Origin of the sequence: Burkholderia stagnalis (genome assembly GCF_902830275.1) — a bacterium.
In the GTDB taxonomy this organism is placed as follows: domain Bacteria; phylum Pseudomonadota; class Gammaproteobacteria; order Burkholderiales; family Burkholderiaceae; genus Burkholderia; species Burkholderia stagnalis.
The window spans coordinates 1-115,343 of the sequence record NZ_CADESW010000001.1; the positions used below are offsets into that span (position 1 = coordinate 1).

The 115,343-nt window shown below is 69.0% G+C and carries 95 protein-coding genes and 1 pseudogene; 35 read left to right on the forward strand and 61 right to left on the reverse strand.

All coding sequences use genetic code 11. The annotated features are described in order from the left end of the window. From HWY45_RS00005 to HWY45_RS00025, 5 genes are all read right to left on the reverse strand, one after another. Positions 1-1,219: right-handed parallel beta-helix repeat-containing protein (locus HWY45_RS00005; protein WP_244110934.1), on the reverse strand; the 1,219-nt coding region annotated here is incomplete at its 3' end. 41 nt (positions 1,220-1,260) lie between these two features. Beyond that, the gene (locus HWY45_RS00010) at positions 1,261-2,550 is read right to left on the reverse strand and encodes an oligosaccharide repeat unit polymerase (protein ID WP_230944782.1); all 1,290 of its coding nucleotides are present in this window, start codon (positions 2,548-2,550) and stop codon (positions 1,261-1,263) included. Positions 2,551-2,589: 39 nt separating this feature from the next. Next, positions 2,590-4,842: a GNVR domain-containing protein gene (locus HWY45_RS00015; RefSeq protein ID WP_059882982.1), complete on the reverse strand. Its 2,253-nt coding sequence runs from the start codon at positions 4,840-4,842 to the stop codon at positions 2,590-2,592. 58 nt (positions 4,843-4,900) lie between these two features. Continuing rightward, the gene (locus HWY45_RS00020; RefSeq protein ID WP_414143486.1) at positions 4,901-6,085 is read right to left on the reverse strand and encodes a polysaccharide biosynthesis/export family protein; all 1,185 of its coding nucleotides are present in this window, start codon (positions 6,083-6,085) and stop codon (positions 4,901-4,903) included. A 187-nt stretch (positions 6,086-6,272) separates the two neighbouring features. Next, complete coding sequence (locus HWY45_RS00025) at positions 6,273-8,150, reverse strand: serine aminopeptidase domain-containing protein (protein WP_059882984.1); 1,878 nt, start codon at positions 8,148-8,150, stop codon at positions 6,273-6,275. A gap of 378 nt (positions 8,151-8,528) precedes the next feature. Between HWY45_RS00025 and HWY45_RS00030 the strand changes: the two genes are divergently transcribed. The 4 genes from HWY45_RS00030 (at position 8,529) to HWY45_RS00045 (ending at position 14,580) form a co-directional block, all read left to right on the forward strand. Then, complete coding sequence (locus HWY45_RS00030; protein WP_059882986.1) at positions 8,529-9,785, forward strand: flippase; 1,257 nt, start codon at positions 8,529-8,531, stop codon at positions 9,783-9,785. Between the two features lie 85 nt (positions 9,786-9,870). Next, positions 9,871-10,920 carry a glycosyltransferase family 2 protein gene (locus tag HWY45_RS00035; RefSeq protein WP_059882988.1) on the forward strand — a complete coding sequence of 350 codons (1,050 nt, stop codon included), beginning with the start codon at positions 9,871-9,873 and terminating at the stop codon, positions 10,918-10,920. A gap of 351 nt (positions 10,921-11,271) precedes the next feature. Further along, complete coding sequence (locus tag HWY45_RS00040; protein ID WP_059882990.1) at positions 11,272-13,476, forward strand: glycoside hydrolase family 3 C-terminal domain-containing protein; 2,205 nt, start codon at positions 11,272-11,274, stop codon at positions 13,474-13,476. Positions 13,477-13,599: 123 nt separating this feature from the next. Beyond that, the gene (locus tag HWY45_RS00045) at positions 13,600-14,580 is read left to right on the forward strand and encodes an aldo/keto reductase (protein WP_059882993.1); all 981 of its coding nucleotides are present in this window, start codon (positions 13,600-13,602) and stop codon (positions 14,578-14,580) included. Positions 14,581-14,611: 31 nt separating this feature from the next. On the opposite strand, the gene HWY45_RS00050 is transcribed toward HWY45_RS00045, so the two are convergent. Continuing rightward, positions 14,612-14,815, reverse strand: a complete 204-nt coding sequence (locus HWY45_RS00050) for a MerR family transcriptional regulator (RefSeq protein ID WP_081069804.1) — start codon at positions 14,813-14,815, stop codon at positions 14,612-14,614. Between HWY45_RS00050 and HWY45_RS36665 the strand changes: the two are divergent. After that, positions 14,791-15,471, forward strand: a pseudogene (locus tag HWY45_RS36665) (DUF6687 family protein); the annotation flags it as partial. The gene HWY45_RS00050 and the pseudogene HWY45_RS36665 overlap by 25 nt on opposite strands. A 9-nt stretch (positions 15,472-15,480) precedes the next feature. On the opposite strand, the gene HWY45_RS00060 reads toward HWY45_RS36665, so the two are convergent. Next, a complete protein-coding gene (locus HWY45_RS00060) occupies positions 15,481-17,481 on the reverse strand; it encodes an acetoacetate--CoA ligase (RefSeq protein ID WP_059882994.1) in 2,001 nt (666 codons plus the stop codon). A 610-nt stretch (positions 17,482-18,091) separates the two neighbouring features. On the opposite strand from HWY45_RS00060, the gene HWY45_RS00065 reads away from it, so the two are divergent. Continuing rightward, a complete protein-coding gene (locus tag HWY45_RS00065; protein ID WP_059882996.1) occupies positions 18,092-18,679 on the forward strand; it encodes an IMPACT family protein in 588 nt (195 codons plus the stop codon). A 177-nt stretch (positions 18,680-18,856) separates the two neighbouring features. On the opposite strand, the gene HWY45_RS00070 is transcribed toward HWY45_RS00065, so the two are convergent. The 7 genes from HWY45_RS00070 to HWY45_RS00100 all read right to left on the reverse strand — a co-directional run bounded on the left by HWY45_RS00070 (position 18,857) and on the right by HWY45_RS00100 (position 30,361). Beyond that, on the reverse strand, positions 18,857-20,065 hold the full coding sequence (locus tag HWY45_RS00070; protein ID WP_230946980.1) for a fimbrial protein: 1,209 nt from the start codon (positions 20,063-20,065) through the stop codon (positions 18,857-18,859). A gap of 77 nt (positions 20,066-20,142) precedes the next feature. Next, a complete protein-coding gene (locus HWY45_RS00075; protein WP_059882998.1) occupies positions 20,143-23,154 on the reverse strand; it encodes a two-partner secretion domain-containing protein in 3,012 nt (1,003 codons plus the stop codon). 152 nt (positions 23,155-23,306) lie between these two features. Next, positions 23,307-24,134: a fimbrial biogenesis chaperone gene (locus HWY45_RS00080; RefSeq protein ID WP_059883000.1), complete on the reverse strand. Its 828-nt coding sequence runs from the start codon at positions 24,132-24,134 to the stop codon at positions 23,307-23,309. 4 nt (positions 24,135-24,138) lie between these two features. Next, positions 24,139-26,817, reverse strand: a complete 2,679-nt coding sequence (locus HWY45_RS00085; protein ID WP_059883002.1) for a fimbria/pilus outer membrane usher protein — start codon at positions 26,815-26,817, stop codon at positions 24,139-24,141. 192 nt (positions 26,818-27,009) lie between these two features. Further along, the gene (locus HWY45_RS00090; RefSeq protein ID WP_059883004.1) at positions 27,010-27,780 is read right to left on the reverse strand and encodes a fimbrial biogenesis chaperone; all 771 of its coding nucleotides are present in this window, start codon (positions 27,778-27,780) and stop codon (positions 27,010-27,012) included. Between the two features lie 22 nt (positions 27,781-27,802). Further along, a complete protein-coding gene (locus tag HWY45_RS00095) occupies positions 27,803-28,387 on the reverse strand; it encodes a fimbrial protein (RefSeq protein ID WP_059883006.1) in 585 nt (194 codons plus the stop codon). Positions 28,388-28,669: 282 nt separating this feature from the next. Further along, positions 28,670-30,361: a ShlB/FhaC/HecB family hemolysin secretion/activation protein gene (locus tag HWY45_RS00100; RefSeq protein WP_230946981.1), complete on the reverse strand. Its 1,692-nt coding sequence runs from the start codon at positions 30,359-30,361 to the stop codon at positions 28,670-28,672. Between the two features lie 1,307 nt (positions 30,362-31,668). Between HWY45_RS00100 and HWY45_RS00105 the strand changes: the two genes are divergently transcribed. Then, a complete protein-coding gene (locus HWY45_RS00105) occupies positions 31,669-31,959 on the forward strand; it encodes an H-NS histone family protein (protein ID WP_059561289.1) in 291 nt (96 codons plus the stop codon). 22 nt (positions 31,960-31,981) lie between these two features. On the opposite strand, the gene ppk2 is transcribed toward HWY45_RS00105, so the two are convergent. The 7 genes from ppk2 to HWY45_RS00140 form a co-directional block, all read right to left on the reverse strand. Continuing rightward, positions 31,982-32,911, reverse strand: a complete 930-nt coding sequence (gene ppk2 / locus HWY45_RS00110) for a polyphosphate kinase 2 (RefSeq protein WP_059561292.1) — start codon at positions 32,909-32,911, stop codon at positions 31,982-31,984. Between the two features lie 96 nt (positions 32,912-33,007). After that, positions 33,008-34,606: an OmpW/AlkL family protein gene (locus tag HWY45_RS00115; RefSeq protein WP_150998773.1), complete on the reverse strand. Its 1,599-nt coding sequence runs from the start codon at positions 34,604-34,606 to the stop codon at positions 33,008-33,010. Between the two features lie 4 nt (positions 34,607-34,610). Continuing rightward, entirely contained in the window at positions 34,611-35,906 is a 1,296-nt protein-coding gene (locus HWY45_RS00120) for a beta-barrel domain-containing protein (protein ID WP_059883012.1), read from the reverse strand. 12 nt (positions 35,907-35,918) lie between these two features. Further along, on the reverse strand, positions 35,919-36,923 hold the full coding sequence (locus tag HWY45_RS00125) for a lysophospholipid acyltransferase family protein (protein ID WP_059808087.1): 1,005 nt from the start codon (positions 36,921-36,923) through the stop codon (positions 35,919-35,921). Further along, complete coding sequence (locus HWY45_RS00130) at positions 36,920-39,040, reverse strand: peptidase domain-containing ABC transporter (protein ID WP_059883014.1); 2,121 nt, start codon at positions 39,038-39,040, stop codon at positions 36,920-36,922. The genes HWY45_RS00125 and HWY45_RS00130 overlap by 4 nt, the downstream gene beginning before the upstream one ends. A 132-nt stretch (positions 39,041-39,172) precedes the next feature. After that, the gene (locus HWY45_RS00135; protein ID WP_059883016.1) at positions 39,173-39,358 is read right to left on the reverse strand and encodes a hypothetical protein; all 186 of its coding nucleotides are present in this window, start codon (positions 39,356-39,358) and stop codon (positions 39,173-39,175) included. A 225-nt stretch (positions 39,359-39,583) separates the two neighbouring features. Then, positions 39,584-39,757, reverse strand: a complete 174-nt coding sequence (locus HWY45_RS00140) for a hypothetical protein (RefSeq protein WP_017329683.1) — start codon at positions 39,755-39,757, stop codon at positions 39,584-39,586. A 282-nt stretch (positions 39,758-40,039) separates the two neighbouring features. Between HWY45_RS00140 and HWY45_RS00145 the strand changes: the two genes are divergently transcribed. Beyond that, the gene (locus HWY45_RS00145) at positions 40,040-41,458 is read left to right on the forward strand and encodes a TolC family protein (RefSeq protein WP_059883018.1); all 1,419 of its coding nucleotides are present in this window, start codon (positions 40,040-40,042) and stop codon (positions 41,456-41,458) included. Positions 41,459-41,564: 106 nt separating this feature from the next. On the opposite strand, the gene ggt is transcribed toward HWY45_RS00145, so the two are convergent. After that, on the reverse strand, positions 41,565-43,286 hold the full coding sequence (ggt, locus tag HWY45_RS00150; RefSeq protein ID WP_059808090.1) for a gamma-glutamyltransferase: 1,722 nt from the start codon (positions 43,284-43,286) through the stop codon (positions 41,565-41,567). 296 nt (positions 43,287-43,582) lie between these two features. Here ggt and HWY45_RS00155 point away from each other — a divergent pair, with 296 nt between their 5' ends. The 3 genes from HWY45_RS00155 to HWY45_RS00165 all read left to right on the forward strand — a co-directional run bounded on the left by HWY45_RS00155 (position 43,583) and on the right by HWY45_RS00165 (position 50,080). Then, positions 43,583-44,107, forward strand: coding sequence for a metal-dependent hydrolase (locus tag HWY45_RS00155; protein WP_059561317.1), 525 nt, complete (start codon positions 43,583-43,585; stop codon positions 44,105-44,107). Positions 44,108-44,252: 145 nt separating this feature from the next. Beyond that, a complete protein-coding gene (locus HWY45_RS00160; RefSeq protein WP_059883020.1) occupies positions 44,253-48,656 on the forward strand; it encodes a DEAD/DEAH box helicase in 4,404 nt (1,467 codons plus the stop codon). 134 nt (positions 48,657-48,790) lie between these two features. Next, positions 48,791-50,080, forward strand: coding sequence for an APC family permease (locus HWY45_RS00165; protein ID WP_059883022.1), 1,290 nt, complete (start codon positions 48,791-48,793; stop codon positions 50,078-50,080). 1 nt (position 50,081) lies between these two features. Here the strand turns inward: HWY45_RS00165 and HWY45_RS00170 are convergent, their stop codons facing one another. The 4 genes from HWY45_RS00170 to HWY45_RS00185 form a co-directional block, all read right to left on the reverse strand. After that, positions 50,082-50,378: an XRE family transcriptional regulator gene (locus tag HWY45_RS00170; protein ID WP_059808862.1), complete on the reverse strand. Its 297-nt coding sequence runs from the start codon at positions 50,376-50,378 to the stop codon at positions 50,082-50,084. A 76-nt stretch (positions 50,379-50,454) separates the two neighbouring features. Then, positions 50,455-50,814 (reverse strand): type II toxin-antitoxin system RelE/ParE family toxin, encoded by a 360-nt coding sequence (locus HWY45_RS00175; RefSeq protein ID WP_059883130.1) that lies wholly within the window; start codon positions 50,812-50,814, stop codon positions 50,455-50,457. A 103-nt stretch (positions 50,815-50,917) separates the two neighbouring features. Further along, entirely contained in the window at positions 50,918-51,919 is a 1,002-nt protein-coding gene (pcaQ, locus tag HWY45_RS00180; protein ID WP_059883024.1) for a pca operon transcription factor PcaQ, read from the reverse strand. Positions 51,920-51,993: 74 nt separating this feature from the next. Then, complete coding sequence (locus tag HWY45_RS00185; RefSeq protein WP_059883026.1) at positions 51,994-52,731, reverse strand: helix-turn-helix domain-containing protein; 738 nt, start codon at positions 52,729-52,731, stop codon at positions 51,994-51,996. A 121-nt stretch (positions 52,732-52,852) separates the two neighbouring features. Between HWY45_RS00185 and HWY45_RS00190 the strand changes: the two genes are divergently transcribed. The 3 genes from HWY45_RS00190 to pcaG all read left to right on the forward strand — a co-directional run bounded on the left by HWY45_RS00190 (position 52,853) and on the right by pcaG (position 55,117). Beyond that, a complete protein-coding gene (locus HWY45_RS00190) occupies positions 52,853-53,530 on the forward strand; it encodes a YebB family permuted papain-like enzyme (protein ID WP_230946982.1) in 678 nt (225 codons plus the stop codon). A gap of 282 nt (positions 53,531-53,812) precedes the next feature. Continuing rightward, positions 53,813-54,520, forward strand: coding sequence for a protocatechuate 3,4-dioxygenase subunit beta (gene pcaH, locus HWY45_RS00195; RefSeq protein WP_059883028.1), 708 nt, complete (start codon positions 53,813-53,815; stop codon positions 54,518-54,520). Positions 54,521-54,523: 3 nt separating this feature from the next. Continuing rightward, positions 54,524-55,117 (forward strand): protocatechuate 3,4-dioxygenase subunit alpha, encoded by a 594-nt coding sequence (gene pcaG / locus HWY45_RS00200; RefSeq protein ID WP_059883030.1) that lies wholly within the window; start codon positions 54,524-54,526, stop codon positions 55,115-55,117. Positions 55,118-55,866: 749 nt separating this feature from the next. Here pcaG and HWY45_RS00205 read toward each other — a convergent pair. The 9 genes from HWY45_RS00205 to HWY45_RS00245 all read right to left on the reverse strand — a co-directional run bounded on the left by HWY45_RS00205 (position 55,867) and on the right by HWY45_RS00245 (position 65,752). Next, positions 55,867-56,115 carry a hypothetical protein gene (locus HWY45_RS00205; protein ID WP_059883032.1) on the reverse strand — a complete coding sequence of 83 codons (249 nt, stop codon included), beginning with the start codon at positions 56,113-56,115 and terminating at the stop codon, positions 55,867-55,869. Between the two features lie 252 nt (positions 56,116-56,367). Then, on the reverse strand, positions 56,368-57,195 hold the full coding sequence (locus HWY45_RS00210) for a M55 family metallopeptidase (RefSeq protein ID WP_059883033.1): 828 nt from the start codon (positions 57,193-57,195) through the stop codon (positions 56,368-56,370). Next, positions 57,192-58,268, reverse strand: a complete 1,077-nt coding sequence (locus HWY45_RS00215) for a DmpA family aminopeptidase (protein ID WP_059883035.1) — start codon at positions 58,266-58,268, stop codon at positions 57,192-57,194. Before HWY45_RS00215 ends, HWY45_RS00210 begins: the two co-directional genes overlap by 4 nt. Continuing rightward, positions 58,268-59,161: a glutathione ABC transporter permease GsiD gene (gsiD, locus tag HWY45_RS00220; RefSeq protein WP_059883037.1), complete on the reverse strand. Its 894-nt coding sequence runs from the start codon at positions 59,159-59,161 to the stop codon at positions 58,268-58,270. Before gsiD ends, HWY45_RS00215 begins: the two co-directional genes overlap by 1 nt. A gap of 7 nt (positions 59,162-59,168) precedes the next feature. Continuing rightward, on the reverse strand, positions 59,169-60,089 hold the full coding sequence (gene gsiC / locus HWY45_RS00225) for a glutathione ABC transporter permease GsiC (RefSeq protein ID WP_059561351.1): 921 nt from the start codon (positions 60,087-60,089) through the stop codon (positions 59,169-59,171). A gap of 89 nt (positions 60,090-60,178) precedes the next feature. Beyond that, positions 60,179-61,741, reverse strand: coding sequence for a glutathione ABC transporter substrate-binding protein GsiB (gsiB, locus tag HWY45_RS00230; protein ID WP_059883039.1), 1,563 nt, complete (start codon positions 61,739-61,741; stop codon positions 60,179-60,181). A 127-nt stretch (positions 61,742-61,868) separates the two neighbouring features. After that, positions 61,869-63,776, reverse strand: coding sequence for a dipeptide ABC transporter ATP-binding protein (locus tag HWY45_RS00235; protein WP_059883041.1), 1,908 nt, complete (start codon positions 63,774-63,776; stop codon positions 61,869-61,871). A 33-nt stretch (positions 63,777-63,809) separates the two neighbouring features. Next, a complete protein-coding gene (locus HWY45_RS00240; RefSeq protein WP_059883043.1) occupies positions 63,810-64,805 on the reverse strand; it encodes an isoaspartyl peptidase/L-asparaginase family protein in 996 nt (331 codons plus the stop codon). Then, complete coding sequence (locus tag HWY45_RS00245; protein ID WP_059883045.1) at positions 64,802-65,752, reverse strand: MurR/RpiR family transcriptional regulator; 951 nt, start codon at positions 65,750-65,752, stop codon at positions 64,802-64,804. The genes HWY45_RS00240 and HWY45_RS00245 overlap by 4 nt, the downstream gene beginning before the upstream one ends. Before the next feature lie 393 nt (positions 65,753-66,145). Here HWY45_RS00245 and HWY45_RS00250 point away from each other — a divergent pair, with 393 nt between their 5' ends. Beyond that, a complete protein-coding gene (locus tag HWY45_RS00250; RefSeq protein ID WP_059883047.1) occupies positions 66,146-66,460 on the forward strand; it encodes a hypothetical protein in 315 nt (104 codons plus the stop codon). A gap of 16 nt (positions 66,461-66,476) precedes the next feature. Here HWY45_RS00250 and HWY45_RS00255 read toward each other — a convergent pair whose 3' ends face one another. Both HWY45_RS00255 and HWY45_RS00260 read right to left on the reverse strand, forming a co-directional pair. Then, entirely contained in the window at positions 66,477-67,298 is an 822-nt protein-coding gene (locus HWY45_RS00255) for an alpha/beta fold hydrolase (RefSeq protein WP_059883049.1), read from the reverse strand. A 78-nt stretch (positions 67,299-67,376) separates the two neighbouring features. Then, the gene (locus HWY45_RS00260; RefSeq protein WP_059883051.1) at positions 67,377-68,228 is read right to left on the reverse strand and encodes a class I SAM-dependent methyltransferase; all 852 of its coding nucleotides are present in this window, start codon (positions 68,226-68,228) and stop codon (positions 67,377-67,379) included. 231 nt (positions 68,229-68,459) lie between these two features. Here HWY45_RS00260 and HWY45_RS00265 point away from each other — a divergent pair, with 231 nt between their 5' ends. The 4 genes from HWY45_RS00265 (at position 68,460) to HWY45_RS00280 (ending at position 71,983) form a co-directional block, all read left to right on the forward strand. Next, positions 68,460-69,932: a metallophosphoesterase gene (locus tag HWY45_RS00265; RefSeq protein WP_059883053.1), complete on the forward strand. Its 1,473-nt coding sequence runs from the start codon at positions 68,460-68,462 to the stop codon at positions 69,930-69,932. A gap of 164 nt (positions 69,933-70,096) precedes the next feature. Beyond that, on the forward strand, positions 70,097-71,314 hold the full coding sequence (locus HWY45_RS00270; RefSeq protein WP_059883135.1) for a cytochrome-c peroxidase: 1,218 nt from the start codon (positions 70,097-70,099) through the stop codon (positions 71,312-71,314). Between the two features lie 97 nt (positions 71,315-71,411). Next, positions 71,412-71,687, forward strand: a complete 276-nt coding sequence (locus HWY45_RS00275; protein WP_059808134.1) for a CppA family protein — start codon at positions 71,412-71,414, stop codon at positions 71,685-71,687. Between the two features lie 59 nt (positions 71,688-71,746). Next, positions 71,747-71,983, forward strand: coding sequence for a hypothetical protein (locus HWY45_RS00280; protein ID WP_150998770.1), 237 nt, complete (start codon positions 71,747-71,749; stop codon positions 71,981-71,983). A gap of 42 nt (positions 71,984-72,025) precedes the next feature. Here HWY45_RS00280 and HWY45_RS00285 read toward each other — a convergent pair whose 3' ends face one another. The 7 genes from HWY45_RS00285 to HWY45_RS00315 all read right to left on the reverse strand — a co-directional run bounded on the left by HWY45_RS00285 (position 72,026) and on the right by HWY45_RS00315 (position 76,932). Further along, positions 72,026-72,448 carry a DUF6691 family protein gene (locus tag HWY45_RS00285; protein WP_059561389.1) on the reverse strand — a complete coding sequence of 141 codons (423 nt, stop codon included), beginning with the start codon at positions 72,446-72,448 and terminating at the stop codon, positions 72,026-72,028. Between the two features lies 1 nt (position 72,449). Then, on the reverse strand, positions 72,450-72,884 hold the full coding sequence (locus HWY45_RS00290; protein WP_059883055.1) for a YeeE/YedE family protein: 435 nt from the start codon (positions 72,882-72,884) through the stop codon (positions 72,450-72,452). Beyond that, on the reverse strand, positions 72,874-73,182 hold the full coding sequence (locus HWY45_RS00295; RefSeq protein ID WP_017329726.1) for an ArsR/SmtB family transcription factor: 309 nt from the start codon (positions 73,180-73,182) through the stop codon (positions 72,874-72,876). The genes HWY45_RS00290 and HWY45_RS00295 overlap by 11 nt, the downstream gene beginning before the upstream one ends. A gap of 204 nt (positions 73,183-73,386) precedes the next feature. Next, on the reverse strand, positions 73,387-74,649 hold the full coding sequence (locus HWY45_RS00300) for an NAD(P)/FAD-dependent oxidoreductase (RefSeq protein WP_059883059.1): 1,263 nt from the start codon (positions 74,647-74,649) through the stop codon (positions 73,387-73,389). Next, positions 74,646-74,879 (reverse strand): (2Fe-2S)-binding protein, encoded by a 234-nt coding sequence (locus HWY45_RS00305; RefSeq protein ID WP_059883061.1) that lies wholly within the window; start codon positions 74,877-74,879, stop codon positions 74,646-74,648. Before HWY45_RS00305 ends, HWY45_RS00300 begins: the two co-directional genes overlap by 4 nt. Then, positions 74,876-76,003, reverse strand: a complete 1,128-nt coding sequence (locus HWY45_RS00310) for an NAD(P)/FAD-dependent oxidoreductase (protein ID WP_059883062.1) — start codon at positions 76,001-76,003, stop codon at positions 74,876-74,878. The genes HWY45_RS00305 and HWY45_RS00310 overlap by 4 nt, the downstream gene beginning before the upstream one ends. After that, entirely contained in the window at positions 76,000-76,932 is a 933-nt protein-coding gene (locus HWY45_RS00315; protein ID WP_059883137.1) for a 4-hydroxyproline epimerase, read from the reverse strand. Before HWY45_RS00315 ends, HWY45_RS00310 begins: the two co-directional genes overlap by 4 nt. A 251-nt stretch (positions 76,933-77,183) precedes the next feature. Between HWY45_RS00315 and HWY45_RS00320 the strand changes: the two genes are divergently transcribed. The 5 genes from HWY45_RS00320 to HWY45_RS00340 all read left to right on the forward strand — a co-directional run bounded on the left by HWY45_RS00320 (position 77,184) and on the right by HWY45_RS00340 (position 83,370). Next, positions 77,184-78,104, forward strand: coding sequence for a dihydrodipicolinate synthase family protein (locus HWY45_RS00320; protein ID WP_059561408.1), 921 nt, complete (start codon positions 77,184-77,186; stop codon positions 78,102-78,104). A gap of 239 nt (positions 78,105-78,343) precedes the next feature. Continuing rightward, positions 78,344-79,969, forward strand: a complete 1,626-nt coding sequence (locus tag HWY45_RS00325) for an APC family permease (protein ID WP_059883064.1) — start codon at positions 78,344-78,346, stop codon at positions 79,967-79,969. Positions 79,970-80,034: 65 nt separating this feature from the next. Next, complete coding sequence (locus HWY45_RS00330; protein WP_059883066.1) at positions 80,035-81,630, forward strand: aldehyde dehydrogenase (NADP(+)); 1,596 nt, start codon at positions 80,035-80,037, stop codon at positions 81,628-81,630. After that, positions 81,623-82,642, forward strand: a complete 1,020-nt coding sequence (locus HWY45_RS00335; RefSeq protein WP_059561417.1) for an Ldh family oxidoreductase — start codon at positions 81,623-81,625, stop codon at positions 82,640-82,642. The genes HWY45_RS00330 and HWY45_RS00335 overlap by 8 nt, the downstream gene beginning before the upstream one ends. Positions 82,643-82,836: 194 nt before the next feature. Beyond that, complete coding sequence (locus HWY45_RS00340; protein WP_059883139.1) at positions 82,837-83,370, forward strand: cytochrome b; 534 nt, start codon at positions 82,837-82,839, stop codon at positions 83,368-83,370. Between the two features lie 140 nt (positions 83,371-83,510). Here the strand turns inward: HWY45_RS00340 and HWY45_RS00345 are convergent, their stop codons facing one another. The 4 genes from HWY45_RS00345 to HWY45_RS00360 form a co-directional block, all read right to left on the reverse strand. Beyond that, the gene (locus HWY45_RS00345; protein WP_059883068.1) at positions 83,511-84,383 is read right to left on the reverse strand and encodes an SH3 domain-containing protein; all 873 of its coding nucleotides are present in this window, start codon (positions 84,381-84,383) and stop codon (positions 83,511-83,513) included. 66 nt (positions 84,384-84,449) lie between these two features. Further along, the gene (locus HWY45_RS00350; RefSeq protein WP_059883070.1) at positions 84,450-84,869 is read right to left on the reverse strand and encodes a hypothetical protein; all 420 of its coding nucleotides are present in this window, start codon (positions 84,867-84,869) and stop codon (positions 84,450-84,452) included. Positions 84,870-84,988: 119 nt separating this feature from the next. Then, complete coding sequence (locus tag HWY45_RS00355) at positions 84,989-86,125, reverse strand: CapA family protein (RefSeq protein ID WP_059883072.1); 1,137 nt, start codon at positions 86,123-86,125, stop codon at positions 84,989-84,991. Beyond that, positions 86,122-86,322 (reverse strand): DUF2905 domain-containing protein, encoded by a 201-nt coding sequence (locus tag HWY45_RS00360; RefSeq protein WP_059883073.1) that lies wholly within the window; start codon positions 86,320-86,322, stop codon positions 86,122-86,124. The genes HWY45_RS00355 and HWY45_RS00360 overlap by 4 nt, the downstream gene beginning before the upstream one ends. 214 nt (positions 86,323-86,536) lie before the next feature. Between HWY45_RS00360 and HWY45_RS00365 the strand changes: the two genes are divergently transcribed. Then, positions 86,537-87,415: a helix-hairpin-helix domain-containing protein gene (locus tag HWY45_RS00365; protein WP_059561434.1), complete on the forward strand. Its 879-nt coding sequence runs from the start codon at positions 86,537-86,539 to the stop codon at positions 87,413-87,415. A gap of 28 nt (positions 87,416-87,443) precedes the next feature. On the opposite strand, the gene HWY45_RS00370 is transcribed toward HWY45_RS00365, so the two are convergent. Together HWY45_RS00370 and HWY45_RS00375 are read right to left on the reverse strand one after the other, a co-directional pair. Next, positions 87,444-87,806 carry an antibiotic biosynthesis monooxygenase family protein gene (locus HWY45_RS00370; protein WP_059808164.1) on the reverse strand — a complete coding sequence of 121 codons (363 nt, stop codon included), beginning with the start codon at positions 87,804-87,806 and terminating at the stop codon, positions 87,444-87,446. A gap of 47 nt (positions 87,807-87,853) precedes the next feature. Next, entirely contained in the window at positions 87,854-88,483 is a 630-nt protein-coding gene (locus HWY45_RS00375) for a LysE family translocator (protein ID WP_059808168.1), read from the reverse strand. A gap of 82 nt (positions 88,484-88,565) precedes the next feature. Between HWY45_RS00375 and HWY45_RS00380 the strand changes: the two genes are divergently transcribed. Continuing rightward, complete coding sequence (locus tag HWY45_RS00380) at positions 88,566-89,894, forward strand: aminotransferase-like domain-containing protein (RefSeq protein ID WP_059883075.1); 1,329 nt, start codon at positions 88,566-88,568, stop codon at positions 89,892-89,894. Positions 89,895-89,920: 26 nt separating this feature from the next. Here the strand turns inward: HWY45_RS00380 and HWY45_RS00385 are convergent, their stop codons facing one another. Next, positions 89,921-90,535, reverse strand: a complete 615-nt coding sequence (locus HWY45_RS00385; RefSeq protein WP_059883078.1) for an HAD family hydrolase — start codon at positions 90,533-90,535, stop codon at positions 89,921-89,923. A 66-nt stretch (positions 90,536-90,601) separates the two neighbouring features. After that, positions 90,602-91,036, reverse strand: a complete 435-nt coding sequence (locus tag HWY45_RS00390) for a helix-turn-helix domain-containing protein (RefSeq protein WP_059883080.1) — start codon at positions 91,034-91,036, stop codon at positions 90,602-90,604. Between the two features lie 143 nt (positions 91,037-91,179). On the opposite strand from HWY45_RS00390, the gene HWY45_RS00395 reads away from it, so the two are divergent. Then, positions 91,180-91,680 carry a DUF2938 domain-containing protein gene (locus HWY45_RS00395; RefSeq protein WP_059883083.1) on the forward strand — a complete coding sequence of 167 codons (501 nt, stop codon included), beginning with the start codon at positions 91,180-91,182 and terminating at the stop codon, positions 91,678-91,680. A gap of 195 nt (positions 91,681-91,875) precedes the next feature. On the opposite strand, the gene HWY45_RS00400 is transcribed toward HWY45_RS00395, so the two are convergent. After that, a complete protein-coding gene (locus HWY45_RS00400; RefSeq protein WP_059561452.1) occupies positions 91,876-93,390 on the reverse strand; it encodes an acetyl-CoA hydrolase/transferase family protein in 1,515 nt (504 codons plus the stop codon). A gap of 535 nt (positions 93,391-93,925) precedes the next feature. Here HWY45_RS00400 and HWY45_RS00405 point away from each other — a divergent pair. The 7 genes from HWY45_RS00405 to HWY45_RS00435 are packed head-to-tail and all read left to right on the forward strand — an operon-like array spanning position 93,926 to position 101,150. Further along, entirely contained in the window at positions 93,926-94,606 is a 681-nt protein-coding gene (locus HWY45_RS00405) for a CDP-alcohol phosphatidyltransferase family protein (protein ID WP_059808184.1), read from the forward strand. Continuing rightward, on the forward strand, positions 94,603-95,409 hold the full coding sequence (locus tag HWY45_RS00410; RefSeq protein ID WP_059808187.1) for a HalD/BesD family halogenase: 807 nt from the start codon (positions 94,603-94,605) through the stop codon (positions 95,407-95,409). The genes HWY45_RS00405 and HWY45_RS00410 overlap by 4 nt, the downstream gene beginning before the upstream one ends. After that, positions 95,406-96,407, forward strand: coding sequence for an HpnL family protein (locus tag HWY45_RS00415; protein ID WP_059883085.1), 1,002 nt, complete (start codon positions 95,406-95,408; stop codon positions 96,405-96,407). The genes HWY45_RS00410 and HWY45_RS00415 overlap by 4 nt, the downstream gene beginning before the upstream one ends. 42 nt (positions 96,408-96,449) lie before the next feature. Then, the gene (locus HWY45_RS00420; protein ID WP_059883087.1) at positions 96,450-97,217 is read left to right on the forward strand and encodes a phosphocholine cytidylyltransferase family protein; all 768 of its coding nucleotides are present in this window, start codon (positions 96,450-96,452) and stop codon (positions 97,215-97,217) included. After that, positions 97,214-98,902: a phosphoenolpyruvate mutase gene (gene aepX, locus HWY45_RS00425; RefSeq protein WP_059561467.1), complete on the forward strand. Its 1,689-nt coding sequence runs from the start codon at positions 97,214-97,216 to the stop codon at positions 98,900-98,902. Before HWY45_RS00420 ends, aepX begins: the two co-directional genes overlap by 4 nt. Continuing rightward, complete coding sequence (gene aepY, locus HWY45_RS00430) at positions 98,899-100,086, forward strand: phosphonopyruvate decarboxylase (RefSeq protein WP_059883089.1); 1,188 nt, start codon at positions 98,899-98,901, stop codon at positions 100,084-100,086. Before aepX ends, aepY begins: the two co-directional genes overlap by 4 nt. Further along, positions 100,086-101,150, forward strand: coding sequence for a 2-aminoethylphosphonate aminotransferase (locus tag HWY45_RS00435; RefSeq protein ID WP_059883141.1), 1,065 nt, complete (start codon positions 100,086-100,088; stop codon positions 101,148-101,150). The genes aepY and HWY45_RS00435 overlap by 1 nt, the downstream gene beginning before the upstream one ends. An 83-nt stretch (positions 101,151-101,233) precedes the next feature. Here the strand turns inward: HWY45_RS00435 and HWY45_RS00440 are convergent, their stop codons facing one another. Next, positions 101,234-102,361: an acyltransferase family protein gene (locus HWY45_RS00440; protein ID WP_059883090.1), complete on the reverse strand. Its 1,128-nt coding sequence runs from the start codon at positions 102,359-102,361 to the stop codon at positions 101,234-101,236. A gap of 250 nt (positions 102,362-102,611) precedes the next feature. On the opposite strand from HWY45_RS00440, the gene pip reads away from it, so the two are divergent. Beyond that, positions 102,612-103,544, forward strand: coding sequence for a prolyl aminopeptidase (gene pip, locus HWY45_RS00445; RefSeq protein ID WP_059883092.1), 933 nt, complete (start codon positions 102,612-102,614; stop codon positions 103,542-103,544). A 150-nt stretch (positions 103,545-103,694) separates the two neighbouring features. Here pip and HWY45_RS00450 read toward each other — a convergent pair whose 3' ends face one another. The 7 genes from HWY45_RS00450 to HWY45_RS00480 all read right to left on the reverse strand — a co-directional run bounded on the left by HWY45_RS00450 (position 103,695) and on the right by HWY45_RS00480 (position 115,225). Beyond that, positions 103,695-104,411, reverse strand: a complete 717-nt coding sequence (locus HWY45_RS00450; RefSeq protein ID WP_059883094.1) for a hypothetical protein — start codon at positions 104,409-104,411, stop codon at positions 103,695-103,697. A 99-nt stretch (positions 104,412-104,510) separates the two neighbouring features. Next, positions 104,511-105,515, reverse strand: a complete 1,005-nt coding sequence (locus HWY45_RS00455; protein WP_059883096.1) for a transglutaminase family protein — start codon at positions 105,513-105,515, stop codon at positions 104,511-104,513. Next, positions 105,509-108,136 carry a circularly permuted type 2 ATP-grasp protein gene (locus HWY45_RS00460; RefSeq protein ID WP_059883143.1) on the reverse strand — a complete coding sequence of 876 codons (2,628 nt, stop codon included), beginning with the start codon at positions 108,134-108,136 and terminating at the stop codon, positions 105,509-105,511. Before HWY45_RS00460 ends, HWY45_RS00455 begins: the two co-directional genes overlap by 7 nt. A 218-nt stretch (positions 108,137-108,354) precedes the next feature. Further along, positions 108,355-111,765 (reverse strand): transglutaminase family protein, encoded by a 3,411-nt coding sequence (locus tag HWY45_RS00465; protein WP_059883098.1) that lies wholly within the window; start codon positions 111,763-111,765, stop codon positions 108,355-108,357. A gap of 51 nt (positions 111,766-111,816) precedes the next feature. Continuing rightward, positions 111,817-112,791 (reverse strand): transglutaminase family protein, encoded by a 975-nt coding sequence (locus tag HWY45_RS00470; protein WP_059883100.1) that lies wholly within the window; start codon positions 112,789-112,791, stop codon positions 111,817-111,819. Between the two features lie 8 nt (positions 112,792-112,799). Then, positions 112,800-113,741 (reverse strand): alpha-E domain-containing protein, encoded by a 942-nt coding sequence (locus HWY45_RS00475; RefSeq protein ID WP_026044094.1) that lies wholly within the window; start codon positions 113,739-113,741, stop codon positions 112,800-112,802. Positions 113,742-113,809: 68 nt separating this feature from the next. Beyond that, a complete protein-coding gene (locus HWY45_RS00480) occupies positions 113,810-115,225 on the reverse strand; it encodes a circularly permuted type 2 ATP-grasp protein (RefSeq protein ID WP_059561721.1) in 1,416 nt (471 codons plus the stop codon). Positions 115,226-115,343: the final 118 nt, after the last annotated feature.

The window sequence follows — 115,343 nt, forward strand, 5'->3', positions numbered from 1 at the left end:
GGCCGCGGCGCCGTGCCTGCCGAAGCCATTCGCGCACATGCGGCATCAGGCGCGCGTCGGCGCCGCCGCTCGCGGCCTCGGCGGCCTGCGACGCTGCGTCCGCCGACGGCGGCAGCGCGGCGCCGACCATCACCTCGCCGGCCGCGCAGCCGCGCGACTCGCCGGCGATCGGCGCACCGCCGATCGCGTCGAGCCGATTGCCCGACATTCGAATCCCGCACACGTTGCCCAGCATGCGAACGCCCGCGAAGCGCGCGCGGGCGATCCGGTTGTCCGTCACCTCGACGCGCGTGACCTTGCCCGAGCCGGCATTCAGGTCGATCGCGGCCTGGCCGGTCAGCGGCCCGCGCGCCGGCCGCGACGCCGGCTGCTGGATGTCCGAAATCGCGTTGCCCGTCACGCGCACGTTGGTCGTGTCATGGGTCCGGTAGCTGTCCTCCTGCGCGACGAGGATGCCCGCACCCGTCTGCACGCCGCGCACGATGTTGTCCGCGATCGTCACGTCCGCGCCGCCGACCACCGTCACGCCCCGCCCCCACTCGTTGCCTTCGAGCGAATTGCCGGCAATCAGCACGTTGCCGCTCGGCGCGCCGTCGTTCCGGTAGCTCACGACGGCGATCATGTCGTCGCCCGTATCGCGCACGACGTTGCCCTGCACGAGCACGTTGTGCGCGCCGTGCGTCACGTGGATGCCGTCCGCGAGCGTCGCGCGGATCTCGTTGCCGACGATCGCGACGTCCTGGCCGCCGAATACGAAGATGCCGGCGCTCGCGCCGCCGTCGACCACGACGTCGAGCACCTGCACGCCGCGCCCCGTCACGTCCACCTTCGTCGAGGCGGGCGTGGTCAGGCGCGTCGAGCCGGCGCCGACCAGCGTGAGCCCGGCGAGCGTCGTCCCATCGCCGCGCAGCTCGATGGTCTGGTCTTCCGGGTCGGTCGCGATCAGCGTCGCGCCGTAGCCCGAGATCGCGACGTTCGCCTGCTTCACCGTCAGCGCGTGCCCGACGACGTAGCGCCCCGGCGCGAGCATGAGCCGCTGGCCGCGCTGCAGCGCGTCGAGCGCGCGTTGCAGCGCATCGGCCTGGTCGGCGCCGTCGGCGGACGAGTGCACGATCGCATCGGGCGCGGCCGCATCGTGTTCGCGTTGGCCGGCGGGCGCCGCCGCGGCTGCCGGCGGCCACGACGGCAACGCGGCGGCCATGCCGATGGCGAGCGCCATTGCACGAGCGCGGCCACGGCATCGGGATGGGCACATGGGCGTCACCGTTGCGTGCCGAAACGGCGGAACACGACGAACAGCAGCATCAGCGGAACGAAATTGCGCCCGCTGAACAGGTTCGGAATCCGCAGGATCTCGAGCAGCGACACGTAGAGCACCGCATGCGCGCAGCACCAGAAGCCGCTTCCGGTACGCCAGCCCGCGAAGCTTCTGCCGAACACCGCGCCGATGAACGCCGCGACGAGCAGCCCGAACCAGCCCCACTCGTAGAAGTGCACGAAAATCCCGGACGGGTTGTTGAATTCCGGATCGGCATAGCCGTTCAGGAACACGTCGATGCGGTCGCCCGAATCGAGCAGCGGCTGGAACAGGCTGCCGATGCCCGGGAAGCGGATCAGCCAGTCGAACGTGAACATCGGGTGAGCGCTGCCCCAGCCGAGGACGCTCAGGATCCCCGCGCCATTGTTCAGCGCGGTCGAGTAGTACAGCCCGAGGCGTTCGAGCGCGAAATCGAGGATGTTGTCGTACAGGTTCACGTAGTAGGTTTCCCACGAACGGTGGTATTCGTTCGCGATGAAGAACCCGACCAGCAGCGGCACCGCGGCGAACGGCCCGAGCGCCACCCACGCCGAGCGCCGCGGCCCGCGCCGGAACCGCGCGATCATCAGCACGCACGGCAGCGCCATCTCGATCACGGCGAGCCGCTCGGCGAAGATGAAGCTCCTGACGAGCGTCAGCACCGCCAGCACGACGAGATACAGCTTGTAGCGGTTGAAGCCCTTCACGCGCGTGCTGAACACGTGGAAGTACAGCGCGACGTACGCGGCCGTCGCCTGCGTGAGCGTGCTCAGGCCGACGACGCGCCCTTTCAGTTCAAGCAGGTCGAACGCGCTCGCGCCGCCGCGCACGAACGCGAGCAGCAGCGCGGGCTGCGCGAGCACGCCGCTCGACATCACGAGATAGCCGGTCAACGCGAGCGCGAACACGAGGTCGAGCACGCGCGGCGGCAACGCGACCGGCGCGGCGCTTGCCGCGCGCTCCGGCACCGCCGCCTGCACGAGCCACGCGGCTGCCATCGCGACCGCGAGGAACAGCGCGCCCGCGAACGCGTGGAAGCCGTCGAAGTAGACCCGCGCGATCGCCTTCTGGCCGCCGAGCAGGCTGAGCGACAGCAGCCCGTAGAGCGGCAGGATGAAGAACAGGATCAGGCGCGCCGGATCTTCCCACCAGTATCCGTCGTAGCCCGCCACGCGCCGCGCGCGCACCGGCGCCCGCACCGCCCGATGGACGGACCGGGGCGCGGCGCGCCGATCCGCATGCACGTCATTCATGCTGGTCGCTCCATCCGGATGCCGCGCATCGCCGCCCGGTCAGCGCGCGGGCCCGCGCGCCGCCGCCACGCCCGCGAAGCCGGACGCTGCCTGATGGGTGTCCGTACCGGCATAGCCGTAGTCGTACCGGCCCGGGCCGCGCGTGAAGTCGTTGAGGATCATGCCGCGAACGCCGACCTGCGCATGCGCGAGCCGCCGCATGCTCTCGTCGATGTCGGTCAGCGTCGTCACGCCGCTGCGGGCAACCAGGAACACGGTGCCGGCCATGCGCCCGAGCACCAGCGAATCGGCCACCGGCAGCAGCGGCGGCCCGTCGATCACGACCATGTCGTACTGCGACGCCACGCGCTCGATCAGCGCCTCGAGCGCGGGCCGCAGCAGCCGTTCGCCCGGATCGGCGACGACGCTGCCCATCGGCAGGAAATCGAGCCCCGGCATCGCGTCGCGCTTCAGCGCCTCGTCGAGCCGGTGCGTGCCGCCGACGATATCCGTGAGGCCCGGCGCGCGGCTGTAGCGGAACCGCTCGTGCAGCGACCCCTTGCGCAGGTCGGCGTCGATCAGCAGCACGCGCCGGCCCGACGTGCCGGCGAGCACCGCCAGATGCGCGGCGACGAACGACTTGCCGACGCCCGTCGTCGGTCCCGAGATCAGCACGACGCGGTTCGGCGCATCCGCCAGCGCCAGTTGCAGCGACGTGCGCAAACCGCGCAGGCTCTCGAGCGCCGCGTCATGCGGCGCGGGCGCCGCCCCGCCGCGCCGGCCGCCGCGCGCGCGCGGTTCCGGCCGCGCGGACGACGCGCTGCGCGGCACCGTCGCGAACACGGGCACGCCGGTCGCCCATTCGAGCTCGTCGGGATCGGCCGCCGTGCCCGCGAGCCGCTGCCGCACGACGACGATCGCGCCGCCGGCCAGCAGGCCGAGCAGCAGCGCGCCGATCGCGGCCATGCCGCGATGCGGCCCGATCGGCGTGTCGGCCGCCTTCGCGGCATCGACGATCCGCACGTTGCCGTTCTTGCTCGCGCGCGCCAGCGTCATCTGCTGGCGCGCGTTGAGCAGGTTCGTATAGAGCGCGGTATCGACGGCCACGTCGCGCTGAAGCTGCAGCATGCCCTGCTCGACGCCCGGCAAGCGCCGGATCTGCGCGCGCACCGCGTCGAGTTCGCGCTGCGCGTCCGCGCGTTGCGCATCGACGGCCACCATTGCCGGATGCTTCGGCATGAAGCGGGTCAGCAGCTCCTGGCGCCGCTGCTGCAGCGTCTGCACGCGCGTTTCGAGATCGACCGACTGCTGCCGCAACGCGAGCCCGTCGTCGCTCGTGTTGACCGTGCCGTGCGACGCACGAAACGCGTTGAAGCGGCTCTCCGCCCGTTCGAGCTGCTGCTTGAGCTGCGGCAGCTGCGCGTCCATGAAGCGGATCAGCCGATCCGCGGCCTCCGATTTGCGCTGCGTGTTCTGCGCGAGGTACGCGACGCCGATCGCGTTCAGGATCCGGCTGTCGCGCAGCGGATCGGTGCCGTCGAGCGTCGCGCCGATCATGTTGGACTGCTTGCCGCGCTCCGCGACCAGCACGGCTTTCTGCAGCCATTCGGTCGCGTCGTCGGCCGCGTAGCGGGTCAGGTCGAAGCGCGCGCCGGGCGCGCCCGCGAGGTCGCGCACGAACACGTCGATCGGCCCGTGCGGCGTGTCGGCGTGCAGCGGCTGCCCGACCCGGCCCTGCCAGAGCGGCCCCGTCGCGCCGAACAGGCCCGCGCGCTGCAGCGTGTACGCGCCGTCGCGGCCGGCCGTCAGCACGAAGCGCTTTTCCTGCAAGCGCTTCGGCACGTCGAAGGTCGCGACGTCGATGCTTTCCGCGCCGGTGACGTAGCCGCCCGGCAGCGGCGTCGACAGCGCGTCGGCGCCGTTCGCGAGCCGCCAGCCGAGCAGCGGCAGGTAGCGCGGCCGCGCGTCGATATAGAGCTTCGTGCTGTCGACCGCGCGCGCCATCACCGCGCGCGACTTCAGCACCTCGATTTCCGTCGACGCGTCGGTCTTCAGGTCGAACACCGACGACGGGTCACCGGGCGGCGACGCGGGTTTCGAATCGGTCGGGCTTTGTTCGACCTGAAACAGGATGTCGGAGCGGTAGACGGGCTGCGCGCACAGCGCATACACGGCGCCCGCGATCCCGCAGGCGAGCACCGGCGCGGCGATCACGCGACGGCCGCCGGCCAGCATGCCCCAGTAGCGGCGATACGGATGCGGCGGCCGCATCGCGGGTTCGTCGCGCGAATCAGGCGGAGTGGATGCAGTCATACGGCGTCATTCCCGTGTGGCGCGACAAGGCGCGGTGACGAAATCCGGAACGCGCGGTTCACGGCGAAATGGCCTTGGCCGTCAGCGCGCCCTGCGCGGCCGACGGAATCAGCAGGTTGACGACGCGGCTCCAGCGCACCAGCGACGACGCGTCGACGAACACCACGTCGCGGCGCTCGAGCGGGAAGCGGTCCGCCAGCGCCAGCGCGGCCGGCGACTGCGCGTCGAGGTGATACACGAGCGGCCGGTTGCCGGGCCCGCGGCGCACGACGTAGACCTGCCGCGCGTCGGCCGTGTACTGGCTGACGCCGCCCGCGTCGCCGAGCGCTTCGCCGAGGCTCATCCGCCCGTCGGTCAGCGTCAGCGTCGCCGGCCGCGCGACCTCGCCGAGCACGAATACCTTGCTGTCGCGCGCGGCGTTCACGCGCACGAGATCGCCGTCGCGCAGCAGGATCCGCGACGGATTGACGCCCGCCGCGAGCAGGCCGGGCAGGCTCACCGTCACGGTCCGGTCGCCGCGCGTCACGGCCACCGACGAACGGTCCGCGCCCGCCGTGAAGCCGCCGGCGCGATCGATCGCTTCCGTCAGCGTCATCGGCACGTCGGTCACGATCTGCAGCCCCGGCGCGCGGATCTCGCCGTCGAGATGCACGCGCTTGCTGCGATACGCCTGGATGCGCAGCGCCAGCTGCGGCGCGCGCACGTATTCGCCGAGACGCTTCGCGAGCCGCGCGCGCGCCTGCGCCTCGGTCAGCCCCGCGACGTGCAGGGTGCCGACGTACGCGAACTGCAGGTTGCCGTCGGCATCGACCGTATAGCCCGTCGCGACCGAACTCGCGCCGCTGCCGTCGGATCCGCCCGCGTTCTGCGTCACCGGCAGATTCAGTTCGGGGTGATCCCACACGACGATGTTGAGCACGTCGCCCGGGCCGATCACGTATGGCTTCGCCACGCCGAACAACTGCCGGACCTCGTCCGCGACCGGCGCGGGCCGCGCGGCCTGCGGCGCGTCGACGAGCGCGCCGGTGATCTCGATCAGGTCCGCGCCCGACACGTCCTGGACGCCGGCCAGGCCGCCCGCGCCGGCCGCGGCCGCGCTCACGCGCGCGTTCGCGTCGCTGCCGGCCGGCGCGGGCATCGTCATGCCCGGCGCCAGCGCGCACCCCGTCAGCGCGAGCGCGGCCGCCGCGAGCGCCGCGCGCAGTCGCCACGTCGAACGGCGCGCGCCTGTCGCGCCCTGCATCGTTTGCCGCCATCGCGACATTCGCGTCGCGTCCCTTTGCGTGGATGAAAACATCGTGTCCTTCCCAAAACCGTGCGGCAGCCCACTCATCGCATGCCGCCGCATTCCAATGGCAGATTGGACACCGCATCGCGCGGCGCGTCTGTGAGCAAGCCCACCGAACGCCGATGTTCGGCCCGCGATCGGCTCACGCGGCCCCGCCGCCGCGCGCCGCGCCGGCCCGCGAACGGGCCACCGCGACCGGGGCGAACGGGGCGCCCGCCGCACGCGCCACGGGCGATCCGGCGAGGCTCCGGGCTGGCCACTCCGCTGCGCCGCCCAATACCTCGCGGCAGAGATCGATCACTGCGTCCGCGCCCGACGTGCCGTACAGCGCGTGGTCGAGCTGCGGCAGCGTCCTCAGGCGGACGTGACACGAGCGCCGGAACGCGCGCGCCGGCGGGCCGAAATGCCGATGCACGTCGTCGATGCCGGGATCGAATACGCTGTAGACCAGCAGCGTCCACACGCCGCGCTGCGCGAGCGCGTGCATCACGCCGCGCGGCGTGTCGGCGCGCGGCGCCCGGCCGGCGCGCGCGGCCAGCGCCAGCGCCGGCACGCGCACGCACGCGACGAGGTTGGCGGCCAGCGCGCGCAGGATCGGCCGCGGGTCGCGCCGTTCGCGCACGAGCCGCCGCCACTTTCGCCAGTCGCGCATCGAAGCGCGGTAGCCGCGCACCGAGTTGTTGCGCTGCTTCTGCGCGGCGTCGAGCGTCAGGCCGGCCGGCCACACGAAGCGGGCCAGGTTGATCGCGATCACGCCGCTCAGCGCACCGTCGCGCGCGGCCGCGTGCAGCGACGCATACGCGCCCGAACAGACGCCGAGCGCGACGACCTGCGCGTAACCGCGCTCGCGCAGCCACGCGGCGGCGGCCGCGACGTCGTCGATCGTCGCGCTCGAATAGACGACGCCCGACTGCGCGTCCGGCGCATGCGGCCCGCTGTCGCCGACCCCGTTCACGTCGATCCGCAGCGTCGTGATACCGCTGCGCGCCATCGCCCGGGCGATGCGCACGCCGACGCGCCCGTCGGCGCTGCGCGGATTCGCGGCCGTGGTCGCGATCAGCAGGGCCGGCCCTCCCGGCGGCGGCGGGCTGGCCGGGCAGCACAGCACCCCGACGAGCCGATCCGCGCCGACGGCGACGACACGTTCGGTCAGGCCGTCCATCTCGAGCGGCGCGACGGCGTTTGCATCCCACGCGGCGCGCGTGTCGGGCCGTGCACGGCCGGACGCCGCGCGGCGCGGCCCTCGGCCCGCGATCCAGTGCGCGACGGTTTCGAGCGCCGCGCGCGGCAACCGCGAATACGTGCCATCGAGCAACGCCCTCGGCCATTCCGCGAATGCTTCGGTCGCGACGTCCACGCCGCGCGACTGCAACGCGGCGCGCAGCGCCGGGCCATCGTCGTAACCGGTGTGAACCAGCAGCATCGCGCCGGGCAGCGAGCGGGCCTCGCGCACGATCCGGCACAGGTCGAGCGGCTTGAGGTCGTTCACGAGGTCGGCCGGGTAGCGATGGCCAAGCACGTTCAGGCACGGTTCGTCCTGCTGCGCGTGCCGGATCGGCGGCGGCGCCGTATCGAGCCACTGGCGCTGCACGAGCGACAGCTCGCGCAGGTACGCCCGGCCGCGGACGACCGGCGCCAGCGCGACGATCGCATCGGCGTGCGCAGCCGGGTGCGTGTCCGCCGCCGCGAGCATCGCGAACAACGCGCCCGCGCGGATGCCGACGAGCGTCAGCGTGTCGATGTCCGCCTGCGCGCGCAGCGCGTCGATCGCGTGGCGAATGCTGGCGACGCAGGCCGCGAAGCGCCCCGCGTCGAGATCATCGCCGGCCGAATCCCCCGCGCACGGGTAGTTGAAACGCAGCGCCGTGACGCCGTCGCGGGCCAGCCGCTCCGCGAGCGCGCGCGTCAGCTTGTGGGTCCACAGCGCTTCGTGGCCGAGCGGCTCGCACAGCACGACGCCCTGCCCGGTATGTCCTTCATGCAACCAGCCCACGCAGCCGTCGAACGCTATCGGCTTCACTTGGCACTCCTCGGGATCGGTGATTGTTATCGGATGCCGGCAAGCATCCCGGATGCGCCGCGGCGCCCCCATCTGTCGCTCCGGCCGTGACGCATGACGCGATAACGTCCGATTTAATCACTCGCGCCGAGCGTGCTTCGGTGCGCCAGCTTACAAAACCATTCATCACGGCGACGAAGCAACGCCCGGGCCGGGGCCTGCGCGAATCGCCCGGCACGAACGAATCTCCGTACGGTTGGCTTGCGAACAAAGCGCGCGCGCGCCGTCCGTATCATGGCTGCCGGGACGACGTGGCCGCGCGCCGGCCCCACCGGCCGCGAATCCGGCGCGGCGGCCGGCGCGTGTCGTCATCCTTCACCCGCGGCGCCGCTCGACCGTATGTCAACCGTAAAGAAGAATTTCGTCCTGCTGCTGTCGCTGCAGATCTCGACGTACGCGGCGCCGCTGCTGATCGTGCCGCTGCTCACGCACGCGCTCGGCCCGCAGGGCTACGGCCAGCTCGCGTTCTCGCTCGCGGTCGTCGCGTATTTCATCAACTGGACCTGCTACAGCTTCGACCTGACCGCGACGCCGCGCATCGCGCTCGCGCGCGACGACCGCGCCGAACGCTCGCGCATCTTCTGGTCGACCTTCGTCGCGCAGCTCGCGATCGCCGCGCTCGGCTTCACGGTGCTGCTCGCGCTGACCTTCGTCGTCGCGCGCTTCGGCGCGGACCGCACGCTGCTGCTGATCGGCTTCGGGATGCCGGTCGGCGCGGCGCTCACGCCCGGCTGGTACTTCCAGGGCGTCCAGAAGCTGCGCGTCTTCAGCGTGATCCTGTTCGTCTGCCGCGCGCTGAGCATTCCGGCGATGTTCGTGCTCGTGCGCGGCCCCGCCGACCTGACCGCCGCGATGATCGTCAACGCGGCCGTGCCGCTCGGCTCGGGCCTCGCGGTCGTCGCGTACATGTTCGCGTGCCGCGAGGTCGCGTTCGTGCGCGTGCGCATCGCGGACGTCGCCGAAGCGCTGCAAGGCGGCTGGCAGGTGTTCCTCGCGTCGACGTCGGTCGCGTTCTACGCGTCGACGAACACGGTGCTGCTCGGCTTCGTGTCGGGCAATGTCGCCGCCGGCTACTTCGCGGCCGGCGACAAGCTCGTGCGCGCCGCCCTCAGCATGCTGCAGCCGCTGAAAGCGGCCGCGTATCCGCGCATCAGCTACCTGATGCGGCATGCGCGCAACGAGGCGATGGCGTTCCTGCGCAAGCTGCTCGTCGTGCAGTTCGCGCTGGTGCTGGCGATCTCGCTCGCGATCTTTTTCGGCGCGCCGCTCGCGGTGCGCCTGCTGTACGGCCCGTCGTACGCGCCGACCGTCAACGTGCTGCGCTGGATGGCCTTCATTCCGTTCATGGCCGGCATGACCGACCTGTTCGGCGTGCAGACGCTGCTGCCGCTCGGGATGAAGAAAGCGTTCACGCGCATCCTGGTGTCGTCCGGCATCGTCAATGTCGCGCTGCTGCCCGTGCTCGCGAAGTACTTCGCCGAACAAGGCGCTGCGGCGGCCGTACTGCTGGCCGAGGCCGCGGTTGCCGCCGCGCTCGCGGCCGTCGTCTATCGCGCCGGCATTCCGCTGATCGGCCGTCCCGCCACGCGCCGCTAGCGGCGCGGGCGCGCCGCCCACGCCGGCCGCGGTGCGGCCCCGGAGCGCTTCGCTTGCCGTACCGAATCCCGCCCAGGAGCAATTCATGGCAGACCTGACCATCGCCATCTGCAACTACAACCACGGCGCGTACCTGCGTGTCGCGATCGATTCCGCACTCGCGCAGACTGTCCGCGGCGTTCGCGTGCTGGTCGTCGACGACGGCTCGACCGACGCATCGCGCGACATCATGCGTTCGTACGGCGAGCGCATCACCGCGATCTTCCAGGAGAATCGCGGCCAGGTCGCCGCATACAACCGCGCGCTGGAACACGTCGCGAGCAACTACGTGATCTTCCTCGACGCGGACGACCTGCTTTACCGCGACGCGGCCGGCCGCGTGCTCGCGGCGTTCGGATCGAGCGACTGCGTGAAGGTGCAGTTCCGGCTCGACGTGCTGACCGGCGACGGCGCGGCAACCGGCGTGACGGTCCCGCAGTCGGCGCCCGACGCCGATTGCGGCCGGCTGCTGCGCGCGGGCTGGCTCTATCCGTCGCCGCCGGGCTCGGGCAACGCGTATCGGGTTGCGGCGCTGCGGCGCATCTTCCCCGTGCCCGTCACGCCCGACAATCGCCACGGCGCCGACTTCTACGCGATCTACGGCGTCGCGCTGCTGGGCGCGGTCCGCACGATCGATGCGCCGCTCGGCGGCTACCGCGCGCACCACTGCGCCGACGGCGCGACGGGTGGCGCCGCCGACCTCGCATTCGCCAACGCGGAAGACGGCGCGACCGGCGCATACAAGACCCTGGCGCGCTGGGCCCTGCTGCGCACGCTCGTCCATGCGCGGCTGCACGAGACGCTGCCGAGCACGCCGTACGATTTCTCGATCGAGAAAGCGCGCTTCGCCAGCGCGCTGTATCGCGCGCCGTTCGCGCGGCGCTGGCGCTGGTTCGCACGCGAGTCGGGACGCTACTGGCATACGGTGCTGCGCAACCCGTTCTGGCGGCCCGTCAAGAAACTCGCCGTGTGCGGACTGACGACGGTCTGCCTGCTGCCGTCGACCGCGCTCAGCGATCGCGCGATCCGCTACGTCGCCAATCCGCTGTCGCGCGCGCGCAAGCCGGCCGCCCGGCCCTCCGGCGACGCACGCTAGCCATCGCCCACGCCGCCCGCGCTGCCCGTTCGCCCCGGTACTTCTTACGCCGCGCCGGCCCGCGGCCGGAAACGTTGACTGCTCGCCTGACGCGACGAGCGGCGTTATCGCATAAAGATCGGACGTATCGGTAGAAACACCGATGCTGTAGTCAAACTACATTCATACCATTGGTCGCTGCAGAGGATCGCTACACCCGCACCCGCCGTCGCGATCCTCTGCCCGGCCGGGCATGCCGACACTGAAGCCACCCCGCATCGCCCGCCGGCAGCGTCCGGTGCGAACCCATCGGGCGTGCGCCGTCCCTGACCCCGATCGAATAACCCGCATCACGTTCATGGAGACAGCAACATGCGGATCAACCTCTGGCCGGCTGCCGTGCTGCTGGCGTCCCTCAGCACGGGCGCCTGCGCAGCAGCCTCGGCCGATTTCACCTTGCCCACCGACGCCGTCGAATCCTTCGCATCGGCCGGCGCGCAACGTCGCGCGGACGCGCTCGTCCACCGGATGACGCTCGACGAGAAGCTCCAGTTCATCCACTCGAAATACGAGATGTCGCAAGTGCCCGGCGGCGGCGCCGGCTATATCCAGGGCGTGCCGCGGCTCGGCATTCCGGACCTGAACATGGTCGATTCGGCGACCGGCTCCGGCAGCACGTCGCAGGCCAGCACGACCTTCCCCGCGACGATCGCCGTGGCCGCGAGCTGGGATCGCCGCCTGTCGTACGACTACGGCCGGCAGGTCGCGATCCAGTTGCGCGCGCAGGGATTCGGCATGGGCCTCGGCGGCGGCACCAACCTCGCGCGCGAGCCGCGCGGCGGCCGGCTGTTCGAGTATCTCGGCGAGGATCCGCTGCTTGCCGGCGACCTGCTCGCCGAGCGCACGCTCGCGACGCAGCGGCACAAGGTGATCGCGACCATCAAGCACTACGCGGCCAACGAGCAGGAGCACGGCCGGATGGGCGGCAACAGCCAGCTCGACGAGCGCACGCTGCGCGAGCTCTACCTGCTGCCGTTCGAGATCGCCGCGAAGCGCGCGCGGCCGGGCAGCGTGATGTGCAGCTACAACCGGCTGAACGGCGACTATGCGTGCGAGAACGCGCATCTGCTGAACGACGTGCTGAAGAACGAATGGGGCTTCGAGGGCCAGGTGCAGTCCGACTGGGGCGCGACGCACAGCACCGCGAAGGCGATCAATGCGGGCCTCGACGAGGAGGAAGACGTCGGGCCGAGCGTGTACCTGACGCCGGCGGCGGTGCGGCAGGCGATCGCGAACGGCTCGGTGTCGACCGCGCGGCTCGACGACATGGTGCGCCGCAAGCTGGCCGCGATGATCCGCATCGGCGTGATGGACGATCCGCCCAAGGGCGGCGGCGCGATCGACTTCGCGTCGGCCGGGCGCTTCGCACAGGCGGCCGCCGAACAGTCGATCGTGCTGCTCAAGAACGACGGCAACCAGCTGCCGCTCGCGGCGCCCGCGCTGGCGCGCATCGCGGTGATCGGCGGACACGCGGACGCGGCCGTGCTGTCCGGCGGCGGCTCCGGCAACACGCGCAATCCGGTCACGGGCGCGTTCGCGGGCTGCGGCGGCCTCGCGTTCGGCACGTCGACCGGCTGCAGCTGGTGGCGCAACCCGTGGCTGAAGGTCGACGTGCCGATCGTCGCGGCGATCCGCGCGCTCGCGCCCGCCGCGCAGGTCACGTTCGCCGGCAACAGCGACCAGCAGGCACCGTTCCGCGCCTATACGCAGCAGGAGATCGACCAGGCGGCCGCGCTCGCGGCGCGCTCGGACGTCGCGATCGTCGTGGTCGCGCAGCCGGCCGGGGAGGATTTCGGCGACCTGCAAAGCCTCGCCCTCGCGAACCCGTCGAACCAGGACGCGCTCGTCGACGCGGTCGCGCGCGCGAATCCGCATACCGTCGTCGTGGTCGAGAGCGGCAATCCGGTGCTGATGCCGTGGAAGGACCGCGTGTCCGCGATCGTCGCGGCGTGGTATCCGGGCGAACGCGGCGGCGCGGCGATCGCGAACGTGCTGTTCGGCAAGGTCAACCCGTCCGGCAAGCTGCCCGTCACGTTCCCCGCGCGCGACCAGGACACGCCCACCTGGGGGCAGAACGGCGCGTTCGACAACGATCCCGTCTATGCGGAAAAGCTGAACATGGGCTACCGGTGGTACGACGCGAAGAACGTGAAGCCGATGTTCGAGTTCGGCTTCGGCCTGTCGTATACGCACTTCTCGTACTCCGGGCTCGCCGTGTCGCGGCAGCGCGACGGCTCGCTGGACGTCGCGTTCACCGTGCGCAACGACGGCCCCGTGGCCGGCGCGGAAGTGCCGCAGGTGTATCTCGGCGTGCCATACAAGGACGAGCCGCCGCGCCGCCTGGTCGGCTGGGACAAGATCGACCTGAAGCCGGGCGAAGCGCGGCGCGTGCACATCGGCGTGCCGGTGCGGCTGCAGAGCGTATGGGATACATCACGCAACGGCTGGCGCTACGTGCCGGGCGGCACCGTGTCCGTCGGCGCGTCGTCGCGCGACATCCGGCTGCAAGGCGGCTGAGCGCCCGCGCGCGGCGGCGCCCGGCGCGTTTCCGCGCACGGTAATACACTTGCGCGAGTCCGCCGCGCGCGCACCGGCGCGCGCGGCGCACATCCCTCCGGATCATCGCAAGGAGCAACAGCAATGGACTACGTCAGGCTCGGTTCGACCGGGCTGCAGGTGTCGCGCCTGTGCCTCGGCTGCATGACTTACGGCGCACCCGATCGCGGCACGCACCCGTGGACGCTCGACGAAGACGCGAGCCGCCCGCTCATCCGCCAGGCACTCGACGCCGGCATCAACTTCTTCGACACCGCCAACATGTACTCGGAAGGCACGTCGGAGGAGATCGTCGGCCGCGCGCTGCGCGACTTCGCGAAGCGCGACGACGTCGTGATCGCGACCAAGGTGTTCCACCGCGTGCGCCCCGGCCCGAACGGCGCGGGCCTCTCGCGCAAGGCCATCCTCACCGAGATCGACCACAGCCTCAAGCGGCTCGGCACCGATTACGTCGACCTCTACCAGATCCACCGCTGGGACTATCACACGCCGATCGAGGAAACGCTCGAAGCGCTGCACGATGTCGTGAAGGCCGGCAAGGCGCGCTATATCGGCGCATCGTCGATGCATGCGTGGCAGTTCAGCAAGGCGCTGTATACGTCGAAGCTGAACGGCTGGACGCCGTTCGTCAGCATGCAGGATCACCTGAACCTGCTGTATCGCGAGGAAGAGCGCGAGATGCTGCCGCTGTGCGACGACCAGGGCATCGCGGTGCTGCCGTGGAGCCCGCTCGCGCGCGGCCGCCTCACGCGCGACTGGGATGCGACGAGCGAGCGGCTCGAGAGCGACGTATTCGGCAAGACGCTTTACGCAGCGCATGCCGACAGCGATCGCGCGATCGTCGAAGCCGTCGCGACGATCGCGCATGCGCGCGACGTGCCGCGTGCGCAGGTCGCGCTCGCGTGGCTGCTGCAGAAGTCGGGGGTGACCGCGCCGATCATCGGGGCGTCGAAAGCGCGGCATCTGGAAGACGCCGTCGCGGCGCTCTCGCTCGAGCTGACCGCCGAGGAAATCGCGGCGCTCGAAGCGCCGTACGTGCCGCACGCGGTCGCGGGGCACGCGTAACGCGCGCGCGCCGGCGGCATGGACGCCGGCGTCACGTCGCCTTGCGCTTGCGGGCAGGCGCGCCTTCGAGCAGCACCGCGCCCTGCCCGCGTTCGCTCAGCTGATCGCCCGGGTTTCTCAGCGGGCAATCCTTTATCGACAGGCACCCGCAGCCGATACACCCGTCCATCTGGTCACGCGACTGGGTGAGCTTCCGGATCCGTTCGTTCAGCAGGTCGCGCCAGCCGGTCGACAACCGCCGCCAGTCCGCCGCGCTCGGCGCCTTGCCGTCTCTTGCCGCGCGATCGCCTCGGGTTCCTGCCGTTCGATCATGCCGGCGACGCGCCGAACGTCGCGGCCGACACGATCCACAACGCGGCGACGCGGCTCACGCTGTCGCACTGGCCGTCGAATCGCACGACTGCCCGCTACCGGGCCAACCGGTCGACCGAAAGGGTGCTGCGCTTCGTGTCCGAAACGTCCGTCGATCCGGACGTGCGCTGCGTGACGACCGATCACTTCGATCACTTCGATCACTTCGATCACTTCGATCACTTCGATCACTTCGATCTCGACGGGCTCGCGTCGATCTACGCGCTCATCGCGCCCGATCACGCGTTGCGCCATCGGGCGCGGCTGGTGAACGTCGCACGCCTCGGCGATTTCGCGCGCGGCCGGTCGGACGCCGCTCTCGACGCTCGCGCTCGTCGCGCACGACGACGTCGTGATCCAGCAGCGCTACGAGGGCTGGGTCACGCGCGTATCGCAGGCGCCGCGCCCCCGGGCGGCCTGTCGATCCTCGCGCGGGCGCTGCAGGCGGCCGACGCCGGCACATGCGGCTGGCAGTACGACGGCGTCCAGCACATCATGCCGCGCCTCGGCCGCACCTGCGGCCAGGCACCGCCATCGCCGCCACCGCTTTCATCGCACCATCGTGCCGGCAAACGCGACGTATGCATCGAGCGCGGCCGGATTCGCCATCGCGTCGCGGCTCGCCGCCTGCTCGGCCGGGCGCCCCATCAGGATCTTGCGCACCGGCACCTCCATCTTCTTGCCGGTCAGGGTGTAGGGAATCTGCTCCATCGTGACCATCGTGTCCGGCACATGACGCGGGCTGCACAGCGTGCGCAGCCGCTCGGCAATGTGCGCACGCAGCGCGTCGTCGAGCACCGCGCCGTCACGCAGGCGCAGGAACAGCGGCATGAAGAAGCCGCCGTTCGGCATCTCGCAGCAGACGACCAGGCTGTCGGCCACCGCGTCGATTTCCTCGACGACGCGGTAGATCTCCGCCGAGCCGATCCGCACGCCGTAGCGGTTCAGCGTCGAATCCGCGCGGCCGTAGATGTAACACCCGCCGTGCGCCGTCAAGCGCATGAAATCGCCATGCCGCCAGGTGCCGGGGAAATGCTCGAAATAGGACTCGCGATAACGCGCGTCGCCTGCGTCGTTCCAGAAGAAGATCGGCATCGACGGCGCCGGCTGCGTGACGACGAGCTCGCCGACTTCGTCGACGAGCGGTTTGCCGTCATCGCTCCATACGTCGACGGCCATTCCGAGCACGCGCGCCTGGATCTCGCCGGCGCGCACCGGCAGCAACGGCACGCCACCGACCAGCCCGCTGCACAGCTCCGTGCCGCCGGACTGCGACGTCACCCACAGGTCGGATTTCACGTTGCGATAGAACCACGCGAACGTCTCCGGCGTGCTCGGCGCGCCGCTCAGCAGCACGCTCCTGAGCGCCGACAGGTCGAACCGGCGGCCCGGCTCGAGGCCGGCCTTCTCCATCATCTGCACGAAGGTCGGGCTGCCGCCGAAGCAGGTCGCGCCCGCGTCGGCCGCCAGCCGCCACAGGCACTCGGGGCCGCCGTGCATCGGGCTGCCGTCGTAGAGCACCGCGGACGCGCCGGTCAGCAGCGCGGCCACCAGCATGTTCCACATCATCCAGCCGGTCGTGCTGTAGAAGAACATCACGTCGCCCGGACGCAGGTCCATGTGCAGGTGCAGTATCTTCAGGTGCTCGACCAGCATGCCGGCATGGCTGTGCACGATCGCCTTCGGCAGGCCCGTCGTCCCCGACGAGAACACGATCCACAGCGGATGGCTGGCGCCGACGCGCTCGAAACGGAATGCATCGGGCGGCACGTCCGGGCCGGACAGCATCGCGTCCCATGCCTGCACCGCGCACGGCAGCGACGACGCATCGGCCGGCACCCCGTCGGCGAGGTTCGGCAGCCAGATCAGCGTGCGCAGCGACGGCAGCGCACGCGCGATCCCGAGCGCTTCATGCTGCCGATCGAATGCCTTGCCGCCGAAGCGATAGCCGTCGGCCGCGATCAGCACGGTCGGCTCGATCTGCCGGAAGCGATCGACGACCGTCCGCACGCCGAAATCGATCGCGGCCGACGACCACACCGCGCCGATGCTGATGGCCGCGAGCATCGCCACCGCGCATTCCGGCACGTTCGGCAGGTACGCGACGACACGATCGCCCGGCCGCACGCCAAGCTCGCGCAGGCGCGTCGCAAAGCGCCGCACCTGGCTCGCGAGATCGGCGAGCGGCATCGTTTGCAGCGGCGTCGTCTCGGTTGCGTGATGAAACGCCGGCTGCTTCGCATCCGCGTGCGCGGCATGCCGCAACACGTGCTCCGCATAGTTGACGCGCGCATCCGGAAACCAGCGCGTATGCGGCATCGGCGCGCCGTCGGTCACCCGGTGCGCCGAGCCGTCGTACCGCACGTCATGCCATCGCCAGATCGACGCCCAGAACGCATCGGGCTCGCGCACCGACCAGTTCCACAGTGCATCGTAGTCCGGGAACGCCAGATCGCATTCGGCCGCCAGCCAGTCGAGATAGCGCGCGAGATTGGAGCCGCGGGCGAGCGCCTCGCTCGGCGCCCACAACAGTTCGCCTTCCTTGATCATCTCCGGTGCCCTTCATGGATGAGTTGAATCGGTCGGAACAGGTGACGAATGCCGGCTGCAACGCCGAGCGTCGAGCCGGGCCGCCCCGGGCAACGCGTCATTCGTCGACAGTCCGGTGTTCATCTCGCCATCGCCGTTCACGCAGCCGAACTGGCCGTAGATGAACGTCGGCTTCGACAGACAATCTTTGCTTGAATTTTCGGTCTTGTCCAATTGGTCGGGACGGCTTCAACCCGTATGCTTCCTCGGCTCCGTGTCGGCGGCAGTTTCCTTTACCCGACTTTCCGATACGGCTTAGGCGTGGGCGCTCGGCGATGGCCAGTGGGCGCGGCCATGTGTTTCATCAAGTGAGCTAGTTCGAGAACGCTGCCATATGCGAGCGCCGAGCGTCCACACCTAAGCCCTGCTCCACTTCCCCCCCGCTTCTTCCACGCGTCGAACGCTCACGAAACGCGCACGACGCACACCACGGTAAAATCACCCTCTTTCAGTCAACGCACCGCGTGCAGCCAGCCGCTGCCCGTCCGCTTCCGTACCGGACGCCGCTCGCCACGGTTGAACGGAAACGAACGATGCCGCTGAATCCATCCGGTTTCCCGGCATACAGGACATGACCTACTCGCTCGCCACCACCTACACCCGCGAACTCGAAATCCGCAAGAGCCGCTTCATCGCGTATGCGATGCCCGTCGAGGATCGCGACGCCGCGATGCAGGCGCTGCAGCGCCTGCGCGACGAACACCCTGCCGCGACGCACGTCTGCTGGGCGCTGCTTGCCGGCGGCCAGTCGGGCATGTCGGACGACGGCGAGCCGTCCGGCACCGCCGGCCGGCCGATCCTCGAGGTGCTGCGCCATCACGACCTGGACGGTGTGCTGGGCGCGGTCGTGCGCTACTACGGCGGCGTCAAGCTCGGCGCCGGCGGGCTGGTGCGCGCGTATACGGACGCGATTGCGTCGGCGCTGCTCGACGCCGAACGCGTCGAGCGCATCCATTACACGCGGCTCGCGATCGAAATCGGCTACCCGGACGAAGCGCGCGTGCGCCGCTGGATCGAGCAGGCCGGCTATGAACTGGCCGACAGCGCCTACACGATGACCGTGCGCCTCGTGATCCGCCTGCCGGTTACGGCCGAAGCCGACGCGCGCACCGCGCTGTTCGATCTCACGCAAGGCCGCTCGGGTTTCCCCGAACTGTGAGCGTAGCCGCCGCCGTGCGCCCGCTGCGCTCGGCATCCGGCCCGTCGATCCTCCTCTCCGCACTGCAACAATCTGCATGAGATTGGCAATTCGGTCAGGGCGACCGCATGAACTGTCACGACAGTAGAACGGCGGCACGATCCATCGCATCAAGCGTGACAAGCGTTTGCCCTCGGATCATGGAAAGGTGAACGTGAACTCCGCTGCTCCGCCCGCATAGCCCGGCTTCAACTCGGCGTCGATCCCGGTACGGATATATTGCGCGCGCAGCGGAATCGTCGCCATGTCGCCGACGCGCTTCATCGAGTACTGCTTCGCGCTGCCCGGATCGCCATAGGCAATCCGCTCGCCCGTCGACGCATTGGTCATCACGATGTTGAAACCCTGCGCGACCGCGCGGCCCGTCGGCGCGCTCAACTGCAGCAGCGTCTTGTCCGCATTCGGCTGCGCGGCCTTGTCACGGAAGCTGATGGTCGGCTTGGCCGAAGCTGCACAATTGCTGAGAGAAATGCTGAAATCGACCGGCGCCGATGTCGCGTTCAGCGCACCGAACTGGCTCACCGCGAAGTTGCCCAGCTCAACGGGCACGATGCTGTCCGATACCACGTCGCATTTGTTCGGCACGGTTACCGCCCCCCCGCCATCGATATTTATGTTGCCCGCCCCGGTGTAATTGATTGGCGACTTGCACAGATTCGGTGGCGTGGTGGACGTCGGCATGTCGAATATGCTCCCAAGGCTCGCGGTGCCCTTCGGCAGATCCACTGCGTACAGCGCAAGGACCGGATTGGCCGGCAGATCGCTAACCACGAGATCACCTTGCGGCAACTGACTGGCTGGCTTGGTCAGCACGAGATATTGAAGATACTGGGTAACCATGGTATCGCCTGGAACGGTCGCCCCGGTATCCCGCTTGACGTCAATTTTCGCGAATGCCGTCGGGCGTCCGCCTTGCGCGACTGGCCTCTCGACGCCGTCGCTGCCGATGGCAGCCCATTTCAAACCGATTCCGTCCACGTTGGTCTGTGCCACACCGTTCGTGACGGCGCCGCCTTGCAACGACCAATGGCCGCCCAAAACCAGCTCTTGCGGGGCGGTAACCAAGCTGCCGAATTGATACGAGGTGAACAGGTTGATCTGACGCACGTAAAGAATCGATCCGACCGGCGTGCTTTGGGTCAGCGGCGTGACCTCCCGCCACTGACTCACCTCCTTATTGGAAAAACTGCAGTTCACCGCCAGCACATTGGCCATCTCGGCATGCGCACTGCTCCAGGCATGCGCGCCTGCCAGCACGGCGACGATACTCAACCATCCGCGCAACCGCACGGCCGGAGCACGCGTACCGCGCGACCGTGCCGCGTTTGATATCTCGATTCGAATCATGTTCGTCTTTGGAAAAGCGGCGGGCGCGGCGACGCCCACATCATGCGTCGGCGTCGCGCGCCCGCCGCGTCAGCGCATTACTCGATCAAGCCCTTGTTGATACCGGCAATTTGGACCGCAGCTGCCGCACCGGTGGCGGCGCTACCACGGAACTTGCCGTAGTTGACTCCGACGAGCCCGCCAAAGGTCGATTCCCAGAACAGGACACCGCTCGGCATGATCCGGCCGCTCGCGAGCGAGCGGTCGACCGGTCCGTAGTTGATACCGATCAGACCGCCGAGCGTCGACTGCCAACCACTACTCACCGTTCCGGACGCACGCGCATCAGCGATCGTGTCCTTATTCACGCCAACAAGGCCGCCGACCGTGCTGGACGTGCCGCCGCTAACATCGCCCGTCGCGGATGCAACCCGAATCGAGCCGGTTGCCCCGGCGCCGTTGACACCGACGAGGCCACCTACCGTGCTCGATGTGCCGCCGGAAGTGTTGCCGCTCGCTTCCACGTTGGTCAGCACGCCGATGTTGTTGCCGGCAAAACCGCCTGTCTCGCTGCGAGCACCGCCCGTCGTCTTGCCGCGCGCCACCGAATGCGCGATCACGCCGCCGGCGTTGCTGCCGACAAAACCGCCGATCCGGCCAGCGCCGCCGATGACCTCGCCATACGCCTCCGCAGTGTCGATACTGCCGCTGCTTCCGTTGGTGCCAGCAAAGCCGCCGATCGCTGCGGCCGACGTGCCCGTTACGCGTCCCGTCGCGCGCACATTCGCGAGCTTGCCCTGGTTCGCGCCGACGAAGCCGCCGACGCTATCAGCGCCGATCCCGGTCACCGCGCCGGTCGCGTAGGACGTGAAAATCTCACCTTCGTTGTAGCCAACGAGCCCGCCGGCGGAGCCACTGCGCCCCCCTTGGACCGAACCCGTCGAGAACGATCCGTCGATGCTCCCCGCGAGGTTGGCGCCGACCAGCCCGCCAACGTCCGCCTCGACATATGCGCCGGACACCGAGCCGACGTTCGACGACGCGGTGATTGTGCCGCCGCGGTTCACGCCGATCAGGCCGCCGATCAAGGCATTCGTCCCCCCGCCGTAAACCGACGCGGCGGACGTGCTGTTTTTGACGTCGGCCAGTTGGCGGTCGGCGCTGTTCTCGCCGATCAGGCCGCCGAGCGCCCTCGTCATCGAATTGCCCGTCACCGTCCCGCTGACGTATGCCTTCGCGACGCTGCCGCGGTTCACGCCGATGAGGCCGCCGACGGCATTCGCGCTCGCCGACGAGCTGCCGACGTCCATGCCGGTCGCGCTGACGTTATAGACCTGCCCGCGGTTTTCGCCGACGAGGCCGCCGATCTTCATCGCACTCCCCCACAAAGAACCCCATACCGTCATGTTCGCCAGATTCAGGTTCGCAATGCGGCCGGTGTTCATGCCAAACAAACCGACGGCGCCACTGTCGCTCCTGATACTCACGTTGCTGATCGTGTTGCCGAGGCCATCGAACACACCATTGAATGCCGACGCACCGCCGATCGGCGTCAGCGCCTCTTTGAACAACCATCCGCCCTTGAGGTCGTTGCCCAGCACATACAGCCCATTCAGGTTGCGATCAATGTTTTGCAACTGATCGCCATTCTGGATCACCGTGTAGCGGAAGCCGTTCGAGTCGAAACCGGCGCCCGCGCCGGACAACTTGACCGAAGCGCCACGCCCGAGTTCATAACCGTCGTCATAGTTCAACGTCAGCCCCGCGTTCGTGCCCGTCAGGGCAACGTTGGCGCCGATACGTGCCGACTTCCGCGCATTCACTTCGAGGTGTGCGTTCGCGCCGCTCGCTTCGACGTCGCGGTTCAGTGCGACGTCGCCCTGCTGAGAAGCCAGCGTCAGCCGGTTGGCGCTGTTCCAGCGCACCGCACCGTTCACCGAGACCTTGCCCTGCATTGCGGCAAGTTCGACATTCGTCGAGGCGAGACTGCGCGACAGCGTGTCCGCAGCGATCGTGCCGGTCATGGTTGCATTCGGCGCCACGTCGACGTCAGATGACTCGATCCGCCACACACCCGTCAGCCCGTTGCTCGCACGCGTATCCACGATTGCGCCTAGCGCGACCTTGACGTTTGCGCCGCGATTTTCGATCGTACCGGCGTTGCCCGGCGTCGTGAGCGCGCTCGCGTTCATCGCACCTGCAACTTCCACCGTGCCGCCCTCGCCGCCGTCGAGCACGATTTTGCCGGCGATATTACGCAGCGTCTTCGCCTCGATGCTGCCTTGGTTGTTCACGATCGTGTCGAGCAGCGCATTGGCTGACCTGGCGCTCATCAGCACCTGGCCGCCGTCGGCCTTCAACAGGCCGGCGTTGGCCGCGAGCGCGTCGACCGCGCCCTCGTTGACCTGGACGCTGAGCAGCTTGTTGCCGTCAAAATTCAGCGTGACGTCCTTGCCCGCGCCGAGCGCAACCGTTCCCATCTGCGCCGTTACGGTGCCCTGGTTATGAACCTTCGCGCCGAGCAGCGCGACCGAGCCGCCTTCCGCTGCCGTGATCGAGCCGTTGTTGATGACCGAAAACACGGAATCACCCGCAAAGCGGTAATTGCCTGCGGCGAAATCCTCGTTCGTGATGTTGCGCGTCGACGCGACCAGCCCGCCTACGTTGACTTGCGCACCACTGCCGAACACGATTCCGTTCGGGTTCACGAGAAACACGCGGCCGTTCGCGTCGATCTTGCCCTGGATCGAGCTCGAGCTTGTACCGATCACACGGTTGAGCGCGATCGACGTGCTCGACGGCTGGTTGAACGTCAAGCGCTCGCCGCCATTGACGCCGAACGCACCCCATTCCGTCACCAACTTGTCGGAATGCTGGTTGATCGACATATTGCGGCCGTCCTGGGAGCGAACGATATCGCCGCTGCCCGACACGATGTTCTCACCGGTCGGCAATGCGTACGCGGGCGACAGCGCCGCAATGCCGAACGCCGCGAACGCTGCGCGAATTACCTCGCTCGAACCGGATTTCTTGCGTCGGCGCGTGCCCTCGCCGGCGACGTTCCAGCACCCCTGGCTGTCATTCCATACCAATGCGTAGTTCTTGTTCATCGATGGTCTTCCTTATTGAATGAAACTCTGCCTAATATCCCGGGCAGAACGGGGCCTGCAATTCGCTTCATCCTCGATATGCATGCGGCCGACGTTCACCGCATGCGTCGGCACGCTTGCAGCGCTCCGTCCACAGTGCCGAACCCAACGGTTCAACGCTGCTCGAGCGGCGCGCGGCGCTCGATCAACGAGCCGTCATCGCGCACCGCCTCGTAGACGACAGTGCCGAATTCGGCCAGGTCACCGTGCACCGGCCATTCGACCCGGCCAAATGGCGGAACATCCGTCGCGCGAGATACGGGCTTGGGAGGGGCTCCGCCCAGTTCGACACGGGTGAGCGCGACGTAATACGGCGACGGGTTCGTGGCGACGAGTCGCGCAGCGTCGGCGGCAGGACGATCAATTGCCCAATGCAACGCGTCCGGCGCTCCGTCGGGCGCGCTGGCGAGCCCAACGGGTCGAAACAGCAGTTTCATGCGCACCCGATACACGACGCGAAGCGTACGATCACCATCCGAGGCCGAGGCCGAGGGCGGCAATTCGAGAACATTGATCCAGAACAGCGACTCGCGATCAGTCGCCAACCCGCCTTCGAGGTATTGCACGCGAATGGCCCGCTTTTGCATCGGATCGAGCCGGAAGATCGGCGGCGCAAGCATGAACGGAACCCGGATCGTCGCCGGATTCGCGTCCGGTTTTCCGTCATCGAGCCACGTCTGCACGAGCACCGGTGCATCGCCCACATTGCGCACGCCTATTGCGAGCGTCTTCGCATCGCCCGGGAAAACGAAGCGCGTCCCGACAATCGACAGCGACGCATTTGACGGCATCGACACAATGCATACGGCGGAAGACACGATGAGCTGCAGCGCTCGCACCCGGCGCGCGGCACACGTGTCGCGCCGCGCGCCGGTCGGAGCATGAATGCCACGCAGCGCACCGCGAACGGCATGGATCAGATGTGCGATGACTTCGAGCATTGGCCTACCTTGCCTCCTCGTGCGCAATCGACGGAACGCCAGCTTCCGCAAGCGGCGCCAACGGCAGGCAAGCGCGGATGAGCGTGACGTAGCTCGCGTCCAGAAGTCTGTCGCGCGGCACCGCGTAATCAATGACGCATTGCTGATTGCGCTTTCCTCCCCACTCCACCCGCACCTGACCGACATCACTCTGACTGCGGATGAACAACCGGCTTCCCTGCCCGACGGCGCCGATCGTGGAACCGCTCGCGACATCGACCGCCCGCGCGGCGAACGGAAGCGGTGCGCCGTCGGGTGTGTGACTGTCGATCAGCAATGGCCTCGCCTTGAGCGTGTCGTAGGACAGCATCACAACCGAGCCGGCCCTCGGCGCCACGCTGCGCGACGCCGTTTTCAATTCAACGTTGTCAGGCATGCCTTTGGGATCGAGATCGACGTTATTGAGCTGGTACGGGATGAGGCTCGGAACAACGGCATAGCCGTACCGGTTCACGCGCGCGCTGGAGTTGACCACTGCGGCGCCATGCGCGTCGCGCGCCTCGACGATGCCCACTGTCTCGCCGAGTGTCGGCCCCGCCGTCACCCCACCCGGATGCAGCACGATCCCGCCCATAGCGGTGGCCGATGCCTGCTGGTAGCCCCGGCCGAAGCCGACGTTCCCGCCCAGCGACACGGCCGGCAAGCGATAATTCAGGCCACCACTGCCCGATGCCGTTCGGCCATTGCCGTCGTAAGTGCCGGACAGCGTGTACCCTCCGTTACCCGACTCGCCGAAGCGTCCGGACAGGCCCGTCGTGACATGTGTGCCGCCGTTGCTGTCATGCGTCGCAAGCGAATTGAACATCGGCGTGCGCCGCATGTCGCGGCCGAGGGGGATCGACACGTTGAGGCTCGCAAGCGTGCTGCTGCCACCGCCGACGAATTGCGTCGTACCAGGTACCGCGTTACGGACGCGCTGCACCGACGCGGAAAACGACATATTCCGCCATTGCGTGCTGTAGCCGACCGTGAAGCTGAGCGTCTGACCGCCCTGGTTCCAGAAGCTGAGCGCGGATCCGTTTATGTAAAGGCTTCCCGTCTGACCAAGTTGCTGGCTGATGTTGACGTCGAGCCGGTTACGCATGCGTGCGAGCGCATCGGCCGGAATGCCGCGTTCCACCATGCTGTTCAGCAGCAGCGCGTCGCGCAGGCCAAGATAGCCTTTCGTCGAATACCGGTAGGCGAGCAGGGAGAAGTTCGTGCCGCTGTTAGGCAGGTTACGGCTGTAAGAGACACGTATGCTGGAACCGTTCAGCCGGTCTCCCCGCATGGTGCTCGTGCGGGCGTACGTGACGTCCGCCGCGAATCCGCCGATCTCGGTGTTGAGCGCCGCGCCCATCAGCACGGACTGGTAATTCCCGGTGAACGCGCCGCCGCCGTAGCCCGTCACGACGTTGTTCAGGCCGCGCTGCAACGTGAATTGCCCGACATACTGGCTGCCGCTGTCGAGGCCGATATCGATCGCTTGCCCGGCCATCGCGCTGAAACGCGTCACGCCAGGTCGCAACAACTGAACCGTCGTCGCGAACGGCACGACGAAGCTGCGCACTTCGCCGCTCGCCTCCGTCACGGTCACGTTGAGATCGCCGCCGTAGCTGGCTGCCTGCAGATCGTCGATCGCGAACGGGCCCGGCGCGACGGTCGTCTCGTAAATCAGATAACCGCGCTGATAGACCGACACCTTCGCGTTGGAATTCGCGGTGCCGCGCACGACCGGCGTGTAATAGCGCTGAGTATCGGGCAGCATGCGGTCATCGCTGGCGATCTGGACGCCGCGGAACGATACCGCGTCGAACAACTCGCCGCTCGTCGCGCTCTCGCCTGCGAGCACCTGGGCGCGCCATGCCGGCACATCGGTTTGGCCGTAAACGTAGCCACGCTGATACCGGCTGCCCCCATGCGGCGACCAGGTAAAGTTGCCGTTGTGACGCACACGCAGCGCACCAACATTCAGCCCCATATTGAGGCCCGTATAGAACCGTGTGAGGTTTTGCCCCTGGGTCTGCGTGCTGAACAGGTTCGCGTTGTAGTTGAGCATCGCTGCCGTCACGCCGCTCGTCCAGCTTGACGGATCAACGTAGGCCGTCGACATTCTGAGCCGCATGAAATACTGCGGCACCGTCAGGTAGAGCTTCTGCTCGGCGTTGTCGAAAGTCGCACTGGCGCCTGGTACAAAACCGTCGAGCGCTTCGCAGACGAGCCCTTCCGGAAACTGATTGGGCGTCGTGCCACCGTCCTGCCCCCGCGCGCTCTTGTCGAGGTCGATGCCGGCGCGTGTCAACAATTGGCGGTCATAGCACGGTTGCGCGCCCTCGCTGCCGGCAATGCGCCGAAACTCGATCTCCTCCACGCCACGCCACTGTCCGTTGACCAGCACGTCGACCTGATATCGCCCAGGCGCGACGGTATCCGGACGCTCGAATTGCGTCGTGTCCACCGGCGCCCCGTCCGCGCCGCTCATCAACAGCGACGCGTCGAAGTGGACGCGCTCCGGCACATCTTCGGCGCCCTTCCGTGCATCATCCGCCTTCGCGGCCCGGACATTCTCATCCCGAGCGTCGTCGTGCACGAATGCGCCTGCCGTTCCTCGACCGTCGTCGGCGAAAGCAACTGCGCTCGCCATCATCGCGGCAGGCGCCAGCATCGTCACGACAGCGTGAAGGCCAGCCCGCCGCCGAAACGGGGGCAAACCCCGAAATTCGTTGGGCGCAGCGGTCTCAGCTATACTTCGCATACGAAATTAAATAATTTGGATATCGAAATGACTGACTTACATCAGCCAATCATTTCTACAGATCCCTGGATGGTTGAGATCGGCGCCTGGCCTGCGACAAGATCAGTCAGTCAACGCTTTCGTCGCCGTACTACGACCGCCATAGTCGTCAATGGACTGATAGCGCACGTTTGCCTTGTGGTTCGACAGCACCGATACGCCCGGCAGTGGAAAGCGCGCTTTCGAGAACGGCGCGACCATGCCGCCGCCCGCCGAAACATAGGCACCGCCCAGGTCACTTTCAACTTGACCGAACGACACGTAGTACGGCGTCGGATTGCTGACCTCGACCGCGACTTTCGCGCCGCGTGCGCTTGCGTCGGCTTGCGGCTCCGGCGTGACGGCGCGCCACACCAGGCGATCAGGCGCGGAGGCCGCGTCATCCTTCAACGAATCGGGACGATAGAACAGCTTGATACGCGTTCGGAATGCGAATTGGAGGGCATTGGCGTCGGCGTCACGGGTGGAAGGCACCTCGAGCACGTTCAGCCAAAATACCGCCTCGCGATCGACCGGCAAAGGATCGTGCGTATACTTGATCCGCAATACCGCACCCTTGCCGGGTTCGACACGCGCCACCGCCGGTGCAACAACGAACGGAACATGCAATCGCTCCGGCGGAACGTCCGCCCGGCCGTCATCGATCCACGATTGGGCAAGCACGGGCTCACGCCCCATATTCGCGACGCGAAGCGTAACCTCACGCGCATTCTCCGGATAAACCACCCGCGTGCCGTTGAGCACGAGGCCCGCCTGCACCTGACCGGCGCAGGCGGTCCACGCGACGACGCAGGCCACCACGGAAAAATAGAATCTACGTATTGTCGACGTCATGGCGTGGTGAGACTAAACGCGATCAATAGTACGCGAGGGTATAGCGGATGAATGAATTGCCCGAACCCGGCGTGATCGCGGTCGAGGCGACCGTCGACACATACGATGCCGTGTAGCTGAGCGTCGCGACGTTGTCCGTGACCGTCGCAACCTGCGCGTCCGCGAGGCTCTGCGGCTGGCCGAGCGCGATCTTTCCATTCTTGCCGTTGCCGTTGTCCTTGATCTGGATTTCCACGCCCTTAGCAGGCTTCGTGCCGATGAGCTTCAGGTTGCCGGTTGCCGGATTGATGTTGGTCGAGCCCTGATCGAAATCGATCACGACCTTCGTATCGTCCGTGCAAGCAGCATTTCCACCGACCTGCAACTGGAACGGGATGGCAGCGGAAGTGGAACCGATTGTCTTGAAAGTACTCGGATCGATCGAGTTGCCGAGATTCACATCCAGTTGATTACCCTCGCCCGGCGCCCTGCCATTGATGTTGCAGGTCACGTCGGAAATGCTGCCGGAGAAGTTGATCTGACCGTCATAGGCATGCGCGAGCGTGGGCGACAGCACCGCACTCACGATACCGGCAACGGAACAATATCCCAAAACTCTCTTCTTCATTTATTAATCCAATGGAATTAACTTCGTCAATCAAAAATCGATCATTTCCGGAACAATTTCCTGCGCTCCCAGAAAATTCACGACCCCATGTGCCGGCACACCAGCGACACTTCCATCGAATTGGTCGCCAGCCGCAAAATTCTATAGACGCGACATGCGGAATTCCATCAGACAATTACTAATTTTATTAACTTTTTCAAATTCAATTTAGTCCAATAAATTTCTTGTCCTTCTCAGCCCCGTCCTATTTATATATAGAAATGAAATTTTCGCCGTCGATGTCTAGAAATATTGACTGACCTGCATCCAGATGCTTGGTGCGCGCACGGAGGAATCAAGCGTCGCGCCCAACGTCCACGAAGCGGTGAGAGAAATGTGCCGATTCGAACCAATCCAGGTTGCCCCCAGGCCACCCGCCTGGATTTGTTGAATATTGTCCCCGGAGACCCATGGCTGCTTTCTCACCTGCACTCGCCCGGCATCGACGAATGTACTCAATTGCCACCCCGGCGCGGCCAGATACCGCAGCTCCGCCGTGGCCTGCCAGCCCTGGTCTCCGCTACCGGCGCCGAGCGCGTAGGCCCTGACGGCATACGGCCCTCCGAGACTGAACTGCTGGGATGGATCGAGGTTGCGCGACGCGAGTTGCGCACTGAACTGCGCATACAGCTGAAATCGTCGCCCCATGGACTGCACGCGCAGCGCACTGATGCTCAGTTTGCTGAATGTACCCATTGCGTGCGTAAAGCGATCGGTTTCGAGGACATCATTGCTACGCAGCCGACCCATGCCGAACATCACCGAGAAGCCGCTCTGGCCGCCGCCCAGCCAGTCGTCCTGAACGTTGCCGCTGACACCGAACGACCACAGTCCGACCCGCTTGTCGCCATGGATCATGAAGCTCCCGTAGTTTTCCTGCAGACTGCTGGTCTCGTACTGGATCTGTGCGGTCACGCGGGCGTTGAGCCGGCGAAGCAGCGGTTGGGAAACGAACACGCTCTGCGCGGTCGCGCTGCCATGATAGTCAAGGCTCTCGAGAGCACCGCCAACGCGATAACGCATGTCCGAATAAGCGACACCGACGCGCGTGGAGGCCGGACCGATTGGCACCTGATACCCAAGCCGGTAGTACCGCTGCCGTTCATTACTGACGAGGCCGCGCACGCTCAACTGATCGGCCAACCCGAGCAGGGAATTGAAATTCGCGTTTCCGCTCACGCGATACCGGCCTGTCGACGGATCCCCGAAATTGTCAAACTCCAGCGCACCGGTCGCGAGAGGCGCCTTCTTGACGTCGACCACGAGGTCGGTCGTCCCAGGGATGCCGCCGACACGCAGCGTGCCATGAGCGTCAGCGCCAGGCAGTTCGTTAAGCAGCAGCAGACTCCGCTCGAGATCGTCGCCACGTATCGGGTCGCCTTCCCGAATATTGCCAAGCGGTTGGCGCACGACGGCGTCATGCATGCGAGCATGGTTTTCGAGAACGATCTTTCCGTATTTCCCTTCGACGATCGCGATACGAACGACACCGCCTTCGATGTCCTGATGAGGCAGGTACGCACGCGCCAGCACGTAACCGTGCTCGCGATAGTAATGGGTCACGCGCACCGCCACCTGCTGCAGGTCGGCGAAGCTCATTTCGCGGTTCGACGTGTCTGCGACGAGCGCCAGTAACTTGTCAACGCCGATTGCCGTGTTGCCCGCAAAAGTGAATTGACGAACGAACACGCGCGCACCGCTGTCGCCGTTTTTTTCGGTCGCGGACTGGGGCGTCGGAATGCTCAGGCTCGGCACCGGCATGTTCGGTAACGACGGGCCCGACGTCTCAATGTCGCGCATCGCCTGGCCGGGGCTCGGCGGCAAATTGCCGACGCGCCCCGGGATCTGCGCGTCGGCGTAGACGCTTCCCGACAGCGAAATCAATGCCCAAGCGCAGCACGGAAACAAGAGACGCAGCCGACGGTCGACGCGCATTCGTTCGACCGCTGGATTGCGAATAGGCGCCGACGAACGACAAAGCCCCCTCTCATGCCAACGGCGAGCGACGACCTGCCAGCCGTCATGCGTCGGGATTCCGCAGCACCCGCCCGCATTTTCATGCTGAACATCATTTCGCGATGCGTGGGCGGGGTTTCTAGCGCCGCTCACCCCCACGCTCAAATCGACAAATATAAACATCCGACTTCAATTTTCCGGCCATTTACCGGACGTTAAATAGTTGCATCGACTCTACATAAAAATCATCCATCAAAAAATAGGACGAATCTCAAATTTGGATTCCTATTAAATAGCCACAGCAGTCGCATGAAATACATAGATCGTTAAATAAAGTTTCCGTTTTCTTGAAAGCCTGCCAGAATCAGGATCTAGTCACGGTTTTCCCTGAGAGAAACCCATGCGAGAGCCCACATTGCAGATGGAGCGCGGGATTCCATCGCGCGATATGTTCGCGCCGGGTATTCGCGGCGCCCGCTCCGTCGGAGTTCGAAGCCTGTTTCGCCTGCCGGATGCGAGGGGGCAAGCCGGCTTGGCGTGACGCTGGGGCAAGCCCGGACCGCCGACAAGAGCAACGAGATCACGGCCATTGCGGCACTGCTCGATGTATTGCTGCTCAAGGGCGCGATCGTCACGATCGATGCGATGGGACAACAGGCAGGAACTGCGTGTTGGCGCTCAAGGACGATCAGTCGGCGCTGCTGGAGCGGATCCGCTATGCACTTGAGGCCATCGAGCGTGTGCCGGACGCCTATCGGAACCATACCGCCTAGCACCGGGAAATCGACAAGGATCACGACCGCATCGACACGCGCCCATGTATCGCTAGCGATGTCCTGGTGTGCCGGGACCCTGATTCGGACTTATGTGCCGGACGCGGCCTTCGGGGATGACCAATGCAGGGTTTGCGTCAACGACGCCGCCCGGAACTTTGCGATCTTGCGTCGCATCGGCCTGAACCAGCGCAAAGCGGATACGACGATGAAGACCGGCATCAAGAATCGACGGCTCGGAGCGGAGGCCAGTGACGCCTGCCGCGCCGCTGTTCTCCGTGTGTGACATTTCGTGCGATTGCCTTGGCAACGCGGTCGATTTTTCCAAAATTTCGGAAAAGTCCCATAGAAAAATTACTTGCAGATACTTAATCTCTTCCCGTTTTCCGGATCATCGTCGCGCAAACGTTTCGCCGGCCTGCAGGGCTGGCGCGCCTTGGCCGGGCATGCCGACGGGCGGGATCCACATGAAGCGTCATCAATAATCAAATCTCAGCGACGGAATAACGACGCATGCAGACCATTCAGCAACTGCAAACCCAGCTTGCGGAACTCGACAAGCGAATCAAGGCGGCGCGCCGCAGCGAGCGCGATGCGGCACTCACGAAGGTGCGCGACCTCGTCACGAGCTATGCGCTGACCGCGCGCGAAGTCTTCGGGCAGGGCTACAGCGATCGCGCGAAACTGTTCACGGTCGGCGCGAAATACCGCGACCCCGTCACCGGCGCGACGTGGAGCGGGCGCGGCCGCGCACCGTCGTGGATCGTCGGGCGCGACCGCGCCGCGTTCCTGATCCGGGAGTAGCGCCCGCGCGGCCCGGCGTCGCTCAATAGACGTCCGGCACGATCATGTCGTCCGGCACGGGCCGGCGGATGTAGTCCTCGTGATGCTCGCGCTGCGGCAGGTCGATCGGTGCGCGCGGGATCTCGTGATACGGCACCTGGCCCAGCAGATGGTGCATGCAGTTCAGGCGCGCGCGCTTCTTGTCGACCGCCTGCACGACCCACCACGGTGCCTCGGGAATGTGCGTGCGCTGCAGCATCTCCTCCTTCGCGACCGTATACGCTTCCCAGCGGCGCCGGCTTTCCAGGTCCATCGGGCTCAGCTTCCACTGTTTGAGCGGATCCTCGATGCGGCTCTGGAAGCGCCGCTCCTGCTCGGCGTCGGTGATCGAGAACCAGTACTTCACGATCTGGATGCCGCTGCGCACCAGCATCTTCTCGAACTCCGGCACCGACCGGAAAAACTCCTCGTACTCGTCGTCGGTGCAGAAATTCATCACGCGCTCGACGCCTGCGCGGTTGTACCAGCTGCGGTCGAACAACACGATTTCGCCGCCCGCCGGCAGATGCGCGACGTAGCGCTGGAAATACCACTGCGTTCGCTCGCGGTTGCTGGGCGCGGGCAGCGCCGCGACGCGGCACACGCGCGGGTTCAGCCGCTGCGTGATGCGCTTGATCGCGCCGCCCTTGCCCGCCGCGTCGCGCCCCTCGAAGATCACGACGAGCCGGTGCCCGGTGCTCACGACCCAGTCCTGCAGCTTGACCAGTTCGCCCTGCATCCGGAACAACTCGCGGAAATACTGCTTGCGCGCCTCGCGCCGTTCCGGCGAAAACAGCAGGTCATCGTCATCGAAGCGACGGTCGTCGAGCTCCATCTCGAGTTCTTCGTCGTATGCGTCGACGAGATCTTCCTCGAGCCGGCGCTGGCGCGCCTCCATCGCTTCCACATCGATACGGGTGTCGTTGTCGCCCATGGGGCCTCCTTCAATGACGCGGCGAATTCGCTCGCATTATCGCAGGCAGGCTGAGCGGAATGATGAAAGCAATATGTCAGTGGGCACTGAGCCGGGTCAGAAGCGGAAATTGAGCAGCACGCTCGCGAGTACCGGGTTCGCCGAGATGTCGAACGTGTTCGACGCGAGCGTGCGGTTCGGCTGGCTGATGTTCAGCGTGATCGTCGTGCGCAGCGGGATGTAGGTGACCATCCCCGTGATCCAGAAGCGGCGCGTGATCTGGTAGCTCGCGCCGACCGTGAACACCGGCTCCCAGACGCTCTTCACCTTCGCCGACACGTTGGTGCGGCCCGACAGCAGCAGGTCGCCGCCGGCATTCCACACCCGCTGGAACCATGCGGGATCGAGCAGCAGCCCCTGCAGGCTGCCGATCTCCCCGCCCGCGGCGAGCAGCCCGCCGAGCGACGCGAGCTTGCGCTGGAACAGCGGGTTCAGGTTGGTGTTCGTGAAGCGCGTATAGCTGACGCCGAGGCCGACGAACGGCCGGAACCGGTCCTCGCGGTCGCCGAGGTAGTACTTGAACACGACGGAGCCGAGCCACGCGCGCGTCGTCGCGAGCGGGTTGCTACCGGTGTTCGCGAGATCGATCAGCGGCAGCCGGCCCTGGATGCCCGGAAAGACCCGGTCGAGCGGCAGCGCGATGCTGCCGTGCCCACGCAGCGTCAGCACCGGCGGAATGCCTGCGCCGAGTTCGGCCGCCCAGTTCTCGGTGAAGAAATGCGTGAGCGTGAACGCGAACGTGTTCGTGTTGCTGAGCGACAGCTGCGAGCCGCGGTTCTCGAAGCTGTTCAGGCCGAGCGCGTCGGTGTGCGTGGTGACGGGCGTCGAGCGGCCCGTCGTCGCGACGAAGTGCCAGCCGAGGCCGACCATGTTGCGGTCGTCGCCCGCCAGCTGCTCGAGCAGGGGCGGCGCCTGCGCGGCCGGCAGGTCCGGCAGCCGCGACGGGTCGATCGGATGCAGTTCGTACGGCATGCGATCCGCGTGGACGACGGCGGGCGCTTGTGTCGCCTGCGTCGCCTGCGTCGCTTGTGTCGCTTGTGTCGCTTGTGTCGCTTGTGTCGCTTGTGTCGCTTGTGTCGCTTGTGTCGCTTGTGTCGCTTGTGTCGCTTGTGTCGCTTGTGTCGCTTGTGTCGCGTTCGCCACCTTCGTCACCTTCGTCACCTTCGTCACCTTCGCCACCTTCGTCACATCGCGCGCCGCCGGGCCGCATGCGGCGGCATCCGCGCCATCGGCATCGAAGCCGATGCCGTCCGCGCCGTCGTCTGCGCCTTCCCCAGCGCCATTGCGCGATGCCGGGCCGCATGCGCCACGGTCCGACGCCGCAGGGTGCTGGCCGAGCGTAATCTTGCCCGCGCTCAGCGGCACGGGCGGCGGCAGCGCACCGTTCGCGCCCGCACCGTCCGCGCCCGCGCGCCGCGCTGCGCGCGCCGGCACGCCGTCGGTGCGCCACGCGGCCGCGTCGAACCCATCCGCATCGCCGCCCGGCCAGAAGCCGATGCCGTCCGCCCCCGCCTGCCAGCGCGCGTCGGCCGCATCGTCGGGCAGCGGCGCGGCGTGCGCGGCGGCGGCGCACGCGAACAGCGTCGCGCCGAGCCAGCACGACAGCAGGCATGCCCGGCCATGCCGCCGGCGGCGGCGCGCGTTGCGCTTCGCCATCGGCTCAGGCCGGCGCGCCGAAGATGCGCTGGCGCATCCGGTACAGCGGCTCGAACAGCCATTCGAGCAGGCTGCGCTTCTCGAGCACGATGTCGGCCTTCAGCATCATCCCCGCCTTCAGCGCGAGCGCGTTGCCCTCGAACGACGGCGTGCGTTCCGCGAGCTCGACCCAGGTCTTGAAATAAGTCTGCGGCGCGGCCGAGTCGCCCGGCAGGTTCAGCTCCTTCGCGGTGAACGCGACCGGCGAGATCGACAGCACCTTGCCGCGATACGTGCCGAACTTCTCGACCGGGTAGCTCGCATAGGCGACCTTCACCTCCTGCCCCGGCTTGATGAAGCCGGCCTTCGACGACGGGATGTAAACCTCGGCGATCAGCCCGTCGGCCTTCGCCGGCAGGATCTCCACCACGCGCGTGCCGGGCGGGTCGATCACGCCGCCCTGCACGACGTCGAGCCGCACGATCTGGCCGTCGGCCGGCGCATACAGCACCTGGTTGACGCTTTCGTCGATGTTGTATTCCTTCGAGTTCAGCTCCTCCTGCTTGATCTTCAGCTCGGCGTTCGCGCCGTCGTACTTGCTCTGCATCGTCTCCAGGTCGCCGCGCAGCTTCAGCGCGTTCTTCGCGAGTTCCGCGCGGCGCAGCATCAGATCCTGGTAAGCCTGGCCCGCCTGCAGGAATTGCGTGTTGACCTGGTTGTACTGCTCGAGCGTCACCACTTGCTCGTCGAGCAGCTGCTTCACGCGGCTGCGCCGCTCGCCGTACTCGTCGACGATGCGCTTCTGGTCCTGGATCTGCCGGTCGATCAACGCGCGGCTCTCGCCCTGCGCGGCGATCTGCCGGTTGATCTGCTGCACCGACGAGCGGTATTCGAGCCGCGCGGCGTCGATCTGCTGCGTGACCTCGACGCGCTGGCGCGCGAGCGCCGCGCGCATCCCCTGCACGTTGTTCGCCTGGCTGACGAAGCTCGTGTCGCGCGTCACCGCGAGCAGGCGCTGCCCCGCCTTCACGTGCTGGTCCTTGCCGACGTATACGTCGCGCACCGCCCAGCCCTGCGGCGCGCCGACGCCGATCAGGCCCGTGCGCGGCGTCAGCATGCCCGCCACGCTCTCGGTGTTCGCATAGCTCAGCTCGACGAGCGCGGTCACGAACATCGCGAACATCGCGAGCGACAGGTAGCAGAAGAAGCGCAGCGACACCGGCACGTCGACGACGCCGTTGATCACGGTGCCGAACGACGTGCCGCGCGCGAGCTTGCGCGACGGCTTCTGTTCTCGGAGGGCGGAATACCAGGTCGGCATGGGGCAGGCTCGTCAGGGGCGGCGCCGCGCGCCGGCATCGAGCAGCGGCGACGGCATCAGGTAAGGCGCGAAGTGTTCCCAGAAATGCCACTGCTCGGGCTGGCGCACGAGCGCCTGCTCGAGGCGGTCGACGATCCGCTGGTGCGTCGCGCGCACCGGCGACGCGTCGTCGTCCGCGCCGAGCATCGGCGCGAGCGCGCCCGTTTCCAGTTCGGCGAAATGCACCGCGCAGCGGTCGCGGAACGGCACGCCGGTCGCATACGCGACGAGCATCGGAATGCCCTGCTCGACCGCGAGCTTCACGCCGCCGCCCGCCATCCGCACCCAGCGGCCGCCGAGCCGGCAGCGATTGGTCCGGCCGAACTTGCCGTGCAGGTCGGAGAACAGCAGGAACACCGGCTGCTCGCGGCGCAGGCTCGCGAGCAGCCGCCGCAGCTGCACGCGCTCGTCGATGTCGATCATCTCCACCTGCCCCGCGCCGTATTCGCCGACGAGCCGCAACGCGTCGTCGAAGAACGCGCCCGGCGCATCCTTGTGCAGGATCACGATCAGCTTGCGATCGTTCGGGATCAGGAAGCGCAGCTTGGTGACGAACAGCATCAGGTTGCCGAAATGCAGCCCGGCGAGCATCAGCGGGCCGCCGCGCGCGAGCGCGGTGCGCAGCGCCGGGTCGCCTTCGCACGCCATCGCGTCGATCAGCGCCTTCATCGAAGCGAGGCTGCGCGTGCGCAGCGCGAGCCCCGCGAACTCCGCCTCGAACAGCTCGCGCACGATCGACGCCGCGACCTCGCGCACGCGCCGCGGATCGTCGTTCAGGTGGCCGCTCAGCATGTGCGCGACCGTGCGTTCGATCGACTCGCGGATCGACGGGAAACACCGCAGGCATGCGGCCGAGCACCAGCGCATCAGCCGCAGGCCGCGCGCGGGCGACGTGCGCAGCGCAAGCGCGCGCACGGTGCGCCGCGCGAGGTACGCGTATGAGAACGCGTTGAACAGGAACAGTCGCGCCAGCATCATGAAGTCTCCTGCAACGCACGCGAGGCCGCCGTCGCCTCGGTCAGCGCGCCATCGTGCATCTGGTAGATGCGCTCGGCCATCGACAGGATCGACGCGTCGTGCGTGACGAGCACGATCGTGCACGGCAGCGTCAGCACGTTGCGGCAGATCTCGTGCGTCGTCGCCTGGTCGAGGTTCGACGAGAACTCGTCGAGGATCAGCAGGCGCGGCTCGCAATACAGCGCCCGCGCGATCAGCAGCCGCTGCATCTGGCCGGCCGACAGGAATTTCTGCGTGTCACCGAGCGGCGTGTCGTAGCGGTGGTCGAGCTGCTCGATCTCGTCGTGGATGCACGCGAGCTTCGCGGCGTCGAACATCGCGCCGATGCGCGGCGCCGGCGCGAAGTTCGTGATGTTGTCGCGGATCGTGCCGCGAAACAGCAGGTCCGCCTGCGTGACGGCCGCGAGGTGCTTGCGGTACTGCCGCAGGTTCACGTCCGCGAGATCGACGCCGTTCACGAACACCGTGCCGGGCTCGGGCCGGACCAGCCCGCAGATCAGGTTCAGCAGCGTCGTCTTGCCGCTGCCGGTGCGCCCGACGATCGCGATCTTGCCGCCGGCCGGCACGTCGAGGTCGATGCCGCGCAGGATCGGCCGGTGGCCGCCGCGCGGCGTATACGACAGGCCCCGGATCGACAGCGAACCGTCGAAACCGTCGACCGGGCGCACGGCCGCGTCCGGCGCCGGCTCCTCGGTTTCGGTCTGCAGCACGTCGGCGACGCGGTCCATGTGCACCTGCAGCACCTTGCGGCGCACGTAGAGCTGGATCGAATCGATGAACTTGTCCGCGAACAGGTTCTTGTACTGGATGAACGCGTAGATCACGCCGATCGTGCTCTTGCCGTGCATCACGAGCCACGCGCCGTAGGTGACGATCACGAGCTGCTCGACGTGCACGATGCCCTTCGAGATCGCGTCGAACGTCAGCTGCAGCCGCTCCTGCTGGCGGATCGCCTGCAGCTTCTGCGTGAACGCGTTGATCCACAGGCTGCTGCGCGCGGTCTCGGCCGACAGCAGCTTGATCGAGTGCGCGGAACGGATGTTCTCGATCAGCAGCGCGTCGGCTTCCGCGCCGCGCGTGAGGATCTGCGACATCGCGTCCTGCAGCTGCGGCTGGATCGCGAGCCGGCTCAGCGCGAACAGCACCATGCCGGCGACGCTGATGCCGGCCAGCACCGGGCTGTAGTACAGCATCAGCACGAGCGTCAGCACGCAGGTGACGATATTCAGCAGCCCGCCGACGAGGCCGTCGACGAGAAAGCGGCCGACCTCCGACACCGACGCCACGCGCGAGATCGAATCGCCGGTGTTGTGGAACAGGTAGTAGCCGATCGGCAGCCGCGCGAGATGGCCGACCATGTTCGACGACAGCTGCTGCGACACGATGTTGCGCAGGTAGCTCCTGATGTTGCCGACGAGGTTCGCGTACAGCGTGTCGAACAGGAACACGATCGCGAACAGGATCGTCAGCAGGTAGAGGATGTCGACGTCGGTCTTCTTCAGCGCCTCGTCGATCGTCAGCTGCACGTACGACGGGCCGAGCAGCAGCAGGAGCTGCGCGGCCACGCCGCCCGCGATGCCGATCGCGAGGCTCTTGCGGATGCCGGTCAGCCCTTCGAGATAGTCGCGCAGGCGGATGCGGTCGGCCGGCCCCGCGTGCGTGAAGCCGATGTGCGGGTTCAGCTCGAGCGCGTAGCCGGTGATGTGCGCGAGCGCCTGCGCGAGCGGCAGCTTCGTCTCGCCGAGCGCGGGATCGACGATGTGCACGCTGCCGTAGCCGACCTTCGTCAGCACGACGTAGTGGTTCATCCCCCAGTGCAGGATGCACGGCGTCTTGAGCGCGTCGAGCTCGGCCGCGTCGAACTGCAGCCCGCGCGCGCGCAGGCCGAGATCGTTCGCAATCTCCATCAGGTCGAAGAACGACAGGCCGGAATCGATCCGCACCGGATAGCGGTTGCGCAGCGTGCGCAGCGTCGTGTCGCGGCCGTGCCACGACGCGATCATCGCGAGGCAGGCCAGGCCGCATTCCGTCACCTCGTCCTGCAGGATCGGACGGACTTTACGCGTATTGAAGAGCATGGGTCGGGCAATCGCAGAACGCGGCGACACGGCGCCGGGGCCCGCCGAAGGCGGCCCGTGGCGCGTCGCGCGCAAGACGCTGGGAGCAACCGGGCGAGCCGGCTGCGGCGGCTGAACGGCGCGGCCGGCCGCTCAGCGGCTGGAGCCGAGCGACATCCGGAACTGCTCGGTGACGCGTGCCTGGTATTGGTTCATCAGCCCCTGCACGGTGGAACCGATCGACTGGTTGACCATGTTGACCGTGTAGTCGGCCGAATTGGAGTACAACGACGCGCCGCCGCGAACCTGGCGGGCCTGCTCTTCCGTGATGTCTCGCATTTTTATGGCCTTCGTGTTTTCGGAATGCCTTCAAGCCGCAAGTCGATCAAAAACATTCACGCGTTTTGATTCTTACAGCCCTACCCCGGCATTCGTTCCTCCTGATAATCGCCGAATTGAAAATCATGCATCGTGATTTCCGGTTTTATATACTGCGGCGATCGCATTTTTACTTCTGTTTATCTACGCATCGCGCGGGGGGCGCCTCCCCGCGCACGGCAATGATTACTTGCCGGTGTTATTGAACGTCTTCGGGTTCTGCAGGTAATTGCCGAGGCTCGGCAGGAATTGGCCCAGCGCGGTCACCACCGGCGCAGCCGCCACCGCAAGGCTGCCCAGCGAGCTGATCGGACCGCCGCCGTGCACATTCCGAACCTGTTCCATCGTCATGACCTTCATCGTTCTCTCCTCGTAAAAAATAAAGATGACGCAAAGAACCTTCATTGACTTGAAAACGGCTTTTAATCACCGAGCGACTTTAAATGTAATAATCACCGCGATTACGAGCCGAAATCAGGCTATCATGCGGGCGCATCCGAATTCAATGGAGGACACACTCTTACGGCGCCGGTTTTCCGATTGCACGAAATTCCGGCAATTCACGCTGTTTGAATGTCATTTTTAAAACGTTTAAATCCGCCCGCAATTTCATTGCGGAGCGGACACCGGACGGAGACGGCCATGTTTGAAACGCGGGTTGGGCGCGGCACATCGATTTTCGGAGGTAGGGGTATTTACCTATCAAGAATTCGATTCACGCGCAACATTCGAAGCGCGACCCTACCATTGCTCACTGTAATCGTGCTAGGCAGCGGCAACGCGCAGGCGTTTTGTCTCGATCCCGCGTACCAGTATGCGGTCGCGCACGACCCGCGCTACCTGCAGGCGCAGAGCGAATACGACGCGGCGCGCCAGAAGTTTCCGCAGGCGCGCGCGCTGATGCTGCCGCAGGCCACGGCGCAGCTCGAATGGGGGCGCTACGGCACGCACGCGAACCTGTTCGGCGTCGACGTGAGCGGCACCAGCAAGGCCGCGTACGGCGCCGCGCAGGTCACGCAGGCGCTGTTCAACGTGCCGTACCTGTACGACATGCGCCGCGCGACCGAATTCGAGGCATCCGCGAAGCAGAAGCTCGAGGTCGCGAAGCAGGACCTGATCCTGCGCGTCGCGAACGCCTGCTTCGACCTGCTGAGCGCGCGCGAGAAGCTGCAGTCGGCCGACGACGAAGTGAGCGCGCTGACGCGCCTCGAAAGCGACACGCGGCGCATGGCGCAGCTCGGCATGAAGACCATCGGCGACACCGCGGAAATCGAGGCGCGGCGCAGCCTCGCGCAGTCTGACGAGGTGCTCGCGCAGACCGATGTCGATGCGCGCAGGGCGCGCTACGAGACGCTGCTCGGCGCGACGATCGATTTCGCGCGCTGGCCGCGCCTCGCGCTGCGCGGCACGTCGCCGCGCATCCCCGCCGGCGACTATGCGCCGCAGGACAACCCGGCCTACCGGCAGGCGTATCGCGACGTCGAGGTCGCGCGGCTTGCGGCAAAGCGCATCAGCGCGGAGCACCTGCCGACCGTCGACCTGTTCGCGTCGTATTCGCGCGGGCTCAATCCGAACCTGCGCGGGCTCAGCGATCGCTCCGATTTCCACCAGAGCGCGGTCGGCGTGCAGGTGACGATCCCGATCTTCTCCGGCGGCAGCGTGTACTACCGGCAGGTCGAGGCCGAGCATACGGCCACGCAATATCGCAACCGCCTGCGCGAGGTCGAGGAACAGTTGAGCACCGATCATCGCGAGGCGCTGTCCGCGCTCGAATCGATCGGCACGCGCATCCGCGCGCTGCAGCAGTCGCTGCAGGCGGCACGGCTCGCGTATGACGCGTCGATGAAAGCGCATCAGATCGGCTACAGCACGACCTACGAAACGCTGAACCTGCGGCGCGACATCTCCGGCATCCGGCAGAAGCTGTTCGACAGCTATCTCGACGCGCTCAAGCTGCAGTTGAAGCTGAAGAGCGTGCTGGGGACGCTCGACGAGCAGTCGCTGGTGGCAGTGGACGGGTTCCTGGAGAGCAATGCGGCGAGCGAGCCGCGCGTCAATTGAGCGGCCACGCGGCGCACATGCGCCGATGCCGCCGGCAACGGCCCGGCGGCATCGGCATACGCGTTCCGCAAACGGGCGGCCGCTCGACTCAGCCGCCCGCCTTCGGTCAGTGAATCACCCGCGTGACCCCGCGCCCGCGCGGATCGGCAACCGCCTCCGGCGTCTTGCCGTTGATCTTGATCACCTGGATGTCGCCGCTGAAGTCCTGCCCCTTCAGCGTATAGCCGCGCGCCTCGATCTGCTTAGCGAGCTCGCCTTCGATCGGGCGGTACGGCTCCCAGAAGATCGTGTTCGGCGGCAGCAGCTGGTGGTGGAAGCGCATCGCGCCCACCGCTTCCTTCAACGGCATCTTGAAGTCGTAGATGTTGTTGATCACCTGGAAGATCGACGTGAAGATCCGCGAGCCGCCCGGCGTGCCGATCACGAGCGACACCTTGCCGTCCTTGGTCAGGATCGTCGGCGACATCGACGACAGCGGCCGCTTCTTCGGCTCGATCGCATTCGCGTCGCTGCCGACCACGCCGAACATGTTCGCGACGCCCGGCTTCGCGGAAAAGTCGTCCATCTCGTCGTTGAGCACGATGCCCGTGCCGTCGGCGATCACGCCCGAGCCGAAATAGCCGTTGATCGTGTAGGTGTTCGACACCGCGTTGCCCCACCGGTCGACCACCGAGAAATGCGTCGTCTCCGCCTTCTCCGGCATCGTCGTGCCGAGGCCCGGCTGCACGCTCTTCGTGTCGGACGGCTCCTTCGGGTTGACCTCGGCCGCGCGCTTCGAGATATAGGCGTCGGCGGTCAGCCGCGCGACGGGCACCTTGTAGAAGTCGGGATCGCCGAGGTATTGCGCGCGATCGGCGAACACGCGCTTCTCGATCTCGGCGATCAGGTGGATGTACTGCGGCGAATTGAGCGCGACGCCCTCGAAGTCCTGCTTGCGGTCCGCCTTCATCTTCAGCAGCTGCACGAGCCCGATCCCGCCCGAGCTCGGCGGCGGCGCGGTAATCACGCGGTAGCCGTTCCAGTTCGCCTCGATCGGCTGGCGCCAGGTCGCGCGGTATTGCGCGAGATCCTCGGCCGTGATCAGCCCGTTGCCGTCGCCGGTCTTCATCGACGCGGCGATCAGCTCGGCCGTCTTGCCCTCGTAGAAGCCCTTCGCGCCGTCGTCCGAGATTCGCGTGAGGACGTCGGCGAGATCCGGCTGCTTGAAGTTCACGCCGGCCTTCATCCCGGCGAAGTACTTGTCGAAATTGGTCTTGCCCTCGAACTCCTTCGACGCATCGACGCCGCGCTGCGCGAGCTGCTCGTCGACGACGAAGCCGTCGCGCGCGTAGTGGATCGCCGGCGCGAGCACCTGCTTCCACTTCAGCTTGCCGAAGCGCTTCTGCGCTTCCCACATGCCCGCGACCGTGCCGGGCACGCCAACCGCGCGCGGGCCGTAGAGGCTCATGCCCTTGATCACGTTGCCGTCCTTGTCGAGGTACATGTCCTTCGTCGCCGCGAGCGGCGCACGCTCGCGATAGTCGAGGAAGTACGGCTTGCCGTCCTTGTAGATGGTCATGAAGCCGCCGCCGCCGATGTTGCCGGCTTCCGGATACGTGACCGCCAGCGTGAACGCGATCGCCACCGCCGCATCGATCGCGTTGCCGCCTTCCTTGAAGATCCGCTCCGCCGCATCCGCGCTGTACTTGTCGGCGACCGCGACCGCCGAGCCGGTCAGGATCGCGGGCTGCGGCCCCTTCGCATAGGCCGGCGCAGTCGGCAGGAAGCCGATGCCGGCCGCCGTCGCGAGCACGACCGCGGATGATTTGAAGCGATTCAACGTGTTCATTGCGCGTCTCCCATGTGGATCTCCTGCGGGCTGAAAAAAGCACCTGATCCGCTTATAACCGCCGCAGCGACGGCGACCATAAGCAGGTTCCGTAGTATAGGAGCACATAAAGGGGTCGAACACGGATCCGATGACGAAACGCCCGGAATCGGGCAACTTTCGGGTACCGTCGAACGTCGTGACGCATCGCGCCGCGAAATCCGCAGACGAACCTCCCGCCACGCGCGCCGATCTGAGAAGATAGCGCCCCTTCGCGCCCGCGCTTCCTTCCCGCCGCATCGTCGTCTTCGTCTCGTATGGCTTCACACAACGCTCATCACGCATCCGGCTTCGCGGCCGGCGTCATCGCGGCCCTGCTCGTCGCGCAAACCGGCGCGACCGGCCCTTGGCACGTAGGCATTCCCGCCGCGTTCGCGGCCGGCATCGCGGGCGGCACCGCGCCCGACTGGCTCGAGGTCGCATGGTGGACCCGCAAGCGCCGCCTGTGGATCACGCACCGCACCGTCACGCACTGGGGCATCGGCTGGATCGCGCTGCTCGCGCTGGCCTGGCACGCGCTCACGCACGCGCCGCATCCGCTGTGGGCCGCGCCGCTGTTCGGCTTCGCGTGCGGCGGCCTGATGCACCTGCTCGCGGACTGGCCCAACCCGCTCGGCGTGCCGTGGATCTGGCGACGCCATTCGCTGAACCTGTGGAACAGCGGAAACTGCGACCTGATCGTCGTCGCCGCGGCATGGGGCGGCGCGCTGTGGCTCGCGCAGTCGGTATGGACACGCGCGCCGGCGCTGCATCACTGGCTCGGCTGGCTGCGCACGGTCTGACGGCCTGAACGCGCGCCGGGCGCACCGTCCGCTTCGGGGCCGGATTCCTCCCGTCGCGGGGCCCGGCACATGCGCCCCTTCTCTGGCACACTGACCGTTCGCGCCACGCAGCCCGCCCGCAACCGACCCCAGTTCGCCGCTCACGATGGCCCTCGCCGCCACCCGCCCCGCAACCGACGTGCTCGACGTGTTCCATCCCGCCGTCGCGGCCTGGTTCCGGCGCACGTTCGCCGCGCCGACCGGCGCGCAGGCGCTCGCGTGGCCGCACATCAAGGCCGGCCGCTCGACCCTCGTCGCCGCGCCGACCGGCTCCGGCAAGACGCTCACCGCGTTCCTGTGCGCGATCGACGAACTCGTGCGCGACGCGCTCGCGCACGACGGCACGCTGCCGGACGCCACGCTGATCGTCTACGTGTCGCCGCTGAAGGCGCTGTCGAACGACATCCACGTGAACCTCGACGCGCCGCTCGCCGGCATCGCCGAATCGCTCGCGCGGCTCGGCCTGCCGGTGCCGGCGATCCGCACCGCGGTGCGCACCGGCGACACCACGCAGGCCGAACGCGCGGCGTTGCGCAAGCGCGCGCCGCACATCCTCGTGACGACGCCGGAATCGCTGTACGTGCTGCTGTCGTCGACGTCCGGCCGCCAGATGCTGTCGACCGTGCGCTCGGTGATCGTCGACGAAATCCATGCGCTGGCCAACAGCAAGCGCGGCAGCCATCTCGCGCTGTCGCTCGAGCGGCTCGATGCGCTGGCGGGCCGCGCGCTGCCGCGCATCGGCCTGTCGGCGACGCAGAAGCCGATCGATGCGGTCGCGCGCTTCCTGGTGGGCGGGCATGCCGGCGCGCCGCGCGACTGCACGATCGTCGACACGGGCCATGCGCGCGAGCGCGATCTCGCGCTGGAGCTGCCGAACGTGCCGCTCGAGCCGGTGATGGCGACCGACGTATGGGAACAGCTGTACGACCGGATCGCCGGGCTCGCGGCCGCGCACCGCACGACGCTCGTGTTCGTCAACACGCGGCGCACCGCCGAGCGCATGGCGCGCCATCTCGCGGACCGGCTCGGCAAGGACGCGATCGCCGCGCATCACGGCAGCCTCGCGAAAGAGCACCGCTTCGACGCCGAACAGCGCCTGAAGCGCGGCGAGCTGAAGCTGCTGGTCGCCACGGCGTCGCTGGAACTCGGCATCGACATCGGCGACGTCGACCTTGTCTGCCAGGTCGGCTCGCCGCGCGGCATCGCGCCGTTCCTGCAGCGCGTCGGCCGCTCGGGGCACCGCGTCGGCGGCGTGCCGAAGGGGCGCCTCTTTCCGCTGTCGCGCGACGAGCTCGTCGAATGCGCGGCGCTGCTCGATTGCGTGCGGCGCGGCGAGCTCGACACGCTGCGGATTCCCGACGCGCCGCTCGACGTGCTCGCGCAGCAGATCGTCGCCGAGGTCGCGTGCGCCGAATGGCACGAAGACGCGCTGTACCAAAGCTTCACGCAGGCGGCGCCGTATGCGCGCCTGCCGCGCGCACGCTTCGACGCGGTGCTGGCGATGCTCGCCGCAGGCTTCAGCAGCCGGCGCGGCGTGCGCGCCGCGTACCTGCACCGCGACGTGGTCGGCGGCACGGTGCGCGGGCGCCGCAACGCGATGATGACCGCGACGACCTCGGGCGGCACGATCCCCGACATGGCCGACTACGCGGTGCTGCTCGAGCCGCAGGGCATCCAGGTCGGCACCGTCAACGAGGATTTCGCGATCGAGAGCCTGGCCGGCGACGTGTTCCAGCTCGGCAACCAGTCGTACCGGATCATCCGCGTCGAGACGGGCCGGGTGCGCGTCGAGGATGCGCAGGGCCAGTCGCCGAACATCCCGTTCTGGCTCGGCGAGGCGCCGGGCCGCAGCGACGAGCTGTCGGCCGCGGTCGGCCGGCTGCGCGCGCGGCTCGACGCGCTGTTCGCGCAGGGCGATCGCGATGCCGCGGCACGCGGCGCACAGCGCACCGATGCCGATGCCGCATCGAGCCGCCTCGCGCCGGCGCTGCGCTGGCTCGTCGACGACCTGCAGCTGTCGCCCGACGCCGCGCGCCAGATCGTCGACTACCTCGCGCGCACCCGCGCGGCGCTCGGCGCGCTGCCGACGCAGGACACGCTCGTGATGGAGCGCTTCTTCGACGAATCGGGCGGCACCCAGCTCGTGATCCACTCGCCGTTCGGCAGCCGCATCAACCGAGCGTGGGGGCTCGCGCTGCGCAAGCGCTTCTGCCGCACGTTCAATTTCGAGCTGCAAGCTGCCGCGACCGACGACGCGATCGTGCTGTCGCTGTCGCTCGCGCACAGCTTCGCGCTCGACGAAGTATGGCGCTACCTGCGTTCGGCCAGCGCCGAGCACGTGCTGGTGCAGGCGCTGCTCGACGCGCCGATGTTCGGCGTGCGCTGGCGCTGGAACGCGACCACCGCGCTCGCGCTGCCGCGCTTCACCGGCGGCAAGCGCACCGCGCCGCAACTGCAGCGGATGAAGAGCGACGACCTGCTCGCAACCGTGTTCCCGGACCAGGTCGCGTGCCTCGAGAACGTCGTCGGCGAGCGCGAGATTCCGTCTCATCCGCTCGTCGACCAGACGCTCGACGACTGCCTGCACGACGCGATGGATAGCGACGGCTGGCTCGCGCTGCTGCGCCGCATCGAGAGCGGCGCGATCGAGCTGGTCGCGCGCGACCTGCCGGCGCCGTCGCCGCTCGCGGCCGAGATCCTCAACGCGAAGCCGTACGCGTTCCTCGACGACGCACCGCTCGAGGAGCGCCGCACGCAGGCCGTGCAGGCGCGCCGCTGGAGCGACCCCGAATCCGCGGACGATCTCGGCGCGCTCGACGCCGACGCGATCGCAGCGGTGCGAGACGAAGCGTGGCCGCTGGTGCGCGACGCGGACGAGATGCACGAGGCGTTGCTCACGCTTGCGTGCATGGCCGACGACGAGGCGCAGGCGCACGACGGCTGGCCCGCGTGGCTCGACGAGCTCGCCGCGCGCCGCCGCGCGACGAAGCTCGTCACGCCCGGCGGCGCGGCGCTGTGGGTGCCGGTCGAACGGCTCGTCTGCCTGCGCGCGCTGCATCCGGATGCGCGCTGCGCGCCGGCGCTGAAGGTGCCGGCCGCATGCGCCGCACCGTGGGACGCGGACGCCGCGCGCGTCGACGTGATCCGCGCGCGGCTGACCGGCTTCGGCCCGCTCACGCTCGACGCGATCGCCCGCCCGCTCGGCCTGCCCGCCGCATCGGCCGCGGCCGCGCTGGCCGCACTCGAGCAGGAAGGCTATGTGATGCGCGGACGCTTCACCCCCGGTGCGGCCGGTGACGAATGGTGCGAGCGCCACCTGCTCGCGCGCATCCACCGCTACACGGTGAAGCGCCTGCGCCGCGAGATCGAGCCGGTCGAGCGCGCCGATTTCATGCGCTTCCTGTTTCACTGGCAGCACCTGACACCCGACACGCGCGGCGCGGGGCGCGATGCACTGGCCGCCGTCGTCGAGCAGCTCGAAGGCTACGAAGCCGCCGCGAGCGCGTGGGAAGACGCGCTGCTCCCCGCCCGGCTCACCGACTACACGACGGGCGGGCTCGACGAACTGTGCCGTTCCGGCAAGCTGGTGTGGGCTCGCATCGGCGCGCCGGCGCGCGCGGCGGGCACGCCGGTGAAGACGACACCGATCGTGCTGCTGCCGCGCCGCGACCTCGCCGCGTGGCAGGCGCTGCGCGATCCCGCCGCGCAACCCGCGCTGTCGGCGCGCGCGACGCAGGTGCGCGATGCGCTCGCCGCACACGGCGCGATGTTCTTCGACGAACTGCTCGGCGACCTGCACCTGCTGCCGGTCGAACTCGAACAGGCGCTCGGCGAGCTCGTGTCGGCGGGCCTCGTGAACGCCGACAGCTTCGCGGGCCTGCGCGCGCTGCTGAAGCCGACCGTCAAGCGCGGGCCGACCTATGCACCGCGCACGCGGCGCGGCGGCGCGCTGATCGGCGGCATGGACGACGCCGGGCGCTGGGCGCTCGTGCGGCGGCCCGCGCCGCGCGCCGAGCCGCAACAGCCACCGGCGCGCATGCCCGCCGCAACCGATCCCGCTGCGCTCGAACACGTCGCGTGGACGCTGCTGCGCCGCTACGGCGTGGTGTTCTGGCGGCTGCTCGAACGCGAGGCCGACTGGCTGCCGAGCTGGCGCGAACTGGTGCGCGTGCTGCAGCGCCTGGAAGCGCGCGGCGAGATCCGCGGCGGGCGCTTCGTCGCCGGGCTCGCGGGCGAACAGTTTGCGCTGCCCGAGGCGATCCCGATCCTGCGCGAGCTGCGGCGGCAACCGGGCAACGGGCAGTTCGTCTGCGTGACGGGCGCCGATCCGCTGAATCTCGCGGGCACGCTGCTGCCCGGCGACAAGGTGCCCGCGCTGGCCGGCAACCGCGTGCTGTTCCGCGACGGCGTGCCGGTGGCGTCGCTCGTCGCGGGCGCGTTCCACTACGCGCCCGACCTGGCTCCGGCCGCACGCGAGGATGCGCGCCTGCGGCTCGCGCGCCGCTCCTGACACCGGCTGACAGCCTGCGCAGAACGGACTACTGAACGACCGCACGCGCGCACCCGGGCATTCCGCTAGCATCGTGCCTTCCGCTGCGCGTGCCGATATGCGCACGCAATCAACCTGTCCGGAGACACCTGCTCATGCCCTCCTCGGCCGACCCGCGCGCCGCGTCGTCATCCCCCGTTCACCACACCGGCACGCTGAACATCTTCCAGGGCGCCGCGCTGTATGTCGGCGCGGTGCTCGGCACCGGCGTCATCGGCCTGCCCGCGCTCGCCGCCGAAGTCGCGGGCCCCGCGTCGCTGCTCGCATGGGCGGCGCTCGTCGTGCTGTCCGCGCCGCTCGCGGCGACCTTCGCGGCGCTGGGCGCGCGCTTTCCGGATGCGGGCGGCGTGTCGACCTATGCGCGCCGCGCGTTCGGGCCGAAGGCCGCGGCGATCGTCGGCTGGTGCTTCTATTTCGCGGTGCCGGCCGGCGCGCCGGCCGCGGCGATGTTCGGCGGCGCTTACGTCGCAGCCGTGACGGGCGGCGGCCATGCGACGGTGGTCGTCACCGCGGCCGCGCTGATCGCGAGCGTGTCCGCGGCGAACGCGTTCGGCGTGACCGTATCGGGGCGAATGCAGCTCGTGCTGTCCGCGCTGCTCGTGTCGCTGCTGCTCGCCGCCGTGCTGGCATCCGCACCGCACGCGCAGGTGTCGAACCTCCGGCCGTTCGCGCCGCACGGCTGGCTCGCGATTGGCCAGGCTGCCGCGCTGCTCGTCTGGAGCTTCGCCGGCTGGGAAGCAATCACCCATCTCGCGGCGGAATTCCGGCGGCCCGCGCATGACATGCCGCGCTCGGCCGGCATCGCGGTCGTGGTGGTCGGGCTGCTGTACCTGGCGGTCGCGGCAGCCAGCGTGACGGTGCTCGGCCCGTCGGCCGGCGCATCCGGTGCGCCGCTCGCCGAGCTGATCGCGCGCGGCATCGGCGGCCACGCGCAGGTGCTGGCGGCCGCGGCGGCCTTGCTGCTCACGCTCGGCACCATGAACGCGTATTTCGCGGGGGCGGCGAAGCTCGGCGCGGCGCTCGGCCGCGACGGCGCGTTGCCTGCGTGGCTCGCGCAGGGCAGCCAGGTCGGCGGCGTGCCGCGCCGCAGCCTCGGCGTGATCGCCGCGCTCGCAGCGCTCGCGCTGGTCGCGACGACGGTCGCCGACGTCGGGCCGAAGCCGCTCGTGCTCGCCACGTCGGGCTGTTTCGTGATGGTGTACGGGCTGGGCGCCGCGGCGGCGCTGAAGCTGCTGCCGCGCGGCGGTATTGCGCGACGCTGCGCGTGGGTTTCGCTGGTCGCGGTCGCGGGGCTGTTCCTGACGACCGGGTGGTATTTCGTATGGCCGGCGCTGCTGGCCGGCGGCGCGCTGCTTTACTTGCGGGCAGCGGCGCGCGGCGGGTGACTCAGGCCGGCACCAGCTCGAAGCTCAGGCGCTTGCCAAGCGCTGCGGCCGCGCTCGCGAGCGTCGTCAGCGTGAGGCTCGTGTCGGTTTCGTCGAGCAGGCGGTTGAGTGCCGCGCGGCTGGTTTTCATGCGCGCGGCCATCGCGGTTTTCGTGAGGTGCTGCGCCTTCATTTCCTGTTCGATCTGCCACGCGATCACCCGCTTGATAGCGGTCGCGGTGACTTCCTCGAGGAGGCCCTCCTCTTCGAGGAAAGCGTCGAAGTCGCTGCCGATGTGGCCGTTGTTCGGGGTCGTCATGTCGTACTCCATTGCTTTGCGTTGCCCGCTGCACGATCGTCCTTGATGGCACCAACCGGCGCCGTGTACGCGGAATTCAGATGCCGTTGCTCACGGCTTTCAGCCGGGATCTTGCGGCGTCGAGATCGTCCGGCGGTGTGGTCGGCGACTTCTTGATGAACCCGTGCAACAGGACCATCGCGTCGCCGACGACGGTGAAGAAGACTCGCGCGATTCGCGTCGGAAGCGTCACCCGGATCTCCCACAGATCCCTCGACATCTTCCGAACCAGCGGCATGCCAAGCGGCCAGCCGAATTGAACCGTCGTGATCTCCTCCCCGATTGCCTTCCGCTCCGCCGGCCCGAGCCCCTTGAGCCATTCGCGGACCGGTTCGTTTCCGCTGGCCGTGCAGAAGAACCGCACGGCCAGCGTCGCCTGCAATTGCTGTCTCGACATCGTCTTGCCGCCCATCGTACCAAAATTGATACGATAGGCCAAGCGCGACGAACGCGAATCTCAGCCGTTCGGCCAGCCTCCCGCGTCCGGGTTGTGCAGCATGTCAGCGCGGCTTTGCCGCATGACTGCCGCGCGTGCGCCGCCGGCCGCGTTGCAATGCCTCCCCCGGCCGCCCGTCGCCCAGCCGCGCCCGCGCGATTTCCCTCACCGCGTCGATCAGCGTGCGCGCGACCGGCGACGGCTGCGCGTCGGTCCGCAGGACCAGCCCGACCGGCTCATCGGTGCCGGCCACCGGCAGCGGCACGCGCGCCAGCGCGCCCGCCGACAGGTCGTATTCGGCCGCATACAGCGGCACGAACCAGACCGCGTCGTTCTCGAGCGCGAGCGCGCGCGCGACCGACACGGACAGCACCTCGATGAACGCATCCAGCGGCGGCGCGCCGCACGCGCCCAGCAACTGCTCGGCCGACTGCCGGATCAGCGTGCCGTACGGCGGCAGCACGACCGGGTAGCGCGCCAGCTCGGCGGCCGGCGCGGCGCTTGCCAGCAGCGGGTGCCCGGCGCGCACGACCGCGACGAGCGGCTCGTTGTACAACTGCTCGAACGCGAGCCCGACCATCCGCTCCGGCTCCGACAGCCGCCCGATCGCGCATTCGATCGTGCCCGCCTTCAGGCGCTCGAGCAGCTCGGCATTCGCGGCGGTCGCGATCCGCACGACGACGCGCGGCCAGCGCGCGGCCAGCGCCTTCATCAGCGCCGGCGCAAGCGAGGCCGCGACGGTCGGCAGCATGCCGATCTCGAGCGTCGCCGCCGCGCCGCCGCCTTCGTGCGCCAGCAGCCCGACGCCTTGCCGCAGCGCGAGCACGCAGGCGTTCGCATGCGGCATGAACAGCTGCGCCTCGCGGGTCGGGCGCGCGCCCTGCCGGCCGCGTTCGAACAGCCGGACCCCGAGGATCGCCTCCAGCTCGGCGATCGTCTTCGACACGGCCGGCTGCGTGATCGACAGGCTCTCGGCCGCCTTCTGCACGCCGCCGAGCTGCGCGACCGCGAGAAAGCACTGCAGGTGCCGAAACTTGACGCGGCCGTCGGCAATACGGTTATTCATAACAAAGGGTTATGCGAATGACGGTGAATGGCCATTTTGCATAACTTTCCGGATAAGCCCAAGCACCGCGCGCGTCACGGCGTGCGCCGCAACGCCTCGAAGCCGGCCGGCTCCCAGATCCGCTTCGCGACCAGCAGCCCGGTGCCGTGCTTCTGCCCGAGCGGCGCCGCGGACGATTCCGCGTGCAGCGCGGCCGCCTTGCTGCGCAGCCGGCGCAGCTCCTGGTCGAGTTCCGCCGCAGCCGCCGCCGTCAGCATCCCCTGCGAGAACGTCATCGTCTCGCCCGGGCCGTCGAAGCGGCTGTCGAGGAAATCGCCGAGCGCGTGCGCGTGGAAGTAGCGGCGGATCGGGCCGTCCGTCAGCCAGTCGAAATCGCGCGCGACGCGCACGCGGATCCGGTCGCCCGGCAGCAGCGCGACGACGTTCATCCGGTCGAGCATCAGCAGGTATTTCAGGCATTCGGCTTTGGTCACCCGATAGGCCGACACGATGTCGGCCACGGTCCAGTAGTTGATCGCGCAGACGGCGACCAGCAGCAGCTTCTCGTCCGACACCAGCAGCGCCTCCTGCTGCTCGCTCAGCGTGTGCAGCCGCGGCGCGGACGCCGACGCCTCGTGCACGAGCTCGGCGAGCGTGTAGCCGAGCACCTGGCCGATCTGCACGACGCGCTCGAGCGTGAAGCGGCCGCTCGCGAACAGCCGCTTCACGCTCGTCTCGGAGACGTCCAGCTCGCGCGCGACGTCGCGGTACGTCATGCCCTGCGCCTTCAGCAGGCGCTTCAGCGTATCGATGAGTTGGGCGATTTCGGTCATGTCTGGTATCGAAAAAAGATACTAAATGAGAGATATTAGGCTACCGACGCAAGCCCTCGTACATTTTTTAGCACTTGTCCGCATAATCCGCTCCGACCTGCCACCGAACGACGGAGCTGCGATGTCCACCCGAACCGAAACCGCCGCCTGCAACGCGACCCGCGCCGCACCGCGCGACGCCAGCGACACCGCGCGCACGCTGCCGCTGGCCACTGTCCGCACGCTCGCCGCGAGCGCGCACATCGGGGATCTCGTGTTCATCCGCGTGACGGCGCGCCCGTTCCGCGCAGTGGCGGACGCGACGGGCAGCTGGACCAACCATGTCGGGATCGTCGTCGACACGTCGGGCGCGGAGCCGATGGTCGCGGAAAGCACGTTCCCGTGGGCGAAGCTGACGCCGCTGTCGCGCTTCGTCGCGCGCTCCGAGGGCGGCCGCCTCGCGCTGGCGCGGCTCGCGACGCCGCCCACCGCGGACGAGCAGCGCCGCGTGCATGCGGCCGCCGAACGGCGGATCGGCACGCTGTACGACACCGGCTTCAACCTGCGCTCGCGGCGGCAGTTCTGCTCGCGCTACGTGCGCGAAGTGCTCGGCGACGCGACGGGCATCGAGCCCGGCGACGTCGAGACCTTCGCGACGCTGCTCGAACGCCGCCCCGGCGCGAAGCTCGGTTTCTGGCGGCTGTGGTACTTCGGGCGTATTCCGTGGGAGCGCGAGACGGTGACGCCCGCGAGCCTGCTCCGCAGCAGCAAGCTGACGCTCGAATTCGACGGGATCGTGTTCGATCCGGGCCGCGCGTAACGGGCGGCGCGACGCAGACAAGCAACAACCATAAAAAACCAACAATAAACAGCGACGGGCTGGCTGGAGGGCCGTGCAACGTTCGTCACCGACGACACGCGAGCCCGATCGCTTTAGCCGCCGGACAGGCTGCCCTGTCCGGCGCCTTCTTTATTGGCGCCGGCGCCGCGCAATACATAACAACTGGTTATGCTATCCACGAAAAATCATCATTTTGCATAACCTGACGGTTTGGCTAAAGTCGTGCCATCCCCTCTGCGAAAACCTATCAGGAGACGCCCGATGGATTCCCCCACGATCCTCACGCCGCGCGACTGGCCGTCGCATCCCGCGTACATCCACCCCGAATACCGCTCGTCGGTGAAGCGCGGCCCCACCCGCCCGCTGATTCCGCTGAAGGAGAAGCTGCGCGACCAGTACGCACCCGTCTACGGCGCCGAAGATCTCGGCGCGCTCGACCACGACCTGACGAAGAATGCGGTGAAGAACGGCGAGCCGCTCGGCGAGCGCATCGTCGTCACGGGCCGCGTGCTCGACGAAGGCGGCAAGCCGGTGCGCAACACGCTCGTCGAGGTCTGGCAGGCAAACGCCGCCGGCCGCTACGTGCACAAGGTCGACCAGCACGACGCGCCGCTCGACCCGAACTTCCTCGGCGCCGGCCGCTGCCTGACCGACGACGAAGGCCGCTACCGCTTCCTGACGATCAAGCCGGGCGCGTATCCGTGGGGCAACCATCCGAACGCATGGCGCCCGAACCACATCCACTTCTCGCTGTTCGGCGACTACTTCGGCCAACGCCTCGTCACGCAGATGTATTTCCCCGGCGATCCGCTGCTCGCGTACGACCCGATCTTCCAGGGCACGCCCGAGCAGGCGCGCGACCGGCTGATCTCGCGGTTTTCGATGGACATCACCGAAGAAGGCTATGCGCTCGGCTACGAATTCGACATCGTGCTGCGCGGCCGTGACGCCACCCCGACGGAGCGCTGAACCATGACGACGCTGAAACAAACCCCTTCGCAGACGGTCGGCCCGTACTTCGCCTATGGCCTGAGCCCGCAGCAGTACAACTACGACCTGAAGAGCCTGTTCACGCCGGCGATCGCCGCGCCGCACGCGGCCGGCGAGCACGTGCTGCTGGTCGGCCGGGTGTTCGACGGCGACGGCAACGTCGTCAGCGACGCGCTGCTCGAATTCACGCAGGCGGACAGCGCGGGCCGGTACCCGGCCTCGCGCGCCGACATCGCGAACACCGGCTTCACCGGTTTCGCGCGGGTCGGCACCGGCACCGACGCGCAGCATCGCTTCGTCGTCGAGACCGTCAAGCCGGGCCGGATCGCCGCGGACGATGCGCCGCACATCAACGTGACGGTGATGATGCGCGGGATCCTCACGCATGCGTTCACGCGCGTGTATTTCGACGACGAAACGGCAGCGAACGCGGCCGATCCGGTGCTGAACGCCGTGCCGGCCGAACGCCGCGCGACGCTCGTCGCGAAACGCGACGCGCAGCCGGGCGGCCCGACCGTGTACCGCTTCGACATCCGCATGCAGGGCCCGGACGAAACCGTATTCTTCGACGTCTGACCGGCGCACCGGCGGCGGCCGACCGGCGGGGCTCGCATCGCGCGCCCCGCCGCGCGCATTTTTCGCTCGCCGCCGCGTCGCCACGAGCAAAACGTTGCTCTCCCCCGCGCTTCACCGCCCGCTTTTCGGCCGATTTGCGCGGGCGTAAAAATAAATCAATGCGTTTTCGATTTCTTCTGCATATTCGCCTTGCATGTCCAAATGCGCGATCTATGATGAATCGAGCCGACATTAAAATCAGACAAGAAATAAAAAAATCGAATACGCGATTAATTAAACAATCACGGGGAATTCCGATGTCACGCACTCGACCCGCCTGCATCCCGACCGGCCCCTGACGCCGGCCGTCGCACCGATCCTTGTGCCGTTTGCGCGCCGTACCGTGGCTCGGCCGGCGCGCCCCTTTTCTCGCGACGCAACGGATCACACCCGGCTTGCCGTTACCGGATCCCTTCGTGCGGAAGCATCGCGCTCGCGCACTGTGCATGGCGTTGTTCCGCATCCCGGGGGGGTGCTGTGCTGCTTGATGGAAGCGCTTTATTTCATTATTCGTCACTAAATTTCTTTTTCAGGCGGGAAATGAGCGATCAGATCAGCATCACAATCGATAATGTCGGCCTCAATACCATTTATAGCGGCGGCCATTATGTGACGCTGGTGAAAGACGTCGTTGCGCAGCCGCCGGCGCAGGGCAGCCTGCCGATTGCATGGATTGCGTTCCAGTCGCTCGTCACGGCCGCGACCACACTTCACATCAGCGTCGACTCCGCCAGGCCCAGGCCGCGTTCTACGTGCAGGATCACGTGGCGATGTTCCTGTCGTCGGGGCAGAACGGCATGGTGATACCGGCTGTGCCGGCCGATCCGCTCGATGTGCCGCTCGTGCCCGATGATGTAAATATCGTGTTCGACGACGCGACGAAGCGGTTCGTGCTGGTTCGACGCGCGCGCGTTCGGAGCAGGCGCCGCTGCGCGGGAAGGATTGTCGCGATGCAACATGCGCGGGCCTGCCGTTGCATTGATCTAATCCGTTGCTCTTGCGCTTTATGCGCCCTATGATGTGCCAATCGAATTCGATTGCCTGGATTACGTCGATACAGGAAATAATTCATCCCGCCACGATGGCCGGTCGATTGCCGGTCGCGCCATGCGTGCGACACCGAGTGCCTTTGAGCGCGCCTGCCCGTGATACGGCGGTCGCGCATTTTTTTGTCCGCTCGCAGCCAAGAGTGCGTGCGCCATGCCAGCACGTCACCGCAGCATGAACGACATCGCCGACAAACTATTCAGCGTGCGCACCGCATGCTCGACCGACGGCGCGTCGAACCGCAGCGTCACCGCATCCACCCGCTCGAGCGACGGCAGCACGCCGAACAGGTCCGCGAGCGCGGCCGTCTGCACGCGCAACGTACAGGCCGCCGGCACGGGCTGGTGAGCGCCGGCGTGCCAGCCCGCCGATCGCGCGTGCTCGACGGTCTCGCGCGCCGCGGCCTCGATGCGCGCGCAGGCAGCCGCCGGCGTCAGCGTGTCGCCGGTCGCCGCGCCGCCGGCCGTCTTGACCGTCGCGAAGCGCGCGGCGGGAAACAGCGGCTGCGTCTCTTCGGCGAACACGTCGTCGCCGGACGCCAGCGCGACGTGCGCACCGTATTCCCGTGCGAGCGCGCCATACAGCCCAGCCTCGCCGAGCTCGATGCCGTTCAGCCAGACCTGCGTGAACGCGAAGCTGTTGATCGTGTGCGCGAGCACGCCGCGCGTCTGCGACTTCGCGTGGTAGCCGATCATGAACACGAGGTCCGGCCGCTGTTCGAGCCCGGCCATCATGCCGAGCATCCGCGGCTTGCCGAGCACGACCCGCACCCGCGCATCGAGCGCATCCGGCAGCAGGTTGCGAAAGCCGCCGTGCGAATCGTTGACCCAGACGGCCTGTGCGCCGCCCGCGAACGCGCCTTCGATCGCCGCGTTCGCCTCGGCGGTCATCCAGCGGCGCGCGCGCTCGTATTCGGGGTTGCCGGGCCGCGTCTGCTCGGTGGCGAACACGCCGGCGACGCCTTCGATATCGGTCGAAATCAGGATCTTCATGTCCGGATGTGTGGTCCTTCGTTGAGCAGACGGTCGAGGTCGGGCACGGCGTCGCGCAGCGACTGCCGCACGTGACCGTCGCGCCCCGCGACCGTCACCGCCTGCAGCAGCGCATCGGCGATCGCATGCTCGACGCTTTCGGCCGCCGCCAGGAACAGCGGGTCGAGCGCGCTGTCGGCAAGCAGCGCGGGCAGCGCCACGTGGTGCGCGTCGTGCGGCACCGTATACGCGGTCGAGAACGCAAGCGCGATGTCGCCGCTGCCGTGGCCGTAGACCGACCCCGTGCGCGCAAGCCCCGCCGCCGCGCGGCGCGCAAGCCGCGTGAGTTGCCGCGCGTCGAGCGGCGCGTCGGTCGCGAGCAGCATGATGATCGAGCCTTGTTCGGGCAGCGCGGCCTGCCCGCCGTGCCCCGCTTCACGCCGCGCGCTCACGATGCGCCCGAGCGGCACGCCGCCGAGCGTCAGCATCGGCAGCCGGCCGAAGTTCGCGAGCACCAGCGCGCCGACCGTGTACGGCCGCTGCGCGGCCACCGCGCGCCGCGACGCGGAGCCGATCCCGCCCTTCAGGTCGAAGCACGACATCCCGCGCCCGGCGCCGATCGCGCCGCGCACGACATCGCGCGACGCTGCGCGGCACGCGTCGTCGTAATGCGACGGCGCGACCGCGAACGCGTGCAGGTCGTTCAGGTAGCCGTCGTTGCATTCGAACACGAGCGGGTTGACGGTCGGCCAGTCGCGGCCGATCGCCGGGTTCGCGGCGATCGCCGCGCGGATCTGCGCATGCGCGACCATGCCGACGCCGAACGTATTGGTCAGCGCGATCGGCGTCTCGATCACGCCGAGCTCGTCGACCTGCACGAGCCCGACGCTCTTGCCGAAGCCGTTGATCACCGCCGCGCCGGCCGGCACCTTGCTGCGATACAGGTCGCCCGCATGCGGCTTCACGACGGTGACGCCGGTCTGCACCGCGCCCGCGTCGAGCGTGCAGTGGCCGACCGTCACGCCCGGCACGTCGGCGATCGTGCCGCGCGGCCCCGCGGGCAGCGTCGACATCCCCGTCGATGCACCGGCCATCAGCGCCGCTCCAGCTTCGGATCGAGCGCGTCGCGCAGCCCGTCGCCGAGCAGGTTGAACGCGAGCACGGTCAGGAAGATCGCGAGGCTCGGAAAGATCGCGACGTGCGGCGCGCTCACCATGTCCGCGCGCGCCTCGTTCAGCATCGCGCCCCACTCCGGCGTGGGCGGCTGCGCGCCGAGCCCGAGGAACGACAGGCTCGCCGCGGTGATGATCGACGTGCCGATCCGCATCGTGAAGTAGACGACGACCGACGACACCGTGCCCGGCAGGATGTGCCGCATGATGATCGTCCAGTCCGACGCGCCGATGCTGCGCGCGGCCTCGACATAGGTCATGTGCTTGAGCATCAGCGTGTTGCCGCGCACGAGCCGCGCGAACGCCGGGATGCTGAAGATCGCCACCGCGCAGATCACGTTGATCATCCCGTTGCCGAGGATCGCGACGACGCCGATCGCGAGCAGGATGCCCGGGAACGCGAACAGCACGTCGGCGACGCGCATCGTGATGCGGTCCCACCAGCCTTCGTAGTAGCCGGCGAGCAGGCCGAACACGGTGCCGATGAACGCGCCGAGCGCGACCGAGAAAAAGCCCGCGGCCAGCGAGATGTGCGTGCCGGCGACGATCCGGCTGAAGATGTCGCGGCCGAGCGAATCGACGCCGAACCAGTGCGCGGCGGACGGCGCCGCATTGAGCGCGTCGTAGTCGAAATAGTTCTCCGGGTCGAACGGCACGACGTGCGGGCCGACGAACGCCAGCACGACGAGCAGCAGCACGAAGCCGCCGGCGACGAGCGCGACGGTCTGCTTGCGGAACTTGCGCCAGAATTCGCGCCACGGCGTGCGGATCGCCGCGGATGCGGCCGGCGCCGCGGTCTGGACAGTCGCGTTCATGCGGGCCTCACTTGAACCGGATGGTCGGGTTGATGACCGCGTACAGCACGTCGACGGTCAGGTTGATCAGGATGAACTCGAGCGAGAACAGCAGCACGATCGCCTGGATCACCGGGTAGTCGCGCATCGTCACCGCATCGACCAGCAGGCGCCCGAGCCCCGGCCAGTTGAACACCGCCTCGACGACGATCGAGCCGCCGAGCAGGAAGCCGAACTGCAGCCCCATCATCGTGACGACCGGAATCATCGCGTTGCGCAGGCAGTGCTTGAGCACGACCATCGGCTCGTGCACGCCCTTCGCGCGCGCGGTGCGCACGAAATCCTCGTTCAGCACCTCGACGAACGACGCGCGCGTGAAGCGCGCCATCACCGCCGCGACGGCCGCGCCGAGCGTCAGCGACGGCAGCACGTAGCTCTTCCAGGTGCCGTCCGGCACGACCGGCAGCCAGCCGAGCTTCACCGAGAAGATCTCCATCAGCAGCATGCCGAGCGCGAACGCGGGAAACGAGATGCCGGACACCGCGAGCGTCATGCCGACGCGGTCCGGCCACTGGTTGCGCCACACCGCCGACGCGATGCCGATCGCCATCCCGAACAGCGTCGCCCAGCCCATGCTGACGAGCGTCAGCAGCAGCGTGGGCATGAAGCGCTCGCCGATCTCGGTGGACACGGCGCGCTTGCTGCGCGTCGACTTGCCGAAGTCGCCGTGCGCGATCTTCACGAAGAAGTTCGCGAACTGCGCGGGCATCGGCCGGTCGAGGCCGAGATCGGCGCGCACCAGCGCGACGGTCGCCTCGTCGGCCTCGGGGCCGGCCGCGAGCCGCGCGGGGTCGCCCGGCAGCAGGTGCACGAACAGGAACACCAGCACCGCGACGATCGCGAGCGTGGGCATGAGGCCGAACAGACGTTTGACGATGAAATTCAGCATGAGGGCACCGAACCTGGGCGGCGCGCCGGCGCGACGTCATCGCGGAACCGGCGCGCCGTGACGCGCGTGAACGTGCGTATTGAATGCGCTTACTTCAGCGAGATCTCGTCGAAATTGAACGAGCCGTCCGGCATCACGTACATGCCTTGCAACCGCTTGCTGCGCGCGTAGACGATCTTTTCCTGCACGAGGAAAATCCACGGCGCATCGGCCCAGATCTGCTTCTGCACGCCCGCGTAGTACTCGCCTTTCTTCGCGCGGTCAGTGGTCGACAGCGCCTTCTCCAGCCCCTCGTCGACGAGCCCGTTCTGGTAGTACGCGGTATTGAACAGCCTCGGCGGCTTCGACGCGGACGCGAGCAGCGGCGTCAGCGCCCAGTTCGCCTCGCCGGTCGACGACGACCAGCCGATATAGAACATCCGCACCGGCGCGCTCGCCGGGTCCTGCGCGCTCTCGACCTTCGAGACGCGCTCGCCCGATTCGAGCGCCTGCACCTGCACCTTCACGCCGACCTGCGCGAGCTGCTGCTGGACGAACTGAATCACCTTCTGCGACGTCGTGTTGTTGTAGCCCGACCAGAGGATCGACTCGAAACCGTTCGGATAGCCGGCCTCCTTCAGCAGCGCGCGCGCCTTCGCGGGGTCGTACGGCCACGGGCCGGTCTTCGTCGCGTACTCGACGCCCGGCGGCACGACGCCCGGCACCGGCATCGCGAAGCCGGAGAACGCGACCTTCGCGAGCGCATCCTTGTTGATCGCGTAGTTGAGCGCCTGGCGCACCTTCGGATTGTCGAACGGCTTCTGCAGCGTGTTCAGCGAGATGTAGCGCACCACGATCGACGGCCGCTCGACCACGTCGAGCTTCGGGTTGGTTTTCAGGTCGGCGACCTGCTCGTACGGAATCCGGAACGCGAGATCGGCCTGGCCCGCCTTCATCAGCGCCGCGCGCGTGTTGTTGTCGATCACGGGCTTCCAGTCGATCATGTCGATCTTCGGATAGCCCTTTTTCCAATAGCCGGCGTATTTCTTCACCTTCATGTCGTCGGTCTGCTTCCACTCGACGAATTCGAACGGCCCGGTGCCGACCGGATGCAGGCCGATCTCGCGGCCCCACTTCTTCAGCGCCGTCGGCGAGATCATCACCGCGGACGGATGCGCGATCGTGTTGATGAAGGCCGAGAACGGCTCGCGCAGCGTGAACTTCACCGTATACGGATCGACGACCTCGGTCTTCTCGATCACGCGGAACAGGTTGTAGCGCTTCAGCTTGTTCGCCGGATCGGTCACGCGGTCGAACACGACCTTCACCGCATCCGCGTTGAAATCGGTGCCGTCCTGGAACTTCACGCCCTGGCGCAGCTTGACCGTGTAGACCTTCGCGTCGGGCGACGCCGTGTAGCTCGTCGCGAGCACGTTGACGAGCTTCATGTCCTTGTCGAAGCCGAACAGCCCCTCGTAGAACGACTTCGCGGCCGCCTGCGACACCGTGTCGTTCGAATCGTAAGGGTCCATCGTCGTGAACGTCTCGCCGACCGCGATCACCGCGGTCTGCTGCGCGAACGCGGGCAGCGCGACCGCCAGCGCGAACGCGCTCGCGCCCGTGGCGAGCAGCGCGCGCGGACGGAACATCGGGAACGAAAGCGATTTGTTCATGTGGGCTGGCTCCTGTGCGTGATTCGGTAACGCGTGGTGGGAATCGCGGATTGACTGCCTCCGCTCGGGAAACAACCGTCTCTGCCTGGCGCGCGCGCAACTGCGGTCCATGTGGCCTCCTCGTGCGTCAGTACGCGCCGCCGACGCGATGCGTCGCGACGAAATGATCGGGGCCGACCGCGACGAGCGGCGCGACCGCCGGATCGTCGCCGGCCGCGCGGATCGGGCTTGGCACCTCGTCCGCCGGCAACTGGCGCAGCGCGTGCCGGCGCGCCGGATCGGCCACGGGCACCGCGCTCATCAGCTTCTTCGTGTACGGATGCTGCGGCGCCTCGAACACCGCGCGGCGCGGGCCGATCTCGACGATCTGGCCGAGATACATCACCGCGACCCGATGGCTGATGCGCTCGACCACCGCCATGTCGTGCGAGATGAACAGGTACGCGACGCCCAGCTCGCGCTGCAGGTCGAGCATCAGGTTGACGATCTGCGCCTGCACCGACACGTCGAGCGCGGACACCGACTCGTCGGCGATCACGACCTTCGGGTTCAGCGCGAGCGCGCGCGCGATCGCGATCCGCTGGCGCTGCCCGCCCGAGAATTCGTGCGGATAGCGGCGCGCGGCCTCGGCCGGCAGCCCGACCCGGTCGAGCAGCCAGTCGACCCGCTCCTGCGCGGCGCGGCCGCTCGCGACGCCATGCACGAGCAGCGGCTCCATGATCGAGAAGCCGACCGTGAGCCGCGGGTTCAGCGATGCGAACGGATCCTGGAAGATGAACTGGATATTGCGGCGCAGCGCCTGCAGGTCGGCGCCCTTCATCGCGCTGATGTCGCGGCCGTCGAATTCGATCGAGCCGCTCTGCGATTCGACGAGGCGCAGCAGCGAGCGGCCGGTGGTCGACTTGCCGCAGCCCGATTCGCCGACGAGCGCCAGCGTCTCGCCCGGGCGCAGCTCGAAGCTGACGCGCTCGACGGCATGCACGTATTGCGACACGCGGCCGAACAGCCCGCTCTTGACCGGAAAGCGCGTGACGAGGTCGCGCACGCGCAGCACCGGCGGCGCGGCGGCGTCGACCGCCGGCTGGGCAAGCGCGGCAGCGTCGTCCCCAACGGGCGGCACGGCTTCGGCGGCCGCTGCGCCCTCCACCTTCAGCAGCGGGAATTTCTCCGGCACGTCGGTGCCCTGCATCGAGCCGAGGCGCGGCACGGCCGCGAGCAGCGCGCGCGTGTAGCGGTGCTCGGGCGCGGCGAAGATGCGCGGCGCGTCGCCCTCCTCGACCTTCTCGCCGCGATACATGACGAGCACGCGGTCGGCCACCTCGGCGACCACGCCCATGTCGTGCGTGATGAACACCACGCCCATGTTCATCTCGTCCTGCAGGCCGCGGATCAATTGCAGGATCTGCGCCTGGATCGTCACGTCGAGCGCGGTGGTCGGTTCGTCGGCGATCAGCAGCGCGGGCCGGCACGACAGCGCCATCGCGATCATCACGCGCTGGCGCATCCCGCCGGACAGCTGGTGCGGATAGCGCGCGAACACGCGGCGCGCCTCCGGGATGCGCACGAGGTCGAGCAGGCGCAGCGCCTCGGCGCGCGCGTCCGACGCGCTCTTCGACTGGTGCAGCGCGATCGCCTCGCTGATCTGGTCGCCGACGGTGAACACCGGATTGAGCGACGTCATCGGCTCCTGGAAGATCATCGCGATGTCCGCGCCGCGCACGCCGCGCATCGTCGCGGCGCTTGCCTGCGCGAGGTCGAGCTGCGTGCCGTTGCGCCGCCGGAATGCGATCCGGCCGCGCGTGATCGTGCCGCCGCCGTGTTCGACGAGCCGCATCAGCGCGAGCGACGTGACCGACTTGCCCGAGCCGGATTCGCCGACGATCGCGAGCGTCTCGCCGCGGTCGACGTGGAAGGACACGCCGCGCACCGCGTCGAACGTCGCGCCTTCGCGGCGGAACGTCACCGACAGGTCGTCGACCGCGACGACGCGCCGTTCGGGCATGGCAAGCGCGGCCTGGGTTCGCTTCGTCGTCATGCGGGCCTCTCCTGATGCAAGCGCGGCGCGGGCTCAGGCCGCGTCATCGCGATAGATCCCGACCACGGGCGCATCGCCGACACGCGCATAGCCACGATACATCCCTTCGGTGTTGAACGGCATCGCGACGTTGCCGTGCGCATCGACCGCGATGATCCCGCCGCGGCCCGCGATGCGCGGCAGCTTGTTCATCACGACGTCATGCGCGGCGTCCTGCAGCGACGCGCCGCGATAGGCGATCTGCGCGGCGACGTCGTGCGCGGTGGCGAGGCGGATGAACATCTCGCCGGTGCCGGTGGACGATACCGCGCAGGTCGCGTCGTCCGCGTAGCAGCCCGCGCCGACGATCGGCGAATCGCCGACCCGGCCCGGCTGCTTGTTGGTGATCCCGCCGGTGGACGTGGCCGCCGCGACGTGGCCGTGCAGATCGCGCGCGACCGCGCCGACGGTGCCGTGCTTGCGGTCGGGGTCGAGCGGCTCGGGCGGGCGCGGCGGCGCGCCGTCGCCGAACGCGAACGTCGCGGCGTCGTGATCGAGCAGCATGCCCGCGGCTTCGCGCGCCTTGAGCCACTGCGCGCGGCGCGCGTCGGTACCGAAATAGCCCGGCTCGACGAGCTCCAGGCCGTGCGCGGCCGCGAACGCGTCGGCGCCCGCGCCGGCGAACAGCACGTGCTCGCTCGCTTCCATCACGCGCCGCGCGGCGAGCACCGGATTGCGCACGCGCGTCGCGCAGCACACCGCGCCTGCGGCGAGCGTCGCGCCGTCCATGATCGCGGCGTCGAGTTCGTGCGTGCCGTCGGCCGTATACACCGCGCCGTGCCCCGCGTTGAACAGCGGGCAGTCCTCGAGCATCCGCACCGCGACGGTGACGGCGTCGAGCGCGCTGCCGCCGTCGGCGAGCACCGCCTGCGCGGCGCGCAGGATCGCCGCCAGCTCGGTGCGGTACTGCAGCTCGGTTTCGGTGCTCATCGCGCTGCGCAGGATCGTGCCTGCGCCGCCATGAATCGCCACGATCGCGGGTGAAGTCATGCTTTTCTCGAACGGGAGGATGAAGGTGAAGGGTGTGTGTCCGGCAGCGCGGCCTGCGGCTGCGTGAGCCAGGGCAACAGGAATTCGGTCATCTCGGCCGCGGCCTTCGCGGAACGGTGCGTGCGCAGCGCGACCGCGTCGATCAGCGCCTCGATCATCGCGAGCACGGCCGCTTCCGACGTGGCCGCAAAGCGCCGCTGCGCGGTCACGAACAGCATCAGCGATGCGCACGGCGCGAGCGGCGAATCGGGGCCGTCGGTCAGCGCGAGCACCTGCGCGCCGCGTGCGGCCGCGCGGCGCGCCAGTTCCATCGTGTCCTCGACGTAGCGCGGAAACGCGATCGCGATCACCAGGTCGCGCGCATCGGCCGAATACAGGCGCCGCGCCGCGTGCGACGGGCCGCCGAGCAGCGCGAGCGACTGCACGTTGTCGTGACACACCGACAGGCCGTGCTCCATCAGCCCCGCGAGAAACGCGCTCGATCCCGCGCCGAGGATCAGCACGCGGCGCGCGGCGACGATCGCCTCGACCGCCGCCTCGACCTGCGTCGCGTTCAGTTGCGCGCGCGTGTGCTCGAGGTTCTCGACCGCCTGGTCGAACACCGCGTCGATCCATGCGGCGCCGCGCACGCCGGCTTCCTGCTCCTGCGCGGAGCGCAGCCGCTCGACCGGCCCGAGCGTCGCCTCGAAGCCGCGCACGAGCGCCGCGCGCATCGCCGGATAGCCGTCGAAGCCGAGCGCCTTCGCGAAGCGGTTCGCGGTGGCGATCGACGCGTTCACCGCCTGCGCGAGTTCGTCGATCCGCATCGTCGCCGCGCGGAACGGATTCGCGAGCACGTATTCGCCCATGCGCCGGTGAATCGGCGTGAGCGCCGGCATCGCGGCCGCGATGCGCGCGGCAATCGAAGGTTCGGCGTCGGATACGGCGGGCGGATGAAGCGGCGGCATGCGGGCGCGGCGGCAGTCGGGTGATTGAAAGTGAAAGTAAATTTACACGCGCCACAGACGGAAAAAAATAAATTTTCATCGACTCAGGGAAACCCCGATGCGCGGCGCTTCGCCGGCGCGGGGGTGCGCCTCCTCATTGGCCTCGCCCTGCCGACCAATCTGGCGAATTGCTTACAATGCACGGCTCTTTCTCCTGCATCGCCCTTCGTTGCAGCCTTCCCACCGGGTATAACATCACACGGCCCCGCCGCATTCGGGCGTGCCGCGCCCCTGCGCGCGGCGTTCCGTGTCGTAGCCCTTCTTCCGGATGCCAACCATGTCAGACTCCCGTCCCTTGCCTCGTACGACGTTCAGGCCGCAGGTCGCGGCCGGGCGGCGGCGCGGAGGCGCGCGATGAGCGGCGTGTCGCATGATCTCGTCGGCGACACCATCGCGCTGGGCACGCTCGCGCTGCTGTATCTCGCCGGGCTCGGGCTCGCGCTGTGGCGGATCCGGGCGGCCGCGCGGCGCGGCAAGGTCTACTGGCTCGTGTGCGCGGCGCTGCTGCTCGGCGGCGCGGGCGCGATGTTCGCCGGGCAGCCGCCCGACGCGGGCGTCGGCGAAATGCCGGCCGGCTTCGCGCTCGGCGTCGAAGCGGTGCTGGCCGGGCTGGCGATGGTCGCGGCCGGATGCGCGTGGCTGATGCTGCGCGCGCGACGGGCGCCGTAGGCGTGACGGAACTGCCCTATGCCGACGCGTCGCCCAGGAAGGCCAGCATCGCCGCGTTGAAGCGGCCCGGCCGCTGCAGCGGCGCGAAATGGCTCACGCCCGACAGGCGCGTCAGCACCGCGCCGGGAATCGAACGGGCCAGATACGCCGCATGCTCGGGCAGGATGAATTCGTCGTGCTCGCCCAGCACGATCGCGACGGGCACCGCGATCGCGCCGAGCTCGCGCGCGCTGTAGTTCGGCTGCGTGCGCATCATCTCGCTGACGGCGGCCACGAATGGCTCGAAATCGTCCGGCGTCGCCGACAGGCTCGCATAATCCTGCCGGTGCCGCGCGAAGCAGCGGTCGATCACCGCGCTCGGCGCCATCTCCCGGGCGCCGCTCGGATCCATGTTGCAGGCGAAGAAGAACACGCGCTCGACGCGCGCAGGCACGCGCGCGGCGAGCACGAGCGCGATGCACGCGCCGTCGCTCCAGCCGACGAGGCGCGCGCGCTCGATGCCGAGCGCATCCATCACCGCGAGCACGTCCGACGCCATGCGCTCGTAGGAATACGGCCGGCCGTCGCGTGTGCTGCGGCCATGGCCGCGGCTGTCGATCAGCACGGCGCGATAACCGGCCGACACGATGGCCGGCACCTGGTAGCCCCAGTTGCCCGCATGGCCGAGGCCGCCGTGCAGCAGGATCACCGGCGGGCCGTCGCCGTACGACGCATGCCAGATGCGCGCGCCGTCATGTTCCAGCCAGCCCTCGAAGCCGGCCGCCGGCAGCGGCGCGGCGCCCTGCCCGGCGAACCGGACGAGATCGTCATCCTCGATGTCCTCGGTCTTCGCGCTCATCGTTGTTCCTCTTGTCCGGCGAAGCTGAAAAGCGCGATTGTAGTGCGCATTCGCGGCGCGATCGTGTCGGCGGGCCGGCTACGCGGCCCGCCGGCGCGCGCCGATCATCCAGCACGCCGCGTCGTAACGCAGTTCGTCCCCCTGCACGTAACGCGCGAACGCGGCGCACATCGTTTCGACCACGCGCATGCGCGTCGCGTCGTCCACGTCGCGCAGCGCGATGCCGACGGGGCCGAGCCGCGACACGTAGTCGGTCAGCGCATGCGTCGGCAGCACGCATTGCACGTCGATCGCGCGGATCTCGATATCGGCCCAGCCGCTGGCCTCGAGGATCGACGCAACCCGCGCGCGGTCGCCGAACCCGAACTGCCCCGGCGCGCCGGGCACGCGCGGCGGCAAGTTCGGCAGCAGCGGCGCGGCGGCGCGTTCGGCGGTCGTCATGAACGGGTTATCCGCCGCGCCGCGCCACGCGATCGCGCACAGCCGCGCGCCGTCGGCCGCCGCGTGCCGCAGGTTCGCAAACGCGCGCACCGGATCGTCGAAGAACATCACGCCGAGACGCGACACGATCAGGTCGAAGCGCGCGTCGCCGAACGCGTGCGTCTGCGCGTCCGCGCGGATGAAGTCGGCGTGAACGCGTTCGCGCCCGGCGCGCGCGCGGGCCGCGTCGAGCATCGGCGCCGACACGTCGATGCCCGTGCAGCGCCCCTGCGCGCCGAGCCGGCGGGCAATGGCGACCGTGACCGCACCGGTGCCGCAGCCGACGTCGAGCACCCGCCGCGCCGACGTGGCGACGGCCGCTTCGACGAGCAGTTGCTCGAGCGGCTCGAACATCCGGTCGAGCACCGCCTGCGTGTCGACCCATGCGCGGCCGCTCGGGCCGTTCCAGAGTGCGGCCTGCTCGCCGTTGGCTGACTCGGTGTGGTTCATGATCGTTTTCCTGTGAATGCCCTCGGAAGGCGAATCGGCAGTGTGCCGCCTCAAGCCGGCTTGAAGTCAAGCGGCGGCGGCCCCGCCCGTCACGCTCATCGCGACGCAACATCACTCGCCGAATCGCGCACAATGCGTCGACGGCGAGCCGCAGCACCGCGCCCGCCGAATCGTTTTCATAATTCTTACATTCGTGTTGCGTATGTTGACGGCTTTCCAACGGTGACCTCCATGCGACGACTCCTCCTGCGCGCGGCGCCCGCGCGCCTTGCCTCGCTCGCGGCGATCGCGGCTCTCGCGACGCTGTCCGCGTGCTCCAACCACATCGATACGCCCGCCGATCCGGCGAGCGCCGCGATCAACGTGCAGGCCGCGTGGGTCGAGATCGGCGACGCGAACCAGGCGATCGCCCGCGTGATCACGAACTTCAGCCCGGCGTCGGCCGGCGATCCGCTGTGCCCGCAGCTCGTCGTCGACGGCAAGCTGTCGCGGATGACGCTGCGCGCGGGCACCGCCACCGCGCCGCAGCGCACCACCGCGAGCGATCCGGCGGATTCGAAGCCGTCGAGCTTCCCGGTGTCGGTCTGCGAGGCCGCGCTGCCGGCGGACGCGCAGAGCGCGAGCGTCGCGGGCCGTACGCTGCCGCTGCCGAAGGCTCAGCCGCAGCGCATCGCGATCCTCGCCGACACCGGCTGCCGGATGAAGAAGGCCGACAACGCCTGGCAGGCGTGCAACGACGCGTCGGTCTGGCCGTTCGACACGATTGCCGCGAGCATCGCGAAGCTGTCGCCGGATCTCGTGCTGCACGTCGGCGACTATCACTACCGCGAGAACGCGTGCCCGCCCGACATCGCCGGCTGCAAGGACAGCCCGTGGGGCTACGGCTGGGATACGTGGCAGGCCGACCTGTTCCGCCCGGCCGCGCCGCTGTTCGCGGCGGCGCCATGGGTCGTCGTGCGCGGCAACCACGAGGAATGCGCGCGGGCGGGCCAGGGCTGGTTCCGCTTCCTCGACCCGCGCCCGTACAGCGACGCCCGCTCGTGCAACGACCCGGCCAACGACGCCAACGCGAACTATTCGGAGCCGTACGCGGTATCGCTCGGCAGCGGCTCGCAGGTGATCGTGTTCGACACCGCGAAGGTCGGGCGCAATGCGCTGAAGACGACCGACACGCAGTTCCAGATCTACCAGAAGCAATTCCAGACGGTGGCCGCGCTCGCGTCGAAGGCCGGCATGACGACGACGATCTTCACCAACCATCACCCGATCCTCGCGTTCGCGCCGATCGCGGGCAGCACGCCCGCGCCGGGCAACCTCGCGCTGCAATCGGTGATGTCGAGCCTCAACGCGCAGGCGTACTACCCGCCCGGCGTACACGTCGCGCTGCACGGCCACGTGCACGACTTCCAGGCGATCAACTTCGCGTCCGGCCATCCGGCGACGATCGTGTCGGGCAACGGCGGCGACAACCTCGACGTCGCGCTGCCCGACCCGTTCCCGGCCGCGCTGACGCCCGCGCCCGGCGCGGTCATCGACAAGCTGTCGCACAACAACAGCTTCGGTTTCCTGATGATGGAGCGCCGCCCCGCGCCGGCGACGGGCTGGGTGTTCCGCGCGTACTCGGCCGCCGGCAAGCTGCTCGCGTCGTGCACGCAGGCCGGCACGACGCTCGCCTGCGACAAGACGGGGTTCATCGCGCCGTGAGCACGGGTTCGTTCGACAGCCGCCGTGCGCCGCGCGCGCATGGCGTGCGCGGGGTGTCGCGCGCCGGCCGTGCGCGCCGTGGCACCGCCCTTGCACTCGCGGCGCTGGCGGCGCTTTCCGGCGCCGCATCGCTCGCGGCGCACGCCGCGCCCGCCGGCACCACCGTGCTGCTGCCCGGCGCACCGCCCGCGCGCGTGGTCGACACGATCGGCAACGACACGCCGCAGGTCACGTCCAAGATCGATGCGTCCGCCGCGCGCTTCGCGCCGGACCCGACGCTCGTCGCGCTCGGCCGCCGCATCTTCTTCGACACACGCCTGTCCGAGCCGCGCGGGATGTCGTGCGCCGGGTGCCACGATCCGGGCCGCGCGTTCGCGCCGACGCTGTCCGCGGCCGCGCTCGCGGGCCCCGGCGTGCCGGAAGGCAGCCGGCCGGGACGCTTCAGCCGGCGCAACGCGCCGTCGCTGCTCTACGTGCGCTATGTGCCGCGCCGCCACTTCTACCAGGACGACGACGCGCCCGCGCCGTCGCCGTTCGGCGGCCTGTTCAGCGATGGCCGCGCGGACACGCTCGCCGAGCAGATCCGCGGGCCGCTGTTCGACCCGAACGAGATGAACAACCGGTCGCCCGCCGCGCTGCTGCGCAAGGTCGACGCGACCGAACTCGCGCCGGCGCTCGCTGCGCGCTTCGGCGACGGGGTGCGGCGCGACCCGGCGCAGCTCGTGCGCGCGCTCGGCGCGTCGGTCGAGGCGTACCTGCAGAGCGACGAGATGGCGCCGTTCACGTCGCGCTTCGACGCCTACCTGCGCCAGCGCACGCCGCTCGATGCGCAGCAGATGCGCGGCCTCGCGCTGTTCAAGAATCCCGACAAGGGCAACTGCATGAGCTGCCACACGCTGTCGGATACGTCGAGCCGCCCGGAGCGGTCGCTGTTCACCGATTTCGGCTACGACGCGATTGCGGTGCCGCGCAACCGCGCGCTGCCGGCCAATCGCGACCCGCGCCATTTCGACAACGGGCTGTGCGACACCGCGCGCCGGCTGCGCTGGCCCGAGCCCGGCCAGTGGTGCGGCTACCTGCGCACGCCGGGCCTGCGCAACGTCGCGCTCAAGCAGACCTTCATGCACAACGGCGTGTTCACGTCGCTGCGCGACGCGGTGGCGTTCTACAACACGCGCTCGACCGATCCGCGCCACTGGTATCACGGCGCCGCGACGTTCGACGACGTGCCGGGCGCCTACCGCGGCAACATCAACGTGAACTCGACGCCGATGAACCGCCGCCCCGGCACGCCGCCCGCGCTGTCCGAAACCGAGATCGACGACATCGTCGCGTTCCTCGGCACGCTGACCGACGCGCGCTACGCCTCCCCTGCACGCTGACCCTGTCCGGACGGCCAACGGCCGCCCGGCTCGCTTGCGGCTGCCCGGAATACTGGTTATATTTACAGCACTGTATTTATAAACAGTGAGGCGCGCGATGGAACATCTGGTCCGGATCGTCAACGACACCGATCGCCAAGTGCTGGCCTGGCTCCGTACGCAAGTCGGCGATACCCGCGTGGAACGCGCGGCGCGGCAGCTCGGGCACACCCGCAAGCCGTATCCGTCGGCCCTGTGCCGATACCTCGGCGTCAGCGCGCCAGCCACGCTGCGCCCGGTCGGGCGGCCGAGCCCGGTGCGCGACTTCTCGGTCGGCGATCGCTACCTGTCGCTGATCCGCCAGCACCTCGCCGCGCACTCGGCGGGCCGCTAGCTAGGCACCCGCCGCCTCGCGCTGCGCATCGAACACTCGCGTGCAGCGGAGGCGAATGCATGCAGCGAAGCGGTCGGTGTTCGAGAAGATCGCGCCGGATACTCGACGTCGGCGACTGCCTCGCGTTCGACGCGGCCGGCTATGCGTCGCTGGCGCCCGCCGGCGCGAAGGCGGCCAGCGCGAAGGCGGCCAGCACGGCGGTGATCAAGCCAGAGCCAGAGCCGCGCGCCGGGTGGCGTGCGCTGCTCAGCGAGTGGCGCGCATGGTTGGCTCGTCGGCGATCGGCGGCTTCCTGATGAAAGAGGTCGAACCCGTCGACCAGCGCGGCTCCCCCGCCGTCACCGCGCAGCCCGGCGCCGCTCGATCCACTCGAACGCGGCCATCCCCGCCAGCATCGCGACGACGAAGCCGATTCCCTTCGCCGATCCGAAGCCGATCGACACGATCGCCGGCCCCGGACAAAAACCCGCGAGCCCCCACCCGGCGCCGAACGCCGCGCTGCCGGCGACGAGCCGCACGGTGACCGCGCGCGCCGTCGGCAACTGCATCGGCAGCCCGAGCCACGATTGCGTGCGGCGCCGCGCCCACGCGAACGCGAGCACGCCGACGCCGGTCGCACCGGCCATCACGAACGCGAGCGACGGATCCCAGCTTCCAGCGAGATCGAGAAACCCGAGCACCTTCCGCGGATTCGCCATGCCCGACACGACGAGCCCGCCGCCGAACACCAATCCCGCGATGAACGCGAACCACGTTGCCATGTCAGCCTCCCAGCAGGTGCCGCCGCACGAACACCGTCAGGAAGCCGACGGCCATGAACGTCGCGGTCGCGACGAGCGAGCGCGGCGAGCCGCGCGACAGCCCGCACACGCCGTGGCCGCTCGTGCAGCCGCCGGCATAGCGCGTGCCGATGCCGACCAGGAAACCGGCGGCCAGCACCACCGGCCAGCCGGCATCCACCTGCGGCACCGCGCCGAACCCCGCCAGCCGCATGACGACCGGCGCGACCACCAGCCCCGCGACGAACGCGACGCGCCAGCCCCGCTCGCCGCCGCCCGGCGCGAGCAGGCCGCCGACGATGCCGCTGATCCCGGCCACGCGCCCGTTGAACATCACGAGCCACGCGGCCGCGAGCCCGATCAGCACGCCGCCCGCCAGCGACAGCCACGGCGTGAAATGCGTCAGGTCAAGCTGCATCGCGAGCCTCCTTGGCGGCGGGGCCGCAGAACTGCGCGTACAGCACCGCCATCACCGCGATCGCCGCGGGGCTGTCGAGCGAGTAATGGACGTTCTTGCCTTCGCGGCGCGTGCGCACCAGCGCGTTGTCCCGCAGCACGCCGAGCTGCTGCGACAGCGTCGGCTGGCGGATGTCGAGCCGCGCCTCGAGCTCGCTCACGCAGCGTTCGCCCTGCGACAGCTCGCACATGAGCAACAGGCGATCGGGGTTCGACAGCACCTTCAGCAGCGCACAGGCCGATTCGGCGGCGGCGCGCATCCGGACCGGGTCAGGAAAGGGAGTGGAGGAATCTGGCGTCATCGAGGGCTCGGGACAATCTACTTCTCGACATTATATAAATTTATATAATGTTTGCCAGTACGCAACCCGCTCGACGTGCATTCCCGCGCTCAGGCTTCGTCGTCCGCGCTCGCGTCGATGAGCTGCGCCCCATCCGCCGTCTTTGTCGCCGCTCGCACCCCGTCAGGCGTCGTCGCAGCGCCCGTCCAGCAGCAGCGTGCCGACCCGCGCCGGCACGAGCGGCGAGCGCGGCGCGGGCGGCGTCCAGCCGAACAGCGCCTGCGCGGCCGCGCCGCATACACGGCCCTGGCACGCGCCCATTCCGCAGCGCGACTGCAGCTTCGCGGCCGTCCAGCCGGCTTCGTTCACGAGCGCGTCGTAGCGCACGTCCTCGCAGCGGCAGACGAGCGTATCGGGCCGCGCGAGCGTGCGAACCGCCTCGCGGATCGCGAACCGTTCGCGCACCGCATCCGCGAACGCCTGCCAGCGGGCGCGGCGGGCAATCAGCTCGGCGAGCCGCGCCGTCTGCCCGGTCGCCGCGCAGCCGGCGATCTCGCCTTCGACCATCGCCAGCTCGCTGCCGCCGACGCCCGTGCACTCGCCCGCCGCAAAATGCCCGGCGCGGCTCGTGCGCTGGTGCGCATCGACCGCCACTGCGCCGTTCTCGATCCGGCAGCCGAGATGGCTCGGCAGCGCCGTGTTCGGCACCAGCCCGAAGCCGCACGCGAGCCGGTCGCACGCCACCTCGAATTCGCGGCCGCCCTGCCGGATCCGCACGCCTTCGAGCCGCGTGCCGCCGAACGCTTCGACCACGTGCGCATCGGCGCGATAGACCGACGTGATCAACCGCGCAGCCTGTGCGAGCTTCGACGGCCAGCGCCACAGCCCCGCACCGAAACCGGCCACGTCCGCCCACGCGGCCTGTTCGAGCACGTGCAGCACCTGCGCGCCCCGCTCGCGCGCCGTCGCGGCGCTCGCCAGCAGCAGCGGCCCGCTGCCGGCGATCAGCGTGCGCTGCCCGCGCACGTCGAGGCCGTGCTTGATCAGCGCCTGCAGCCCGCCCGCGCCGGTGACGCCCGGCAGCGTCCAGCCGGGGAACGGCAGCAGCAGCTCGCGTGCGCCGCAGCACAGGATCAGCGCGCGGTATTCAAGCAGCAGCCCGCGTTCGTCGTCTTCGAGCAGCAGCGTGCCGGGGCCCGATTCGGCGACGATGCGCGTGGCCGCCAGATGCCGCACGTTCGAGTGCCGCAATACCGCGAAACGTTCGGCCGCGGCCGGCGGCGCCGCGACGCCGGGCCCCTGCCGCCAGATCTGCCCGCCCGCGCGCGGGTTGTCGTCGACGATCGCGACCGATGCGCCGCCCCGCAGCGCCGCCTGCGCGGCCGACAGCCCGGCCGGGCCCGCGCCGACGATCGCGACGTCGACGCTCAGATGTTCGTGTCTCATCGCGTGCGCTCCACCTGCATGCCTTCGCGGCACAGCGTCTGGCACGCGAGCCGGCGGCGGCCGTCGATCGTCATCCTGCACTCCTGGCAGATGCCCATTCCGCAAAACGGCGCGCGCGGCGCGCCCGTGCACGACGTGCGGGTCGTGTCGTCGCCGCTCGACGCGACGGCGGCGGCGACGGTCACGCCGTCGGCCACCGTCAGCTCGCGGCCATCCAGATGAATGATCATGAAATTGCTCCAGCCACAGGGGACGTCGACAGGAAACGTCCCGGCAAATACGGTTCGGCGTCGATCGGCGGCCGCTCGCCGAACATCAGCGCGGCAAGCAGCCGCGCACTGCCCGGCGCGGTCGTGACGCCCAGCCCTTCGTGCCCGACCGCGAGCCACACGCCGGGGCGTGCGGGGTGCTCGCCGAGCAGCGGCAGGCCGTCCGGGCTCGCGGCGCGAAAGCCCGTCCATGCGCGAATGCCGTTCAGGTCGGCCAGCGCCGGCAGGTAGCCGACCGCGCGGCGCAGCATGCGCGCGAGCACGGGTGGCTCGACGCGCGGGTCCTCGGTGTCGAACTGCCGCGACGAGCCGATCAGCAACTGGCCGGTCGGGCGCGGCTGCACGTTGAACGCGACCGACGTGCCGTCGCTCGCATGCGCGCTCGCCGCGTAACCGAGCTCGACGAGCTGGTGCGACACCCGGCCCGGATAACGGTCGGTGATCAGCAGATGCCCCTTCTTCGGCCGCAGCGGCAGTTCGGGCAGCAACGTGCGTGCGGCGACGCCGTTCGCCACAACCACGCGCTCCGCGCGCAGCCTCTCGCCGCTCGCGAGCTTTACGCGCGGCCCGTCGGCCTCGACCACCTTCTCGCGGCGCAGCGTGACGCCCGGCGCGCGCTGAAGCAGCCAGCTCGCCGCCACGGGCGCATAGAGGATGCCGTCGCCGGGAATCTTCAGCGCGCCGCCGAGGCCGGCGCGCAGCATCGGTTCGAGCGCGGCCAGCGCCGCGCCGTCGATCAGCTCGCCCGCCACGCCGTGCGCGGCGAGCGTCGCCTGCTTCGCGCGCGCGAGGTCCATCTCGTTCGCATCGGCGGCGAGCCACAGCGTGCCGCAGTTGCGATATGCGCACCCGTCGGGCATCTGCGCGCTCAGCGCGCGCCACAATTCGATCGAGTAATGGCTCAGCGCGAGCTCGGCGGCGTTGTCGTCCATCGCGACGAGGTGCCCCATGCCCGCGCCGGTCGCGCCGCCGCTCGCGTCGTCGAGCACCAGCACGCGCAGCCCGCGCAATGCGAACTCGTGCGCGCAGGCCGCGCCGACGATGCCGGCGCCGATCACGATGACGTCGGTCTTCACGTCGCTCACGACACGATGCCCCAGCCGAACGGATCGTCGTCCTCGATCAGCAGCGTCGCTTCCGCGCTCAGGTGCGCGCTGCCGCGGATCGTCGGCACGATGCCGCCGTCGCTTGCGGCGTAGCTCGCGTGGAATACGCTGCCGATCACGCTCGCCTGCCGCCACACGACGCCCGGCGCGAGCTTGCCGTCCGCGGCGAGGCACGCGAGCTTCGCGCTCGTGCCGGTGCCGCACGGCGAGCGGTCGTACGCGAGGCCCGGGCACAGCACGAAGCTGCGGCTGTCGTGCTCGGGATCGTCGGCGAACAGCTCGATGTGGTCGATCTCGCCGCCGTTCGCGCCGGTGATGCCCGCGCGTTCGAGCCCTGCGCGCACGGCCGACGCGTAGGCGGTCAGCGCCGCGACGTTGTCGCCGGCGACGCGCTGCCCGTGGCCGCTGATCAGGAAGAACCAGTTGCCGCCCCACGCGATGTCGCCCTTCACCGGGCCATGGCCCGGCACGTCGACGATGACGTCCTTCGCGTGGCGATACGCGAGCACGTTGCGCACGCTGACCGACAGGTCGTCGTGCAGCGTCGCCTCGACGGTGCCGACCGGCGTCTCGATCTTGTGCACGCCCGGCGCGATGCGGCCCATGTGATGCAGCGTGCGCACGACGCCGATCGTGCCGTGCCCGCACATGCCGAGATAGCCGGAATTGTTGAAGAAGATCACGCCGGCGGCCGCGTCGGGCGACACCGGCTCGCACAGCAGCGCGCCGACCAGCACGTCGCTGCCGCGCGGCTCGAGAATGCACGCGGTGCGATAGCGGTCGTGCTCGCGCGCGAGCACGTCGCGCCGCTCGGCCATCGAGCCGTTGCCGAGCGCGGGAAAACCGGACACGACGAGCCGCGTGGGTTCGCCGCCGGTGTGCGAATCGATGATCTGGATGCGCTTCATCATGCGTCGTCCGAAAGTGGGGAAAGGAGCACAGCTTCCTCCGTCGCGCGTCCGCCCGCTTGTGGATTTTCGATGAGGACGACGACGAAATCGGCACAACGCCGGGCGCCCTCCACGCCGCTTTCGGCGACTATGCCGATTTCGTCATTTTGCTCCGGGAAACGACTCAAGCGCGACGGGGGTTTGCGCGGCGATACTGGTCACCACACCGACACCTGTCGGCCGAACGATACGAACCGTAGGAGATTTCAGTGAGCCGCAAAGCCATTCAATGGACCGGGGTTTTCCCGGCCGTCAGCACCCAGTTCAAGCCGGACTTTTCCCTCGACATCGACGCCACGCACCGCGTGGTGAAGAACCTGGTGAACGACGGCGTGTCGGGCCTCGTGGTCTGCGGCACGGTCGGCGAGAACACGTCGCTGTCCACGTCGGAAAAGCTCCAGGTGATCGAAGCGGCGCGCGACGCGGCCGGCGGCAAGATCCCGGTGATCGCCGGCATCGCCGAGTTCACCACCGAGTTCGCACGCAACACCGTGCGTGAAGCGCAGCGCGTCGGCGTCGACGGCGTGATGGTGATGCCCGCGCTGGTCTACTCGGCGAAGCCGCACGAGACAGCCGCGCACTTCCGCGCGGTCGCGACCAGCACCGACCTGCCGGTGATGGTCTACAACAACCCGCCGATCTACAAGAACGACGTGACGCCCGACGTGCTGATCGCGCTGCAGGATTGCGAGAACATCGTCTGCTTCAAGGATTCGTCGGGCGACACGCGCCGCTTCATCGACCTGCGCAACGCGGTGGGCGACCGCTTCGTGCTGTTCGCGGGCCTCGACGACGTGGTGGTCGAGAGCATCGCCGTGGGCGCCGAAGGCTGGGTGTCGGGCATGTCGAATGCGTTCCCGAAGGAAGGCGAGACGCTGTTCCGCCTCGCGAAGCAGAAGCGTTTCGACGAAGCGCTCGCGCTGTATCGCTGGTTCATGCCGCTGCTGCACCTCGACGCGCGCCCGGACCTCGTGCAGTGCATCAAGCTGTGCGAAGAGCTGGTCGGCCGCGGCAGCGCGGTCACGCGCCCGCCGCGCCTCGCGCTGCAGGGCGACACGCTCGCGGAAGTGAAGGCGATCGTCGCGAAGGCGCTCGAAAACCGTCCCGCACTGCCGGACGTCGGCCTCTGATCGACTTCCCCCCGGCGGCGGCGCACAGGCTTCCCCTTCGCGCGCCGCCGCTTCCCGTCCGGCATGGCCCGCGCGGGCCCGTTCACGCCGACGCCAGCCCGCGTCGCGCGTGAACCGGCCCCGCGGCCCGCCCCGGTCGATCGAACCGGGCGCCGCCGGCCGGCAGGCGCGCGCCGCTGCTCCGTGGGAGCGCGGCGCGATTTCCGCCGTTGCCGACATTCCCATAGGAGACACAGCCCATGCCAGGCCAAGGCAATGCACGACCGTCCGTGCCGCTTTCCCGTTCCGCGCACCCCGACGCGGGCCACGGGAAGTTCAAGAAACAGCTGTCGCTGACCGACCTCACGTTCATCGGTCTCGGCGCCATCTTTGGATCGGGGTGGCTGTTCGCCGCGAGTCACGTGTCGACGATCGCGGGCCCGGCCGGCATCTTCTCGTGGCTGCTCGGCGGCTTCGCGGTGCTGCTGCTCGGCATCGTCTACTGCGAACTCGGCGCCGCGCTACCGCGCGCGGGCGGCGTGGTGCGCTACCCGGTGTTCTCGCACGGCCCGCTGCTCGGCTACCTGATGGGCTTCATCACGCTGATCGCCTTTTCGAGCCTGATCGCGATCGAAGTCGTCGCCGCGCGCCAATATGCGGCCGCGTGGTTTCCGGGGCTGACGGCCGAAGGATCGAGCGACCCGACGACGCTCGGCTGGCTCGTGCAGGCCGCGCTCCTCGGTTTCTTCTTCTACCTGAACTATTCGAGCGTGAAGACGTTCGCGAAGGCGAACAACATCATCAGCATCTTCAAGTTCATCGTGCCGCTGTCGGTGATCGCGGTGCTGTTCACGTTCTTCAAGCCCGCGAACCTGACCATGCACGGCTTCGCGCCGTTCGGCATGCCGGGCATCGAGATGGCGGTGTCGGCGGGCGGCATCATCTTCGCGTACCTCGGGCTCACGCCGATCGTGTCGGTCGCGAGCGAGGTGCGCAATCCGCAGCGCACGATCCCGATCGCGCTGATCCTGTCGATCGTGCTGTCGACGCTGATCTACGTGCTGCTCCAGCTCGCGTTCATCGGCAGCATTCCGACGGACATGCTCGCCGCCGGCTGGCACGACGTCAGCAAGGCGTTCTCGCTGCCCTACCGCGACATCGCGCTCGCGCTCGGCGTCGGCTGGCTCGCGGTGATGGTCGTCGCCGACGCGATGATCTCGCCGAGCGGCTGCGGCAACATCTACATGAACGCGACGCCGCGCGTCGTGTACGGCTGGGCGAAGACGGGCACCTTCTTCAAGGTGTTCACGCGCGTCGACGAAGCGTCCGGCATTCCGCGCGCGGGCCTGTGGCTCACCTTCGGGCTCTCGATCTTCTGGACGCTGCCGTTCCCGTCGTGGGAAGCGCTGATCAACATCGTGTCGGCCGCGCTGGTGCTCAGCTACGCGGTCGCGCCCGTGTCGGTCGCGGCGCTGCGGCGCACCGCGCCCGACCTGCCGCGGCCGTTCCGCGCGAGCGCGTTCGCGATCACCGGCCCCGCGTCGTTCGTGATCGCCGCGCTGATCGTCTACTGGTCGGGCTGGAGCACCGTGTCCTGGCTGCTCGGGCTGCAGATCGCGATGTTCGCGATCTATCTCGCGTGCCGCCGCTGGGTGCCGACCGCGCACCTGAGCCTCGCCGAACAGGTGCGCTCGTCGGCGTGGCTGATCGCGTTCTACGCGGCGATGATCGCGCTGTCGTATTTCGGCGGCTTCGGCGGCACCGGCGCGCTCGCGCATCCGTACGACACGGTTGTCGTCGCGGCCGTCGCGCTCGTCATCTACTACTGGGGGGCGAACACCGGCGTGCCGTCCGCGAAGCTGCAGCTCGACGACGACGAGGGCTGACGCCTCCTTCCCTTTTTTCATCGGCCGGGCCGCGCGCCCGGCCCGCACTTTTTTCGAGGAGAACCATGCGACTCACCGGCCAGCTTCTGATCGGCCAATCTGCCGTCACCGGGCAGAACGGCGAACTCCATGCCATCGCCGCCGCGACGGGCGAGCGGCTCGCGCCCGCATTCGGCGGCGCGAGCCTGCGCGACCTGGAGACGGCCTGCGCCCTCGCCGACGACGCGTTCGACACCTATCGCGAAACGAGCCTCGCGGCACGCGCCGAATTTCTCGACGCGATCGGCCGCCACATCATGGCGCTCGGCGACGAACTGATCGAGCGCTGCGTCGCCGAATCGGGCCTGCCGCGCGCACGCGTCGAGGGCGAGCGCGGGCGCACCGTCGGCCAGCTCGGCCTGTTCGCATCGATCGTGCGCGACGGCGGCTTCCTCGATGCGCGCATCGATCCCGCGCGCCCCGAGCGTAAGCCGCTGCCGCGCGTCGACCTGCGGCTGCGCAACGTCGCGATCGGCCCGGTCGCCGTGTTCGGCGCGTCGAACTTCCCGCTCGCGTTTTCCGTCGCGGGCGGCGACACGGCGTCCGCGCTCGCGGCCGGCTGCCCGGTGATCGTCAAGGCGCATTCCGCGCATCCGGGCACGTCGGAACTCGTCGGCCGCGCGATCCAGCAGGCCGTGCGCGAATGCGGGCTGCCGGCCGGCGTGTTCTCGCTGCTGTTCGACGCGTCGCGCGAGATCGGCCAGGCGCTCGTCGCCGATCCGCGCGTCAAGGCGGTCGGCTTCACGGGCTCGCGGCGCGGCGGCGTCGCGCTGATGCACATCGCGGCCGCGCGCCATGAGCCGATTCCCGTCTACGCGGAGATGAGCTCGATCAACCCGGTGCTGCTGCTGCCCGACGCGCTCGCCACGCGGCACGATGCGATCGCGCCGCAGTTCGTCGCATCGCTGACGCTCGGCGCCGGCCAGTTCTGCACGAACCCGGGCCTCGTGCTCGCCGTCGACGGACCGGCGCTGCGCGCGTTCGAGGCCGCCGCCGCGAGCGCCGTGCGCGCCGCCCCGGCGCAGACGATGCTGACGCCGCACATTCACGCGAGCTATGCCGAGGGGGTCGCGAAACTGCGCGCGCACGGCGCGGTCGAGTCGCTCGCCGAAGGCGTCGACGGCGAGCGCTACCAGGCACGCGCCGCGCTGTTCGCGACGTCGGCGGACGCGTTCATCGCGCTGCCCGAACTGCGCGACGAGGTGTTCGGCCCGGCATCGCTGATCGTGCGCTGCCCGGACGCCGACGCGCTGCGTCGCGTGCTGAAGTCGCTCGACGGCCAGCTGACGATCGCCGCGCATCTCGGCGACGGCGACGCGGCGCTGTTCGCGACGCTGCTGCCGACGCTCGAGCGCAAGGCCGGCCGCATACTCGTGAACGGCTTCGGCACCGGCGTCGAGGTCGGCCATGCGATGGTGCACGGCGGCCCGTTCCCGGCGACGTCCGACACGCGCACGACGTCGGTCGGCGCACGCGCGATCGAACGCTTCCTGCGGCCCGTTTCGTATCAGGATTTGCCGGCCGCGCTGCTGCCGGAAGCGCTCCGCGACGGCAATCCGCTGCACATCGCGCAGCGCATCGACGGCGTGCTGGTCCTGCCGAAGGAGGCGCGCGATGTCTGACGCGAACGAAGTCGTCCTGTCGCTCGACGACGTGCACGCGCTCGCGCTGCGCGTGCTGACCCGCCACGGCATGTCGGACGCGCATGCGCGCGCGATCGCGAACGTGATCACGCAGGGCCAGCGCGACGAGTGCCATTCGCACGGAGTCTACCGGCTGCTGGTCTGCGTGCGCTCGCTGCAGAAAGGCAAGGTCGATCCGCAGGCCGTGCCGACGCTGCGCCGGCTGTCGTCGTCGATCGTCGCGGTCGATGCGCATCGCGGCTTCTCGCTGCTGAGCTTCGAGACGGGGTTGCCGGTGCTCGTCGAGATGGCGAAGCAGCACGGCATCGCGGCGATGGTGATCAACCGCTGCTATCACTTCTCCGCGCTGTGGCCGGAGGTCGAGGCGATCGCGGCCGAGGGCCTCGCGGGCATTGCAATGAACCCGAGCCATAGCTGGGTCGCGCCGGAAGGCGGCAACCGGCCCGTGTTCGGCACCAATCCGATCGCGTTCGCGTGGCCGCGGCCGGGCGGCGTGCCGTTCGTGTTCGATTTCGCGACGAGCGCGATCGCGCGCGGCGACATCGAGCTGCATGCGAAGCAAGGCAAGCCGATTCCGCCGCACTGGGCGATCGATGCCGACGGCCAGCCGACCACCGACCCGAAGGCCGCGCTGCACGGCGCGATGCGCACCTTCGGCGGCCACAAGGGCTCGGCGCTCGCGGCGATGGTCGAACTGCTCGGCGGCGCGCTGATCGGCGACATGACGAGCCAGGAGTCGATGGCGTTCGACGAAGGCGTCGGCGCGACGCCGTGCCATGGCGAACTCGTGATCGCGTTCGATCCGAAGGTGTTCCTCGGCGACGATCTCGACGCGGGGCTCGCGCGCGGCGAGCGGATGCTCGAATCGATCGTCGCGCAGGGCGCGCGGCTGCCGTCGCAACGGCGCTTCGACGCCCGCGCGCGCAGCGTCGCGAACGGCGTGCGGATTCCGAAGCCGCTGTACGAGGAAATCCTGGCGCTGCTCGATTGACGCACGGCATGCATCGTCCGCGGATGCAACGCACGCGGACGATGCGCGCTCGCTCACCTTAAGGCGGTCATAAGGAACGCGCGGCGATGATCACGTCAGCCCGCGACACCGATCCCGGCGCGCTGCGCAACGCAGCACCGCCCTTCGCTTTCCATGTCGCGACCCGGTTCAACGAATCGCCCGAAGGAGTCGCGATGTCCGATACCCCGCACCAGGCCGCTCGCCACGACCGGCTCACGCGCCTGTTCCACTGGAGCATGGCGCTGCTGGTCGCCGCCCAGTTCGCCGTCGGCTGGACGATGCCCGACGTCCACGGCACCGCGCCGCCGCTCGGGCTGGTGCTGCTGCACGTGAATCTGGGCGTGTTGCTGCTGTTGATCGCGGTGCCGCGCCTGCTGTGGTCCGGCGCGCGCAAACCCATCGCGCAGGTCGAGCAGCGCCGTGCCCTGGCGTTCATTGCGAGCGCGACGCACAAGCTGCTTTACGCGTCGCTGATCGCGGTGCCGGTGCTCGGCTGGCTGAACGCGAACGGCCGCACCTGGCACGTCGGGCTTGGGAACGGGTTTTCGTTGCCGGCGATCGCCGCGCCGCACACGCTCGGCGCGTCGATCGGCGAGTTGCACAGCGCCTGGGCCACCGGGCTGGCGATCCTGATCGGCCTGCATGCCTGCGCGGCGCTCGCGCATCGCTTCGTCATGAAGGACGGCGTGCTCTCGCGGATGCTCTGACCTGACGCACGGCGCGCGCCACGCGACGCGATGTCAGGCCCGCTGGCGCTCGCCGTGGCGGGACGGATCGCCCGCTTCCGGCCCGGGACTTCCGGGCCTCTTTGGCTTCACGCCCCAGACAGGCTGCGAGGCCGATCCCGTCAATCGTGCCGGAAATCCCCGCCGTGTCCGCCGCCTCCGCCTCCACCGCCTTGCCGGCCGCCGAAGCTGCCGCGCTGCCCGCCGCCTCCGCCACCGTCCTGATGGCCTTGCGGCGGCATCGCGACGGCGGGCGCGGGCGCCTGCATCGTCGGCGCCGGAGCGTGCATCGGGGCTGCCGGTACAGGCGGCGGCGCATGCATCGTGGCCGAAGGCGCCGGTGCATGCATGTTCCCGCCGCCTTGCGGCACCGGCGCGGGCATCGGCATGGGCGCCGGAGCGGGCGTGCGGATGCCGCCGGTCCAGCCGCCGCGCGTGGCCGACGGCCGCGTGTCGTGTCCGCCCTCATGCCCGCCGCGCTCGCCCGGCCGTCCGCCCGCGCCCGGCATGACGGCCGCCGGCGGCGGCTCGTTCTGCTGCGGATGGCCGCGCCCGGGCGGCATGCCGCCCGGGCCGATGCGCGGCTCGGCGCGGCGCGTGAAGCGGTCTCGGTCGTGGAACCACGGCCGGTTGCGATAGTAGCGATCCCAATACGGCCCGATCGCGAACACCACGACCGGGAAGCCGATTTCGGCGCCGTAGTCGAGCAGCGGCGCCGCGCCGCCCTGGTACGGATAGTCGAGCAGCCCGGCGTACAGCCAGCCGCGCACGCCCGGCAGCGCGACGTCGCACCACGTGTAGTCGCTGATGCAGCCGATCACGGACACCATCGTGCCTTCCGGAATCTGCGCGACCAGCGGATAGTCCTCCGCCGGGCCGGCACGCAGGTTCGCCGGCGCGTTCGTATAGGCGGCCGTCTGCGCATCGGCCGCGCCCGGCATCGCCAGCAGGCCCAGGAAGACGATGCACAGGCATCGGACGATCGTGTTTCTCATGGTGCTCTCCTGCGCGGCGCAGGCCCGCGCCGTTTCGTTGCATGGCGCGCCGTCGCCGCGCGCCGCTCAATGCCGGTGCCCGCCGCCACCCCAGGGCCTGCCGCCCCAGTGCCCGCCGCCCCAGTGTCCGCCGCCCCAGTGTCCGCCGCCCATGTGATGGTGACCGCCGCCGAAGTGGCCCCGGAAGCCGAAGCCGATCGCGACCGGCGGCCAGCAGCAGCCGTACCAGCCCGGGTAGTAATACGGGTAAGGCGCATAGACCGGCACGGGATAAACCGGCGCGACCTCGACGGGCGCAGCCGCCGCTGGCGCATCCGGCGTTGCGACCGTGCCGTCCGGCGCGACCGGCACCTGCGACACCGTCGCCGGCGCATAGTACGGCGCGTAGTAAGGCGCATAGCCGTACGGGCTCGAGTAGTAACAGCCGCCGAGCGCCAAAACGGCCAACGCGACGACGGCAGGCTTCATCGCGGAAATCGGGTTCATCACAGGCTCCAGCAAGATCGGCGCCACGGTACCTGACGCACGCCACGTATCTAGCTTACGTCTCCCGCACATTTCGGGACGTATGATCGGTTACTGTTTGTTTCATGCGCCGGCCCGCGTCAGTCCCGCAGCGCCAGCATGCCGGCCGCCGTCACGTGCACATGCGTGCCGAACACCGCGCTTTCCCGTTCCAGCACGTCGGCCAGCCACGCGACACCGTCGTCCGGCGCATGCCGCACGCTCAGCCGCCGGACCTGCATCGGCGCCATGAACAGGTCGCACAGCGCACCGCCCGCCGTGTCGACCAGCGGGAAATACATCAGCGCGAGATCGGGCCGATACGCGCGGTAGCCCGCGATGCCTTCGTAGTCGTTCAGGAAATCGCCGCAGCCGTAGAGGATCAGCCGGCCGCGATACCGTTCGATTCCGCGCACGTGATGCGACGAATGCCCGTACACGATGTCGACGCCGCCGGTGTCGATCAGCCGGTGCACGAAGGCGCGCTCGTCCGCGCTTGCCGCGTAGCCCCAGTTGCCGCCCCAATGGAGCGACACTACGTTGACGTCGCCGGTCGCGCGCCGCGCCTGCGCGAGACGCCGGCCGATCGCATCGGCCCGCGCCGGCGACAGGTCCGGCAGCACGTTCACGCCGCCGTGCGTGCCGCGCGCGGCCCACGCGTCGGGCACGCCCGCGCTCGCCGACGCGTACGCATCGATGCGTACGCGCACGCCGCTCGCACACTCGACGACGGCCGCCGCTGCCGCCTCGGCCGCGTCGCGCCCCGCGCCAACCGGCCGGATGCCCGCGCGCACGAGCGTCGCGAGCGTTTCGTCGAGGCCCGCGCGCCCCCAGTCCATCGTATGGTTGTTCGCGAGCACGCAGCAGTCGATGCGCGCGCGCAGCAGGCAACCGACATTGTCCGGATGCATCCGGTACAGCACCGTCTTGTCGGGCCAGCGGGCGTCGCTCGCGGTCACGGCCGTCTCGAGATTGACGATCCGCGCATCGGGTTGCACCCGCTCGAGCACGGCGAGCGCGTCGCCCCATGGATACGCATCGTCGCGCGGGAACGGCAGCGGCCCGCTTTCCCGCTCCGCGAGCCGCACGTAGTCGCGCGCGGACCGGCAGACGGGCTCGAACAAGCGCGGGTCGCCCGGGTGCGGCAGGATCTGGTCGATGCCGCGCCCCGTCATCACGTCGCCGCACAGAAACAGGCGCGCGCAGCCTGCGGGCGTCGCGTCGCACCGGCCGTTCATCGCCGCAGCAGCCACGCCAGCAGCGTCAGCGCCGCCGACAGCACCGCGCACGTCGCAAGCGGCAGGTAAAGGCTGAAGCCGTCGCGCACGATGTGGATGTCGCCCGGCAGGCGGCCGAACGGAATCCGCGCGAGCCAGCGCCAGCCGAGTCCCGCCGCGACCAGCAGCATTCCGCAGACCAGAAGCGCCCGTTGCATCGCCGCCCTCCCGCTATGCTGTCCTGACTACAGCGTAGCGCCGCGCGGCCCGTCCGGGGTATCACGCCGCGAAACCGGCCGTGCGCGTGTGCAACGTTTGCCATTGATACGCATCAATTTTTCGCGCATCGTGTTCCGGACAATCGGGGATGGCCTGACCGGCGCCCCGTGCGCCACGCCCCCCACCGTTCGCACCCCACGCGCGTCCTCGCCCATGCAGACGACCGCCAGCCGAACCGACGAGGAAAACCGGCAAATCGCCAGTTGCCTGCGCGAGGCCGCGCAGCGTCTGGCCGACCAGGGCGCGAACCCGTACCGGGCCGGCGCCTACCGCGCCGGGGCCGACACGCTCGACGGGCTCGACCGCAGCGTCCGCGCGCTGTTCGACGCCGGCGGCATCGATGCGCTCGACGCACTGCCGCAAATCGGCCTCGGCGTCGCGCAGGCGATCGCCGAGCTGCTGCTTACGGGCCGCTGGCGCCAGCTCGAACGGCTGCGCGGCGACACGGCGTTCGCATCCGCGTTCGAGGCCGTGCCGGGCATCGGCCGCGAACTCGCGATGCGCATCCACGACACGCTGCACATCGACACGCTCGAGGATCTCGAAGCGGCGGCCCGCACCGGCCGGCTCGAAACCGTGTCGGGGGTCGGGCCGCGGCGCGCGGCGGGCATCCGCGCCGCGCTCGACGAGGTGCTGAGCCGTCGGCGGCGCTGGCACGCGCACACGCGCAACGGCGGCCTCGGTGCCGAGCCGCCGGTCGAGCTGCTGCTTCACATCGACCGCCTCTATCGCGCGCGGGCCGCCGCCGGCACGTTGCCGACGCTCGCGCCGAAGCGCCTGAACCCCGAGGGCAAGGCCTGGCTGCCCGTGCTGCACATCACGCGAGGCGGCTGGCACTTCACGGCGCTGTTCTCGAACACGGGGCGCGTCTACGAAGACAGCCCGATGGCCGACTGGGTCGCGCTGTTCTTCTACGACGACGTGCTGCGCGAAAGCGAGCGGATGGTCGTCACCGAGGCGCACGGCGAGCTGGCCGGCAAGCGGATCGTGCGCGGCCGGGAGATGGAGTGCCGCGTGTACTACGCCGGGTGATCGGGCGCATCGCGGCACGCACGGCGCGTCAGCCGGCGACGCCCGGTTCCGGCTGCCGGGTGGCCGCGCGCCGCGTATCGGCGACGACATGCGCGAACGCGGCGTCGCCATACGCGCGCTCGACCTTCGACACGATCACGTGATAGCCGCCATACCACTTGCGATACTGGCGCTTCGCGTCGAGATGCCGCGGATCGGCGGCGAACGCGCGCAGCGACGCTTCGTCGTGCCAGTAGTACGTCGCGTTGATCCGCTCGCCGTCGGCCGAGCGCCACGACTCGGCACCGGCGAAACCGGGCAGGCTCGCGGCCACCGCGTCGATCGTCGCGCTCAGCGCGCGAAACGCGTCGTCGGCGTCGCCCGGCTGGTAGATGAAGGCTGCAATGTACATTCGGTCTCCTTGACGATTCGAACAGGCATCCAGGGTTCGTCCGCCGCTCATGCCGGGCGCGACATCACGGCCAGCCGCACCGCGAGCAGCACGAGCACGGCGGCCAGCCCGCGCGATTGCAGCATCGCCGCACGCGCGTGGCGCGATACCAGGCGCTGCACCGTGCCGCCGGCCGCGCCGAGCAGCAGGTGGAACACCGTGCTGATCGCGGTGAGCACGCAGCCGAGTTCGACCAGTTGCGCCGCGACCGGGCCATGGCGCGGGTCGACGAACTGCGGCAGGAACACCACGAAGAACAGCAGCGCCTTCGGGTTCAGCAGGCTGTTCAGCATCGCCCGGCCGGCCACCGACGCCAGCGACCGTTGCGGCGCGCCGGCCGCGCCGAGACGCCCCGGCTGCCGCAGCGCCTTGAACGCCATCCACAGCAGGTACGCGGCGCCCGCGTAGCGGATCACGTCGAACGAAGGCGGCCACGCGTTGACGGCCGCGGTCACGCCAGTGGCGGTCAACGCGGTCAGGATCAGGTCCGCCACGCCGATGCCGAGCGCGGCCGCGGCGCCGCCGCGCATGCCATACGTCACGCCGTGCGCAAGCACGAACGTCATGTTCGGTCCGGGTGACAGCAGCAACAGCAGCACGGCCGCCGAAAAAATCGAGAGGGTCGACAGTTCGATCATGGGGAACAGGGTTTGCGTGAGCGACGTCGGCAGCGTAATCTTCCGATCCGATACAAACAAAGAATTGTTCCAGATACAAGCGATGCGCGAACCCCGATACCGATCGATCGTCGACGACTTCGCGGCACGGATCCACGCGGGCCGGCTGCCGCCCGGCGCGCAGTTGCCGACCGTGCGCGCGCTGATGAAGCAGCACGGCATCGCGCTCGCAACCGCCGCGCGCGTCTATGCGGAGCTCGAGGCGATCGGCCTCGTCGTCGGCGAGACCGGGCGCGGCACGTTCGTGCGCGATACGTCGCTGCCGCGCGGCCTCGGCCTCGAACAGCACCCTGCCCGCGCGGACGCGATCGACCTGACGTTCAACTATCCGTCGCTGCCCGGCCAGGTCGAGCTGCTGCGCAGCGGGCTGCGCAGCCTCGCCGCGTCGGGCGACCTCGACGCGCTGCTGCATTCGGCGCCGCAGGGCGGCCGGCCGCACGAACGGCAGACCGTCGCCAAACATCTGCGCAACCGCGGCATCCGCGTGCCCGGCGAGCAGGTGCTGATCGTCAACGGCGCGCAGCAGGGTCTCGCGATCGTCGCAATGGCCTTGCTGCAGCCGGGCGACGTCATCGCCGTCGACGCGCTCACCTACCCCGGCATGAAGGCGCTCGCCCATGCGCATCGGCTCGAACTGGCGCCGGTGCCGGCGCTCCCGGGCGGCGGCATGGATCTCGAACGGCTCGCGGCGCTGTGCGCGAGGCGGCCGGTGCGCGCGGTCTACACGATGCCGACGCTGCACAACCCGCTCGGCGCGGTCATGGGCGAGCCGGACCGCCGGCGCCTGGCGGCGCTGGCCGAGCGGCACGACCTGCTGATCGTCGAGGACGGCGCGTATGCGTTCCTCGCGGAGCCCGCGCCGCCACCGCTGTTCACGCTCGCGCCGGATCGCACGGTCTACGTGTCCGGCCTGTCGAAGAGCGTGGCATCGGGGTTGCGGCTCGGCTTCGTTGCCGCGCCGCCGCGCTGGGTGCCGCTGCTCGAACGCGCGATCCGCGTCTCGACGTGGAACACGCCGTCGCTGACGGTCGCGCTCGCGTGCCAGTGGATCGAGCAAGGCGTCGTCGATACGCTCGAGGAGCAAAAGCGCGACGATGCGCGCAGCAGGCAGGCGCTCGCGCGGCGGATGCTGCGCGGCGGCGCGCTGCTCGCGCACCCGTCGTCGTACTACGTGTGGCTGATGCTGCCCGACCATCTGCGCGCGGACGACGTCGCGGCCGCACTCGAACGCGACGGCGTGCGCGTGACGACCGCCGAGCCGTTCGCGACGACGGCCAGCACGCCGCAGGCGCTGCGCATCGCACTCGGCTCGATCTCGATGGATGCGCTCGAAGCGGCGCTGGGGCGGGTGCGGCGCGCGGCAATCGGCTGACGGCCGCGGTATTTGCAAGCGGCCTGCTAGATCAGCCCGCGCCCGCGCAGTTCATCGGCGAGCCGCGCGGCATCGACGAAGCGATAGCCGAGCAGCCCCGCGTCGACCGCGCCGGCGACGTTCGCATCCGTATCGTCGATGAACAGCGTCGTGTCAGGCCGCGCGCCGAGCTGCGCGACGCAGCCGAGATACGCCTGCGCGGCCGGCTTGGCCGCGCCGAACGACGCGGACGCGAATACATGCGCGCCGAACAGCCGTGCGACCGGCGGATTCAGATAGTCGAGATGATCGGTGACGAGCCGGCAGTTGTTCGTGAGCACCGCGATCGGACGCCGCTCGGCCACCCGCGCGGCGAGCGCGAGCGTCTCGGCGTTCGGCGTGATCGACGCGCGACGGGCATCGAGCCACGCGTCGCGGCTCACGCGGCATGCGAGCAGGCTGCCGAGCGCGTCCAGGTAGGCGGCCGGCGTGAGCTCGCCGGCATCGGCGCGCGCTTCGAGGCCCGACTCCCAGATCGCATGGCGGATCGCGTCGGGCGGCCGGCCCGTGAGCACCGACAGGCGCGCGACCCGCGCCGCGCGATCGTAGTGCGTGAGCACCCCTTCCATGTCGAACACCACCCATGCGATCGGCAAGCTCATGGCGCCTCCTCGGGCCGCAAAGCGATCGAACGACGATACAGCACGACCGAAAGCCGCGCGCCTCGCTTAGTCGCCGCCCGCGCCGGCCTGCTTCGCGCGGCGCGCGGGCGGGCGATGCTCCACGACGCGCAGCAGCTTCTGGAACGTCGGACATTGCAGATGGCTCGGCGCCGGGCAGGCCGCCGCGTGCCGCAGGCCGTCGCGCACCGCGCTGAGCCGGTGGATCGTGCGGTCCAGCTCGTCGGCCTTCGCGTCGAGCTTCGCGCGGTCGATCGCGGGTGCGCCGCCCGCGCCGAGCATCGCGCCGATCTCGTCGAGCGAGAAGCCGGCCTCGCGGCCGAGCGCGATCAGCGCGAGCCGCTGCAACACCCCCTGATCGTATTGCCGGCGCAGGCCGCGACGCCCGTTCGACACGATCAGCCCTTTTTCCTCGTAGTAGCGCAGCGTCGACGCAGGCAACCCCGCGCGTTGCGTGACGTCGGCGATATCAAGACTGCTCATGCTTGACCTCAAGGGAACTTGAAGTTGCAAGATAGCCGCTCGCTCCCTTTGGAACAAGGTGGAATTACGATGACATCGATTCGAACCCTGCGGCGCGCGGGCCTGCCCGGCGCCTTTCACCCGGCAAACGCCGGGGGCGCACGATGAGCGGCACGGCCGACGCCCTGTTCCGCCTGCTGCTGGTCGGCGCGGGCGGCACGCTCGTGCTGGATCTGTGGACGCTGTTCCGGCAGCACGTGTTCGGCATTCCGTCGCTCGATTACGCGCTGGTCGGCCGCTGGCTCGGCCACATGCCGGCGGGCCGGTTCCGGCATGCGTCCATCGTTGCGGCGGCGCCGGTGCCGTACGAGCGCGCGGCCGGCTGGTTCGCCCATTACGCGATCGGCGTCGCGTTCGCGGCCCTGCCCGTCGCGATCGCGGGAACCGGATGGCTGCGCGCGCCGACGCTGCTGCCCGCGCTCGCTGCCGGCCTCGTCAGCGTGGCCGCGCCGTTCTTCGTGATGCAGCCGGCATTCGGCTTCGGCATCGCCGCCGCGCGCACGCCGCAGCCGGGCGTCGCGCGACGCCGCAGCCTCGTCGCGCACCTGACCTACGGGGTGGGGCTCTATGTGGCGGCGCGCGTGGTGGTCGACGTCATGCCGTGACGCGCAGCGCCGGCGCCGCATCGGCAGCCGGCGTGCCCGCCGTCACGCCCCGCTGCTGTCGATCAGGTTGCCGCGCACCCGCCCGAGCAGGCCGATCAGCGTGTCGCGCTCGTCCTGCGCGAGGCCGGCAGCGCGGACGTGGCGCACGCGGCGATGGATTGACGCGCGCCCGCGGCGCGCGTCGGAGCGGCAGGGTCAGCCCTTCATCGACCCGGTCCGCACGAACCGCTCGTGCCACGACAGCGCTTCGCCGAGCAGGTGCGGCGTCTGCTTGCCGAAGCTCTCGCGGCACGCGCGCTCGAAGTAGTCCTCGAGCATCGGCCGGAAATCCGGATGCGCGCAGGTCGCGATGATCTTGCGCGCGCGCTGCTTCGGCGACAGGCCGCGCAGGTCGGCAAGGCCCTGCTCGGTGACGACCACCGCGACGTCGTGCTCGGTGTGGTCGACGTGGCTCGCCATCGGCACGATCCGCGAGATCGCGCCGCCCTTCGCGGTGCTCGCCGACATGAAGCACGACAGGTAGCCGTTGCGCGCGAAGTCGCCCGAGCCGCCGATGCCGTTCTGGATCTTCGTGCCCATCACGTGCGTCGAGTTCACGTTGCCGTAGATGTCGGCCTCGATCATCCCGTTCATCGCGATGCAGCCGAGCCGGCGCACGAGTTCCGGGTGGTTGCTGATCTCCTGCGGACGCAGCACGATCTTCTCGCGGAACATCGCGATTTCATCGGCGAAGCGCTTCACCGCATCGGGGCTCAGCGACAGCGCGGTGGCCGACGCGAAGCTCAGCGTGCCGTCGGCGAGCAGGTCGAGCATGCCGTCCTGGATCACTTCGGTGTACGCGGCGAGGTTCGAGAAGCCGGCCGAGCTGAGCTCCGCGAGCACCGCGTTCGTGATGTTGCCGACGCCCGACTGCAGCGGCAGCAGGTTTTCCGGCAGGCGGCCGCGCTTCACTTCGTGGCGCAGGAAATCGATCAGCTGCCCCGCGATCTGCTTCGACGTCTCGTCCGGCGCGGAGAACGCGTTGCTGCGATCCGGCGCGTCGGTCTCGACGATCGCGACGATCTTGTCGGCCGGGCAGCGCAGGTACGGCTCGCCGATCCGGTCGTCGCTCTTCGTCAGCGGAATCGGCTTGCGGTGCGGCGGCAGCGCAGTGCCGTAATAGATGTCGTGCATCCCGTCGAGGCCGAGCGGCTGGCGCGAATTGACCTCGAGAATCACGTGCTTCGCCTGCTCGAGCCACGTCTTGTTGTTGCCGACCGATGCGGACGGGATCAGCAGCCCGTCCTCGCGAATGCCCGCGACTTCGATGATCGCGACGTCGAGTTCGCCGAACAGCCCGAACCACGCGTATTGCGCGACGTGGCTCAGGTGGATGTCCTGATAGTCGACTTCGCCGGCGTTGATCTTGTCGCGCAGCGTCGGGTCCGACTGGTACGGCAGCCGCATCGAGATGCCGTTCGTGCGGGCGAGCGCGCCGTCGAGTTCGGGCGCGGTGGACGCGCCCGTCAGCACGTTGATGCGGAAGTCTTCGCCGCGTGCCTGCGTTGCCTCGATGTGCGCGGCGAGCGCGGCCGGCACGGCTTTCGGGTAGCCCGAGCCGGTGAAGCCGCTCATGGCGACGGTCATGCCGGGACGGATCAGGGCGGCGGCTTCGTCGGCGGTGCGGACGAGCGAACGCAGGGCGGGGGCAAGAATGCGTGATGAGGACATGGCAGATTTCGAACGCGTTTTGGTCTGTCGTTGACGCCGCGGGGGGTGTCTCCTGAGCGGCGTGAAACCCTTGGGGCCGCGATCGGCGGCCGGCACCACAGGTACGGGTCGAGTATCGCAGAGGCGGCCTCCGCGAAATGTCTGCCGGATGCAAAAGACCCTTCCTGAATTTGCCGGATATCGAACGGCCGTTCTGTGACAGGCGGCGCGCCAGCGCAGGCGCCGGATTGTCGGCCTGCGACCGGTGCGCCGGCATGATCCGCGTCAAGGATTGCGGCATCCGCGATCGGAAAAACGACATCGGCCGCGCGCCGCCACCTGCCGCCCGCCCCCCCATATGCGCGGACGGCGCGCCTTGCGCAAGCGTGCCCCGGCGACCACACTTGACGGTGTCGCGCAAGTGCCTTGCGCAAAACCGCTGTTTACGCGCCGGAAATGCCCGCGCGCCCCTTCTGCAACGCCCGGTAACACCGGATAATGTCAGGAGATTGAACGGAAAAAAGCAGCAACTTACAAATCCGTATATATTTCGCCGATGGACCAAAGAAAAACCGCCAAACACCCCGAGCCACCGCTACCCCGCACATGGGACGCGCGGCTCGCGCGCTCGCTCGTCCGGCCGCTCGTCGATACGCCGGTCACCCCGAATCACCTCACCACCGTCCGCCTGCTGATCGGCCTCGCCGGCGCCTGGTGCCTTGCGCAGGGCGGCTTCGCGTGGAGCAATGCCGGCGCGTTCCTGATCGTGCTGTCCAACTTCGTCGACCATACGGACGGCGAACTCGCGCGCATCAGCGGCAAGTCCAGCAAGATCGGGCATTTTTACGACCTCGCGGCGGACGCGCTCGTCACGATCGCGCTGTTCGTCAGCATGGGCATGGGCATCGTCGCCCAGGGCGGCCAGATGGCCGCGCCGCCGGTGCTGCTCGGCACGGCCGCCGGCGCGGCGGTCGCGCTGATCTTCTATCTGCGCATGCGCATCGAATCGTTCGCCGGCAAGGCCGGCACGAAGCAGGCGTTCGTCGGCGGCTTCGAGACCGAGGACGTCCTTTACCTGCTGCCGCTCGTGACGCTCACGAACGGCGTCGAGCCGTTCCTCCTCGCGGCGTCGATCGGCGCGCCGCTGTTCGCCGCGTGGGTCGTGATCGACTGGTGGCGCATCGTCCGGCGCGGCACCCTGCCGCAGACCCCAACCGAAATCCAGGCAAGCAAATGACTTCTAGCACGCGCGACGATTCCGTGCTGACCCCGGCACGCCCCGCGCCCGTGCGCGCGGCGGCCACCCCCGACCGCACCGTGGCCGACGCCGTCGGCCGGCTCGACGTCGGCCGCCTGCGCGACGACTACACGCGCCAGGGGTCGTTCCTGTACCTCGACGCCTTCCTGCCGCCCGACGCGCACGCGAAGCTCGCGGATGCCGCGCGCACGCTGCAGGCCGACCTCAACCGCAATTACCTGCCCGGCCACAAGCAGGGCGGCAGCGTGAGCCGCCACACGATCGACGCGAAGGCGCCGTACATCGCCGAGCTGTACCGTTCGAAGGCGCTGATCGGCTTCCTCGAGAAGCTCACGGGCGACACGCTGCTGCTGTCGCCGGACGACGATCCGCACGCATACGCGCTGTATTACTACACGAAGCCGGGCGACCACATCGGCTGGCACTACGACACGTCGTACTACGACGGCCGCCGCTACACGCTGCTGATCGGCGTGATCGACGATTCGTCGTGCCGCCTCGATTACGAACTGCATACGCGCAACCCGGACGTCGCCGACGAGCCCGGCTCGGTGCAGATCGCCGACGGCGGCATCGTGCTGTTCGACGGCGACAAGCTGCGCCACCGCGTCACGCCGATGGGCCAGAACGAAATGCGCGTGTCGCTCACGTTCGAATACGTGACCGACCCCGGCATGCGGCCGTGGAAGCGCTTCATCTCGAACATGAAGGACGCGATCGCGTATTTCGGTTTCCGCCAGGTGTTCAAGCAACTGGCGTCGCGACGCGCGACGGGCTCATGACACGCGCCGGCATGATCCTGCTGTCCCTCGGGACGGCGCTGTTCGTAGCCCTGCTCGCATGGCAGGGCGTCGGCGCGGTCGCGTCGACGTTTCTCGCGGCCGGCTGGGGGCTCGCGCTCGTCGCGGCGTTCCACGTCGTGCCGCTCGCGATCGACGCGGTGGCGATCTCGGTGATGTTCCGCAAGGGCGACCCCGGCGCCGAGCTCGGCAATGCGCTGCGCGCGCGCTGGGTCGGCGAATCGGTGAACAGCCTGCTGCCCGCCGGGCAGATCGGCGGGCCGGTGCTGATGGTGCGCTATCTCGCGCAGCGCGGCACCCGGATGGCGGATGCCGCCGCGGCGATCACCGTCAGCACGACGATGCAGGCGCTCGCTCAAATGGTGTTCGCGCTGCTCGGCATCGCCGCGTTCAGCATGGTCGCGACGCATGAATCGGCCGCGCACCTGCGCACGCCGGCGCTGATCGCCACCGGCGTGCTCGGCGGCTGCGCGCTGCTGTTCTATGCCGCGCAGCGGCGCGGGCTGTTCGGCCGCGGCCTGCGCGTCGCGTCGAAGCTGCTCGGCCCGCGCGACTGGTCGTCGCTCGCGACCCGCGCGGACGCGATCGACGAGGCGGTCGGCACGCTGTACCGCGACCGCCGCAAGGTGGCGTCGACCTTCGCGCTGAGCCTCGTCGGCTGGATCGTGGGCACCGCCGAAGTGTGGCTCGCGCTCCATTTCCTCGGGCATCCGGTAAGCTGGCTCGACGCGCTGCTGCTCGAAAGCGTCGGCCAGGCGATCCGCGGTGCCGCCTTCGCGATCCCCGGATCGCTCGGCGCGCAGGAAGGCGGCTACCTGCTGCTCGCGCCGCTCGTCGGCCTGCCGCCCGAGGCCGCGCTCGCGCTGTCGCTCGCAAAGCGCGCGCGCGAACTCGCGCTCGGCCTGCCCGGCCTGCTCTACCTGCATTTCAGTGAACGAAACTGGCAGCGGCGCCGTGCGCCGCAGCCCCTCGCCGACTGATCGGACACCCGTCGATCGGTCGTTTTTTTGGTTGGAGAACACATGCGAGCCATCATTCTTGCGGCAGGCCTCGGCTTGCGCCTGCAACAACCGCCCGAAGCGCAGTTTCCGAAGTGCCTGCTGCGCTTTGACGACGTATCGCTGCTCGAGCGCCATCTGCGCGTGCTCGACGCAGCGGGCGTCGACGAGATCGTGCTCGGGCTCGGCTTCCAGCACGAGAAAGTCGAGCAGGAACTGAAGCGCCTCGGCCGCCAGGCCGAAATCGTGATCAACGACCGCTACGACCTCGGCAGCGTGCTGACCGTGCACACCGTCGCCGACGCGATGACGCGCGGCGGCGACGTGCTGCTGATGGACGCCGACGTGCTGTACGACGAAAGCATCCTGCACGCGCTCGTGGCCAACCCCGACCAGCCGGTCGACCGCCTGCTGATCGACCGCGATTTCGAGGCGGGCGACGAGCCCGTCAAGCTGTGCCTGAAGAACGGCGTGCCGGTCGAGCTGCGCAAGCAGCTCGCGGTCGACCTCGCGTACGACACGATCGGCGAATCGGTCGGCTTCTTCCGCTTCACCGAAGGCACCGCGCGCCGCCTCGCGGCGATCGTCGCGGGCTACGTCGACAGCGGCCGCGCGAACATGCCGCACGAGGAAGCCGTGCGCGACCTGCTGCTCGAAGGCGGCCACTCGTTCGACGTCGCCGACGTCACGGGCGCGCCGTGGATCGAGATCGATTTCCCGAACGATGTCGCGCGCGCCGCGCAGGACGTCCTCCCCCTGATTCAACGCACCACCGCCGGAGCCGCACGATGAACGCACGCGAACCCAACTTCACCGAATCGCGCAGCGCACGCCTGCGCCGCATGCTCGTCAGCAGCGACCTCGAATTCCTGATGGAAGCGCACAACGGCCTGTCCGCGCGGATCGTCCGCGAAGCGGGCTTCAAGGGCATCTGGGCGTCGGGCCTCGCGATCTCCGCGCAGTTCGGCGTGCGCGACAACAACGAGGCGAGCTGGACCCAGGTCGTCGATGTGCTCGAATTCATGGCCGACGCGAGCGACCTGCCGATCCTGCTCGACGGCGATACGGGCTACGGCAACTTCAACAACGTGCGCCGCCTCGTGAAGAAGCTCGAGCAGCGCGGCATCGCCGGCGTGTGCATCGAGGACAAGCAGTTCCCGAAGACCAACAGCTTCATCGACGGCGAACGCCAGCCGCTCGCCGAGATCGACGAGTTCTGCGGCAAGATCAAGGCCGGCAAGGATTCGCAGAGCGACCCCGACTTCTCGATCGTCGCGCGCGTCGAGGCGCTGATCGCGGGCTGGGGGATGGACGAGGCGCTGCGCCGCGCGAACGCGTATGCGGAAGCCGGCGCCGATGCGATCCTGATCCACAGCAAGCTGTCGCGCCCCGACGAGATCCTGCAGTTCGCGCGCGAATGGAGCGGCAAGGCGCCGCTCGTGATCGTGCCGACCAAGTACTACAGCACGCCGACCGACGTGTTCCGCCAGGCCGGCATCAGCACCGTGATCTGGGCGAACCACCTGATCCGCGCGTCGGCATCCGCGATGCAGGCCGTCGCGCGCGAGATCCACGAAAACGAGACGCTGATCAACGTCGAGGATCGCGTCGCGTCGGTCAACGAGATCTTCCGCCTGCAGGACGCCGACGAATACTCGGCGGCCGAGCGCATCTACCTGTCGTCGTCGTCGCGCGCGTCGAACGCCGCGATCGTGCTCGCCGCGAGCCGCGGCAAGGGGCTGGAAGCCGTCACCGAAGACAAGCCCAAGGTCATGCTGCCGGTGGCCGGCAAGCCGCTCTTGCGCTGGCTCGTCGACGGCTTCAAGAAGCACGGCGTGAACGACATCACCGTGGTGGGCGGCTATCGCGCCGACGCGATCGACACGTCGGGCATCAAGCTCGTCGTCAACGAGCGCCATGCGCAGACGGGCGAGCTCACGTCGCTCGCGTGCGCGGCCGAGCGCCTGACCGGCGACACCGTGATCTCGTACGGCGACCTGCTGTTCCGCAGCTACATCCTGCGCGACCTCGCGGAGAGCGAGGCCGAGTTCAGTGTCGTCGTCGATTCGTCGCTGACGCAGCCGACCAACCAGAGCGTGCGCGACTTCGCGCTCTGCTCGGCCGCCGACGATCGCGGTCTGTTCGGCCAGAAGACCTACTTGCAGCGCGTATCGAGCGACGTCGCCGAAGGCACGCCGCACGGCCGCTGGATCGGCCTGCTGAACGTGCGCGGCGCAGGCGTCGATCGCCTGAAGGCGATGCTCGCGACGCTGCAGGCGCGCCCTGATTTCGACACGCTCGACATCCCCACGCTCCTCAACGAGCTGATCGCCGCCGGCGAGAAGATCGAGGTGCAGTACGTGCATGGCCACTGGCGCGGCGTCAACGATCTGGAAGATTTCCGTCGCGCGGGCGACTTCGCGCACGGCCAGACGCCGCTGTCCGAACCGGGCGCCGGCATCGGAGGCGCGCAATGATCGAAGCGGCCCAGTTCGTCGAGGCCGCGCGCGAGCGCGGCTTCGACTGGTACGCGGGCGTGCCCTGCTCGTACCTGACGCCGTTCATCAATTACGTGCTGCAGGACCCGACGCTGCATTACCTGTCGGCCGCGAACGAAGGCGACGCGGTCGCGCTGATCGCCGGCGCGACGCTCGGCGGCAAGCGCGGCATCGCGATGATGCAGAACTCGGGGCTCGGCAACGCGGTGAGCCCGCTCACGTCGCTTACGTGGACGTTCCGCCTGCCGCAGCTGCTGATCGTCACGTGGCGCGGCCAGCCGGGCGTGCCCGACGAGCCGCAGCATGCGCTGATGGGCCCGATCACGCCCGCGATGCTCGACACGATGGAGATCCCGTGGGAGACGTTCCCGACCGACCCCGAACAGGTCGGCCCGGCGCTCGACCGCGCGATCGCGCACATGGATGCGACCGGCCGCCCGTACGCGCTCGTGATGCAGAAAGGCAGCGTCGCGCCGTATGAACTGAAGTCGAATCCGGCGGCGCAGCCGCGCGCGCACGTTGCCGCGCAATCGTCGTCGCGTGCTGAATCGGCCGACGCATGGCCGACCCGCCACGACGCGCTGCAGCGCGTGATCGCGCACACGCCGGTCGATTCGACCGTCGTGCTCGCATCCACCGGCTTCTGCGGCCGCGAGCTGTACGCGCTCGACGATCGCGCGAACCAGCTGTACATGGTCGGCTCGATGGGCTGCGTGACGCCGCTCGCGCTCGGCCTCGCGCTCGCGCGCCCCGATCTCCGCGTGGTCGCGGTCGACGGCGACGGCGCCGCGCTGATGCGCATGGGCGCGTTCGCGACGCTCGGCACCTATGGCCCGTCCAACCTCACGCACGTGCTGCTCGACAACGGCGCGCACGAATCGACGGGCGGCCAGGCGACCGTGTCGCAGCACGTGTCGTTCGCCGGTGTCGCCGCCGCGTGCGGCTATGCATCGGCGGCCGAAGGCGACACGCTCGACGTGCTCGACGCGGCCCTCTCCGACACGTCGCGCGCGAACGGAGCACGGTTCGTGCGGCTCGCGATCCGCACCGGCGTGCCCGACGGCCTGCCGCGCCCGACCGTCACGCCGGTCGAGGTCAAGACCCGCCTGATGCGGCACATCGGCGCCGCGCAGGCCGAAGCCCAAGCCGAAGGAGCCCAATGATGCTGTTGCTGAATCCCGGCCCGGTCACGCTGTCCGAACGCGTGCGCCGCAGCCTGCTGCAACCCGACCTGTGCCATCGCGAAAGCGAGTTCTTCGACCTGCAGGACGAAGCGCGCGCGCGGCTCGTCGCCGCGTACGCGCTCGATCCGGCCGAATGGACGGCCGTGCTGATGACGGGCTCGGGCACCGCCGCCGTCGAAAGCATGATCGCGGCGCTCGTGCCGCAGGGCGGCAAGCTGCTCGTGATCGAGAACGGCGTCTACGGCGAGCGGATCGCGCAGATCGCGACGCAGTACGCGATTCCGCACGAAGTGCTCAAGCACGAGTGGATGCAGGCCCCCGATCCCGCGCAGGTCGCCGCGCGGCTCGACGCGGGCGGCTTCTCGCATGTCGCGGTGATCCATCACGAAACGACGACCGGCCGCCTGAACGATCTCGGCGCGATCGCCGACGTGTGCCGCGCGCGCGGCGTGAGGCTGCTCGTCGACGGCGTCAGCAGCTTCGGCGCGGAAGCGATCGATTTCGCGGGCGGCGACATCGACGCGGTGGCGGCGACCGCGAACAAGTGCCTGCACGGCGTGCCGGGCGCGGCGTTCGTGATCGTGCGCCGCAGTGCGCTCGCGAAGGCCGCGAGCCGCACGTACTACCTCGACCTCGGCCGCCTCGCGAAGCTGCAGGACCAGCGCAATACGCCGTTCACGCCGTCGGTGCACGCGTATTACGCGCTGGTCGAGGCGCTGCGCGAATTCGACGAAGCCGGCGGCTGGCGCGCGCGCCACGCGCGTTACAAGGCGCTCGCCGACCAGGCGCAGGCCGGCCTGGCCGCGCGCGGGATGCCGCTCGCGCTGCCGGAAGGCGCATCGTCGGTCGTGCTGCGCGCGTACCGGCTGCCGCAGGGCGTCACGTACGAGCAGTTGCACGACGGGCTGAAGGCGCGCGGCTTCGTGATCTACGCGGGGCAAGGCGGGCTGTCGAAGGAGCTGTTCCGGATCTCGACGATGGGCGCGATCGAAGCGGCCGATGTCGAGCGGTTGCTGGATGGGTTTACGGCGCTCACGCAGTAAGCCGCCGTTTCTCCTCCGGCATTGTGTAAAAAAGGCCCGCAAGGGCCTTTTTTACGTCATGAGGACGTGCGTTCGCACCCCGCCTACTCCGCCACTTTCGGCCCGATGCCACCACCCGGCGCACGCCGCGCGGCCCATTCCGAATAGCGATCCTTGAGCCGCAAGAACGGCTTTTCGACGAGGAAGTAGCTGGCGGACGCCGCCGCGAACGCTTCGAGGATGCCGAGCGGGAAACCATGCGCGATCGGCAGGTTCGGATTCGCAAACGGCTGTTGCCACAGATACAGGCTGAATGAAATCGTGCCGACGAATACCATCGGTTTCGTGCGCAATAACCGCGCGCACCAGAAATCGTCGCGGAAATTGAGCACGACAATCACGATCGCAATCAGCGCCGCTTCGATCGTCACGCCATAGGTGATGTTCCAGACGCCGCGCAGCGTCGCTTCGACCAGCGGCATCGCGAACAGCAGCACGCAGACGATCACCGTCACCACGCGGGACTCACCGCGCCACGACCGGATCCACGCGTCCAGCCGGTGCTGGTTGAGCGCGGCGTAGCAGCCGATCAGGATCGGATCGATGCCGGTGTGGAGCATCATCCGCAACTGCCCGCGCAGCTCCGGCGCGGCGAAATAGGTGGCCGCGCGGATCAGCGGCACGACCAGGATCAGCGCCGCGAGCCAGCGCGTGCCGTTGCGCCGCGCGGCCACCAGCAGGAGCAGCAGCGGCCAGAACCAGTAGAACTGCTCTTCGAGCGCGAGCGACCAGAAATGGCCGAGATACCACGCGCCGTCGGGATGCAGCGCGCTGTCGGCGGTGAGGCCGAGGCCCATCGAGTAGTTCCACAGATGCAGCGCGGCAAACGCCCACTGGCGCTGGCTGACATCGATCCACCCCGCCGCCGCCAGCAGCGCGACGACGCCCAGGTATGCGTAGCAGGCCGGCCAGATCCGCAGCACGCGCCGCACGTAGAACGGCCCCAGCGCGATACTGCCCGTGCGCTTCAGTTCGCCCGTCAGCACGTTGGTGATCAGGAAGCCGCTGAGCACGAAGAAGATCAGCACGCCGAGCCGGCCGTCGGCGAACAGCCGCAACGGCGCGAGCCAGCCCGAGTAGCCGCCGGGGAGCACGTGCTCCGCATGGCCGATGACGACCATCGCCACCGCGACGGCGCGCAACCCGGTAAGCTGCTGGACGCGATGTGTCATGGACTGGTTTCCGTCGCAATGGCGAATAGCCGGTTTATTGATTGGTGTTTCTGAATGGCTGCCGAAATTCCGCCGCTAGTGTCCCGCAAAAATATCGAAATAAAATTGCTTAAAAAATGCCGTCAGCATTGGCGTTGCAATGGCCGCCATACGGCGGCCGGACGCCGGCGACGCGGATTCGGCATAATGCCGGGATGCCTCCGGCGCGGGCCGGCCGGAACCCTATCGACCATCATTCCAGGGAATTTCCGTGTACCCACCCATCGAACCCTACGCACACGGCTACCTCGACACCGGCGACGGCCACAAGGTGTACTGGGAGCTGTGCGGCAACCCCGACGGCAAGCCGGCCGTGTTCCTGCACGGCGGCCCGGGCGGCGGCTGCAACGCCGACCATCGCCGGCTCTTCGACCCGTCGCGCTACAACATCCTGCTGTTCGACCAGCGCGGCTGCGGCCGCTCGACGCCGTACGCAAGCCTCGACAACAACACCACCTGGGATCTGGTCGCCGACATCGAGCGCCTGCGGGAGATGGTCGGCGTCGAGCAATGGCTGGTGTTCGGCGGCTCGTGGGGCAGCGCGCTCGCGCTCGCGTATGCGGAAACCCACCCGGCGCGCGTGAGCGCGCTGGTCGTGCGCGGCATCTTCGCGCTGCGCCGCGCGGAACTGCTGTGGTACTACCAGGAAGGCGCGTCGTGGCTGTTTCCGGACCTGTGGGAAGAATTCCTCGCGCCGATCCCGGCCGACGAACGTGACGACCTGATCGCCGCGTACCATCGCCGCCTGACCGGCGACGACGAAGCCGCGAAGCTCGAAGCCGCGCGCGCGTGGAGCACGTGGGAAGGCCGCACGATCCGGCTGCTGCCCGACCCCGCGCTTGCCGAGCACTTCGCGGACGGGCACTTCGCGCTCGCGTTCGCGCGCATCGAAAACCACTACTTCGTGAACCGCGGTTTCGTCGAGGAGGGCCAGCTGCTGCGCGACGCGCACCGCCTGGCCGGCATTCCGGGCGTGATCGTGCAGGGGCGCTATGACGTGGCGACGCCCGCGCGCACTGCGTGGGATCTGTCGAAGGCATGGCCCGACGCGTCGCTCGAGATCGTGGACGATGCGGGCCATGCGTACAACGAGCCGGGCATCCTGAAGGCGCTGATCGCCGCGACGGACCGGTTTGCGGGGTAGCCGGATCGCGCGGGTACGGCGGCGTAACCAAGCCGCCGCCGCGCCCGGGCAAGACTGCTGCGTGCGGCTTCGACGATCGCCCGCCCGCCGGCATCACCATGCCAGGTGCGCGGCATCGACGAGGATTTAAGTCGACGACGAGACGTTCGCCTAACGCGGACTGATCCCGAACAGCAAGCCGCCGGTATCGCTCGCGACCGCGGAGTAATGCAGTTTTCCGACGCTCCGCTCGATCGTTTTGGATTCCTTGCGGCTCTCCATGGCGATCTGGATCATGTTCACGACCGTCTCGGTATCGTCCTTTGACGCGGTAGCGTCCGGATTGACCGCCGCCGCGATCCCGACGAGTGCGGAAACGGCTTTCAGCATCACCGCGGGCTCGTCATTGCCAATCTGGATCATGAGTTCGCGAAGCGATCCGTCGGCCTTGTTGATCGTGCCGGCCAGCTCGATGCCGCGGCCGACCGACTGTTGAAAACCGTCGTAGACGGTATCGTGAACGATCTCGAATTCAGGAAGCGCGTAACCGGTGTTCGCACCGGAAAGCCCGCGATTGTACTTGCGGCGAAACTCTTCCGGCGTGATCTCGAGCGACACGCGCGGCGCTGCCTGGGCGGTCGCGCCCGTCACCGGCGACGCAGTGGCATGGCGGGCGGCCTTCGTCGCGTCGTCCTTTTTCGGAAGAATAAGGGCGCCCACGGTAACCGTCGCCATCGCTGCCGCTATGCCGCCGACGAACAGCGTCGCGCGCTTCGGAACTGCGCCCGTCTTCTTGTTTTTGAATAGCGACGGCCGGATCAAACCGACCACTGCAACAACAATAAACAGCGGGCTAACCAAGCCCAAGATCATGGCGATAGCTTCCATTCTTTTTTGGCCCTATTTTATTGATTGCGGCATGATACCAATGCGCGCAGGGCCTTGCACAAAGGAAGTCGGCATTCGGCGACGCGAAGCAACACCGCGTCACCCGTCGCCTTCCCCCTCCAGCGGCTCGACCGTCACCCCGACCTTCAGCTCCTGATCCGCCCCACCGCCGCGGATCACGCCGCGCAGCGGCGTCACGTCCGCGTAGTCGCGCCCGATCGACAGCATCACGTAATCGTCGCCCGGCGCGCGATCGTTGGTCGGATCGAGCTGCAGCCAGCCGCCGTCCTCGGGCCACGCCGGGTCGTACACCTCGACCCATGCGTGCGACGCGTCCGCGCCGATCAGCCTCGGCTGCCCCGGCGGCGGCTGCGTCAACAAATAGCCGCTCACGTAACGCGCCGCGAGCCCCAGCGAGCGCAGCGCACCGATCATCACATGCGCGAAATCCTGGCACACGCCCTGACGCAGCGCGAGCGCATCGAGCGCGGTCGTCGTCACGTCGGTGCTGTTCGGCGCGTACTTGAATTCCGCGTGGATGCGCCGCATCAGCTCCCACGCCGCCTGCACGAGCGGCCGGCCCGGCGTGAAGCTGGCCGCCGCGTACGCGGCCAGTTGCGGATCGCATGCGACGTGCGGCGACGCGAACACGAACTCGCTCGCCGCGTCGTACGGCTGCCCCGCACGAAAACGGAAACGCTCGCGCACCGCTTCCCATGCGCTCGCGTGCGCGGGCTCCGGCTGCGCGATCGCGGGCGGCGGCGCGCCGCGCGCGCCAGCCGACCAGACCGGCGGCGTCACCCGCACCACGCTGCGGCTGCGCACGAGCAGCGCATCGTGCGGCTGGTTCAGCGCGAACGACGCGCGCGCGTTGCCGAACGCGTCGGTCTCGGTGCAAACGGCCTGCGGCGCCGGCTCGATCTCGAGCTCGAACGACAGCCGCTGCTGGCGCGGCGTCGCGAGCGGCGTCAGGCGTGCCTGGTGCTGCGCGGATTCGACCCGCGCCGCATAGCGGTACTCGGTGTCGTGCGTGACGCGCAGCAGCCGGCCGCCGGACGGCACAGCGGCAGGCAGCGGGTTCGCCGCGGGCTTTCTCGTCACCATAGCGTCCTGCCCGCCTCGCGCACGTGGCTGAAATAGCGTTCGCCGATCCGGTTCGACAGCTCCCACACGGCTTTCGCGGTGGCGTCCAGGCTGTCGAGCAGCAGGTCGTAACGACCGTCCTCGCCGGTTTCGCACAGCGCGTGCAGCGACCAGCCGGGCACGTCCGGAATCGCGTCGGCCAGTTCGGACAGCGCATAGCCTTCGCTGCGCTCGACCTTCGTCAACCGGCCGCGCATCGCCTGCACGACCCACCCGAGCGAGCGCGGATTGTCGGTGTCGAGCACGACGAGCGACAGCAGCGGCGCAACGTCGAAGCCGCGCTGGTAGCGCGAACGGAACGTGATCGCGCTGTCGAACAGCTCGAGCACCAGCTCGAAGCCGTCCTGCTTGAGCACCGCGCCCTCCTCGAATGCGAACCGCAGCACGCTGCACAGGAAATCCAGCCGGTCGATCTGCCGGCCGATCGACAGCAGCCGCCAGCCGTCGTCGCGCGTCATGTTGTCGGTCTGCGCGCCGGTGATCGCGCCGAGCAGCAGGCCGAGCCGGTCGAGCAGCTGCAGCGCTTCGTTGCCGAGCTGCTCTTCCGCTTCGGGGTGGCCGGCGCTGTCGGCGAACAGTTGCGTCGCGTCGTCGATCAGCCGCCATTGCTCGCTCGACAGCCGCTCGCGGATCGCGGCCGCCGCGCCGCGCATGCCGAACAGGCACGACGCGATACCGGTCGCGCGATCCGCGCCGCGCGTCAACGATGCGGCCAGCGCATGCTGGAACGCGCGCGGCGCCTCGACCGCGCCCGGCGTGTCCGGCGCGAGCAGGCCGGTGTCGCGGCACAGCGTGTCGATCAGCTCCAGGTGCGCGGGGCTGTCCGCGTCGTCCTCGCCGCGCAGCCGTTCGAGCGCCGCGCGCGCCAGGCGCATCAGGTTGGTCGCGCGCTCGGTGTAGCGGCCGAGCCAGAACAGGTTCTCGGCCGCGCGGCTCGCGATCGCGCGCGGCGCGGCCAGGTCGTCCGGGCCGAGATGCGTCTGCAGCAGCGTCGTCGAATCGACGATGCCCTCCGTCATCACCCACGTATCGACCGTGCTGCCGCCGCGCGGCATCGGCGCGTTGAACAGCGCGTCGCGCGTGCCGACCCGCGACAGCCCGCCGGGCAGCACGCGCCAGCGCGCCGCGCCGTCCGCGAGCGCGAACACGCGCAGCAGCAGCGGCTTCGGCACGATCCGCGCGCCGCCCTGCCCGTGGCGATAGTCGTCGCCGTTGCCGTTCGGCTCGGCGCCGCCCGGCCAGGTCGGCGCCTGCGACAGCGGCAGGTCGGCCTGCACCGTGTAGTGCTCGGGATGCGCGAGAATCCGCGCGCGCCATTCGGCGAGCTGCGCGTGCGTGAGCCGCGCGCCGATCACCGGCTCGAAGCCGCCGCCCGCCTGCACGTCCGGCGGGAACGCCGGCTTGATGATGCCGCGCGCGAGCTGCGGCAGCGCGTCGTCGCAGGCGGCGGCCTCGCCGCACCACCACGAATGCACGGCCGGCAACGTCAGCGTCTCGCCGAGCAGGCTCTCCGCGAGACGCGGCAGGAAGCCGAGCACGCCCGGCGATTCGAGGAAGCCCGAGCCCGGCGCGTTCGCGAGCAGCACGTTGCCCGCGCGCACGGCCTGTAGCAGCCCCGGCACGCCGAGCATCGAATCGGGCCGCAGCTCCAGCGGATCGAGCCACGCGTCGTCGACGCGCCGCAAGATCCCGTGCACCGGTTCGAGCCCGCGCAGCGTCTTCAGGAACACGCGGCTGTCGCGCGCGGTCAGGTCGCCGCCTTCGACGAGCGTCAGGCCGAGGTAGCGCGCGAGATACGCGTGCTCGAAATAGGTCGCGCTGTGCGGCCCCGGCGTCAGCAGCACGATCCGCGAGTTCTTCCGCGCCGGGCTCAGCGCCTGCATGCTCTGCAGCAGCGCGCGGTAGCTCGCCGCGAGCCGCTGCACGCGCAGCCCGCGGAACGCGCGCGGGAACAGGCGCGACACGATCAGCCGGTTCTCCAGCAGATAGCCGAGCCCCGACGCGCCCTGCGTGTGATGCGCGATCATCCGCCACTGGCCGTCCGGCCCGCGCGCAAGGTCGAACGCGACGACGTGCAGCCAGGTGTTGCCCGGCACCCGCGCGCCGCGCATCGCGCGCAGGTAGCCCGGATGCCCGGTGACGAGCGCGGGCGGCAGCAGCCCGCGCTGCAGGATCGTCTGCGGCCCGTACAGGTCCGCCATCATCGTGTTCAGCAGCCGGGTGCGCTGCAGCACGCCGCGCTCGATCGCCACCCAGTCCTGCGGCGTGACGATCAGCGGCAGCAGGTCGAGCGACCACGGGCCGGTCGCGCCGTCGCCCGCGCGCTGCTCGTGGAGCTGGTAGAACAGGCCGTTCTCGCGCATGCGCCGCTGCAGCGCGTCCGCGCGGCGGTCGAGATCGGCCACGCCGTCGCTGCCGATCGATGTGAAGAAATCGCGCCACGCGGGGGCGAGCGCGGGCGCGTGCAGCCCGGCCGCGCTGCCGCGCAGTTCGTCGTAGCGGCCGGCGGCCGCCGGCGCGGCGAGCGCGGCGGCCAGCTCGGCGGCATCCGGCTGCGATCCGGTATCGAAGAGCGTGTGCATCGCGTCGGCGGCGAGATCGTCGGAGTGAATGGGCGGCACGGTGTCGGTCCGTCGTGAATCAGGCGGCGGCCGCGCGCACACGCCGCGCCGGCGGCGCGTGGCGGCACGCGGCCCCAAACTGCCGGCATCCTAACATTCCGGCGGGGCCGCCATCGGCCGGCACGTGTGCCCGCCCCGGCCGTGCACGCATCGTCATCGCGCCCTCCGTCATGCGGCGCTCACGGCCGCCGCAAATCCAGCGTGAACGGGAACTCGCGGCTCGGCGCGGCCGCCGCGACATCCATCCGCCCCGGCGTGTGGCCCATCGCGACGAAGCGCGCGAGCCGCCGGCTCTCGGCCTCGTACGCGTTGACCGGGAACGTCGCGTAGTTGCGCCCGCCCGGATGCGCGACGTGATACCGGCAGCCGCCGAGCGAACGCTGCAGCCACGTATCGACGATGTCGAACGTCAGCGGCGCGTGCACGCCGATCGTCGGATGCAGCGCGGACGGCGGCGCCCACGCCTTGTAGCGCACGCCCGCGACGTATTCGCCGGCGGTGCCGGTCGGCTGCAGCGGCAGCGCGCGGCCGTTGACGGTCACCACGTGGCGGTTGTCGTTCAGCCCTGTGACGCGCACCTCGAGCCGCTCGAGCGACGAATCGACGTAGCGCACCGTGCCGCCGGCCGCGCCCTCCTCGCCCATCACGTGCCACGGCTCCAGCGCGCCGCGCAGCGTGAGCTGCATCCCGTTCACCGCGATCTGCCCGAACTGCGGGAAGCGGAACTCGAAGTGCGGCGCGAACCACGCGGGATCGAAATCGAAGCCCGCGTCGCGCAGTTCGGTCAGCACGTCGTCGAAATCCATCTTCAGGAACGCCGGCAGCATGAAGCGGTCATGCAGCGCGGTGCCCCAGCGCGTGAGCGGCGTGGTGTACGGCGCGGCCCAGAAGCGCGCGATCAGCGCGCGCAGCAGCAGTTGCTGCACGATGCTCATCCGCGCGTGCGGCGGCATCTCGAACGCGCGCAGTTCGAGCAGGCCGAGCCGGCCGGTCGGCGAATCCGGCGAATACAGCTTGTCGATGCAGAACTCGCTGCGGTGCGTGTTGCCCGTCACGTCGACCAGCAGGTTGCGCAGCACGCGGTCGACCAGCCACGGCGGCATGTCCTGCCCGAACAGCAGCGTGTTGCGCTGGATCTCCGCGAACGCGACGTCGAGTTCGTAGACCTGGTCGTTGCGCGCCTCGTCGACGCGCGGCGCCTGGCTCGTCGGCCCGATGAACAGCCCCGAGAACAGGTACGACAGCGACGGATGGTTGTGCCAGTACGCGATCAGGCTCGCGAGCAGGTCGGGACGCCGCAGGAACGGGCTGTCGGCCGGCGTCGCGCCGCCGAGCACGAAGTGGTTGCCGCCGCCCGTGCCGACGTGGCGGCCGTCGACCATGAACTTCTCGCTGCTGAGCCGCGACTGCCACGCGGCGTCGTAGAGGAATTCGGTGTGGCTGACGAGCTCGTCGAAATTGTGCGCGGGGTGGATGTTGACCTCGATCACGCCCGGGTCCGGCGTCACCTGCAGCAGCTTCAGGCGCGCGTCGCGCGGCGGCGCGTAGCCTTCGAGCACGAGCTTCATGCCGAGCGCGCCGGCCGTCTGCTCGATCGCGCCCAGCAGGTCGAGATAGTCGTCGAGCGCGGCGAGCGGCGGCATGAACAGGTACAGGATGCCGTTGCGCACTTCGACGCACAGCGCGGTGCGCGTGATCCACGCGGCCGATTCGAAGCGGTCCGGCTGGCGCTGCGCGTCGCGCGCGGCGCGGCCCTCGCCCGCCGTGCCTTCGTCGCTCCATTGCATCACGGTGCGCGCCGCCGCCTCGCGGTGCACGCCGGCCAGGTAGCGCGGCGCATCGCCCGGCCCGGCGTAACGCGCGCGGAGCGCATCGGCGTCCGGCAGCGGCTCGGGCGGCGCGAACGGGTCGCGCTCGACCTGGTACGGATAGTCGGCGCGGCTCACCCACGGCAGCGAATCGAGCGGCAGCCGATAGCCCATCGGCGAATCGCCCGGCACGAGATACATCCGCTCGTCGCGGAAGAACCACGGGCCGGTGGTCCAGCGCGGGCCGTCGAGGTTCGGCCCGCCGTCGGCGCGCTTGATCGGCAGCACGTAGCCGACCACGCTGTCGAGCTTCTGCTCGAACACCTTGCGCAGCCGCGCGCGTTCCAGCTCGTCGTCGAGCCGCGAGTCGAACGGATCGACGTTGACCGGCAGCCGGCGCTCGCGCCACAGGTAGTACCAGACGTCCTCGTAACCGGGCCGGATGAATTCGCCGGTCAGGCTCAGCCGCGCGGCCAGCCCGTCGATGAAGCGCTTCGCGTCGTCGGTCGTGTACGCCGACGGCTCGCGCTCGTCCGCGAACAGCGACGGGTCGCGCCACGCCGGCTGCCCGTCCGCGCGCCAGAAGATCGACAGCGCCCAGCGCGGCAACTGCTCGCCCGGATACCACTTGCCCTGCCCGAAATGCAGGAAGCCGCCGCGGCCGTACTCGGCGCGCAGCCGCTGCACGAGTTCGGTCGCGTAGCCGCGCTTGGTCGGCCCGAGCGCATCGGTGTTCCATTCCGCGCCGTCGCGATCGTCGATCGACACGAAGGTCGGCTCGCCGCCCTGCGTGAGCCGCACGTCGCCGGCCCGCAGTTCGGCGTCGACCCGCGCGCCGAGCGCGCGCACCGCGCCCCATTGCGCGTCGGTATACGGCTTGGTCACGCGCGGCGATTCGTACACGCGCGTGACCGTCATCTCGTGCTCGAACTCGACTTCGCACTCGTCGATCAGCCCCTCGACCGGCGCGGCGCTGGTCGGCTGCGGCGTGCACGCGAGCGGAATGTGCCCTTCGCCGGCGAGCAGGCCCGACGTCGGGTCGAGGCCGATCCAGCCCGCGCCCGGCAGGTAGACCTCGCACCACGCGTGCAGGTCGGTGAAGTCGACCGCCGTGCCGCTCGGGCCGTCGAGCGACTTGACGTCCGGCGTGAGCTGGATCAGGTAGCCCGACACGAAGCGCGCGGCGATGCCGAGATGCCGGCACAGCTGCACCAGCAGCCAGCCGCTGTCGCGGCACGAGCCCGACGCGAGTTCGAGCGTCTGCGCGGGCGTCTGCACGCCCGGCTCCATGCGCACGAGGTAGCGGATGTCGCGCTGCAGCTGCTGGTTCAGCGCGACGAGGAAGTCCACCGTTCCGGCCGGCGTGCGGTCGACGCGGTCGAGATACGCGCGAAACGCGGGCGACGCGCTCGTCTGCGGATCGCACGCGAGATACGGCGCGAGCTCGGTGCGCAGCGCGTCGGCGTACTGGAACGGGTACTGCCCGGCGCTCTCCTCGAGAAAGAAGTCGAACGGGTTGTAGACCGACATCTCGGCGACGAGGTCGATCGTGATCTCGAAGTGGCGCGTGCGCTCCGGAAACACGAGCCGCGCGAGGTAGTTCGAGAACGGATCCTGCTGCCAGTTGATGAAGTGCTGCGCGGGCCAGACGGTCATCGAATACGCGACGATCGGCGTGCGGCAATGCGGCGCGGGGCGCAGCCGCACGATCTGCGGACCAACGTTGATCAGCCGGTCGTAGCGGTAACGGGTGGTGTGATGCAGCGCGACGTGAATGGGCATGGCGGGGCCGCTCGGTTCGGGGTGGGTCGGCTTGGTCGGCGAACAGGCGCGTCAGACCAGTTCCGGCGTCTGCACGACGCTGATGTCGACGCCGAGCGGCTGCGCGCCGAACCCGGTCACCGGCTGCGCGTCGCGGGCGTCGAGGCCGACCGCGATGCGCACGTAGCGCTCGTCCGGGCAGCGGTTCATGAACGGGTCGAAGCCGACCCAGCCGAGCCCTTCGACGTATGCCTCGGCCCATGCATGGCCGGCCGGCGGCTGCGTCAGCGCGGCCGCCTGGTGCTGCGCGCCGGGCGCGAGCTGCGGCATGCCCTGCGCCTGCGACGCGTGCGACGCGCCGAGCGCCTGCTGCATCCCGTCGCCGCTCTGCAGCGCGAGCGCCTCCTCCTCGGGCACGCCGCCGCCGTGCTGCTTCGCATCGGCGATCCGCTGCATCGCGCTGTCGGCCAGCACGTAGCCGGAGATATAGCGGGCCGGCACCTTCAGCACGCGCGCGGCCGCGATGAACGCATGCGCGTGATCGCGGCTCGTGCCCTCGCCGCTCTCCAGCGCGGTTTCCGCGTCGACGGGCGCGTCCGGCGCATTCGGCGCATACGCGATGCGGCCGTGCACCTCGGTCATCAGCCAGTGCAGCGCGTCGAGGCTGCGCTGCTCGATCGGCAGCGCGTCGGCGAGCGCGCGCACCCGGTCGCCGGCCTTCGTGAGCGCGGTCTCGCGCTCGAAGATCCACGGCGGGGCATAGCCTTCGGTCTGGCCGAGGATGCCCGCGCGGTCCTGCGTCTCGACCACGCCCGCCGCGACGATCACGATTTCGGGCTTCGCGCCGCGGTCGTGCCGCACGAGGTCGATCCGGTTGCCGAGCCCGTCGGCGTACGACAGCGTCGGCTCGACGCCGTCGATCGTGACCTGCCACGCACGCACCGTCTGCCCGGGCCCCGACTGCGGGCGCAGCCGCAGGCGGTGCAGCACGTGGGTGACCTGGTCGTCGAACTGATAACGCGAGATATGTCGGATGGCGAGTCGCATGGCAGGTCTCAGTCGAAGTTGTAGGCTTGGGCGATTTCGAGCCCCAGGCTGTTGTTGCGGCCGATGAAGTCGGTCAGGAATTCGTGCAGGCCGCTCTTGAAGATCCGCTCGACGCTGGTGTCGGACAACATTTGCAGGATCTTCGTGGCGGTGTCGTGACACGGGTGCGTGACGCCGTAATCCTTCGCGAGCAGGTTCAGGCTCGACACGACGCGGCCGTAGCAATAGCGCAGCGAGCGCGGCATGCGGCCGTTCAGGATCAGGTAGTCGGCGATGTTCATCGGTTTGTACTGCACGTCGTACACCCAGCGGTACGAACGGTGCGCGGCCACGCAGCGCAGGATCGTCTCCCACTGGTAGTTGTCGAGGATCGTGCCGACGTGCGTGACCGACGGCAGCAGCAGGTGGTATTTCACGTCGAGGATGCGCGCGGTGTTGTCCGCGCGCTCGACGAACGCGCCGATCTGCGCGAAATCGAAGATTTCGTTGCGCAGCATCGTGCTGTAGAAGCTGCCGAGGATCAGCGCCGTTTCGCGCTTGACCTGGTCGAGCACGGCCGGCAGGTCGCTCTCCGGCACCGGCTGCGCGAGCGCGCGCCGCAGCGACAGCCACGCGCCGTTCACGCTCTCCCACGCCTCCCGCGTGAGCGCCGTGCGCACCATCCGCGCGTTCGAGCGCGCGGCCTCGATGCACGACAGCACGCTCGACGGGTTGTCGCGGTCGCGCAGCAGGTAGTCGGTCACGGTATCGGCCGCGTACGCGTCGTACTTCTGCCGGTAGCCGTCGTCCGCGCCCGAGCTGACGAGCACCGACGACCATTCGGCCGGCGCGTCGGACGTGCGCGTCAGCGCCATCCGCAGCCCGGCATCGACGATGCGCGCGGTATTCTCCGTGCGCTCGATATAGCGGTACATCCAGTAGAGACCGCTCGCAGTGCGTCCAAGAAGCATCTGTCCACTCCGTCAGTATTCCGTTCGCGCGCCGGTTGCGGCCGGCGCGCGCAGTCGCCGTGTTCCGCTCAGTCGGCCAGCACCCAGGTGTCCTTGGTGCCGCCGCCCTGGCTCGAGTTGACGACGAGCGAACCCTCCTTCAGCGCGACGCGCGTAAGCCCGCCCGGCGTGATGCGGATCCGGTCCGACACCAGCACGAACGGCCGCAGGTCGACGTGGCGCGGCGCGAGGCCGGCTTCGGTCAGGATCGGCGTCGTGGACAGCGCCAGCGTGGGCTGCGCGATGTAGTTCGCGGGGCGCGCGCGCAGCTTCGCCGCGAACGCCTCGAGTTCCGCTTTCGACGCGCACGGGCCGACCAGCATCCCGTAGCCGCCCGAGCCGTGCACTTCCTTCACGACCAGCTCGTCGAGATGGTCGAGCACGTACTTCAGGCTGTCGGCCTCGCCGCAGCGCCAGGTCGGCACGTTCTCCAGCAGCGCCTTGCGGCCCGTGTAGAACTCGACGATCTCCGGCATATAGGAATAGATCGCCTTGTCGTCGGCGATGCCGGTGCCGGGCGCGTTCGCGATCGTGATGTTGCCCGCGCGGTAGACGTCCATGATCCCCGCGACGCCGAGCACCGAGTCGGGCCGGAACGTGAGCGGATCGAGGAACGCGTCGTCGACGCGGCGGTACAGCACGTCGATCGGCCGGAAGCCTTCGGTCGTGCGCATCGCGACGCGATCGTCGAGCACCTGCAGGTCGCTGCCCTCGACGAGGTGCACGCCCATCTGGTCGGCGAGGAACGAATGTTCGTAGTACGCGGAATTGTGGATGCCGGGCGTGAGCACGGCGATGGTCGGGTTGTCGGCATTGCCGCCCGGCGGGCACACCGCCGCGAGCGACTGGCGCAGCATCTGCGGATAGGTCTCGACCGGCCGCACCTTGACCTGCTGGAACAGCTCGGGAAAGAGCTGCATCATCGTCTCGCGGTTTTCCAGCATGTACGACACGCCCGACGGCGTGCGCGCGTTGTCCTCAAGCACGTAGAACTGGTTCTCGGCGGTGCGCACGATGTCGACGCCGATGATGTGCGTGTAAACGTTCCCGGGCGGCCGGAAGTCGATCATCTCCGGCAGGAACGCTTCGTTGTGCGCGATCAGGTGCTTCGGCACGATCCCGGCGCGCACGATTTCCTGGCGGTGATAGATGTCGTCGAGGAACGCGTTGAGCGCCATCACGCGCTGCTCGATGCCGAGCGACAGCCGGCTCCACTCCTGGCCGGAGAGGATGCGCGGCACGATGTCGAACGGAATGAGCCGCTCGGCGGCCTCCGCGTCGCCGTACACGGCGAACGTGATGCCCGTCTTGCGGAATACGCCCTCCGCGTCGTAGGCCTTCTGGGCGAGGCTCGCGGGGTTCTGCGTGTCGAGCCACTGCTTCAGGCGCGCGTAAGGCGCCCTGACCATGTCGCCGGATTGCAGCATCTCATCGAATGGCTTCATCGATTTTTTCTCCATCGTTTTTCCGGCATTGCGCATGCCGGACCGGCGTAATCACTGCTGAGCAAGGAACGTGCCTTGCGCTTTCCCCGTTCCGACGCGGCCCCGGCATGCTCGCGCC

Excerpts from the sequence above, each read along its gene's own strand:
- HWY45_RS00010 (WP_230944782.1), bottom strand. The coding sequence starts at position 2,550 with ATGAATGACGTGCATGCGGATCGGCGCGCCGCGCCCCGGTCCGTCCAT.
- HWY45_RS00015 (WP_059882982.1), bottom strand. The coding sequence starts at position 4,842 with ATGACTGCATCCACTCCGCCTGATTCGCGCGACGAACCCGCGATGCGG.
- HWY45_RS00020 (WP_414143486.1), bottom strand. The coding sequence starts at position 6,085 with ATGCAGGGCGCGACAGGCGCGCGCCGTTCGACGTGGCGACTGCGCGCG.
- HWY45_RS00030 (WP_059882986.1), top strand. The coding sequence starts at position 8,529 with ATGTCAACCGTAAAGAAGAATTTCGTCCTGCTGCTGTCGCTGCAGATC.
- HWY45_RS00035 (WP_059882988.1), top strand. The coding sequence starts at position 9,871 with ATGGCAGACCTGACCATCGCCATCTGCAACTACAACCACGGCGCGTAC.
- HWY45_RS00040 (WP_059882990.1), top strand. The coding sequence starts at position 11,272 with ATGCGGATCAACCTCTGGCCGGCTGCCGTGCTGCTGGCGTCCCTCAGC.
- HWY45_RS00045 (WP_059882993.1), top strand. The coding sequence starts at position 13,600 with ATGGACTACGTCAGGCTCGGTTCGACCGGGCTGCAGGTGTCGCGCCTG.
- HWY45_RS00060 (WP_059882994.1), bottom strand. The coding sequence starts at position 17,481 with ATGATCAAGGAAGGCGAACTGTTGTGGGCGCCGAGCGAGGCGCTCGCC.
- HWY45_RS00065 (WP_059882996.1), top strand. The coding sequence starts at position 18,092 with ATGACCTACTCGCTCGCCACCACCTACACCCGCGAACTCGAAATCCGC.
- HWY45_RS00070 (WP_230946980.1), bottom strand. The coding sequence starts at position 20,065 with ATGATTCGAATCGAGATATCAAACGCGGCACGGTCGCGCGGTACGCGT.
- HWY45_RS00075 (WP_059882998.1), bottom strand. The coding sequence starts at position 23,154 with ATGAACAAGAACTACGCATTGGTATGGAATGACAGCCAGGGGTGCTGG.
- HWY45_RS00080 (WP_059883000.1), bottom strand. The coding sequence starts at position 24,134 with ATGCTCGAAGTCATCGCACATCTGATCCATGCCGTTCGCGGTGCGCTG.
- HWY45_RS00085 (WP_059883002.1), bottom strand. The coding sequence starts at position 26,817 with ATGCTGGCGCCTGCCGCGATGATGGCGAGCGCAGTTGCTTTCGCCGAC.
- HWY45_RS00090 (WP_059883004.1), bottom strand. The coding sequence starts at position 27,780 with ATGACGTCGACAATACGTAGATTCTATTTTTCCGTGGTGGCCTGCGTC.
- HWY45_RS00095 (WP_059883006.1), bottom strand. The coding sequence starts at position 28,387 with ATGAAGAAGAGAGTTTTGGGATATTGTTCCGTTGCCGGTATCGTGAGT.
- HWY45_RS00100 (WP_230946981.1), bottom strand. The coding sequence starts at position 30,361 with ATGCGCGTCGACCGTCGGCTGCGTCTCTTGTTTCCGTGCTGCGCTTGG.
- HWY45_RS00105 (WP_059561289.1), top strand. The coding sequence starts at position 31,669 with ATGCAGACCATTCAGCAACTGCAAACCCAGCTTGCGGAACTCGACAAG.
- ppk2 (WP_059561292.1), bottom strand. The coding sequence starts at position 32,911 with ATGGGCGACAACGACACCCGTATCGATGTGGAAGCGATGGAGGCGCGC.
- HWY45_RS00115 (WP_150998773.1), bottom strand. The coding sequence starts at position 34,606 with ATGGCGAAGCGCAACGCGCGCCGCCGCCGGCGGCATGGCCGGGCATGC.
- HWY45_RS00120 (WP_059883012.1), bottom strand. The coding sequence starts at position 35,906 with ATGCCGACCTGGTATTCCGCCCTCCGAGAACAGAAGCCGTCGCGCAAG.
- HWY45_RS00125 (WP_059808087.1), bottom strand. The coding sequence starts at position 36,923 with ATGATGCTGGCGCGACTGTTCCTGTTCAACGCGTTCTCATACGCGTAC.
- HWY45_RS00130 (WP_059883014.1), bottom strand. The coding sequence starts at position 39,040 with ATGCTCTTCAATACGCGTAAAGTCCGTCCGATCCTGCAGGACGAGGTG.
- HWY45_RS00135 (WP_059883016.1), bottom strand. The coding sequence starts at position 39,358 with ATGCGAGACATCACGGAAGAGCAGGCCCGCCAGGTTCGCGGCGGCGCG.
- HWY45_RS00140 (WP_017329683.1), bottom strand. The coding sequence starts at position 39,757 with ATGAAGGTCATGACGATGGAACAGGTTCGGAATGTGCACGGCGGCGGT.
- HWY45_RS00145 (WP_059883018.1), top strand. The coding sequence starts at position 40,040 with ATGTTTGAAACGCGGGTTGGGCGCGGCACATCGATTTTCGGAGGTAGG.
- ggt (WP_059808090.1), bottom strand. The coding sequence starts at position 43,286 with ATGAACACGTTGAATCGCTTCAAATCATCCGCGGTCGTGCTCGCGACG.
- HWY45_RS00155 (WP_059561317.1), top strand. The coding sequence starts at position 43,583 with ATGGCTTCACACAACGCTCATCACGCATCCGGCTTCGCGGCCGGCGTC.
- HWY45_RS00160 (WP_059883020.1), top strand. The coding sequence starts at position 44,253 with ATGGCCCTCGCCGCCACCCGCCCCGCAACCGACGTGCTCGACGTGTTC.
- HWY45_RS00165 (WP_059883022.1), top strand. The coding sequence starts at position 48,791 with ATGCCCTCCTCGGCCGACCCGCGCGCCGCGTCGTCATCCCCCGTTCAC.
- HWY45_RS00170 (WP_059808862.1), bottom strand. The coding sequence starts at position 50,378 with ATGACGACCCCGAACAACGGCCACATCGGCAGCGACTTCGACGCTTTC.
- HWY45_RS00175 (WP_059883130.1), bottom strand. The coding sequence starts at position 50,814 with ATGTCGAGACAGCAATTGCAGGCGACGCTGGCCGTGCGGTTCTTCTGC.
- pcaQ (WP_059883024.1), bottom strand. The coding sequence starts at position 51,919 with ATGAATAACCGTATTGCCGACGGCCGCGTCAAGTTTCGGCACCTGCAG.
- HWY45_RS00185 (WP_059883026.1), bottom strand. The coding sequence starts at position 52,731 with ATGACCGAAATCGCCCAACTCATCGATACGCTGAAGCGCCTGCTGAAG.
- HWY45_RS00190 (WP_230946982.1), top strand. The coding sequence starts at position 52,853 with ATGTCCACCCGAACCGAAACCGCCGCCTGCAACGCGACCCGCGCCGCA.
- pcaH (WP_059883028.1), top strand. The coding sequence starts at position 53,813 with ATGGATTCCCCCACGATCCTCACGCCGCGCGACTGGCCGTCGCATCCC.
- pcaG (WP_059883030.1), top strand. The coding sequence starts at position 54,524 with ATGACGACGCTGAAACAAACCCCTTCGCAGACGGTCGGCCCGTACTTC.
- HWY45_RS00205 (WP_059883032.1), bottom strand. The coding sequence starts at position 56,115 with ATGTTGCATCGCGACAATCCTTCCCGCGCAGCGGCGCCTGCTCCGAAC.
- HWY45_RS00210 (WP_059883033.1), bottom strand. The coding sequence starts at position 57,195 with ATGAAGATCCTGATTTCGACCGATATCGAAGGCGTCGCCGGCGTGTTC.
- HWY45_RS00215 (WP_059883035.1), bottom strand. The coding sequence starts at position 58,268 with ATGGCCGGTGCATCGACGGGGATGTCGACGCTGCCCGCGGGGCCGCGC.
- gsiD (WP_059883037.1), bottom strand. The coding sequence starts at position 59,161 with ATGAACGCGACTGTCCAGACCGCGGCGCCGGCCGCATCCGCGGCGATC.
- gsiC (WP_059561351.1), bottom strand. The coding sequence starts at position 60,089 with ATGCTGAATTTCATCGTCAAACGTCTGTTCGGCCTCATGCCCACGCTC.
- gsiB (WP_059883039.1), bottom strand. The coding sequence starts at position 61,741 with ATGAACAAATCGCTTTCGTTCCCGATGTTCCGTCCGCGCGCGCTGCTC.
- HWY45_RS00235 (WP_059883041.1), bottom strand. The coding sequence starts at position 63,776 with ATGACGACGAAGCGAACCCAGGCCGCGCTTGCCATGCCCGAACGGCGC.
- HWY45_RS00240 (WP_059883043.1), bottom strand. The coding sequence starts at position 64,805 with ATGACTTCACCCGCGATCGTGGCGATTCATGGCGGCGCAGGCACGATC.
- HWY45_RS00245 (WP_059883045.1), bottom strand. The coding sequence starts at position 65,752 with ATGCCGCCGCTTCATCCGCCCGCCGTATCCGACGCCGAACCTTCGATT.
- HWY45_RS00250 (WP_059883047.1), top strand. The coding sequence starts at position 66,146 with ATGAGCGGCGTGTCGCATGATCTCGTCGGCGACACCATCGCGCTGGGC.
- HWY45_RS00255 (WP_059883049.1), bottom strand. The coding sequence starts at position 67,298 with ATGAGCGCGAAGACCGAGGACATCGAGGATGACGATCTCGTCCGGTTC.
- HWY45_RS00260 (WP_059883051.1), bottom strand. The coding sequence starts at position 68,228 with ATGAACCACACCGAGTCAGCCAACGGCGAGCAGGCCGCACTCTGGAAC.
- HWY45_RS00265 (WP_059883053.1), top strand. The coding sequence starts at position 68,460 with ATGCGACGACTCCTCCTGCGCGCGGCGCCCGCGCGCCTTGCCTCGCTC.
- HWY45_RS00275 (WP_059808134.1), top strand. The coding sequence starts at position 71,412 with ATGGAACATCTGGTCCGGATCGTCAACGACACCGATCGCCAAGTGCTG.
- HWY45_RS00280 (WP_150998770.1), top strand. The coding sequence starts at position 71,747 with ATGCAGCGAAGCGGTCGGTGTTCGAGAAGATCGCGCCGGATACTCGAC.
- HWY45_RS00285 (WP_059561389.1), bottom strand. The coding sequence starts at position 72,448 with ATGGCAACGTGGTTCGCGTTCATCGCGGGATTGGTGTTCGGCGGCGGG.
- HWY45_RS00290 (WP_059883055.1), bottom strand. The coding sequence starts at position 72,884 with ATGCAGCTTGACCTGACGCATTTCACGCCGTGGCTGTCGCTGGCGGGC.
- HWY45_RS00295 (WP_017329726.1), bottom strand. The coding sequence starts at position 73,182 with ATGCGCGCCGCCGCCGAATCGGCCTGTGCGCTGCTGAAGGTGCTGTCG.
- HWY45_RS00300 (WP_059883059.1), bottom strand. The coding sequence starts at position 74,649 with ATGAGACACGAACATCTGAGCGTCGACGTCGCGATCGTCGGCGCGGGC.
- HWY45_RS00305 (WP_059883061.1), bottom strand. The coding sequence starts at position 74,879 with ATGATCATTCATCTGGATGGCCGCGAGCTGACGGTGGCCGACGGCGTG.
- HWY45_RS00315 (WP_059883137.1), bottom strand. The coding sequence starts at position 76,932 with ATGAAGCGCATCCAGATCATCGATTCGCACACCGGCGGCGAACCCACG.
- HWY45_RS00325 (WP_059883064.1), top strand. The coding sequence starts at position 78,344 with ATGCCAGGCCAAGGCAATGCACGACCGTCCGTGCCGCTTTCCCGTTCC.
- HWY45_RS00330 (WP_059883066.1), top strand. The coding sequence starts at position 80,035 with ATGCGACTCACCGGCCAGCTTCTGATCGGCCAATCTGCCGTCACCGGG.
- HWY45_RS00335 (WP_059561417.1), top strand. The coding sequence starts at position 81,623 with ATGTCTGACGCGAACGAAGTCGTCCTGTCGCTCGACGACGTGCACGCG.
- HWY45_RS00340 (WP_059883139.1), top strand. The coding sequence starts at position 82,837 with ATGTCCGATACCCCGCACCAGGCCGCTCGCCACGACCGGCTCACGCGC.
- HWY45_RS00345 (WP_059883068.1), bottom strand. The coding sequence starts at position 84,383 with ATGAGAAACACGATCGTCCGATGCCTGTGCATCGTCTTCCTGGGCCTG.
- HWY45_RS00350 (WP_059883070.1), bottom strand. The coding sequence starts at position 84,869 with ATGAACCCGATTTCCGCGATGAAGCCTGCCGTCGTCGCGTTGGCCGTT.
- HWY45_RS00355 (WP_059883072.1), bottom strand. The coding sequence starts at position 86,125 with ATGAACGGCCGGTGCGACGCGACGCCCGCAGGCTGCGCGCGCCTGTTT.
- HWY45_RS00360 (WP_059883073.1), bottom strand. The coding sequence starts at position 86,322 with ATGCAACGGGCGCTTCTGGTCTGCGGAATGCTGCTGGTCGCGGCGGGA.
- HWY45_RS00365 (WP_059561434.1), top strand. The coding sequence starts at position 86,537 with ATGCAGACGACCGCCAGCCGAACCGACGAGGAAAACCGGCAAATCGCC.
- HWY45_RS00370 (WP_059808164.1), bottom strand. The coding sequence starts at position 87,806 with ATGTACATTGCAGCCTTCATCTACCAGCCGGGCGACGCCGACGACGCG.
- HWY45_RS00375 (WP_059808168.1), bottom strand. The coding sequence starts at position 88,483 with ATGATCGAACTGTCGACCCTCTCGATTTTTTCGGCGGCCGTGCTGCTG.
- HWY45_RS00380 (WP_059883075.1), top strand. The coding sequence starts at position 88,566 with ATGCGCGAACCCCGATACCGATCGATCGTCGACGACTTCGCGGCACGG.
- HWY45_RS00385 (WP_059883078.1), bottom strand. The coding sequence starts at position 90,535 with ATGAGCTTGCCGATCGCATGGGTGGTGTTCGACATGGAAGGGGTGCTC.
- HWY45_RS00390 (WP_059883080.1), bottom strand. The coding sequence starts at position 91,036 with ATGAGCAGTCTTGATATCGCCGACGTCACGCAACGCGCGGGGTTGCCT.
- HWY45_RS00395 (WP_059883083.1), top strand. The coding sequence starts at position 91,180 with ATGAGCGGCACGGCCGACGCCCTGTTCCGCCTGCTGCTGGTCGGCGCG.
- HWY45_RS00400 (WP_059561452.1), bottom strand. The coding sequence starts at position 93,390 with ATGTCCTCATCACGCATTCTTGCCCCCGCCCTGCGTTCGCTCGTCCGC.
- HWY45_RS00405 (WP_059808184.1), top strand. The coding sequence starts at position 93,926 with ATGGACCAAAGAAAAACCGCCAAACACCCCGAGCCACCGCTACCCCGC.
- HWY45_RS00410 (WP_059808187.1), top strand. The coding sequence starts at position 94,603 with ATGACTTCTAGCACGCGCGACGATTCCGTGCTGACCCCGGCACGCCCC.
- HWY45_RS00415 (WP_059883085.1), top strand. The coding sequence starts at position 95,406 with ATGACACGCGCCGGCATGATCCTGCTGTCCCTCGGGACGGCGCTGTTC.
- HWY45_RS00420 (WP_059883087.1), top strand. The coding sequence starts at position 96,450 with ATGCGAGCCATCATTCTTGCGGCAGGCCTCGGCTTGCGCCTGCAACAA.
- aepX (WP_059561467.1), top strand. The coding sequence starts at position 97,214 with ATGAACGCACGCGAACCCAACTTCACCGAATCGCGCAGCGCACGCCTG.
- aepY (WP_059883089.1), top strand. The coding sequence starts at position 98,899 with ATGATCGAAGCGGCCCAGTTCGTCGAGGCCGCGCGCGAGCGCGGCTTC.
- HWY45_RS00435 (WP_059883141.1), top strand. The coding sequence starts at position 100,086 with ATGCTGTTGCTGAATCCCGGCCCGGTCACGCTGTCCGAACGCGTGCGC.
- HWY45_RS00440 (WP_059883090.1), bottom strand. The coding sequence starts at position 102,361 with ATGACACATCGCGTCCAGCAGCTTACCGGGTTGCGCGCCGTCGCGGTG.
- HWY45_RS00450 (WP_059883094.1), bottom strand. The coding sequence starts at position 104,411 with ATGGAAGCTATCGCCATGATCTTGGGCTTGGTTAGCCCGCTGTTTATT.
- HWY45_RS00455 (WP_059883096.1), bottom strand. The coding sequence starts at position 105,515 with ATGGTGACGAGAAAGCCCGCGGCGAACCCGCTGCCTGCCGCTGTGCCG.
- HWY45_RS00460 (WP_059883143.1), bottom strand. The coding sequence starts at position 108,136 with ATGCACACGCTCTTCGATACCGGATCGCAGCCGGATGCCGCCGAGCTG.
- HWY45_RS00465 (WP_059883098.1), bottom strand. The coding sequence starts at position 111,765 with ATGCCCATTCACGTCGCGCTGCATCACACCACCCGTTACCGCTACGAC.
- HWY45_RS00470 (WP_059883100.1), bottom strand. The coding sequence starts at position 112,791 with ATGCGACTCGCCATCCGACATATCTCGCGTTATCAGTTCGACGACCAG.
- HWY45_RS00475 (WP_026044094.1), bottom strand. The coding sequence starts at position 113,741 with ATGCTTCTTGGACGCACTGCGAGCGGTCTCTACTGGATGTACCGCTAT.
- HWY45_RS00480 (WP_059561721.1), bottom strand. The coding sequence starts at position 115,225 with ATGAAGCCATTCGATGAGATGCTGCAATCCGGCGACATGGTCAGGGCG.